Annotated in this window: 110 protein-coding genes and 2 tRNA genes (1 of these 112 running past the window's edge); 28 read left to right on the top strand and 84 right to left on the bottom strand. The window is 55.9% G+C overall.

What is annotated here, in order from left to right; translation table 11 throughout:
- The 6 genes from IM317_RS08105 to queA all read right to left on the bottom strand — a co-directional run.
- Positions 1–225: the 5' portion of a VOC family protein gene (locus IM317_RS08105; RefSeq protein ID WP_033144761.1), read on the bottom strand. 141 nt of this gene lie to the left of the window's left edge; only the first 225 of its 366 coding nucleotides appear in the window; it begins with the start codon at positions 223–225; its stop codon lies off the left edge, out of view.
- A gap of 142 nt (positions 226–367) precedes the next feature.
- Positions 368–1,339, bottom strand: a complete 972-nt coding sequence (gene secF, locus IM317_RS08100) for a protein translocase subunit SecF (protein WP_033144760.1) — start codon at positions 1,337–1,339, stop codon at positions 368–370.
- A 10-nt stretch (positions 1,340–1,349) separates the two neighbouring features.
- Positions 1,350–3,197, bottom strand: a complete 1,848-nt coding sequence (gene secD, locus IM317_RS08095) for a protein translocase subunit SecD (RefSeq protein WP_071884810.1) — start codon at positions 3,195–3,197, stop codon at positions 1,350–1,352.
- A gap of 27 nt (positions 3,198–3,224) precedes the next feature.
- Positions 3,225–3,557, bottom strand: coding sequence for a preprotein translocase subunit YajC (yajC, locus tag IM317_RS08090; RefSeq protein ID WP_003859109.1), 333 nt, complete (start codon positions 3,555–3,557; stop codon positions 3,225–3,227).
- 22 nt (positions 3,558–3,579) lie between these two features.
- Positions 3,580–4,707 carry a tRNA guanosine(34) transglycosylase Tgt gene (tgt, locus tag IM317_RS08085; protein WP_033144759.1) on the bottom strand — a complete coding sequence of 376 codons (1,128 nt, stop codon included), beginning with the start codon at positions 4,705–4,707 and terminating at the stop codon, positions 3,580–3,582.
- A 53-nt stretch (positions 4,708–4,760) separates the two neighbouring features.
- The gene (gene queA, locus IM317_RS08080; RefSeq protein WP_033144758.1) at positions 4,761–5,831 is read right to left on the bottom strand and encodes a tRNA preQ1(34) S-adenosylmethionine ribosyltransferase-isomerase QueA; all 1,071 of its coding nucleotides are present in this window, start codon (positions 5,829–5,831) and stop codon (positions 4,761–4,763) included.
- A gap of 92 nt (positions 5,832–5,923) precedes the next feature.
- Here queA and acpH point away from each other — a divergent pair, with 92 nt between their 5' ends.
- Complete coding sequence (gene acpH / locus IM317_RS08075; protein ID WP_033144757.1) at positions 5,924–6,505, top strand: ACP phosphodiesterase; 582 nt, start codon at positions 5,924–5,926, stop codon at positions 6,503–6,505.
- 127 nt (positions 6,506–6,632) lie between these two features.
- A complete protein-coding gene (locus IM317_RS08070) occupies positions 6,633–7,235 on the top strand; it encodes a peroxiredoxin (protein WP_014168840.1) in 603 nt (200 codons plus the stop codon).
- A gap of 43 nt (positions 7,236–7,278) precedes the next feature.
- Here IM317_RS08070 and IM317_RS08065 read toward each other — a convergent pair whose 3' ends face one another.
- The 7 genes from IM317_RS08065 to phoB all read right to left on the bottom strand — a co-directional run bounded on the left by IM317_RS08065 (position 7,279) and on the right by phoB (position 18,889).
- On the bottom strand, positions 7,279–8,664 hold the full coding sequence (locus tag IM317_RS08065; RefSeq protein ID WP_033144756.1) for a DUF3999 domain-containing protein: 1,386 nt from the start codon (positions 8,662–8,664) through the stop codon (positions 7,279–7,281).
- Positions 8,661–11,258, bottom strand: coding sequence for a DUF2339 domain-containing protein (locus IM317_RS08060; protein WP_033144755.1), 2,598 nt, complete (start codon positions 11,256–11,258; stop codon positions 8,661–8,663). Before IM317_RS08060 ends, IM317_RS08065 begins: the two co-directional genes overlap by 4 nt.
- An 88-nt stretch (positions 11,259–11,346) precedes the next feature.
- The gene (malZ, locus tag IM317_RS08055; protein ID WP_033144754.1) at positions 11,347–13,164 is read right to left on the bottom strand and encodes a maltodextrin glucosidase; all 1,818 of its coding nucleotides are present in this window, start codon (positions 13,162–13,164) and stop codon (positions 11,347–11,349) included.
- A 534-nt stretch (positions 13,165–13,698) separates the two neighbouring features.
- Complete coding sequence (proY, locus tag IM317_RS08050) at positions 13,699–15,072, bottom strand: proline-specific permease ProY (protein ID WP_033144753.1); 1,374 nt, start codon at positions 15,070–15,072, stop codon at positions 13,699–13,701.
- Between the two features lie 81 nt (positions 15,073–15,153).
- Positions 15,154–16,473: a branched-chain amino acid transporter carrier protein BrnQ gene (brnQ, locus tag IM317_RS08045; RefSeq protein WP_024906795.1), complete on the bottom strand. Its 1,320-nt coding sequence runs from the start codon at positions 16,471–16,473 to the stop codon at positions 15,154–15,156.
- A gap of 409 nt (positions 16,474–16,882) precedes the next feature.
- On the bottom strand, positions 16,883–18,178 hold the full coding sequence (phoR, locus tag IM317_RS08040; RefSeq protein WP_033144752.1) for a phosphate regulon sensor histidine kinase PhoR: 1,296 nt from the start codon (positions 18,176–18,178) through the stop codon (positions 16,883–16,885).
- Positions 18,179–18,199: 21 nt separating this feature from the next.
- Positions 18,200–18,889 carry a phosphate response regulator transcription factor PhoB gene (phoB, locus tag IM317_RS08035; protein WP_008503265.1) on the bottom strand — a complete coding sequence of 230 codons (690 nt, stop codon included), beginning with the start codon at positions 18,887–18,889 and terminating at the stop codon, positions 18,200–18,202.
- Between the two features lie 187 nt (positions 18,890–19,076).
- Here phoB and sbcD point away from each other — a divergent pair, with 187 nt between their 5' ends.
- Entirely contained in the window at positions 19,077–20,282 is a 1,206-nt protein-coding gene (gene sbcD / locus IM317_RS08030; RefSeq protein WP_033144751.1) for an exonuclease subunit SbcD, read from the top strand.
- Positions 20,279–23,410: an exonuclease subunit SbcC gene (sbcC, locus tag IM317_RS08025; protein ID WP_033144750.1), complete on the top strand. Its 3,132-nt coding sequence runs from the start codon at positions 20,279–20,281 to the stop codon at positions 23,408–23,410. Before sbcD ends, sbcC begins: the two co-directional genes overlap by 4 nt.
- 156 nt (positions 23,411–23,566) lie before the next feature.
- On the opposite strand, the gene mak is transcribed toward sbcC, so the two are convergent.
- Entirely contained in the window at positions 23,567–24,472 is a 906-nt protein-coding gene (gene mak / locus IM317_RS08020) for a fructokinase (RefSeq protein ID WP_033144749.1), read from the bottom strand.
- A 123-nt stretch (positions 24,473–24,595) separates the two neighbouring features.
- Between mak and rdgC the strand changes: the two genes are divergently transcribed.
- On the top strand, positions 24,596–25,510 hold the full coding sequence (gene rdgC, locus IM317_RS08015) for a recombination-associated protein RdgC (RefSeq protein WP_023310540.1): 915 nt from the start codon (positions 24,596–24,598) through the stop codon (positions 25,508–25,510).
- A gap of 48 nt (positions 25,511–25,558) precedes the next feature.
- On the opposite strand, the gene ppnP is transcribed toward rdgC, so the two are convergent.
- The 5 genes from ppnP to IM317_RS07990 all read right to left on the bottom strand — a co-directional run bounded on the left by ppnP (position 25,559) and on the right by IM317_RS07990 (position 28,198).
- Complete coding sequence (ppnP, locus tag IM317_RS08010; protein WP_008503270.1) at positions 25,559–25,846, bottom strand: pyrimidine/purine nucleoside phosphorylase; 288 nt, start codon at positions 25,844–25,846, stop codon at positions 25,559–25,561.
- A 71-nt stretch (positions 25,847–25,917) separates the two neighbouring features.
- A complete protein-coding gene (locus IM317_RS08005) occupies positions 25,918–26,598 on the bottom strand; it encodes an AroM family protein (protein WP_033144748.1) in 681 nt (226 codons plus the stop codon).
- A 237-nt stretch (positions 26,599–26,835) separates the two neighbouring features.
- A complete protein-coding gene (yaiA, locus tag IM317_RS08000; RefSeq protein WP_032638425.1) occupies positions 26,836–27,027 on the bottom strand; it encodes a protein YaiA in 192 nt (63 codons plus the stop codon).
- Between the two features lie 44 nt (positions 27,028–27,071).
- Positions 27,072–27,596 (bottom strand): shikimate kinase AroL, encoded by a 525-nt coding sequence (gene aroL / locus IM317_RS07995; protein WP_029739752.1) that lies wholly within the window; start codon positions 27,594–27,596, stop codon positions 27,072–27,074.
- Positions 27,597–27,739: 143 nt separating this feature from the next.
- Positions 27,740–28,198: a YaiI/YqxD family protein gene (locus IM317_RS07990; RefSeq protein WP_033144747.1), complete on the bottom strand. Its 459-nt coding sequence runs from the start codon at positions 28,196–28,198 to the stop codon at positions 27,740–27,742.
- Positions 28,199–28,295: 97 nt separating this feature from the next.
- Here IM317_RS07990 and proC point away from each other — a divergent pair, with 97 nt between their 5' ends.
- Complete coding sequence (gene proC / locus IM317_RS07985) at positions 28,296–29,105, top strand: pyrroline-5-carboxylate reductase (protein WP_023310536.1); 810 nt, start codon at positions 28,296–28,298, stop codon at positions 29,103–29,105.
- A gap of 14 nt (positions 29,106–29,119) precedes the next feature.
- Here proC and adrA read toward each other — a convergent pair whose 3' ends face one another.
- From adrA to IM317_RS07955, 6 genes are all read right to left on the bottom strand, one after another.
- Entirely contained in the window at positions 29,120–30,223 is a 1,104-nt protein-coding gene (gene adrA, locus IM317_RS07980; protein WP_033144746.1) for a diguanylate cyclase AdrA, read from the bottom strand.
- Between the two features lie 102 nt (positions 30,224–30,325).
- On the bottom strand, positions 30,326–30,646 hold the full coding sequence (psiF, locus tag IM317_RS07975) for a phosphate starvation-inducible protein PsiF (protein WP_023334671.1): 321 nt from the start codon (positions 30,644–30,646) through the stop codon (positions 30,326–30,328).
- A gap of 89 nt (positions 30,647–30,735) precedes the next feature.
- The gene (phoA, locus tag IM317_RS07970) at positions 30,736–32,151 is read right to left on the bottom strand and encodes an alkaline phosphatase (RefSeq protein ID WP_193362471.1); all 1,416 of its coding nucleotides are present in this window, start codon (positions 32,149–32,151) and stop codon (positions 30,736–30,738) included.
- Between the two features lie 99 nt (positions 32,152–32,250).
- Complete coding sequence (iraP, locus tag IM317_RS07965; RefSeq protein ID WP_024906786.1) at positions 32,251–32,511, bottom strand: anti-adapter protein IraP; 261 nt, start codon at positions 32,509–32,511, stop codon at positions 32,251–32,253.
- Between the two features lie 210 nt (positions 32,512–32,721).
- Positions 32,722–33,936, bottom strand: a complete 1,215-nt coding sequence (locus IM317_RS07960; protein ID WP_033144744.1) for a multidrug efflux MFS transporter — start codon at positions 33,934–33,936, stop codon at positions 32,722–32,724.
- A 168-nt stretch (positions 33,937–34,104) separates the two neighbouring features.
- Positions 34,105–34,788: an extensin family protein gene (locus tag IM317_RS07955; RefSeq protein ID WP_033144743.1), complete on the bottom strand. Its 684-nt coding sequence runs from the start codon at positions 34,786–34,788 to the stop codon at positions 34,105–34,107.
- 104 nt (positions 34,789–34,892) lie between these two features.
- Here IM317_RS07955 and ddlA point away from each other — a divergent pair, with 104 nt between their 5' ends.
- Complete coding sequence (gene ddlA / locus IM317_RS07950) at positions 34,893–35,993, top strand: D-alanine--D-alanine ligase (protein ID WP_033144742.1); 1,101 nt, start codon at positions 34,893–34,895, stop codon at positions 35,991–35,993.
- Here the strand turns inward: ddlA and IM317_RS07945 are convergent.
- Positions 35,990–36,217 carry a DUF2754 domain-containing protein gene (locus IM317_RS07945; protein WP_033144741.1) on the bottom strand — a complete coding sequence of 76 codons (228 nt, stop codon included), beginning with the start codon at positions 36,215–36,217 and terminating at the stop codon, positions 35,990–35,992. The two genes, ddlA and IM317_RS07945, sit on opposite strands and share 4 nt — an antisense overlap.
- Positions 36,218–36,466: 249 nt before the next feature.
- On the opposite strand from IM317_RS07945, the gene IM317_RS07940 reads away from it, so the two are divergent.
- A complete protein-coding gene (locus tag IM317_RS07940) occupies positions 36,467–36,766 on the top strand; it encodes a DUF2755 family protein (protein ID WP_008503287.1) in 300 nt (99 codons plus the stop codon).
- Here IM317_RS07940 and IM317_RS07935 read toward each other — a convergent pair.
- The 3 genes from IM317_RS07935 to IM317_RS07925 form a co-directional block, all read right to left on the bottom strand.
- Positions 36,763–37,860: a DUF1615 domain-containing protein gene (locus tag IM317_RS07935; RefSeq protein WP_033144740.1), complete on the bottom strand. Its 1,098-nt coding sequence runs from the start codon at positions 37,858–37,860 to the stop codon at positions 36,763–36,765. The two genes, IM317_RS07940 and IM317_RS07935, sit on opposite strands and share 4 nt — an antisense overlap.
- Before the next feature lie 14 nt (positions 37,861–37,874).
- On the bottom strand, positions 37,875–39,095 hold the full coding sequence (sbmA, locus tag IM317_RS07930; RefSeq protein ID WP_033144739.1) for a peptide antibiotic transporter SbmA: 1,221 nt from the start codon (positions 39,093–39,095) through the stop codon (positions 37,875–37,877).
- Positions 39,096–39,210: 115 nt separating this feature from the next.
- Positions 39,211–39,744, bottom strand: coding sequence for an isochorismatase family protein (locus IM317_RS07925; protein WP_033144738.1), 534 nt, complete (start codon positions 39,742–39,744; stop codon positions 39,211–39,213).
- A gap of 204 nt (positions 39,745–39,948) precedes the next feature.
- Here IM317_RS07925 and ampH point away from each other — a divergent pair, with 204 nt between their 5' ends.
- Positions 39,949–41,109: a D-alanyl-D-alanine-carboxypeptidase/endopeptidase AmpH gene (ampH, locus tag IM317_RS07920; RefSeq protein ID WP_033144737.1), complete on the top strand. Its 1,161-nt coding sequence runs from the start codon at positions 39,949–39,951 to the stop codon at positions 41,107–41,109.
- A 2-nt stretch (positions 41,110–41,111) separates the two neighbouring features.
- Here the strand turns inward: ampH and IM317_RS07915 are convergent, their stop codons facing one another.
- Entirely contained in the window at positions 41,112–41,735 is a 624-nt protein-coding gene (locus IM317_RS07915) for a helix-turn-helix domain-containing protein (protein WP_033144736.1), read from the bottom strand.
- Positions 41,736–41,828: 93 nt separating this feature from the next.
- A complete protein-coding gene (locus IM317_RS07910) occupies positions 41,829–44,603 on the bottom strand; it encodes an autotransporter outer membrane beta-barrel domain-containing protein (RefSeq protein ID WP_193362470.1) in 2,775 nt (924 codons plus the stop codon).
- Between the two features lie 451 nt (positions 44,604–45,054).
- Here IM317_RS07910 and hemB point away from each other — a divergent pair, with 451 nt between their 5' ends.
- Both hemB and IM317_RS07900 read left to right on the top strand, forming a co-directional pair.
- Positions 45,055–46,029, top strand: a complete 975-nt coding sequence (hemB, locus tag IM317_RS07905) for a porphobilinogen synthase (protein WP_033144734.1) — start codon at positions 45,055–45,057, stop codon at positions 46,027–46,029.
- Between the two features lie 120 nt (positions 46,030–46,149).
- Positions 46,150–47,874 carry a lysophospholipid acyltransferase family protein gene (locus tag IM317_RS07900; protein WP_033144733.1) on the top strand — a complete coding sequence of 575 codons (1,725 nt, stop codon included), beginning with the start codon at positions 46,150–46,152 and terminating at the stop codon, positions 47,872–47,874.
- Positions 47,875–47,943: 69 nt separating this feature from the next.
- Here IM317_RS07900 and tauD read toward each other — a convergent pair whose 3' ends face one another.
- From tauD to IM317_RS07865, 7 genes are all read right to left on the bottom strand, one after another.
- Positions 47,944–48,795: a taurine dioxygenase gene (gene tauD, locus IM317_RS07895; RefSeq protein ID WP_033144732.1), complete on the bottom strand. Its 852-nt coding sequence runs from the start codon at positions 48,793–48,795 to the stop codon at positions 47,944–47,946.
- Complete coding sequence (gene tauC, locus IM317_RS07890) at positions 48,792–49,619, bottom strand: taurine ABC transporter permease TauC (RefSeq protein WP_010427972.1); 828 nt, start codon at positions 49,617–49,619, stop codon at positions 48,792–48,794. The genes tauD and tauC overlap by 4 nt, the downstream gene beginning before the upstream one ends.
- Positions 49,616–50,383: a taurine ABC transporter ATP-binding subunit gene (tauB, locus tag IM317_RS07885; protein WP_023334655.1), complete on the bottom strand. Its 768-nt coding sequence runs from the start codon at positions 50,381–50,383 to the stop codon at positions 49,616–49,618. The genes tauC and tauB overlap by 4 nt, the downstream gene beginning before the upstream one ends.
- A 10-nt stretch (positions 50,384–50,393) precedes the next feature.
- The gene (gene tauA / locus IM317_RS07880) at positions 50,394–51,356 is read right to left on the bottom strand and encodes a taurine ABC transporter substrate-binding protein (RefSeq protein WP_023293188.1); all 963 of its coding nucleotides are present in this window, start codon (positions 51,354–51,356) and stop codon (positions 50,394–50,396) included.
- 613 nt (positions 51,357–51,969) lie between these two features.
- Positions 51,970–52,902 (bottom strand): homocysteine S-methyltransferase, encoded by a 933-nt coding sequence (gene mmuM / locus IM317_RS07875; protein WP_033144731.1) that lies wholly within the window; start codon positions 52,900–52,902, stop codon positions 51,970–51,972.
- On the bottom strand, positions 52,889–54,289 hold the full coding sequence (gene mmuP, locus IM317_RS07870) for an S-methylmethionine permease (protein WP_023334652.1): 1,401 nt from the start codon (positions 54,287–54,289) through the stop codon (positions 52,889–52,891). The genes mmuM and mmuP overlap by 14 nt, the downstream gene beginning before the upstream one ends.
- Before the next feature lie 253 nt (positions 54,290–54,542).
- Entirely contained in the window at positions 54,543–54,926 is a 384-nt protein-coding gene (locus tag IM317_RS07865; protein WP_033144730.1) for a GFA family protein, read from the bottom strand.
- Between the two features lie 168 nt (positions 54,927–55,094).
- Between IM317_RS07865 and IM317_RS07860 the strand changes: the two genes are divergently transcribed.
- Both IM317_RS07860 and IM317_RS07855 read left to right on the top strand, forming a co-directional pair.
- Positions 55,095–56,204 carry an AI-2E family transporter gene (locus IM317_RS07860; RefSeq protein WP_033144729.1) on the top strand — a complete coding sequence of 370 codons (1,110 nt, stop codon included), beginning with the start codon at positions 55,095–55,097 and terminating at the stop codon, positions 56,202–56,204.
- 120 nt (positions 56,205–56,324) lie between these two features.
- Positions 56,325–58,109: a diguanylate cyclase gene (locus tag IM317_RS07855; RefSeq protein ID WP_033144728.1), complete on the top strand. Its 1,785-nt coding sequence runs from the start codon at positions 56,325–56,327 to the stop codon at positions 58,107–58,109.
- Here IM317_RS07855 and IM317_RS07850 read toward each other — a convergent pair.
- Positions 58,106–58,399, bottom strand: a complete 294-nt coding sequence (locus IM317_RS07850) for a hypothetical protein (protein WP_071884809.1) — start codon at positions 58,397–58,399, stop codon at positions 58,106–58,108. The genes IM317_RS07855 and IM317_RS07850 overlap by 4 nt on opposite strands.
- Before the next feature lie 365 nt (positions 58,400–58,764).
- Here IM317_RS07850 and IM317_RS07845 point away from each other — a divergent pair, with 365 nt between their 5' ends.
- The 6 genes from IM317_RS07845 (at position 58,765) to IM317_RS07820 (ending at position 64,643) form a co-directional block, all read left to right on the top strand.
- Complete coding sequence (locus IM317_RS07845) at positions 58,765–59,838, top strand: catalase family peroxidase (RefSeq protein ID WP_033144727.1); 1,074 nt, start codon at positions 58,765–58,767, stop codon at positions 59,836–59,838.
- Complete coding sequence (locus tag IM317_RS07840; protein ID WP_045143162.1) at positions 59,835–60,422, top strand: cytochrome b; 588 nt, start codon at positions 59,835–59,837, stop codon at positions 60,420–60,422. The genes IM317_RS07845 and IM317_RS07840 overlap by 4 nt, the downstream gene beginning before the upstream one ends.
- A 400-nt stretch (positions 60,423–60,822) precedes the next feature.
- Entirely contained in the window at positions 60,823–61,317 is a 495-nt protein-coding gene (locus IM317_RS07835; protein ID WP_039263874.1) for a molybdopterin-dependent oxidoreductase, read from the top strand.
- Between the two features lie 17 nt (positions 61,318–61,334).
- The gene (locus IM317_RS07830; RefSeq protein WP_033144726.1) at positions 61,335–63,266 is read left to right on the top strand and encodes a bifunctional diguanylate cyclase/phosphodiesterase; all 1,932 of its coding nucleotides are present in this window, start codon (positions 61,335–61,337) and stop codon (positions 63,264–63,266) included.
- A gap of 63 nt (positions 63,267–63,329) precedes the next feature.
- A complete protein-coding gene (gene catA, locus IM317_RS07825; RefSeq protein WP_033144725.1) occupies positions 63,330–64,007 on the top strand; it encodes a type A chloramphenicol O-acetyltransferase in 678 nt (225 codons plus the stop codon).
- A gap of 276 nt (positions 64,008–64,283) precedes the next feature.
- On the top strand, positions 64,284–64,643 hold the full coding sequence (locus IM317_RS07820) for a hypothetical protein (RefSeq protein ID WP_033144724.1): 360 nt from the start codon (positions 64,284–64,286) through the stop codon (positions 64,641–64,643).
- Here IM317_RS07820 and IM317_RS07815 read toward each other — a convergent pair.
- From IM317_RS07815 to proB, 18 genes are all read right to left on the bottom strand, one after another.
- Positions 64,636–65,178: a plasmid pRiA4b ORF-3 family protein gene (locus IM317_RS07815; protein WP_033144723.1), complete on the bottom strand. Its 543-nt coding sequence runs from the start codon at positions 65,176–65,178 to the stop codon at positions 64,636–64,638. The two genes, IM317_RS07820 and IM317_RS07815, sit on opposite strands and share 8 nt — an antisense overlap.
- A gap of 120 nt (positions 65,179–65,298) precedes the next feature.
- The gene (locus tag IM317_RS07810; RefSeq protein ID WP_033144722.1) at positions 65,299–65,484 is read right to left on the bottom strand and encodes a hypothetical protein; all 186 of its coding nucleotides are present in this window, start codon (positions 65,482–65,484) and stop codon (positions 65,299–65,301) included.
- Between the two features lie 69 nt (positions 65,485–65,553).
- Positions 65,554–66,165, bottom strand: coding sequence for a hypothetical protein (locus tag IM317_RS07805; RefSeq protein ID WP_033144721.1), 612 nt, complete (start codon positions 66,163–66,165; stop codon positions 65,554–65,556).
- A 578-nt stretch (positions 66,166–66,743) separates the two neighbouring features.
- The gene (locus IM317_RS07800; protein WP_033144720.1) at positions 66,744–67,016 is read right to left on the bottom strand and encodes a PerC family transcriptional regulator; all 273 of its coding nucleotides are present in this window, start codon (positions 67,014–67,016) and stop codon (positions 66,744–66,746) included.
- Between the two features lie 11 nt (positions 67,017–67,027).
- Positions 67,028–67,462, bottom strand: coding sequence for a single-stranded DNA-binding protein (locus tag IM317_RS07795; RefSeq protein ID WP_033144719.1), 435 nt, complete (start codon positions 67,460–67,462; stop codon positions 67,028–67,030).
- Between the two features lie 338 nt (positions 67,463–67,800).
- Complete coding sequence (locus tag IM317_RS07790; protein ID WP_033144718.1) at positions 67,801–70,557, bottom strand: TOPRIM and DUF927 domain-containing protein; 2,757 nt, start codon at positions 70,555–70,557, stop codon at positions 67,801–67,803.
- Complete coding sequence (locus IM317_RS07785; protein ID WP_033144717.1) at positions 70,550–70,891, bottom strand: hypothetical protein; 342 nt, start codon at positions 70,889–70,891, stop codon at positions 70,550–70,552. Before IM317_RS07785 ends, IM317_RS07790 begins: the two co-directional genes overlap by 8 nt.
- Positions 70,892–70,900: 9 nt before the next feature.
- Positions 70,901–71,527: a hypothetical protein gene (locus IM317_RS07780; protein WP_033144716.1), complete on the bottom strand. Its 627-nt coding sequence runs from the start codon at positions 71,525–71,527 to the stop codon at positions 70,901–70,903.
- Positions 71,524–71,736: a hypothetical protein gene (locus IM317_RS07775; protein WP_033144715.1), complete on the bottom strand. Its 213-nt coding sequence runs from the start codon at positions 71,734–71,736 to the stop codon at positions 71,524–71,526. The genes IM317_RS07780 and IM317_RS07775 overlap by 4 nt, the downstream gene beginning before the upstream one ends.
- Positions 71,733–72,452, bottom strand: coding sequence for a host cell division inhibitor Icd-like protein (locus IM317_RS07770; protein ID WP_172421289.1), 720 nt, complete (start codon positions 72,450–72,452; stop codon positions 71,733–71,735). The genes IM317_RS07775 and IM317_RS07770 overlap by 4 nt, the downstream gene beginning before the upstream one ends.
- Positions 72,445–73,287 carry an antA/AntB antirepressor family protein gene (locus IM317_RS07765; RefSeq protein WP_033144713.1) on the bottom strand — a complete coding sequence of 281 codons (843 nt, stop codon included), beginning with the start codon at positions 73,285–73,287 and terminating at the stop codon, positions 72,445–72,447. The genes IM317_RS07770 and IM317_RS07765 overlap by 8 nt, the downstream gene beginning before the upstream one ends.
- 13 nt (positions 73,288–73,300) lie before the next feature.
- Entirely contained in the window at positions 73,301–73,735 is a 435-nt protein-coding gene (locus IM317_RS07760; protein ID WP_033144712.1) for a hypothetical protein, read from the bottom strand.
- Positions 73,735–73,935: an AlpA family transcriptional regulator gene (locus IM317_RS07755; protein ID WP_033144711.1), complete on the bottom strand. Its 201-nt coding sequence runs from the start codon at positions 73,933–73,935 to the stop codon at positions 73,735–73,737. The genes IM317_RS07760 and IM317_RS07755 overlap by 1 nt, the downstream gene beginning before the upstream one ends.
- Before the next feature lie 119 nt (positions 73,936–74,054).
- Positions 74,055–74,966, bottom strand: coding sequence for a hypothetical protein (locus tag IM317_RS07750; RefSeq protein ID WP_071993571.1), 912 nt, complete (start codon positions 74,964–74,966; stop codon positions 74,055–74,057).
- Between the two features lie 63 nt (positions 74,967–75,029).
- The gene (locus tag IM317_RS07745; RefSeq protein WP_033144708.1) at positions 75,030–76,244 is read right to left on the bottom strand and encodes an integrase arm-type DNA-binding domain-containing protein; all 1,215 of its coding nucleotides are present in this window, start codon (positions 76,242–76,244) and stop codon (positions 75,030–75,032) included.
- A 165-nt stretch (positions 76,245–76,409) separates the two neighbouring features.
- Positions 76,410–76,485: transfer RNA gene (locus IM317_RS07740), tRNA-Thr, on the bottom strand.
- Positions 76,486–76,596: 111 nt separating this feature from the next.
- Positions 76,597–77,850, bottom strand: a complete 1,254-nt coding sequence (gene proA / locus IM317_RS07735; protein ID WP_033144707.1) for a glutamate-5-semialdehyde dehydrogenase — start codon at positions 77,848–77,850, stop codon at positions 76,597–76,599.
- 11 nt (positions 77,851–77,861) lie between these two features.
- The gene (gene proB, locus IM317_RS07730) at positions 77,862–78,965 is read right to left on the bottom strand and encodes a glutamate 5-kinase (RefSeq protein WP_033144706.1); all 1,104 of its coding nucleotides are present in this window, start codon (positions 78,963–78,965) and stop codon (positions 77,862–77,864) included.
- A gap of 304 nt (positions 78,966–79,269) precedes the next feature.
- Here proB and phoE point away from each other — a divergent pair, with 304 nt between their 5' ends.
- A complete protein-coding gene (gene phoE / locus IM317_RS07725; protein ID WP_033144705.1) occupies positions 79,270–80,322 on the top strand; it encodes a phosphoporin PhoE in 1,053 nt (350 codons plus the stop codon).
- A gap of 139 nt (positions 80,323–80,461) precedes the next feature.
- On the opposite strand, the gene crl is transcribed toward phoE, so the two are convergent.
- The 3 genes from crl to gpt all read right to left on the bottom strand — a co-directional run bounded on the left by crl (position 80,462) and on the right by gpt (position 82,728).
- Entirely contained in the window at positions 80,462–80,863 is a 402-nt protein-coding gene (crl, locus tag IM317_RS07720; protein WP_023310506.1) for a sigma factor-binding protein Crl, read from the bottom strand.
- Positions 80,864–80,920: 57 nt separating this feature from the next.
- Positions 80,921–82,165, bottom strand: a complete 1,245-nt coding sequence (gene frsA / locus IM317_RS07715) for an esterase FrsA (RefSeq protein ID WP_033144704.1) — start codon at positions 82,163–82,165, stop codon at positions 80,921–80,923.
- A gap of 104 nt (positions 82,166–82,269) precedes the next feature.
- The gene (gpt, locus tag IM317_RS07710; RefSeq protein ID WP_010427903.1) at positions 82,270–82,728 is read right to left on the bottom strand and encodes a xanthine phosphoribosyltransferase; all 459 of its coding nucleotides are present in this window, start codon (positions 82,726–82,728) and stop codon (positions 82,270–82,272) included.
- Between the two features lie 260 nt (positions 82,729–82,988).
- Between gpt and pepD the strand changes: the two genes are divergently transcribed.
- On the top strand, positions 82,989–84,446 hold the full coding sequence (gene pepD / locus IM317_RS07705) for a cytosol nonspecific dipeptidase (protein ID WP_033144703.1): 1,458 nt from the start codon (positions 82,989–82,991) through the stop codon (positions 84,444–84,446).
- 77 nt (positions 84,447–84,523) lie between these two features.
- On the opposite strand, the gene dinB is transcribed toward pepD, so the two are convergent.
- The 8 genes from dinB to IM317_RS07665 form a co-directional block, all read right to left on the bottom strand.
- Positions 84,524–85,582: a DNA polymerase IV gene (gene dinB, locus IM317_RS07700; RefSeq protein WP_033144702.1), complete on the bottom strand. Its 1,059-nt coding sequence runs from the start codon at positions 85,580–85,582 to the stop codon at positions 84,524–84,526.
- Between the two features lie 107 nt (positions 85,583–85,689).
- Positions 85,690–85,893: a (Na+)-NQR maturation NqrM gene (gene nqrM, locus IM317_RS07695; protein WP_023615899.1), complete on the bottom strand. Its 204-nt coding sequence runs from the start codon at positions 85,891–85,893 to the stop codon at positions 85,690–85,692.
- Positions 85,893–87,116, bottom strand: a complete 1,224-nt coding sequence (nqrF, locus tag IM317_RS07690) for an NADH:ubiquinone reductase (Na(+)-transporting) subunit F (protein WP_023310501.1) — start codon at positions 87,114–87,116, stop codon at positions 85,893–85,895. The genes nqrM and nqrF overlap by 1 nt, the downstream gene beginning before the upstream one ends.
- Positions 87,117–87,126: 10 nt before the next feature.
- The gene (gene nqrE, locus IM317_RS07685) at positions 87,127–87,723 is read right to left on the bottom strand and encodes an NADH:ubiquinone reductase (Na(+)-transporting) subunit E (RefSeq protein ID WP_008500255.1); all 597 of its coding nucleotides are present in this window, start codon (positions 87,721–87,723) and stop codon (positions 87,127–87,129) included.
- A 6-nt stretch (positions 87,724–87,729) separates the two neighbouring features.
- Complete coding sequence (locus IM317_RS07680; RefSeq protein WP_033144701.1) at positions 87,730–88,368, bottom strand: NADH:ubiquinone reductase (Na(+)-transporting) subunit D; 639 nt, start codon at positions 88,366–88,368, stop codon at positions 87,730–87,732.
- Positions 88,361–89,155: a Na(+)-translocating NADH-quinone reductase subunit C gene (locus tag IM317_RS07675; RefSeq protein ID WP_033144700.1), complete on the bottom strand. Its 795-nt coding sequence runs from the start codon at positions 89,153–89,155 to the stop codon at positions 88,361–88,363. The genes IM317_RS07680 and IM317_RS07675 overlap by 8 nt, the downstream gene beginning before the upstream one ends.
- Positions 89,148–90,383, bottom strand: coding sequence for an NADH:ubiquinone reductase (Na(+)-transporting) subunit B (locus IM317_RS07670; protein ID WP_029739701.1), 1,236 nt, complete (start codon positions 90,381–90,383; stop codon positions 89,148–89,150). Before IM317_RS07670 ends, IM317_RS07675 begins: the two co-directional genes overlap by 8 nt.
- Positions 90,384–90,386: 3 nt before the next feature.
- A complete protein-coding gene (locus IM317_RS07665; protein ID WP_033144699.1) occupies positions 90,387–91,730 on the bottom strand; it encodes a Na(+)-translocating NADH-quinone reductase subunit A in 1,344 nt (447 codons plus the stop codon).
- 298 nt (positions 91,731–92,028) lie between these two features.
- On the opposite strand from IM317_RS07665, the gene dpaA reads away from it, so the two are divergent.
- Positions 92,029–92,769, top strand: a complete 741-nt coding sequence (gene dpaA, locus IM317_RS07660) for a peptidoglycan meso-diaminopimelic acid protein amidase (protein WP_033144698.1) — start codon at positions 92,029–92,031, stop codon at positions 92,767–92,769.
- Here dpaA and IM317_RS07655 read toward each other — a convergent pair.
- A complete protein-coding gene (locus tag IM317_RS07655) occupies positions 92,740–93,507 on the bottom strand; it encodes a class II glutamine amidotransferase (RefSeq protein ID WP_033144697.1) in 768 nt (255 codons plus the stop codon). The genes dpaA and IM317_RS07655 overlap by 30 nt on opposite strands.
- 46 nt (positions 93,508–93,553) lie before the next feature.
- Entirely contained in the window at positions 93,554–94,132 is a 579-nt protein-coding gene (gene lpcA, locus IM317_RS07650) for a D-sedoheptulose 7-phosphate isomerase (protein ID WP_010427884.1), read from the bottom strand.
- A gap of 239 nt (positions 94,133–94,371) precedes the next feature.
- On the opposite strand from lpcA, the gene fadE reads away from it, so the two are divergent.
- Positions 94,372–96,816 (top strand): acyl-CoA dehydrogenase FadE, encoded by a 2,445-nt coding sequence (gene fadE / locus IM317_RS07645; protein WP_033144696.1) that lies wholly within the window; start codon positions 94,372–94,374, stop codon positions 96,814–96,816.
- 108 nt (positions 96,817–96,924) lie between these two features.
- On the top strand, positions 96,925–97,695 hold the full coding sequence (locus IM317_RS07640) for an amidohydrolase (protein ID WP_033144695.1): 771 nt from the start codon (positions 96,925–96,927) through the stop codon (positions 97,693–97,695).
- A 51-nt stretch (positions 97,696–97,746) separates the two neighbouring features.
- Here IM317_RS07640 and IM317_RS07635 read toward each other — a convergent pair whose 3' ends face one another.
- The 9 genes from IM317_RS07635 to dnaQ form a co-directional block, all read right to left on the bottom strand.
- Complete coding sequence (locus IM317_RS07635) at positions 97,747–99,348, bottom strand: gamma-glutamyltransferase family protein (protein WP_049016012.1); 1,602 nt, start codon at positions 99,346–99,348, stop codon at positions 97,747–97,749.
- Positions 99,349–99,357: 9 nt separating this feature from the next.
- Complete coding sequence (locus IM317_RS07630) at positions 99,358–100,233, bottom strand: ABC transporter permease (RefSeq protein WP_029739694.1); 876 nt, start codon at positions 100,231–100,233, stop codon at positions 99,358–99,360.
- A 2-nt stretch (positions 100,234–100,235) separates the two neighbouring features.
- Positions 100,236–101,177 carry an ABC transporter permease gene (locus IM317_RS07625; protein ID WP_023310491.1) on the bottom strand — a complete coding sequence of 314 codons (942 nt, stop codon included), beginning with the start codon at positions 101,175–101,177 and terminating at the stop codon, positions 100,236–100,238.
- A gap of 18 nt (positions 101,178–101,195) precedes the next feature.
- Positions 101,196–102,710 carry an ABC transporter substrate-binding protein gene (locus IM317_RS07620; protein ID WP_072196566.1) on the bottom strand — a complete coding sequence of 505 codons (1,515 nt, stop codon included), beginning with the start codon at positions 102,708–102,710 and terminating at the stop codon, positions 101,196–101,198.
- Positions 102,711–102,712: 2 nt separating this feature from the next.
- On the bottom strand, positions 102,713–103,795 hold the full coding sequence (locus tag IM317_RS07615) for an ABC transporter ATP-binding protein (protein WP_033144692.1): 1,083 nt from the start codon (positions 103,793–103,795) through the stop codon (positions 102,713–102,715).
- Positions 103,792–104,805 (bottom strand): ABC transporter ATP-binding protein, encoded by a 1,014-nt coding sequence (locus tag IM317_RS07610; protein WP_033144691.1) that lies wholly within the window; start codon positions 104,803–104,805, stop codon positions 103,792–103,794. Before IM317_RS07610 ends, IM317_RS07615 begins: the two co-directional genes overlap by 4 nt.
- Complete coding sequence (locus IM317_RS07605) at positions 104,802–105,521, bottom strand: FadR/GntR family transcriptional regulator (RefSeq protein ID WP_023334601.1); 720 nt, start codon at positions 105,519–105,521, stop codon at positions 104,802–104,804. The genes IM317_RS07610 and IM317_RS07605 overlap by 4 nt, the downstream gene beginning before the upstream one ends.
- A gap of 379 nt (positions 105,522–105,900) precedes the next feature.
- Positions 105,901–105,977: transfer RNA gene (locus tag IM317_RS07600), tRNA-Asp, on the bottom strand.
- A gap of 132 nt (positions 105,978–106,109) precedes the next feature.
- Positions 106,110–106,841 carry a DNA polymerase III subunit epsilon gene (gene dnaQ / locus IM317_RS07595; protein WP_072196565.1) on the bottom strand — a complete coding sequence of 244 codons (732 nt, stop codon included), beginning with the start codon at positions 106,839–106,841 and terminating at the stop codon, positions 106,110–106,112.
- A 64-nt stretch (positions 106,842–106,905) separates the two neighbouring features.
- Between dnaQ and rnhA the strand changes: the two genes are divergently transcribed.
- Positions 106,906–107,373, top strand: a complete 468-nt coding sequence (gene rnhA, locus IM317_RS07590) for a ribonuclease HI (protein ID WP_023334599.1) — start codon at positions 106,906–106,908, stop codon at positions 107,371–107,373.
- Here rnhA and IM317_RS07585 read toward each other — a convergent pair.
- Positions 107,370–108,089, bottom strand: a complete 720-nt coding sequence (locus tag IM317_RS07585) for a class I SAM-dependent methyltransferase (RefSeq protein ID WP_023310484.1) — start codon at positions 108,087–108,089, stop codon at positions 107,370–107,372. The genes rnhA and IM317_RS07585 overlap by 4 nt on opposite strands.
- Before the next feature lie 32 nt (positions 108,090–108,121).
- Here IM317_RS07585 and gloB point away from each other — a divergent pair, with 32 nt between their 5' ends.
- A complete protein-coding gene (gene gloB, locus IM317_RS07580) occupies positions 108,122–108,880 on the top strand; it encodes a hydroxyacylglutathione hydrolase (RefSeq protein ID WP_033144688.1) in 759 nt (252 codons plus the stop codon).
- A gap of 68 nt (positions 108,881–108,948) precedes the next feature.
- Positions 108,949–110,313 carry a murein transglycosylase D gene (gene mltD, locus IM317_RS07575; RefSeq protein ID WP_032661729.1) on the top strand — a complete coding sequence of 455 codons (1,365 nt, stop codon included), beginning with the start codon at positions 108,949–108,951 and terminating at the stop codon, positions 110,311–110,313.
- A gap of 52 nt (positions 110,314–110,365) precedes the next feature.
- Here mltD and IM317_RS07570 read toward each other — a convergent pair whose 3' ends face one another.
- The 3 genes from IM317_RS07570 to IM317_RS07560 form a co-directional block, all read right to left on the bottom strand.
- On the bottom strand, positions 110,366–111,139 hold the full coding sequence (locus IM317_RS07570; protein ID WP_033144687.1) for a class I SAM-dependent methyltransferase: 774 nt from the start codon (positions 111,137–111,139) through the stop codon (positions 110,366–110,368).
- 75 nt (positions 111,140–111,214) lie between these two features.
- Positions 111,215–112,015 (bottom strand): endonuclease/exonuclease/phosphatase family protein, encoded by an 801-nt coding sequence (locus IM317_RS07565; RefSeq protein WP_024909448.1) that lies wholly within the window; start codon positions 112,013–112,015, stop codon positions 111,215–111,217.
- A gap of 136 nt (positions 112,016–112,151) precedes the next feature.
- Entirely contained in the window at positions 112,152–113,327 is a 1,176-nt protein-coding gene (locus tag IM317_RS07560) for an MFS transporter (protein ID WP_033144686.1), read from the bottom strand.
- 104 nt (positions 113,328–113,431) lie between these two features.
- Here IM317_RS07560 and yafC point away from each other — a divergent pair, with 104 nt between their 5' ends.
- Positions 113,432–114,337, top strand: coding sequence for a DNA-binding transcriptional regulator YafC (yafC, locus tag IM317_RS07555; protein WP_033144685.1), 906 nt, complete (start codon positions 113,432–113,434; stop codon positions 114,335–114,337).
- 29 nt (positions 114,338–114,366) lie between these two features.
- On the opposite strand, the gene dkgB is transcribed toward yafC, so the two are convergent.
- Positions 114,367–115,170 (bottom strand): 2,5-didehydrogluconate reductase DkgB, encoded by an 804-nt coding sequence (dkgB, locus tag IM317_RS07550; protein ID WP_033144684.1) that lies wholly within the window; start codon positions 115,168–115,170, stop codon positions 114,367–114,369.
- Positions 115,171–115,343 lie beyond the last annotated feature (173 nt).

Here is a 115,343-nt window from a genome sequence, read left to right as displayed (position 1 = left end):
ATTGTCAGTATGCAGGTAGATAATAGCGCCCTGCAAAGACGGTGTAACGCCGTCAAATTTTGCCAGCGCCCCGCCGGTATACGGATCCTCATGCGGGAAAACGGCCAGCTCCGCACAGTCCATTTTCTCGCGACGCAGCGCGAGCTGCATCACCGGCTCATAAAATTTGATGGCGCGATCCATATCCGCGACCGGAATTTCAAACCAGTTAATGACGCTTTTCATATATTCTCCTGCCTGTTGTTTGGGTTCAGAAGAAGTCTACGACAGGGCTCCTGACAGCATACTGTCAGGAGTGTTTGTCAGGAGCAGATAAAAAAAATCCCGGTCAACAGACCGGGATTTCGATAACGCGCTAAACCTCGCCTTACGGCAGAATGGACGGCTGATCCGCCCCTTCTTTCTCGACTTTCTGCTGGAGCAGGTGCTCGCGCTTCATGCCGAGTTTCAGTGCCAGAGCGGATGCGACGTAGATAGACGACGCCGTACCGATGGTGACACCGATCAGCATGGTCAGCGAGAAGCCTTCCAGTACCGGACCACCGAAGAGGAACAGCATCAGGATCACCATCAAAGTGGTACCGGATGTGATCAAGGTACGGTGCAGCGTCTGGGTCAACGACACGTTAAAGATTTCGTACGGCGTACCGCGACGGATCTTACGGAAGTTTTCACGGATACGGTCAGATACCACGATACTGTCGTTCAGTGAGTAACCGATAACGGACATCAGGGATGCCACAATCGTCAGGTCAATCTCAATGTGGAACAACGACAGTATGCCCATGGTGATCACCACGTCGTGCGCCAGAGCGATAACCACACCGGCCGCCAGTCGCCACTCAAAGCGGAAACCGACGTATACCAGAATGGAGATCAGCGCTACCAGCAGCGCCATCGCACCGGTCTGCGCCAGGTCAGCACCCACGCTTGGGCCGACGAACTCAATACGCTTGACCGCCGCGTTCTGGCTGGTTGTTTCGTTAATCACGCTAACAACCTTACTGCCCAGCTCCTGGCTGCCGTTGGCATCGTGCACCGGCGGCATACGCACCATGATGTCGCGGCTGCTGCCGAAGTTCTGCAGCAGCGGCTCTTCAAAGCCCGCTTTCTGCAGCGATTCGCGCATCTGGTCCATATCGACCGGTTTTTCCAGGGAGATCTCGATGACCGTACCGCCTGTGAAATCCAGCCCCCAGTTAAAGCCTTTCACGCTCATAATGCCGATGGACAGAATCAGCAGGAAACCTGAAATGCCGAAGGCCCAGTAGTCCCAGCGCATAAAGTCCCAGACTTTACGGCCGTGGTTCAATTGTTCAACAGTATATTCCTGTGCCACAACGCACTCCTCAGATAGACAGCTTTTTGACGCGCTTGCCGCCGTACAGCAGGTTCACGATGGCACGGGTGCCGACAATAGCGGTAAACATTGACGTTGCGACACCGATACCGGTTGTAATCGCAAAGCCTTTGATCGCGCCAGTACCCACTGCATACAGGATAAGAACCTTAATCAGTGTTGTTACGTTCGCATCGAAGATGGAGCTGAACGCGCCTTTATAGCCTTCGTCAATCGCCTGCTGAACAGAGCGACCGTTGCTCAACTCTTCTTTGATACGTTCGTTAATCAGTACGTTGGCGTCGACCGCCACCGCAAGGGTAAGAACGATACCTGCAATGCCCGGCATGGTCAGCGTCGCCCCCGGCAGCAGGGACATAATGCCGATGATAAGCACCAGGTTGGCGATCAGCGCGGAGGTCGCAATCAGACCAAACTTCTTATAGAAGAAGATCATGAAGAGGATTGAGACCACCAGACCGGCCAGACACGCTTCCAGACCCTGCTGGATGTTTTGCATACCCAGAGTTGGACCAATGGTACGTTCTTCAACAATCTGAATTGGCGCAATCAGCGCACCGGCACGCAGCAGCAGGGAGAGCTGACGCGCTTCGTTCGGGTTGTTGATACCGGTAATACGGAAGCTGTTACCCAGACGAGACTGGATGTTGGCGATGTTAATCACCTCTTCCTCTTTCACCAGCACCGCACGACCGTTTGCATCTTTCTTGCCGCTGTCTTTGTACTCCACGAACAGGGTCGCCATCGGTTTACCGATGTTGTCCTTGGTGAAGTTAGACATGATGTTACCACCCGCGCTATCCAGCGAGATGTTAACCTGCGGCTGGTTGTATTCGTCCTGGCTCGAGGTGGAGTCGGTGATGTGGTCACCGGTCAGAATCACGCGTTTGTACAGCACAACTGGCTGACCTTCGCGGGTCTGTTTCACTTCGGAGTCACCCGGAATACGCCCTGCGGCGGCAGCGGACTGATCGACGTTGGAGTTCACCAGACGGAATTCCAGGGTTGCGGTCGCACCCAGAATCTCTTTCGCACGCGCGGTATCCTGGATACCCGGCAGTTCAACCACGATACGGTCAGCACCCTGACGCTGCACCAGCGGCTCAGCCACGCCCAGCTGGTTTACACGGTTGCGCAGAATGTTGATGTTCTGCTGAACGGCATATTCACGCGCTTCTTTCAGACGCGCATCGGTCATCACCGCGCGCAGCTGGTTGCTGCCCTGAGAGGTGATCACCAGGTCACGGTGACGTTGGGTCAGGTAATCTACAGCCTGATCGCGCGCCGCGCTGTCGCGGAACGTGATGCTCATGCCGTAGTTATCTTCTTTACGCACGGTGGTGTAAGCGATGCCTTTATCACGCAGATCGCTGCGCAGGCTGTCGATATTCTGTTCCTGCAGCTTGCCAAGCGCGGTATCCATATCCACTTCCATCAGGAAGTGAACGCCGCCACGCAGGTCAAGACCGAGTTTCATTGGCTCTGCTTTCATCGCAGCCAGCCAACGCGGGGTTGCAGGGGCAAGGTTAAGCGCCACGACGTATTTGTCACCCAGCACGCCCATCAGCGCTTCGCGAGCGCGGAGCTGCGTGTCGGTGGTGTCGAAGCGAGCAAGAATTGCACCCTCTTCCAGAGCCACAGACTTAGCGGTAATTTTTTCTTCTTGTAACGTTTTCTGGACCTGGATCAGCGTTTGCTCACTGGCGGCAACACCGCGCGCGCCAGTGATTTGAACAGCCGGATCCTCACCATACAGGTTGGGAAGCGCGTACAGCAGGCCGACGAGAATCACGACGACCAGCATGATGTACTTCCACAAAGGATAACGGTTTAACACGGCAGTTCCCTTTGGGAAAAGTTGGGATTACAGCGCCTTCATGGTGCCTTTCGGCAGAACGGCAGCTACGAAGTCACGTTTGATGACCACTTCAGTGGTGTCGTTCAGGGCGATAGCAATGTAGCCGTTTTCAGCCACTTTGGTTACGCGACCCACCAGACCACCGTTAGTCAGTACTTCATCGCCTTTGGCAATGGAGTTCATCAGGTTTTTGTGCTCTTTGGTGCGCTTCTGCTGTGGACGCAGGATCATGAAGTAGAAGATCAGACCGAACACAACCAGCATCAGAATCAGAGACATCGGGCTGCCCTGCGCTGGAGCACCTGTTGCCGCTACCGCATCAGAAATAAAAAAGCTCATTCAAATTCCCTCATTATTAAAATTAATCAACGTTCAACGGTGGAACATCCCGCCCCTGACGTTGGTAGAAATCGGTCACGAAGCTCTCTAATTTACCCTCTTCGATAGCCTTACGTAAACCAGCCATTAAGCGCTGATAATAACGAAGATTATGAATGGTATTGAGACGCGCGCCCAAAATCTCGTTGCAACGATCGAGATGATGCAGATACGCGCGAGAATAATTGCGACAGGTATAGCAATCGCACTCGGAATCGAGCGGGCTGGTGTCACTCTTATGCTTCGCGTTACGGATTTTCACCACGCCATCGGTAACGAACAAATGACCGTTACGCGCGTTGCGGGTTGGCATGACGCAGTCGAACATATCAATGCCGCGGCGTACGCCTTCAACCAGATCTTCTGGTTTACCCACGCCCATCAGGTATCGTGGTTTATCCGCCGGGATTTGCGGGCAGACATGCTCCAGAATGCGGTGCATGTCTTCCTTCGGCTCACCCACAGCCAAACCGCCGACAGCGTAGCCATCAAAACCTATCTCTACCAGACCTTTAACAGAGATATCGCGTAAATCTTCGTAAACGCTGCCCTGGATAATGCCGAACAGCGAATTTTTGTTCTGCAGCGAGTCAAAACGGTCACGGCTACGCTTCGCCCAGCGCAGAGACATCTCCATGGAGCGTTTTGCGTAATCCCAGTCGGCCGGATACGGCGTACATTCGTCGAAGATCATTACGATGTCAGAGCCGAGATCGTACTGAATCTCCATCGATTTTTCGGGATCGAGGAAAATCGGATCGCCGTTGATCGGGTTACGGAAGTGTACGCCCTGCTCGGTGATCTTGCGGATATCGCCCAGGCTGAAGACCTGGAAGCCGCCGGAGTCGGTCAGGATTGGGCCTTTCCACTGCATGAAATCGTGCAGGTCGCCGTGGAGCTTCATGATCTCCTGACCAGGACGCAGCCACAGATGGAAGGTGTTGCCGAGGATAATCTGTGCGCCAGTGGCTTCTACTTCTTCCGGCGTCATCCCTTTTACGGTGCCGTAAGTGCCCACAGGCATAAACGCGGGGGTTTCCACCACGCCGCGATCAAACACCAGGCGACCGCGACGCGCGCGGCCATCGGTGGTATCGAGTTCAAATTTCATTTTTTCTCCGACGTCAGAAAAACAGTCCAACGTTGTAAAACGGTGCCGCGGACTTATTCCCCGACACGCTCATTCAAAGCCAGCGGATTGTACGTGATAAACATCGCGTCCCCGTAGCTAAAAAAGCGATATTTTTGTTCTACCGCAGACTTGTAGGCCGACATCGTGTTCTGATAACCGGCAAATGCCGACACCAGCATAATCAACGTCGATTCAGGCAGATGGAAGTTGGTCACCAGCGCGTCAATCACTTTGTACTGATAGCCCGGGTAGATAAAGATCTGCGTATCGCCAAAGAACGGCTCGATAAGATTGCGCTTCGCCGCCTGCGCGGCGCTCTCGAGTGAGCGCACGGACGTTGTACCGACCGCCACTACGCGGCTACCGCGCGCTTTCGCCGCCAGCACCGCGTCCACCACATCCTGAGGCACTTCGGCATACTCAGAGTGCATGATGTGATCTTCAATGCTGTCCACGCGCACCGGCTGGAAGGTTCCCGCGCCGACGTGCAGCGTCACGAACGCCATCTCCACGCCCTTCGCGCGCAGTTTCTCCAGCAGCGGCTCATCAAAATGCAGGCCCGCGGTCGGCGCAGCGACGGCGCCAGGCTTCTGGCTGTAGACGGTCTGGTACAGCTCGCGGTCGGCCTCTTCGTCCGGACGCTCAATATACGGCGGCAGCGGCATGTGGCCGATGGCGTTCAGGATATCGAGCACCGTGCGTTCGTCATCGAACGCCACCTCAAACAGCGCATCGTGGCGCGCGGTCATGGTCGCTTTGATGCTCTCATCATCGCCCAGCAGCAGTTCAGCGCCCGGCTTCGGCGCCTTGGAGGCGCGAATATGTGCCAGAATACGTTTATCATCGAGCATACGTTCGACCAGCACTTCAATCTTGCCGCCGCTGGCTTTACGGCCAAACAGGCGCGCCGGGATCACGCGGGTATTATTAAAGACCAGCAGATCGCCAGGGTTGAGCTTGTCGAGCAAATCGGTGAAAGTACCGTGCGTCAGCTCGCCCGTTGGCCCATCCAGTGACAGTAAGCGACAGCTGCTGCGCTCAGACATGGGATAGTGAGCAATCAGGGATTCAGGTAGTTCAAAGGAGAAATCGGCGACGCGCATGACGTATACTCGTGACTTAAAAACAGGCGGCATAGTCTAGTGCTCACACCCTTTTGCTGCAACAACTAGCCGCCCCCGGACAAATAAAACGCATGAATTTTCTCGCTCACCTGCATCTCGCTCACCTCGCTGACAGCTCCCTGTCCGGCAATTTGCTGGCCGATTTCGTACGCGGCAACCCCGCTGAGGACTATTCCCCTGAGGTTGTCGACGGGATTTTTATGCACCGCCGCATCGACGTACTGACGGATAAGCTGCCGGAAGTGACGGAAGCCAAAGCGTGGTTTCGCCCTGAAACGCGCCGCGTTGCGCCGATCACGCTCGACGTGATGTGGGATCACTTTCTGTCGCGCCACTGGGAACAGCTGTCGCCGGAGATGCCCTTGCCGGCGTTTGTGCACTATGCCCACCAGCAGGTGTCGATCATTCTGCCCGACTCGCCGCCGCGCTTTGTGAATCTGAATAACTATTTATGGTCGGAACGCTGGCTGGAGCGCTATCGCGAGATGGATTTCATCCAGAACGTGCTGAACGGGATGGCGAGCCGCCGACCGCGACTGGATGCGCTGCGGGATTCCTGGTATGACCTGGATGAACATTACGATGCCCTGGAAGCGCGTTTCTGGCAGTTTTACCCGCGGATGATGGTGCAGGCGAAAAACAAACAGCTCTGACAGAATTCACATTGATAGGTAAAAGCTGGCGGAACGATTGTCACCACCTCTTTGTCTTATCCATGAACACTCTCTATACTGGCTCGCGTTGCGTTCCAAATAACCTTAGTATCTACAGGAGAATCATATGGTTCTGGTAACTCGTCCGGCTCCGGATTTTACAGCTGCAGCAGTTCTGGGCAACGGTGAAATCGTTGAAAACTTCAACTTCAAACAGCACACCAACGGTAAAGCGACCGTTCTGTTCTTCTGGCCAATGGACTTCACTTTCGTTTGCCCGTCTGAGCTGATTGCCTTCGACAAACGTTATGAAGAATTCCAGAAGCGTGGCGTGGAAGTTGTTGGCGTCTCCTTCGACTCTGAATTTGTACACAACGCATGGCGTAACACCCCTGTCGACAAAGGCGGCATCGGTGCGGTGAAATACGCAATGGTTGCGGACATCAAACGCGAAATCCAGCAGGCTTACGGTATCGAACATCCGGACGCTGGCGTTGCGCTGCGTGGTTCCTTCCTGATCGACGCAAACGGCATCGTTCGTCACCAGGTTGTGAACGATCTGCCGCTGGGTCGTAACATCGACGAAATGCTGCGCATGGTTGACGCGCTGCAGTTCCACGAAGAGCACGGCGAAGTGTGCCCGGCTCAGTGGGAAAAAGGTAAAGAAGGCATGAACGCGTCTCCAGACGGCGTGGCTAAATACCTGTCTGAGAACGTATCCAGCCTGTAATCGGCACGGTTTACGAAAAAGGCCCGCTTATGCGGGCCTTTTTTTATGCCTTACGCTGCGTCTCTCGCCAGATACGCCAGGCCATGCCCGCCAGCAGAATCACTCCCGCAATCAGCACGCCCCATACCAGCAGCGTGTTCATCCTGCTCTCCCGCTCGGCCGCAGAGGTAGCGGTCAGACGCTCCTGGCCGCCTAATGCGACATCATCCAGCATGTCGGCCTGCGGCAGGTTCGCCATATCATAAGTCTTGCGCAGGTCGGCTGGGATCAGCATGCCGGGCTCCACGCTGGCAGGCTTCGCGGCGCCGTTGCCCCAGGCGAGCACGTACGGCGCTTTCCCCTGCGCGTTGAACACCAGGTCATAGCGGTCGCGATGTCCCGTGACGCCCGGCAGGTATTCTGGCAGACGCGCATTCAGCGTCGTGATTTTCACTGCCTGCACCAGGCCCCCGTTAAGCGAAACCGGTGGCGACGTTTTTCCCTCAAGACGGTAAAGAACCTCTTTCTTCAGAGGATGCCATGCGTCTTTTTCCGTACTCCGCCACGCGATCTCCACGGGAAGGACGCCATCGCCATTCAGTGAGAGGCTGACAGCACTCAGCGGCTGCGGGCGCGCCCAGTGCCACTGTGCTTCGCTTGTCGATAGCTGCTCCCCTTCCCCCTCAAGGTCGATAGCTTCCGGGGCCGCCTGCGCAGGTGCGCTGATTGCGTTTACGCCGGTCAAGGTTATCCCCTGGCTCTGCGCATTCAGCACCACCATGAGATAGCGATTCGCATCGGGAGATAAAACCGTATCGGTATCGATCCGATCGAGCTTAAGACGATCCTGACCGCTGACGACGTCCAGCAATGGCATATCCTCGCGCAGGGTATACCAGCGCTTAAGATCCTCGCTGTAATAGACCGACGCCGTTCCCTGCCACGGCGTCTGCGGGGTATTCCAGAGCAGCTGCAGCTGGGATATAGCGATCTCGCCCGTCGCCTGTTCCGGCAGGGTCAGCAGATAATGTTGCCCGGCTGCGGCGGCTTTTTGCCCCTCCAGCACAATCTCAACGCCGCTTCCGGAACGGAGCAGGATCTTATCGCTATCACCGGATCCTTGCGAAGCCGCTAGCGGCGAGGCGTCCAGCGGGAAAAGGCGCAGCGCGGTGGATTGCGCTGGCACCTGCGGACGCGTCGCGCTGACCAGGCTGAAGGGAACCGGCTCGCCCGACTGGTTAAAGACGCGGACATCATGCAGATCCGGCGACGTGCTTTGCTCATAGACGGCGAGCGGCAGCATCACCCGATACCACTGGGAAGGAACAGACGTATCCAGTGAAAGACCAAAAGCATAGTCCCGGGGCGATTCCGTTTGTCCCTCGTCGCAGAACGCCGGGCCGGAAAGCGCCAGCAGTGCGGTACAGGCTACCGCTTTCATCCATTTCATTTTTCATCTCCTGTTTTGGGCGGTAGCGGTGAGAAATACCCCACGATCAGAACCAGTATCGCCACGCCGATAAACGCCACCGCGCGCGACAAACCGCCTCCGCCCGCGCTGTCCACCAGCATCAGTTTAACCATCACCACGCCCAGCAGCGCGGCACCGCAGAGCCACTCCTGCCGGGAAGCCCGACGGGTGGCATGGATCATGACCACCAGCGCGCTCAGCATCCAGAACAGGGCAAAACTGGTCTGGATAAGCCGCGAATCCCACAGCGATGCCATATTCCAGGCCACGTCGCCGTACCAGGCCAGGGCGCGCATCAGCGCACCGTTAAGCCACCAGAAGCCAAACGCCATCATCGCGACGGCAGGCCACGGGCGGGCCTGCGAGAGCCACGCCGGGTAGTAGCGATCCACCGCCCGATAAAAGACCACCAGCCCCAGCAATGCGAACGCCGCGCCTTCCTCAAGCGGGTTTACCAGCGGCAGCCAGGTCTGACGATAGACCACGCCGTCCTGGAAATTGGTCACCACCAGCAGTACCAGCAGCGCCACGACCGCGGGGATCGGTGCCAGGCAGGCGTAGAGCGCAGGCCACTCCCGGAACGGCCACCCGCGACGCCGTACGGCTGCAGAGAGTCCCATAATCACCCCGCCGCCTGCTGCCATCGCCAGTCCGCTGCCCCAGGCCGCCATGCCCCACGGCAGCGAACGGGTAAACCAGTAAAGCTCCGCGGCCAGCGCCAGCAAAATCATCCAGAACAGCGACAAATGCAGCCCCATCGCGATGCGCGGCAGGAGTCTTTCACCGTCGCGCCGCAGCAGCATCAGCGCGGCAGGAAGCGCAACGCACCAGGCGAGATTTGACCAGCCGGCGGCAACGATCTGCTGGTGCCAGAGCTGATAACCCACCATCAGCAGCATAACCGGCCACAGCAGCCATTTGCTGGCATCCAGCTCCCGCCACGCCAGACGAGCCGCCGCCTGCCGCCAGCCCCAGACCGACGCCGCCGTCAGCGCCAGCACGCCCGCCAGAATGGGTAATTCCTTCGTCAGTGCCAGCCGCGATGCGCCCAATAGCGCCACGAGCCAGAACAGCAGCCCGCCTGCCAGCAGCGCCCGGCAGACCGGCAGAAAGAGAGTCCGCCACAGCCAGGCCGCAGCCAGCCAGCAAAGGCTGAGGATGGTGAAGATCAGCAGCAGGCTGAGGGACGTAACGCCGTTCGTCTGCGCCCACAGCGCGCTGCCGAGCGCCAGCACCAGCAGCGCCGTCCCGCTATAGCACATGCGACGCTGGTGCTGCTGTACGCCCAGCCAGAGGATACCCAGCCCTTCCAGCGCCCAGGCCATCGCCGTCCAGCGCGCCGACAGCGCCAGCGGAATGGCGAGCGTGGCAAATCCGCCGCCGATGGCCAGCGCCGCCATGACCAGCGGTCGTCCGAGGGAGGGATAGCGCCGCAGCGCAAGGGACGCGAGGGTAAGATAAAATGCGCCGTATCCCAGCGCGCTCAGGGCCGGGCCATACTCCCAGTGCCGGGTCATGCCGTACTGCATCCCGAAACCGATCAGCGGCGGGGCAAACAGCAACACGCCGTCGATAATCTGCTTCCCTTTCTCCTGCGCCCGCAGCGACAGCGCCACGCTCAGGACGCCGAATATCAGCGTATTGGCAATCAGGAACAGCTGGCAGATCCAATAGTCTTCAGGCTGGTAGTCATTCAGCCCCCACAGGCCGCCCACGCCGAACGTAAACAGCAGCCCGAGCAGGTTCAGCTCGCGCCAGTGCTGCCAGATGCTGATAGCGAGAATCCCGATGGAAAGCAGGAGATAGAATGAGAACAGCGCCACAAAGCTGCCGCCCCCGGTGGACAACAGCAGCGGCGCAAGATACCCGCCGAGGCTCGCCAGCATGGCCAGGCTCAGCGCTTTCTGCAACACGGCCAGCCCAACGCTCGCGGCGCAAATCACCACCAGAAGCGCAAAGGCCAGCGTCATCGGCAGCATTTGCCAGAGCCGGAATGCGCCAAACACCGTCAGGTAGAGCACGCCGGTCGCCCCGCCCTGGAGGATCAGCGCATAGACACGCTGCTTATGCCGCAGCCGCCACCCCACCGCCAGCAGAACGATGGCAAACAGCGCCGTTGCCACGAGGCGCAGCTCAAGCGGGAACAGGGAATGTTCAACGGTATAGCGCAACAGGAATGAAAGACCGAGGAAAAGCAGCAGGATCCCAAGCTTCGCCAGCGGATTACCCTGCATAAACCAGCGCACCAGCGACGTCAGGATGCCGCCAAAGGCAGAAGGCTGTTTTGCCGCAGGCGTCGGGGCCGGAGCGGGTTCTGCCACGGCTGCGGGAGTATCGGAACGCCAGGGGTCGACAGGCGCGGGAGCATCTTCAACCACTGGCGCGGTAGGCTGCACGGGCTCCGGCGCGCTTTCAGGTACGTCGCGCTGCTCAAGCGCCTCAATGCGCTGGCGTAGCCGGGCGATCTCCTGTCGCGCCGCCGTACTTCGGTTAAAGCCGATAACCGCAAGCACGGGCGCAACCACCAGCGCAAAAACCAGGAACAAACAGCCAAGGATGTAAAGCTCGTCCATGTTTCCACCTTCACCGTAAACGATCCGTTAAGATTGACACAAATAGTTGCATTTGCGCCATCTTAAAAGGTGGAAACATTAACAGGTCTTAACTGCCGAACCAGATCGTCGCGGATACCGCAGGCAGCGCCAGCACGCCGTCCTGTATCGTCGCCTTGCCCTCTTTATTCTTCCACGCAGCCACCTTTAGCAGCGGTGAATCATCCAGCACCACTTCGCAGGCCTCGCCCCGGTTAATCGCCACCAGCACGCGCTGCTGGTTATAGACGCGAGCAAACACCACCACGTTATCGTGGGCGTATACCACCTGGCAGCCGCCGTAGCGCAGGGCGAGACTCTGCTTACGCAGCTTCGCCAGCCGCTGATACAGGCTGAACAGCACCTTGTCCTGCTTCTCTGGCTCCCACGGGAAGGTTTTACGGCAGAACGGATCGTTGTTGCCGTCCAGCCCCACTTCGTCTCCATAATAGATGCACGGCACGCCCGGCCAGGTGAAGAGCCAGGTCACCGCCAGCGGCAGACGCGCCACATCCTTGCCAAGCAGGGATTTAAAGCGGGCGGTATCGTGGCTATCGAGCTGGTTGAACATCCGCAGCTGCTGCTGATGGGACAGACCGGCGCGATAGTTCTCCATCCACGCCATGCAGGTTTCAGCGTCGATATGATTCGGATCGTAGGAGATGTCGGTGTTAGCGAGGAATCCCCACAGCGGTAAGGTAAAGCCGCGATAGTTCATCGCCGCATCTTCCGCATCGTTCTGCAGCCACTGGCGCGCGTCGCCAAAGTGCTCGCCAAAGACGAACGCCTCCGGCTGGGCCGCTTTCGCCGAGCGCGTAATCCCGGCGACGTGCTGAAGGTTATTCCGCGCCCCGCCGGCTTCACCGAGCATATGCACCACGTCCAGCCGCCAGCCGTCCATATTCCACGGCGCCTTCAGCCAGTGACGGACGATGCTGTCTTCGCCGCCGTAGATTTCATTCACGAGCGTTGGCGACTGGAAATCCAGCTTCGGCAGGCTCGCGTAGCCCAGCCAGTCCAGCGCGCGGCCCTCCTCGTTAAAGCTGTACCAGTCGCGCTGCGGCGATTCCGGGTTATGACACGCCCCGCCCATCGACTGGTTATGGCGGTCAAACCAGGCGTGCGAATCTCCACTGTGGTTGAACACGCCATCCAGAATCAGGCGCATGCCTTCGTTTTGAGTGTTCTTTCGCAGGCGCAGCAGCGCCTCGTCACCGCCAAACTGTTCGTCAACGTGGCGATAATCTTCGGTATCGTATTTGTGCACGCTCGGGGCTTTAAACACCGGGTTGAGATACAGCGCCGTCACGCCGAGCTTTTTCAGGTACGGCAGCTTTTCGCTGATGCCGTCGAGATCGCCGCCGTAAAAAGTGGATCCACCCGCCTGCGCGGTTAACGGCTCGTCCCACGCTTTCAGGATAATGTCGTGGCCCGCCGCATGGTGGTGATAGATCTTATCCTGGTCGGCGGTGCGTTTTTCGCTGCGCGCAAAACGGTCCGGGAAAATCTGGTAAAACACCTGATCGTTAACCCACTGCGGGCCGTTATCCGGGTAATCGACCGCAAACTGCTCCAGCCGTGCGGGCGGGAAACGGCTAACCCCCTGCGGGGTAAACCACAGCTGGCGGTTATTCCACAAAAGCTTAAAACTGTAACGGCGGCGCGGCTGCCCGCTATTCAGGTCGATATTCGCCCGCCACGCCGTGATCCCCGGCTGCGGCTGGCTGCGCAGCTTGTGCATTTTCAGGCCGGTCTCTTCGTTATCTATTTCGGCGCGGAGCGTCACGCGTTCAGGCTGATTTTCCCCCGCCAGCCAGAGCGTAATCACAAGGTTGTCTTTGTTTTGCTTAACAAATGGGGCAACCGGAAGGTGCCAGGCGTTTAACATCACGAATCCCCTCTGATGAAATTGACGTCACCTTGCCACAGGGTGGTTAAGGATAGCTCACCATGACGTGATTTATTGGGGGAGGAGGACGGGGGAGGAGGTAATAATGCCCGCACGGACGGCTCCCTCTCCCTTGAGGGAGAGGGCTGGGGTGAGGGGGAAACATGCGGCTATTGGGGTAATTCCGTTCACTTCATGTTCCTTGCTACTCTGGAATGCCATGGCCTGTGAACGTGCCAGGGTGGCTCAGTCGCCACCACCCTGGCGACCCGGGCTCCCGGCGGTAAATCGCCGCTTCGCGGTGCCCTCAGCTTATTCCTTCAGGCTATCGGGTCGGGCATGAGCCTGCATCCATGCAGGCCACGCCCTCTCGGCGCATCCCTGCGCCTCGCCCCGGCCTTACGGAAACGCTTCGGCGATTTACAGCCGGACCAGGGCATCGCTGTAAGCCATTCACTTTCCTGAAACCACATGCATCGCTTCAGGTTAAAAATTGCCTGGCAATCCCCTTCCACGGAACAAGTAATACAAATATTACTGCGCTTCCGCCAGCTGACGGTCACGGCGGCATTTAAACATCCAGCCCACCAGCAGCAGGACGATCCACGCGCAGCCCACGTACAGGGAAATGCGGGTATCCGGATGGTAGCCAATCAGGGCAATGATAAACACCAGGAAGATCAGCCCGACGACGGTCGTCGCAACGCCGCCCGGTACTTTGAACTTCAGCGCTTTCGCCTCATCCGGCGACAGACGACGGCGGAACGCAATCTGCGACAGCAGGATCATAATCCACACCCACACCGTCGCGAAGGTCGCCAGCGATGCGATCACCAGGAAGACGTTCTCCGGCATGATGTAGTTCAGGTAAACCGAGAACAGCAGCGCCACGGTCATCACCACAACGGTTACCCACGGCGTGCCGCGGCGTGAGGTTTTGGCGAACACCTTCGGCGCGCTGCCCTGTTCCGCCATGCCGTGCAGCATACGGCCCACGCCAAAGACGTCACTGTTGATCGCGGAGAGTGACGCGGTGAGCACCACAAAGTTCAGAATGCTGGCCGCAAAGGCAATGCCCATATGCTGGAAGGTCAGAACAAACGGGCTACCGTTGGTGCCGACCTGATTCCACGGGTAGATGGACATAATCACGAACAACGTGCCCACGTAGAACACCAGAATACGCATCGGCACCGAGTTGATGGCGCGCGGAATGGATTTCTCCGGATCTTTCGCTTCCCCGGCGGTGATACCGATAATCTCGATGCCGCCGTAGGCGAACATCACCATCTGCAGCGACATGACCATTCCGAGCCAGCCGTTACTGAAGAAGCCGCCGTTGCTCCAGAGGTTATGGATGCCGGTCGGCTGCCCGCCGTTGCCGATTCCCCAGATGATGATGCCGAAACCGGCCACGATCATGATGATGATGGTGGCGACCTTGAAGAAGGAGAACCAGAATTCGAGCTCGCCGAACACCTTCACGCTCATCAGGTTGACGGCGCAAATGATCAGCACCACGCTCAGCACCCAAATCCAGTGCGGCACCGCCGGGAACCAGACGCCCATATAGATGCCAAACGCCGTCACGTCGGCAATCGCCACAATCAGGATTTCAAAGCAGTAGGTCCAGCCGGTGATAAACCCGGCCAGCGGGCCGAGGTTTTCCTGCGCGTAGCGGGAGAAGGAGCTGGCGGACGGGTTGTGAACCGACATTTCGCCGAGGGCGCGCATGATGATATACGCCGCCACGCCGCCGATGATGTACGCCAGCAGAACGCTGGGACCGGCCATTTTGATGGCATCTGCCGAGCCATAAAAAAGACCGGTGCCGATAGCAGAGCCCAGCGCCATAAAGCGGATGTGGCGCGTGCTCAATCCACGTTTAAGTTTGTTAGTGCTTTCCATTTAAATCTTGCCATTCAACACGAAAAAAACAAAAAACCACGGGGCCTTAAGCCCCGTGGTTAAACAGTTTGTTGCCGTTGATTAATGAGCGTTCGATGCGACCTGACGCCCTGCAGCACGGTCCCAGATAATCGCCAGAACCAGTGCAACAACGGTAGGCATCAGCCAGGCCAGACCCTGCTCGGACAGCGGCAGACGCTGTGTCCATGCCGGCAGTATGTGCGCGAAAGCTGATGCTTTAATCCCGTCAAGGATACCAAAAATCAGGCTGATAAACATGGCTGGCGCAATAATTCGTGAAGAGTTGTTCCACCACGGGCGAGTAAAGCTCAGCACCACCAGCACGATACACGGCGGATAAATCGCCGTCAGCACCGGAATAGAGACCTGAATCAGGTGGCTCAGACCGAGGTTGGACACCGCCATGGAGAAGATGCCGAGGATAAACACCAGGGTGCGGTAAGAGAGCGGCAGATACTGTGCAAAGAACTCTGCGCAGGCGCAGGTCAGGCCAACCGCCGTCACCAGACAGGCAAGGAAGATGAGCGCTGCCAGCAGCATACTGCCCGCACCGCCGAAGGTGTGCTGAACGTAGGCGTGCAGGATAGCCGCACCGTTGGCGTTCTGATCGACCAGCATGGCGCTGTCGGAGCCCAGACGGAACAGCGCCAGATAAAGCAGCGTCAGCCCCACGCCGGCCATCAGGCCAGCCCAGATGGTATAGCGGGTCAGCAGACGCGCTTCGGTCACACCGCGGGAACGCGCGGCGTTAACGATAACGATACCAAACACCATCGCGCCCAGCGTATCCATCGTCAGGTAGCCGTTCACAAAGCCGTTAGAGAACGCGGCATTTTTATAGGCGTCCATCGCGTCGCTAATCGGGCCCGCTGGCCAGACGATGGCCGCAACAGCCAGAACAATCAGCGCCACAATTTTCAGCGGAGCCAGGAAGTTACCCACGGTATCCAGCAGCTTGCCCGGATAGAGGGAAACCAGAATCACGATCGCGAAGTAGATCAGGCTGTAGATAAACAGCGGCATCGCACCGTCACCGGTCAGGGGAGCAATACCCACTTCGAAGGACACGGTTGCCGTACGCGGGGTCGCAAACAGCGGGCCAACGGCCAGATAGCAGACGGTTGCCAGCAGAACGCCCGCCACTTTGCCAATCGGGGTGCTGAGGCTATCCACACCGCCGCCGACTTTCGCCAGCGCGACGACGGTCAGAACCGGCAGACCCACTGCAGTAATCAGGAAACCAAACGCGGCGGTCCAGACGTGTTCACCCGCCTGTAAGCCAACCATTGGAGGGAAAATGATGTTGCCTGCGCCAACGAACAGCGCAAATGTCATAAAGCCCAGCGCGATGATGTCACGCGATTTTAAGTGATGGGTCATAAAACCTTACTGCCTGTGGATGTGGTGTTGAAAACATTGAGATTTTCGATATCCCTGACGGGACGATACAGCCGAAAATTTGCTCAATTTCAGCGGGAAATGCTCCCGTCCTGGCGTGGAGAAGAATAGTTTTTCGATTTACCACGCAAATACAGTCGGTCTGACAGTATCTGGGGCGCAATTTAAACGCTTATAACGTTTAAAGGCAAGGTGGGATCGTAAAACCAGAACAATATGCCAGCATGAAAATACACGTCAGAACAATACGCTATTTATAAGAAAAACCCATGGCTAATCATGCGAACAAAAAACAGTCAGCCGTATAAAATTCATCCGCGTTTCGCTTGACTGCAAAGCAAACGGGCCAGCAGACGCTGACCCGTGGAAAGGTAAAATGACACGCCTGCCGTCAGGCGATCTTTTTGGCAATTAATCGTTCCGGAATAACGAAACTGAAGCGGGTTCCTTTACCCAGCGTACTCTGAATATCGAGACGGCTTTCATGGTGATTCACCGCGTGTTTCACAATTGCCAGCCCCAGGCCGCTTCCGCCTGTTTGCCGGGATCGCGCTTTATCCACACGGTAAAAGCGCTCGGTCAGACGCGGAATATGCTCAGGCGCGATCCCCGGCCCGTCGTCTTCCACGCTAAACTCCGCCCCCGTTGGGGCATGGTGCCAGCGCACCACGATATTCGTCCCCTCCGGCGTATGATTCACCGCGTTATACACCAGGTTGGAAATGGCGCTACGCAGTTCATCTTCGCTGCCCAGCACCTTCAGCGTATTGTCGACCTCAAAGGTCAGGTGATGCTTTTTGTGGCTTAACGTCTGCGCTTCACGCTCAACGACCCGCAGCATCATCGGGACATCAATGGTCTCATTTAGCGCAAGCGTTGGCGCCGCTTCAATCTTCGAGAGCGTCAGCAGCTGCTTCACCAGCCCTTCCATCCGGTGCGTTTGCTCGCGCATGGTGTGCAGCGCTTTTTCACGCGGCGCGCCTTCAAGCGTTTGCTCCTGCATCATCTCCAGGTAGCCCTGAAGCACGGTCAGCGGGGTACGCAGTTCGTGACTGACGTTGGCGAAGAAGTTGCGACGCGCCCCTTCCAGCTGGTGCATCTGGGTGACATCTCGCGCCACCATCAGCCACTGCTTATCGCTGTAGGGCATCACGCGGATTTCCAGATGGCGACCATTATTGAGCTTCAGATTGTGCGGGCGGGTAAAATCACGCTTTTTCAGATACAGCGTGAACTCGGGATAGCGCAGAAGGTTGAGGATATTCTGACCATTATCATCGGGCCAGCGCAGGCCCAGCAGCTGTTGCGCAAGGCCGTTACACCAGAAGATCGTCCCTTCTTCGGTCGTCAGAATAACGGCATCCGGCAGCGACTCTGCACCGCTGCGAAAACGCTTAATCAGGCTTCCCAGCTCGCGGCGACGCTTTTTATTACGCATCTGCATCTGATGCAGACCGTACAGCAGCGGCTCCCAGCTGCCGCTTCCCGGCGGCGGCGTCATACTTCGGTCAACCCACAGCCACCAGGAGAGGCGTAGCAGGTTCCAGAAATGCCAGATCAGCAGCCCGGTGACCGACGCCAGCAGAAACCACGGCAGGTGTCCAAGAAAGGCCCCCAGAAGGAAGGCCGGAATACAGCATAAGATCAGTTCAAAGACGAGCCTTTTCCATGACAGACGTTCCAGCACGCGTCACACTCCTGTCATTGTTCAGAAACGGGTAGAAAAACGATAACCCGTGCCGCGGACCGTCTGCACCATGCGATCGTGGCCGCTCAGTTCCAGTGCTTTTCGCAGGCGGCGAATATGTACGTCAACCGTCCGGTCTTCGACATACACGTTAGTTCCCCAGACGTTATTCAGCAACTGCTCGCGGCTGTAAACGCGTTCCGGGTGGGTCATAAAGAAGTGCAGAAGTTTAAATTCGGTAGGCCCCATGTCGAGGGGATTTTCACCGGTCATGACGCGGTGTGAGGTGGGGTCAAGGCTCAGCCCCTGCATCTCAATCACCTCTTCCACCGCCATCGGCGAAATACGGCGCATCACGGCTTTAATGCGGGCAACCAGCTCTTTTGGGGAGAACGGTTTAGTAATGTAATCGTCCGCGCCGGTCTCCAGACCGCGCACGCGATCCTCTTCTTCTCCGCGCGCCGTGAGCATCACAACCGGGATGTCGCGGGTCAGCGCTTCACGCTTCAGGTGTTTGATAAACTGCAGTCCGGAGCCGCCGGGCAACATCCAGTCCAGCAGAATCAGATCGGGCCAGGGTTCATTCAGCTGGTTCACTGCGCTGTCATAATCTTCCGCTTCAACCGGCTGGAAGCCGTTTTGCTCGAGCACGAAGCACACCATTTCACGAATTGGAGCTTCATCTTCTACGACCAGAATACGTCTCGCCATACTATGCCCTGTCTTATCTTATTTAAGTTACAAGTTTGTAATTCGGCGCCATTATGCGTCAGATTTATGACAGATTTATGAAAAACAGTACCACGATAACGGGCAAACCGTTGTTTTATTACAGCGGTTATTTTCCCGTCTCTGAACGTTTATAATCCTGCTTTCTCTTTTTTGCCACGGATCAGCTATGCGCATACTTCACACCTCGGACTGGCATCTGGGGCAAAATTTTTACAGCAAAAGCCGTGCGGCTGAACATGAAGCCTTCCTGAACTGGCTGCTGAAAACGGCCCGGACGCACGAGGTGGACGCGATTATTGTGGCGGGTGACATCTTTGATACCGGCTCGCCCCCCAGCTATGCGCGTGAACTGTACAACCGCTTCGTGGTGAATTTGCAGCAAACCGGCTGTCATCTGGTGATTGTCGCCGGCAACCATGATTCCGTCGCGACGCTCAATGAATCTCGTGACATCCTGGCATTTCTCAATACCACGGTCGTCGCCAGCGCCGGGCAGCCCCCGCAGATCCTGAAAAAACGCGACGGCACGCCGGGGGCGGTACTGTGCCCCATTCCCTTTTTACGGCCGCGCGACATCGTGCAAAGCCAGGCGGGGCTGTCGGGCGTGGAAAAACAGCAGCATCTCCTGCAGGCCATCACCGATTATTATCACCAGCAGCACGCCGATGCCTGCGCCCTGCGCGGCGACCAGCCGATTCCGGTGATTGCGACCGGGCATCTCACCACCGTCGGGGCCAGTAAAAGTGACGCCGTACGCGACATCTATATCGGCACGCTGGATGCCTTTCCGGCGCAAAACTTCCCGCCAGCCGACTACATTGCGCTCGGGCACATACACCGGGCGCAGATCGTCGGCGGCAGCGAGCACATCCGCTACTGCGGCTCGCCTCTTTCGCTCAGCTTTGACGAAACGGGCAAAGCCAAGTCCGTCCATCTGGTGAGCTTCTCCGAGGGAAAACTTCACGCCGTCGAGACGCTGGAAGTACCGGTCACCCAGCCGCTGGCGGTGCTGAAGGGCGATCTTGACGCCATTACCGCCCAGCTTGAGCAGTGGCGCGGCGCGGCGCTTAACCCGCCCGTCTGGCTGGATATCGAAATCACCACCGACGACTACCTGCACGATATGCAGCGTAAAATTCAGGCGCTGACGGAAGATTTACCCGTCGAAGTCTTACTGGTACGCCGCAGCCGCGAGCAGCGCGAGAAAATTCTGTTAAGCGCGCAACGTGAAACGCTCAGTGAGCTTCGGGTTGAAGAGGTGTTTGAACGCAGGCTCTCGCAGGAGGAAATTGACGACGCGAAGCGCGCAAGACTCAGCGAACTGTTCAGCCATACCCTGCATGCGCTCAATGATGAGGAAGAAAACGCATGAAAATTTTGAGCCTGCGCCTGAAAAATCTCAACTCCCTCAAGGGCGAGTGGAAAATTGACTTTACCGCGGAGCCGTTTGCCAGCAACGGGCTGTTTGCCATCACTGGCGCGACAGGAGCAGGTAAAACCACCCTGCTCGACGCCATCTGTCTGGCGCTTTATCACGAAACGCCGCGACTGCAGAAGGTCTCTCAGGCGCAAAACGACCTGATGACGCGCGACACCGCCGAGTGCCTGGCGGAAGTGGAGTTCGAGGTAAAAGGCACCGCCTATCGCGCATTCTGGAGCCAGAACCGCGCGCGCAACCAGCCGGACGGCAACCTGCAGGCGCCGCGCGTGGAGCTGGCGCGCTGCGAAGATGGCAAAATCCTGGCCGACAAAGTGACGGATAAACTGGAGCAAACCGCTGCGCTCACCGGGCTGGACTATGGCCGCTTCACCCGCTCGATGCTGCTCTCACAGGGGCAGTTTGCCGCCTTCCTTAATGCCAGGCCGAGCGATCGCGCCGAGCTGCTGGAAGAGCTGACCGGCACCGAGATCTACGGACAGATTTCCGCCATGGTGTTTGAGAAACACAAAGCCGCCCGCAGCGTGCTTGAAAAGTGCGAGGCGCAGGCGGCGGGCGTCGTGCTGTTGAGCGAAGAGCAACAGCAGCAGTTGCAGCAAAGTTTGCAGGCGCTTACTGACGAAGAGAAAACCCTGCTGGTTCAGCAGCAAAGCCAGCAGAAAGATTTTCAGTGGCTTACGCGCCATGATGAGCTCGTGCTTGAGCAACAGCGCGTCACCGCGATGCAGCAGCAGGCGCAACAGGCGCTGACGAACGCTGCGCCAGAGCTGGCAAAGCTCCAGCTTGCTCTGCCCGCCGCCCAGCTTCGACCGCTTTGGGAGCACCAGCAGGAGCAAACCGCGCGCCTGACGCAAACCCAGCAGCGAATTATTGAAGTAAATACTCGCTTACAAGCCAAAACCGCGCTGCGCGCGCGGATCCGTCATACCGCCCAGCGTAATCATGAGCAGCTTCAGACCGAACTGACGGCGCTGGCGCAGTGGCTGGCGGAGCACGAGCGCTATCGCCTGCTGGGGCAGGAAATTGCCGGCTGGCGTGCCCAGTTCTCACAGCTTAACCGCGACAAAACGCAGTTAGCCTCGCTTGCTGCGCGGATGGGTGAATTACGCAACAGGCTGGCTGAGATGCCGGAAAATGCGCTGACGCTGACGGCGGATGAGGTCAGCGCGGCCATGGAGCAGCAGTCCCGGTCACGCACGCTGCGCCAGCGGCTGACGTCGCTGCATGCCCGCTATCAGCCGCTGCAAAAGCGCCTGCGCCAGAGCGGTGAAAGCGTGCAGAAGGCCCAGGCCGATCAAAACAAACTCAATGAAACGCTGACGCTGCGTCGCCAGCAGTACAAAGAGAAACACCAGCACTTTCTGGATCTTAAAGCCCTCTGCGAACGCGAAGCGACGATTAAAGACCTGGAAAGCTATCGTTCCCGGCTTGAGGCCGGCAAACCCTGTCCGCTGTGCGGCTCCAGCGAACACCCCGCCGTTGCGCAATACCAGTCGCTTGAGCTGACGGATAACCAGCGCCGCCGCGATACCCTGGAAAAAGAGGTCGCCGCGCTTAAAGAGGAAGGCCTGCTGGTGCTGGGACAGGTTAATGCCCTGACGCAGCAGATCCAGCGCGAGACAGACGAAGCGCAGACTCTCTCTCAGGAAGAGCAAGCGCTCACTAAAGAGTGGATGGAGGTCTGCGCTTCCCTGAACATAGCGTTGAATATTCAGGAAGATATCACGCCATGGATGAACGAGCAGGAACAGTACGAGCGCCAGCTTTATCAGTTGAGCCAGCGTCTGACCCTGCAAAACCAGCTAAACGAGCAGGAAGTGCTGGAGCGACAGTATCAGCAGCAGCTGACGGCCGCGCGCCAGGCGCTGGAAAACACCCTGCTCTCGCTATCGCTTAACGTACCTGAAGACGGCAATGAAGCCGCCTGGCTGCACGCCCGCGAAGCGGAATTCGCGCAGTGGCAGGAGAAACAAACGCAGCACGGCGTGCTTCTGGAACGCATAAACGCGCTGAAGCCGCTGCTCGACACGCTTCCGGAAACGAACGGCGAAGAGGCCGAACCGGCCATTCCTGACGGCTGGCGCGACGTTCACGATGAATGCGTGTCGCTACAAAGCCAGCTCAGCGCGCAGCAGCAGCAGGAAAAGCTGGAGCAAGAGCGCCTGCAGCAGTCGCAGACGCAGTTCACCGCGGCGCTCGCAGCGAGCTGCTTTGCCGATCGGGACGCGTTCCTTGCCGCGCTGCTGGATGACGACGCTATTCGTCGCCTCGAACAGCTGAAGCAGTCGCTGGAAAGCCAGATACAGCAGGCCGCAGCCCTTTCCGGCCAGGCTAACCAGCAGCTGCAGGCTCATCTGGCGCTGCGGCCGGAAGGGCTCAACGCCGATGCTCCTGCGCTGCAAAGCCAGCTGCAGCAGCTGGCGCAACGGCTTCGCGAGAACACCACGCATCAGGGCGAGATCCGCCAGCAGCTTAAGCAGGACAGCGATAACCGTCAGCACCAGCTGGCGTTGATGCAGCAAATTGAAGAGGCCGCGCGCCAGGCGGACGACTGGGGTTATCTGAACGCGCTGATCGGCTCCAGCACCGGCGACAAGTTCCGTAAATTCGCGCAGGGGCTAACGCTGGACAATCTCGTCTGGCTTGCTAACCAGCAGCTTAACCGTCTGCACGGCCGCTATCTGCTGCAGCGCAAGGCCAGCGACGCGCTGGAGCTGGAAGTGGTCGATACCTGGCAGGCGGATGCGGTTCGCGATACCCGCACGCTCTCGGGCGGCGAGAGCTTCCTGGTCAGCCTGGCGCTGGCGCTGGCCCTTTCCGATCTGGTGAGCCATAAAACGCGAATCGATTCCCTGTTCCTGGATGAGGGGTTCGGCACGCTCGACAGTGAAACGCTGGATACCGCGCTGGATGCGCTCGACGCGCTGAACGCCACCGGGAAAACCATCGGCGTGATCAGCCACGTTGAGGCGATGAAAGAGCGCATTCCGGTGCAGATCAAGGTGAAGAAAATTAACGGGCTGGGTTATAGCAGGCTGGATAAGGAATTTGCGGTGGGCTGAATGGTAGGTCGGTGCGGTCTGATGCCCTCACCCTAGCCCTCTCCCACAGGGAGAGGGTAAAAACACCAAAAACAGCAACTTGCGTTGCTGTTTTGCTTTTACCTTGCCCCACCCAGGCCCTCTCCCACAGGGAGAGGGAATAAACATTATTTGCTTTTATTCCGGCCACAGCCACGCCGCGCCGCGCACACCGCTGGAGTCACCGTGAACAGCTTTGCGGATCGGGGTTTCACACTCGCCGCCAAACACCCACTGTTTCACCAGGTTCGGTACCGTGGCGTACAGCCGGTCGACGTTGCTCATGCCGCCGCCGAGCACAATCACGTCCGGATCGAGAATATTCACCACGTGCGCCAGGGATTTCGCCAGCCGCATTTCGTAGCGGCTAAGGGCCAGCTCGGCGACCGGATCCTGTTCTTCGACCAGACGCATGATTTCGTTGCCCTTAAGCGGCTGGCCGCTTAAGCGGTGGTAGTCGGTCGCAAAACCGGTGCCGGAGATAAACGTCTCAATACAGCCCTGCTTTCCGCAGTAGCACGGCACCTCAGCGCGGTATTTAAGCTCGTCTTCATCCATCCACGGCAGCGGGTTGTGTCCCCACTCGCCCGCGGTGCCGTTACCGCCGATATGGGCGCGCCCGCCGAACGCCACGCCCGCTCCGCAGCCGGTACCGATAATCACGGCAAACACGGTCTGAGCACCGGCCGCCGCGCCGTCGATGGCCTCAGAGACCGCCAGACAGTTGGCGTCGTTGGCCAGACGCACTTCCCGGTTCAGACGTTGGCTCAAATCTTTATCAAACGGCTGACCGTTGAGCCAGATGGAGTTGGCATTTTTAACCACCCCGGTATACGGCGAGATCGACCCCGGGATCCCCATCCCGACGCTACCGGTTTGCCCTGTCGCCTGCTCTGCCATCTCAACCAGGCTGGCAATCGTCTCGATAGTCTGGTGATAATCATCGCGCGGCGTCGGCAGACGATGGCGAAACAGCTGCTCCCCCTGCTCGCTCAGTGCGATGACTTCTGTTTTGGTGCCGCCCAAATCGATCCCAATACGCACAAGACTCTCCTCATTATTTTGATTATCAACAGAGTAGAAGCACGCTTCCCGATTAGCAATGCAAGCGATGCGACAATTCGTTATCATGCCCGCTGATTTAACGACAAGGCCGTGGAAATTATCATGCTGTGGTTCAAAAATTTGATGGTTTACCGTCTCAGCCGCGACGTTTCGCTGCGTGCAGAAGAGATGGAAAAACAGTTAGCCGCTTATACCTTTTCCCCTTGCGGTAGCCAGGATATGGCGAAAACCGGCTGGGTTCCGCCAATGGGTTCACAAAGCGATGCACTGACCCACGCCAGCAGCACGGGTCAAATCATCGTCTGCGCCCGTAAAGAAGAGAAAATCCTGCCGACGCCGGTGGTTAAGCAGGCGCTCGAAGCGAAAATTTTCAAGCTGGAAGCCGAACAGGGCCGCAAGCTGAAAAAGACCGAAAAAGATTCGCTGAAAGATGAAGTGCTGCATTCCCTGCTGCCGCGCGCCTTCAGCCGCTTCAGCCAGACCATGATGTGGATCGACACCGTCAACGGGCTGATCATGGTGGACTGCGCCAGCGCCAAGAAAGCAGAAGATACGCTGGCCCTGCTGCGTAAAAGCATCGGATCTTTACCGGTCGTTCCGCTGGCGCTGGAAACGCCGATCGAGCTGACGCTGACCGAATGGGTACGCAGCGGCGCTGCGGCTCAGGGTTTCCAGATCCTTGATGAAGCCGAGCTGAAAGCCCTGCTGGAAGATGGCGGCGTGATCCGCGCGAAGAAGCAGGATCTGGTGAGCGACGAGATCGCCGTCCACATCGAAGCGGGTAAAGTGGTCACTAAACTGGCGCTCGACTGGCAGCAGCGCATTCAGTTCGTGATGTGCGACGACGGCTCCGTGAAGCGTCTGAAATTCTGCGACGAGCTGCGCGATCAGAACGAAGATATCGACAGGGAAGATTATGCCCAGCGCTTTGACGCGGACTTCATCCTGATGACCGGCGAGCTGGCCGCGTTGATTCAGAATCTGGTGGAAGGTCTCGGCGGCGAAGCGCAGAGATAACAGGCAAAACGCAGGCCGGGTAAGCGTTAGCGCCACCCGGCTTATTTTTTATTTCAGGTAGCGGCACAGATAAGAGGTAGGTTCAGCGACCTGCAAATGGAACTCGCTGTGGCCAGGGACGTTGAAAACTTGCCCGGCAGCGTAAACTTTCCATTCCGTTTCACCCGGCAGTAAGACGTTCAGCGCACCGCTGACGACCGTCATTTCTTCAGCTTCCGCCGTGCCAAAGGTGTATTCCCCTTCCGCCATAACGCCGACACTGGCGCGGCCAGTGCTGCTGCTGGTAAAACCAATGGATTTCACTTTACCGGAAAAGTATTCGTTACTTTGAAGCATGAACTGGCCCTTATATTTTTAGATAAAAATTCACTATAGGGGCCATGCTCATCACCTGTCACGAAAAATCATTACATGAGGAGTTCCGAGGCCAGGCGAGCCATCAGAACGTTGGATAACAGCACGGGCACATCCAGCGCTTTTTGCAGCAGATCATCACGATGGTGCTGATGGAAACCGAGGCAGTCCAGGATCAAGACATCTGCTCCTCTCTCAAGCAGTTCCTTCCCGGCAGCAATCAGCTTGGCCTCACTGTCCCAGAACGGATTTGCCAGCGCATACAAGGGCACTTTTTCCAGCACGTGCCATTTTGCTTCCTGGTTATCCATGAGCTCCTCAATGGGCACAATCACCCCCACCTGATGACCATCCACGATGGAGGCCACCAGCGGTGGAATGATCCGCATCGGCTCCAGCAAAATCGCATTACGCGCCGTGAGGCCCTTAATGGGCGCGGTACTCATCAGCAAAATAACGTCATAACCTTGATTATCGAGCACTTCTATTACGCCCTGCAGCGAGCGCTCGATTTTCTGACGCGAAACGTGCGCCAGTTTACCGTCGCTTAATAACGTCGCCAGGGGATCCTCCCCCGCCTCGACAGCGTAGTCTTCCATGACCTCTTCCCGACTCATCTTCCCCAGCAGGCTAAGATGCGTTATCTGTTGTTCAGATACATGCTCGGTTAAGAGCGGTAACACTTCGCTTACAGGGACCACACCAATGGTGAGGATCGCCAACGTTGCCTTCATCTTGATCGCCTTCCATTACTCCAACATCGTGCACACAGGTACAGGCTCACTACGCTGCACAGTTCATTTTTTCAACAAAACAGCACCAAGCGTAGCAGGTGATCCCGACATCGAAATGTAAAGATCGCCTGCCGATACCGGAGTTACTTGTAATAACTAAATATTAACTCCTGCTTAACTTTCCCGATGAGTAAAAAGTGTGATTCAGGCACGATACTGGAACGTTTAGGAAAAGGGTCAGGTTTTATCGGGATCTTCATAGCGCCGTTTCGCATCCAGCGCTTCCTGTTCAGTCTCGTGTTCACTGATCAGCGAGTCCGGCTTGGGGTGATCGGCACGCAGTTGATACCAGGTCACGGTATGACCCGTCTGGCCTTTTTCAACGGTAACAATGCGTGCTTCACGCGGATAGGGAGGTCTGGTTGGCATAGCTCATCCTTTTTTTATGTCTGAGCTATAAGTATAGACGCCGGTTAGCTGGCACAAGCCAAACGCAGGGCGGTAATAATCTGAATCACAACGTCTTCGGGAGAGGCTGACGCATCCACCACGTGGTGAGCCGCTTCGCGGTATAGCGCATCGCGTTCGGCCAGCACTTCGCTCACCTCTTCGCTGAGCGGCCTGGAGGTCAGCGCGGGGCGTTGCCCCTCTTCCGGAAAGGCTTCCAGCCGCCCTACCAGAGCCGACACCGGCGCGCTGAGATAAATCACAATCCCCTTTTCGCGCATAAAGTGGCGATTACACTCAGCCAGAACAATGCCGCCGCCAGTGGCGATCACGGCAGACGGGGTGGTGACCGCTTTCAGCGCGGCGGTTTCGCGCGCGCGAAAGCTCTCCCATCCCTCTTGCTCAACAATCTCGGCGATGGTTTTTCCGGCCTCGGTTTGCAGCCAGTGGTCGGTATCAACAAACTGGCGATGACACACGCGTGCCAGCTCCAGGCCAACGGTGGTTTTCCCACAGCCGCGGGGGCCAACTAAAAAGATGGGTTGGGTCATGCCAGGTGTTCCCCTTGATGCCGAATGGCTGAAGAGTGTAAAGAAATAATTGCAGAAGATGTTGCGATTACTTTACTGCAAAGCGGTACGGGATGACAACCCTGTGGAGGCCACACTGTACCACAAATTGACAATAATTATCATTACGCTGTGCGGCGCTTCACTTCCAGCAGCCATTTATCCAGCTCGGCAGCGAACTGCTGGCGATCGCGCTGGGACAGGCTGTCCGGTCCACCGGTCTGCACGCCGCTGGCCCGCATCGTATCCATAAAATCGCGCATGGTGAGCTTTTCCCGAATGGTCGAAGGCGAGTAACGCTCCCCGCGCGGATTGAGCGCCGCCGCCCCTTTCTCCAGCACTTCGGCAGCCAGCGGAATATCCGCCGTGATCACCAGATCCTCCACGCTGCACAGGCGAACAATTTCGTTATCCGCCACGTCGAACCCGGCCGGCACGCGCAAGGAGCGGATGAACCGCGAAGGCGGTACGCGGATATTCTGGTTCGCCACCAGCGTCAGCGGCATCTGAACGCGCTCGGCGGCGCGAAATAAAATCTCTTTAATCACGTTCGGACACGCGTCCGCATCAACCCAAATCGCCATATTGTCTCCCCATAATGAGTCTGCCGACTATTGTCGCCTGCATTTCGTTGTTAAGCTATCAATCAGAGAAAACAACGCATAATGACGGAGAATCGTGATGGACAAGAAAATCGGGTTTATCGGCTGCGGTAACATGGGCAAAGCCATCCTGGGCGGTCTGATCGCCAGCGGGCAGGTGCTGCCGGGTCAGATTTGGGTCTATACCCCGTCACCGGACAAAGTCGCCGAGTTGCGCGATCAATATGGGATCAACGCCGCCGAAAGCGCGCAGGAAGTCGCCCAGGTCGCCGATATCGTCTTTGGCGCCGTCAAGCCGAACATCATGATCAAAGTGCTGAGCGATATCACCTCCAGCCTGAATAAAGAGACGCTGGTCGTGTCGATTGCCGCGGGCGTCACGCTCGATCAGCTGGCGCGCGCGCTGGGTCACGATCGTAAAATCGTCCGCGCCATGCCCAACACCCCCTCGCTGGTCAATGCCGGAATGACCTCCGTCACGCCTAACGCGCTGGTGACCACAGAAGAAGTGGCCGACGTGCTGAATATTTTCCGCTGCTTCGGTGAGGCAGAAGTGATTGCCGAATCGATGATCCATCCGGTGGTCGGCGTGAGTGGCTCAGCCCCTGCCTATGTGTTCATGTTTTTAGAAGCGATGGCCGACGCCGCCGTGCTTGGCGGAATGCCGCGCGCGCAGGCGTATAAGTTCGCCGCGCAGGCCGTCATGGGCTCCGCCAAAATGGTGCTGGAAACCGGCAAACACCCGGGTGAACTGAAAGATATGGTCTGCTCCCCGGGCGGTACCACCATCGAAGCGGTGCGGGTGCTGGAAGAGCGCGGATTCCGCTCGGCCGTCATTGAAGCGATGGCAAAATGCATGGAAAAATCAGAGAAGCTGAGTAAATCCTGATTTCTGACCGGGCGTCAGGCGGCCACTTCGGTGCGGCCGCGCCCGGCATTTTTCGCCCTGTACAGCGCCACGTCCGCCGCCTTTAGCCACTCCCGATAATGTCCAAACTGCGGCCCCCAGGGGGCAACGCCTACGCTGATGCGCAGCGCTTCTTTTGGCGCGCACGGTAACGTCAGTTTTTCCAGCCGCTCATGCAGTCGCGACATCACGGCGATGGCGCTTTCCGCCGCGGTCTGCGACATAATCACCGCAAACTCATCCCCGCCAAACCGACCGATCGCATCGCCTGACCGTACCGACCGCTGGAGCTGACGCGTAATAGCGATGATCGCCTCGTCGCCCACGTCGTGCCCCCAGGTGTCGTTGATGTTTTTAAAGTGGTCGATATCAATCAGCAATATCGTGGCGGTGCTGTGGTCGCGCCGACAATGCTCAAATTCATTTCGCAGCAGCATTTCCCAGTGCCGACGGTTAAAGACCCCGGTCATCCCGTCGCGGGTGCTCATCATTTCCAGCCGCTGCTTATGTTCCGCAAGCCTGACGGCGGTTCGGTGGCTGAGCCAGGCAAACAGCATGGGATACAGCACGAGCACGGGTAACGTTAAGCCCCACTCCACGAGGTCGGGGTTGAAGACGGCCACTTTCCCGACGAGTGGCAGGGTCACCAGCGCGGAGAGCAGCGTCAACGCGATCCCCGGGATAAACAGACGACAGCCGCCGGAACCCATCATATTCATCCCCACCATCATCACCAGCGCTGCGGTGGGTAATGCATTCATCCCCATCACGCCTATCCAGAGCCCGGCGATAATGGCATCGATTTTAAGATTGAAAATTTCCTGCTGATGAGGTGAAGCGGCACGGCAGGACAGCTGCCAGGCAAAATGGGGCCAGACGAACGCCCACCCCACCAGTAAAAGCCACCAGCCACCGGGTAAAAAATGGGTGACCAGCATCCCCGCAACGGGGAAAAACATCGCCGCCAGCCCGACGGCGCGCGCCAGCCGAACTCGCCGGGCAAATTGAATGCCGGCGCGGTGAGGGTCATCCTGAGAAAGGGTTAAATTCCACTCTTCCCGAATGCGCTTTTTGTTGTAATACGTTTCATCATTCATCATTTTTGGGAATATTCTGAAACATTTTCCCAAATTATAGAGAGGGGGTCTGCGGGGAAAGTATGAAATTTCGGGTGAGCCGCCGAAGCCGCTCACCCGTTTGAACTACACTTTTTTCTTCAGGCACGCGCTCATGAACTTGCTGCGGTCGTCCCCCTTCAGGGACTGCTCGGTCGCTTTCGCATTACACTCGCGCATTTTTTGCTGCTGCGGCGTCAGGCTTTTTTCAGCCGGTTTCGCGGCGCCATTTTTAAGGCAGTCGCTCATGTAGGTCTTGCGGGCATCTCCCTTCAGACTCTGCGACGTCGCCTGTTGATTACAGGTGGTCATACGCTGTTGTTGCGGCGTTAGCGTCTTCTCTTCCGCGTTCGCCGATGCGACCAGGAACAGGCCGGAGAGCAGAGTAACCAGTAATGTTGTTTTCATTGCACCATCCTTTTGTGAACATTCCCTGTAAGTCTGGTTCGTGACAGGAAAAAAACCAGCCGACAGATGTGATTTCCGCCGGGATTTTATCATTTAAAACCCAGCGCCGCCTTCATGGTGTAGAACAGATCCGTTTGATCGGTCAGGCCTACCACGTTTGCCGCGTGCGGGCCGTAGGCCGCAATGCGCAGCTGGGTGCCGGTGTGCTCCATGGACTCTTCCTCAGAGTTGCCGTAGCTCAACACCATAACGGCGCCATCTTTGGTATTCAGCGCCTGCGTCAGGCCTGGGGCTTTGGTATCTGCCGGGATGATCTGGCTGGCGTGCGCATGGTCCGCGGTGACGATCACCAGGGTGTTGCCGTCTTTTTTCGCGAACTCAAGCGCCTTCTGCACCGCTTCGTCCAGATCGACGGTTTCGCCAATCTGGCCGCACGGATTCGCCGCATGATCCTGCTTATCGATCGACGCGCCCTCAACCTGCAGGAAGAACCCTTTTTCGCTCTTGCTCAGCAGAGAGATGGCTTTATCGGTCATCGCCGCCAGCGTCGGTACGCTGTCCGTGCGTTTCGGGTTAGGCGTACAGGTCACGGCAGGTTTATCGATATTGCCGTGATAAGAGGCTTTTGGTCCTTCCCAGCGCACGGGCATGTTGCCGTCAGAGAATAGCCCCAGCAGCGGCTTGTCCTGGTTCGCCTCGGTGATGGCTGCCAGCGAATTTGCATCACTCACCAGCTGATAGCCGCGGGCCTGCGCCTGCTCGCGCAGCGTTTTGCCCTGCCACTCGCCCGCCGTCGCGGTTTCTGCGAAGGTTTTCGCGCCGCCGCCGAGGGTCACGTCAGGACGCGCGTTCAGCAGCTGTTCCGTAATCGAGCCTTTGCCGCCTTTTTCCAGCGCGTTCGTCGGGCATTTTTCGCTGGTCACTGACGGACCGTAGCATTTACGCGAGGTCACGTGCGCCACCAGCGCCGCGGGCGTTGCATCCTGAAGTTCAGCGGTGGAGACGTTGCCGGTCGCCAGGCCCGCCGCTTTTGCCATCTCAAGAAGGGTTTGATGATCTTTTTCGTGAATATCCACACCCAGTGCGCCATTATAGGTTTTCACGCCGGTGGACCACGCCGTAGCAGAGGCCGCGGAGTCCGTGACGTAATCCGGTTTACCGGTTTTTTTATCCAGCGCGTAATGGGTATATTGTCCGGTCAGCGGTAATGCGTCGATGCCTTTAAAAAAGCCGCCCGCACCCTCGGCATAATTTCGCGCCGCCGTGATTTCGGAATCCCCCATTCCATCGCCAATAAGCAGAATAATATTTTTCTCCGCCTTATCATTCAGCGAAGCGCGAATAGCGGCAGTTTGATCTTCTGATAAACGGCGTGCGCCGCCAGGCTGGGTGATATCCCCTTTTGCCGCGCGATTATCCAGCACGCTGGTTTGGGCAGTATCGGCATAAATGGCAGGGGTAATTAACAGGGGAAGTAATGCGATGAAAAGTGCGCTCTGTTTCAATTTATTTTCTCCATGTACAAATACATAAAAATAAAAACAGAGCGACTATAGGCATCCTGCATGACAATTCTATGACACGTCGTTACGTCCTGTGACGGTTTAGCTGCGCGGATGCCTTAACAGCTTCTTTACGTACTGGTGGAGCATCTCGGCATCCTCAACCGGAACCTGCGATTCAGGCCTGACGCTGTCCAGCGCGCCTTCCACGCTCTCAATCAACGCCTGTTGATCGGTTTTCGCCATTTGTCGCAGCAGCGCGGTGACCACAATTTCCAGCGCTTCGACCTGGGCTACCAGCTCTTTTGACTCCTCTTCCTTTTGTGCCAGCTTGACCAGCAATTCAGCAATGAGATTTTTCATCGTGCCAGTTCCTTTTTCAGTTTTGTCTGAAGTTAGCATTCTGAATCCATAATGCAAAGAGAAGAAATTTATTATGGTATGCAAAAGTGATGCAGGAATGAAAATAAAGGACCGCCGCGGTGAGCGAAACGTTTTTCTATAAAGAAGCGCCGCATTTTGTTATATAAAAATGCGGCTACCATAAGAATATATAATACATCAACGAAACGATTATCTCGCCGATTTCGCTTCCGCCATTTGTCTGCAGCGACGCAGCGCAATAGCCAGCTGGATAATATTGATTAAAACGACAATCGCCGTGGCCGCAAATACCCAACGAAAACCGGCCATCGCGGAAACAGATGCGCCAATAAGCGGACCGGCAACATTCCCCAGATACATAAATGACTGGTTATATCCAAAAATACGCCCCGTCACCTGGTCGCTGGAATATTTAACCAGCAGGGTCTGTACCGCAGGCAACATTGCACCATCAGCAAACCCGAGCAGGAATCGCAATACGCCAAGCTGAAGCGGAGAGGTGACAAACGACATCGCGAAGAAGAGCACGACCGCAAAGATCAGCGTCGCCATCAGGATACGCGCCGTGCCGATCCTGTCACCCAGTTTTCCCAGACGCGGCGCGGAAATCAGAGCGGATACGCCCGGCACGGCGGCAATCATGCCGCTCAGAAAAGCGATATTTGTGCTATCCGGCTCCATCGACTTGATAAACAACGCCAGAATCGGACCGACAGAACCGTTACAGAGCTGGATAACCATAGTGGTCACAAACAGGCTGATCATCAGTCCCGGATAGGGCAGCGAGGCGAAGACGGCCTTGCCGCTCAGGCGTTCAGATTTACTGATAACCGGGCGGCCCCCCTCTTTGATAAGAAAGAGCGTGACCAGAAAACTGACCACCAGCAGGATCGCGGTGATGATAAATACCGCGCGCAGCCCGACGTGGTCCGCCAGAAAACCGCCCAGCAGCGGACCGCCGATGACGCCGCTGATCTGTGCCGTGGAGAGCGTACTCAGCGCCCAGCCGCTACGCTCGCGCGGCACCTGAGAGGCGACCAGCGCCATGGCATTCGGAATGTACCCGGACGTCAGCCCCATCACCGCACGCAGGAAAAACAGCTGCCAGACGTTGGTGGCGAAGGCCTGGAGCAGAATGGCAATCGCCATCCCGAGCGAGGCGCGCAGCAGCATCAGTTTTCGGCCTTTACGATCCGCCAGGCTGCCCCACATCGGTGACACAATGGCGGAGACCAGAAACGTGACGCTGAACGTCAGGCCGGACCACATGGAGAGCGCTTCATGCGAGGTCACCCCCAGCTGCGAGACGTACAGCGGCAGGAACGGCAGGATCTGGCTAATGGCCAGCCCGGTAAAGAAGCAGCCGAACCAGACCGAGATGAGATTAACTTTCCAGGATTCCATAAAGAAATAGTCTTCATTTTTAGGCGAATTCGCCGACAGATTAGCAAGTTACGCGTTTTGACGTCGCACCAGAGATGCGGCCTGACTGACTTTGGTGTTTTATCTTCCCAGTCATCATATTTGTGAAATAAGTCACAATTCATCCATTTTCTGGCGGAATATTATGCTTCACAGGCAGAGTCCGAAACCGCGCATTCCCAGATGAAAATGGTTGGCATGCGCCGCGTTATACTCCGGCCCCAGGCCGTTTCCGTAGTAGCCGCAGCTTGCCGCCAGCATGGCCTTCAGCCATGGCTGCGTTGTTGCCGCCTTCCAGCCGTTCAGTACCGTGACGCGTTCCCCGTTCGCCAGCCGAAAGGCGACGATATCCAGCGCCTCCGCCGTGGCATGCTCACTGCGTCGCGCGTCAGGGCGGTGGTAAATGTTGCGGCAGGCAAAGCTGCCGAGATGATCGATACGCGCCAGGTCGCTGCCCGTATAGCGTTTTGCCAGCGGCCGGGCCTGCTGGCTGATAAACAGCGCAGAGCTGAGCGCCAGCGGACAGCTGGCAAGGAAACTGCTGTTCAGGCTGACCGGGCCGAAGTCACGCACGCGCACGACGTTGTTAAGCGGACACGCGCCGCCGCTGTCGGCCACCGGCTGGGTGCGGATGAGATCTCTTTGGTTAGCCTGCGAAAGCAGGCTCGCGCACGCCTCGGGAGTTAAGCGCCGGAGCTTATACTGGGCGATTCGGCCCGGCGGGTCGTCAAGCGTCAGCGGCATAAAAGGGTTGTAGTAAGGCGGCAACCAGCGGTAACCCACCGTTGCAACGGCCACAATGATGAAAATGGTCAGCAGCGTTTTTCCTTTCACTCTCCCCCCTCAACATTCCCCAAAAACATTATGGCAGAAGGCCGCGAAACCCGCCGGGCATCGTGGTATGTTATTGGCTTTTCGTCAGACTGGAAGAGAGTGAGATGGCTAAGCAGCGCGTAGGTATTGTCTTTGGGGGAAAATCAGCGGAGCACGAAGTGTCATTGCAATCGGCCAAAAATATCGTTGATGCGATCGATAAAAGCCGTTTCGACGTGGTGCTGCTGGGCATTGATAAACAGGGGCAGTGGCACGTTAACGATGCCAGCCAGTATCTGCTGAATGCTCACGATCCGGCGCATATCGCCCTTAATCCTTCGGAAGTGAGCGTCGCCACCGTACCCGGCGTCGCGAAGGGGCAGCTCATCGACGCCGGCAACGCACAGGCTCTCGCCCAGATCGACGTTGTCTTCCCTATCGTTCACGGCACCCTGGGCGAAGATGGTTCCCTGCAGGGAATGCTGCGCATGGCCAACCTGCCGTTCGTCGGCTCGGACGTCCTCGGCTCTGCCGCGTGCATGGACAAAGACGTCACCAAACGCCTGCTGCGCGATGCCGGGCTGAATATTGCGCCATTCGTGACCCTCACCCGCGCCAACCGCGACAAGCACAGCTTCGCGCAAATTAGCGGAGAGCTGGGTCTGCCGCTGTTTGTGAAGCCGGCAAACCAGGGCTCCTCCGTGGGCGTCAGCAAAGTCACCAGCGAAGCAGAGTTCACGCAGGCTGTCCGTCTGGCGTTTGAGTTCGACCATAAAGTGGTGGTTGAGCAGGGCATCAAAGGCCGTGAGATTGAGTGCGCCGTGCTGGGCAATGATTTTCCACAGGCGAGCACCTGCGGCGAAGTGGTCTTAAACAGCGACTTCTACTCGTACGACACCAAATACATTGATGACAAAGGCGCGCAGGTTGTCGTTCCCGCAGATATCGATCCGGCGATTAACGATAAGATCCGGGCGATAGCCATTCGCGCTTATCAGACGCTCGGCTGCTGCGGCATGGCGCGCGTGGATGTGTTCCTGACGCCGGAAAACGAAGTGGTGATCAATGAAATCAACACGCTGCCGGGGTTCACAAACATCAGCATGTATCCGAAACTGTGGCAGGCCAGCGGCCTGAGCTACCCGGAACTGATCACCCGCCTGATCGAACTGGCGCTGGAGCGTCACGCCGCCGACAGCGCGCTTAAAAGTTCCGTAAACGGTTAATCGGCGCGCTTCGCCTCATCCGCTGTCGTCTCTTCAGGACGACGGCGGATAATCAACCCCGCCAGCCAGAAACTTATCACCCAGGTCACCAGCCCGACGGCATAGGTTTGCCATCCTTTTGCTTCAAACCCCAACAGGCCCACGACACCGTTAAGAATAAAGATCAGCCCGATAGCAAAGGCGTAGTAGTGCCAGTCACGGCGTAGTTTGGACGTGAGCTTCATAACAACTCCGGCAGGAAAAAAAGACATCCTCTCACAGTTTTACGGCCAGGTCTGTGGCAGATACGGAAATTCTGAAACGCGACGCAATTTCACTTAAGTGATGAAATTGTGATGTGCTGCAGAAATCGGCAATCCAGGAGGATTCCGGCGCGCAAATTACCACGATTCTGATATTGACAAATGCGATGACCTGTCAAACTCACCCCGTAAGACGCGTATTAAAACAGAGTGATACCACGGGAGGTCAACATGGCTGACTTTACATTGTCGAAACCGATTTTTGGCGGCAAACCAAAAACCTCCACGGCGGGTAATATCGCTTATGCCCTGTTTGTCCTGTTCTGCTTCTGGGCCGGCTCACAGCTGCTCAATATGCTGGTCCATGCGCCGGGCGTTTATGAACACCTGATGCAGGTGCAGGATAACGGACGCCCGCGAGTTGAGATTGGCTTTGGCGTCAGCACCCTGTTCGGCCTGATCCCCTTCCTCGCGGGATGTATGATTCTGGGCGTTGTGGCGTTAGTGTTGCGCTTTCGCCGTCGCCGTTAAAGCCCCATACAGCGCGCCCGACGATCGTCCACGCGTTTTGCGAACCATGCGGTGGTCAGGTTACGCGTGATCTTCGGGCTTTCCAGCTGGATCCCCGGCAGGATCGCCCTCGGTAACGCTTTCCCACTCTTCTTCTCTGCAAGCGCAAACACCTTGTTGTACAGATCCGTTTTCTCAAAGGCCAGGCTGTCGCCTTTCTCAAGCTGACGGCGAATGTCGCTGTTGCTGAAGCCAAGCGTGGTGGATAATTTCCGTACTGCCAGCTCGGTGCTTCCCGCCTCGCTGCTGCCGTAAGCGATGAGATCGCCGTCCAGCGCCAGCTTAACGCCGCTTGCGCGGCTGACCGCACTCTGGAATGCCGCATTACGGCTGGCATACCAGCCCGCGTTAAAGTCGCCAAAGCGGTACAGCGGCTCATTGTAGTTCGCCGGATAGTTCAGCAGATGATACGTGCCGAACCATAGCCCACCGCGCAGGGAGAAGACCTCCTGGCGTACCGTACCGTCGATTTTCCACGGGTAGCCGTCGGTATGCTTCTCCGCGAACGCAATGCTCACCTGCATCGGGCCACCGGTATGTACCGGGTTCAGTGAGCCAAACAGCTTCTGCCCCATCGGGACCATACTGATGAAATCATCAAAGATGGCGCTGAGCTGTTTTTCGGTTTTCACCGCGTCCAGCCGTTCGCTGTAGCTTTTGCCGTTCGGCGAGGTGATTTTAAGCGCGGTATGCACGAGGAAAACCGGGATATGCATGGATTCCGCGCGGCGGTCGATCTCTTTCCAGGCAATTTTGTTCAGACCCGGCACCACCGGGTCTGACTGGTACATCGACTCCTGCTGCGCCACCGCCAGCACCGAGCAGATATTCTCCTCGGTCGGCGCGATCTTTTGGCTTTCAAAGGTTTTTGCCAGCGCATCTGCCCACGCGTTGCGATCCTTCACGCTGGCGGGCATTTTCTGCCGCACAACGCTCGCCACATCGACGGGCTTCTCCCCCTTTTTGAGCGGAGCGGCCCCTTTTTCGGCACAGCCTGCCAGCACAAGAGCGGCCAGCAAGGACAACGGTAACGCGCGCGGTACGACAAAAGACATAGCAACTTCCTGTATTAGCTAAATGTGTTAGTGACTTCCTGCAGGTCACGATCGTCCAGCTCACGTTCAAAACTGCGCAGACGTTTGTAGATGGACATCAGTTCTACCAGGGTGGTCCAGGAGCTGATCAGGTACTGGAACGACCCGCGAACCTGACCGAAAACGTTGGTGATCTGCGTCATCAGACCGAGCGTAATCGTACCCGCAACAATCGACGGGAACAGCAGGAACAAACCGAAAACGTTATCCACCTGCAGATACAAAATACGGGCAATGTTGAAATACATATAGTGGAAGTAGAGTCGGAAGTAGTTACGACGCACGGCGCCAAACAGCTCGCGGACGGTTGGCGGCGAGGCGCGGTTGGCGTCATCTTCGCCGTAAACCAGTTCTTTACGGTAAGCGGCTTCCACGCGTTGATTTTTAAACTCCAGGCCCGGCAGTTTGATCCCCACCACCGCCAGCAGGCCCGTGCCCATCAGCGACCAGACGATCGCGGCAATCACCAGACCATAAGGAATATGGCCGACAATCGGCAGATCCGGCACGTGCGCCGAGAGCGTCACCAGCACCGGCAGGAAGGCGATTAGCGTCATGATGGCGTTGATAAAGCTGACGCCCATGTCTTCAAGGGTGGAGGCAAAACGCATGGTGTCTTCCTGCACACGCTGTGCGGCACCTTCGATATGGCGCAGGTGCTGCCAGTGCGCCATATAATGTTCGTTCATCGCGGTACGCCAGCGGAAAACGTAGTGGCTGACGAAGAAGTTGTTCATCACGCCGATAATCACCGCAATAAGGGCGATACCGAGGAAGACGCCGACTTCATGATAGAACTGGTTGATGGTCACCTTATGCGGCGAGCTCAGCGCGGTCTGGATCAGATCGTAGAACGGCGCATACCAGGCGTTAACCGCCACGCCCACCTCCACGAGGAACCAGGTGACAAAGATAATTAGCGATGTGCCGAGGATAGACCAGTACTGCCAGCGGTGCGGAGAATACATAAACCAGAACAGGGCAAACAGCCCTACGCACACCGTGTAGTAGGCGTAAAACAGCAGATAGCTGAGCGACCAGAAGCGCGCCGCGCTAATCGGCACCTCGCCCGTTGCTCCCGTGATGCGCGTCAGCCATGCGCCGCCGCCCGCCTGCCAGAAAATGACAGCGATGAGTGCCCAAATAAATGCCGACAGGAAAAAAGGCCCCGGCTTTGGGAAAAAAGACTTAAACATAATGCTTCCTTCTTGTTGTTATGGCTGTTGCTGTGCACAACACGTTACCACACGAAAAACCTGCCCGAGCCAGCCTCCCGACTCAGGCAAAAAGGTCAGACCCGAGGGTTGATTATTAGTTCGCTTTCCAGTTTTCGAGAATTGTTTCGGTGCGTTTCACCGCGAGAGGATTCGCCGGCGCGATGAAGTTACGCCAGACGTCGTTGTGGTGGTTAATCAGGATCCGCGCATCTGCCGCCGGGCGATTGGCGGTAGTATGGGCATCTTCCGCCACGGTGATGTGATAACCCCGGCTGACGCCGTTCTTGATCGTCGCATCGACGCAGTAATCGGTGGCGCAGCCGCAGATGACAAACTCGCGAATGCCCTGCTCACGCAGCAGCGCCTCAAGCACGGTGTTATAGAAGGCATCACAGGCGGTTTTGGTCACATATAGCGCGTCAGCTGGCTGATGGAGTTCAGGCAGTAGCGCAAACCCTTCACTTCCCTCTTCCAGGCCCCCTGCCTCGGTATGCTGAATAAAAATGACCTTGTCGGCTGCCTGCGTAAGCTGGTTGATCAGAGAGACACATTTTTCGCGCTGATGACGAGGGGTTTCAAATACCCCGTTCTGCATATCGACAACCATAACCACACGCTTCTCAGACATACCGTTCTCCGTAAGATTGAGTGACACTGGTGCCTATCATAAGCCCGATGTCACAAAATGGGAGATGGCTCGTAAGTAAATTGTTCATATTTACCCATGGTTACGTTTTTCTCGCTATCGTTATGCAATTCGGAGCATTGCGCGGTACCGATTAGTAGTATAAATACCCATTACTTTCTTCATTCACTTCATGGATGCTTTTCGTTGAAACGTTGTCTGCTCTCTTTTGCCGCGCTGTGTGCGGTGAGCTTTTCTACCGCCCAGGCAGCCCAACCGCTGACGGCGCCCGTTTTAGCTTCAGATATTGCCGATCGCTACGCGAACCTTATCTATTACGGCAGCGGCGCGACCGGGATGGCGATGGTCGTCATCGACGGCAACCAGCGTGTATTCCGCAGCTTTGGCGAGACGCGCCCAGGAAATAACGTTCACCCGCAGCTGGATTCCGTTATCCGCATCGCGTCCTTAACCAAGCTGATGACCAGCGAAATGCTGGTGAAATTGCTCGATCAGGGCGTGGTAAAACTCGACGACCCGCTCAGCAAATACGCACCTCCAGGCGCCCGGGTTCCAACCTATCAGGGTACGCCGATTCGGCTTGTGAACCTTGCCACCCACACCAGCGCCCTGCCGCGTGAGCAGCCAGGCGGGGCGGCGCACCGTGACGTATTTGTCTGGCCAACGCGCGACCAGCGCTGGAGCTACCTGAGTACCGCCACGCTGAAGGCGGCGCCGGGTTCGCAGGCCTCTTATTCAAACCTGGCCTTTGACCTGCTGGCGGACGCCCTTTCAACGGCGGCTGGCAAACCCTACACGCAGCTGTTTGAAGAGCAGATAACCCGTCCGCTGGGTATGAAAGACACCACCTTTACCCCATCTCCGGATCAGTGCCGTCGCCTGATGGTGGCGGAGAAAGGCGCTAGCCCCTGTAATAATACGCTGGCGGCCGTGGGCAGCGGCGGGGTCTATTCCACGCCTGGCGACATGATGCGCTGGATGCAACAGTTCCTTTCCTCAGATTTCTACGCACGCAGCAGCCAGGCCGATCGCATGCAGACCCTGATTTATCAGCGCACTCAGCTGCAACGCGTCATCGGGATGGACGTGCCGGGTAAAGCCGACGCGCTCGGTATGGGCTGGGTCTATATGGCACCGAAAAATGGCCGTCCGGGTATTATTCAGAAAACCGGCGGCGGCGGCGGATTCATCACCTATATGGCCATGATCCCGCAGTCAAACGTGGGCGCATTTGTGGTGGTCACCCGCTCCCCGCATACGCGTTTCGTCAATATGAGTGACGGGATTGATAACTTAGTGGCTGAACTGAGCGCCAATAAAGCCCAGGTTCTCACCGCGTCTAACTAATTTTAATATTCCGTGGGCAAGCGGTTGATGCTGACCAGCTTGCCCCGGCTCATGTTGATATAATTTCCCTGCCTCAGGGCGGCAAGCACCTCGGCAACAACGGAACGTGAAATTCGTGTGCTCTGTTGAATATGATTCATCACACCGATTTTTGAACGCAGCGTTTCATCCCATTCCGCCATATTCAGCAGCATCGAGCGGATCTGGTGATAGGAATTATTTCCCACCAGCTGCTTATCGCGTTTCTCGAGAATGTAAGTTATCCAGGATAACCAGCAGAAGGCCTCTTTCCAGAGTGAATACTGCTGGATGAGTTGACGGGTGGTTTCCGTGGGCAAATAAAAACCGGTACAGGCCGTTTTAGCAATAACCCTGTATTCGTGAGAGTGATTAATCACCACCGTAGACAGCCCGAATATAAAAGGGGCAGTCGCAATCCCCACCAGCAATTCATCAGAAGTTCGATAAACCTCAATAACGCCGGTTTGTAATACGATCGTACAAGGCTCATTCCATTCGCCTGACGTAATTAATTGCTGGGGCGCACATGTAAAAGGGGTACTGGCCGCTGTTAAATACTGTTCGAGCCGGCGTAATTCAGAAAGCGGTTTCGCATTAACGTTCATGCAGACCTCAAGTCATCCGTATTTGTCGGTCCAATATTATTTTTATTGCTTCTATAAAAAGCGGGGGAGATAACCACTCCCCCGTTTTATTCATTACCAGGTATATTTCACGCCCAGATTTGCGCCCCAGTTCTGATCAACGTCGCCGCCGCCCAGATAAGTGGCATCGGTGTACGCACTGAAGTTCTTCGTGAAGCTAAACTGGGTGCCCAGCCCTACCCGCACAGCGGAGCCTTTCACGCCGTTATCAATGCTGTCACCGTTAATATCGGCATTGTTATCGGCATCGTCATAGACGTAGGCCAGTTTGAAGTAAGGCGTCAGAGCCTGTTCGCCGCCGTAGTTGAAGGTGTAACCCGTATCAACGCCGAGTTCATAACGCAGGCTATCGTATGATTGTCCATCTACGCGCATGTCATTGCTCAGACAATAATCATCACCAGACTGGAACAGGCCAGAGACGGCTGCATATGGCGTAACGTAGCCAGAGAGGTTTGGTTTCCAGTCATAGCCCAGCTTCAGCCCAAAACCAACAGCATCATTCGTGGTATTGCCGTCAACATACTTACCGTTGCTCATGTTGGCAGAGAGATCGCTGTTGAAGCGCGTGTAGCTCAGGGAGCTGTCGAGGAACAGATCGTTCATGAACTTCGCTGACGCATAGATCATCGCTGTCTGGCTATCCTGATCGACCTGACCGGTACGATCGCTGATATCACCCTTCGCGAAACCTGCCGCACCACCGACGATCCACTTCGCGTTATTACCGTCAATCTGGGTGTCCAGACCCACCATAATACCACTCACGTCCTGATCGTAGCTGATAACGCTATTGTCACCGTCGAAGTTGCCACCGAAGTAGCTCACCCACGCCCCGCCGTTATCCGTCAGGCCGTGACGGCTGTTGGTCAGACGCGTGCCGACGGTATCCTGCTGCAGATTCCAGATATTGGTATTGGCAGATGGGATGCTCAGCGCCATGTTGGCAGAGTCGGTCAGCTCTTTCTGCTGGAGTACAACGGCGTCACCCTGCTGCTGTGCCTGGTAGGTGTAAGCACCTAAATCGGCTTTGTTTGCGGCAGTAAAGCTGGCTGTGGTATCCGCGTTATTGTCATAGACGCGAATAATCTCTTTGTTTTTGTAATCGGCAACGGAACCGGCACCGGTCGCATCGTCGATGCGCACCTGGTAGTTACCTGCAACGTCACCGTTTACTGACAGATGGCCATCAGAGTTAATCGCCACAACACCGTAGTCGTAATCGGCATTGTACTTATCGTTAGTGATATAGCGTGCGTTGTTCAGATCGCTGTTCAGGACGTAATCACGGCTGGCAACGTTCAGCACCCCGCCATCGGTCAGTTCCATATTGTGCGTATCAACCTGACCCAGCCCCAGCGCCAGCTCAGCACCGTTATCCACGGTGATGGTGTTGGCATACAGTTCGGCCGTTTCTTCCGTCAGTGCCGCACGGCTATAGCTGTCCAGATACAGATGGTCGGTCGCCACAGCACCGCTGTCTCCAATATTCATTGATGAAGCATTGGTCAGGGTGATGGAGTCCGCCAGCAGACCAGAGTCTTCAACGTTAACCTGAGACTGGTTGTTTACCGTCAGCGTGTCGATATTAGAAAGCTTGCGGGTATCCCACTCAGAGCCATTATCCAGCGCGATGTTAAACAGCCCGCTCTGATACACCGCTTCACCCGCAACGTGTCCGTTGCTGTCATAAATGGAATCCGGCCAAATGCTGTTAGGGGATAAGCTACTCCAGTCTACGTTGCTGTAGCCCAGGCCATACATCTGCGCTGGGCCAATAGCCTCGACGCTGGACTGTGCTGCACCGACCCATTTGCTGCCGTTGGTCAGGGTGACATCCAGCTTATCGGTGCCATCCCAGCCGTTGGTGGTTGGGTTATAGACACCGTCTGCAGTCGTATCCGTTGCCGGATCGCCGTTCGGATAGAAGTTGTTGTCGAAGGTGCTGGAGAACAGAATATCGCCAGTAACGGTGGAATGATCGAACGTGGCAGTGGTCTGCATCGCGTTATCAGACGAGCTAGCGGCAACGATCAGCGCCGCATCATCCGCTGCCGTGGCATTCGTTTCACCGTAGTCGCTCGGCTTCGCGGTTTGACCGTAGAACCCGCTGGTTCCCAGATCGCTGTACGCGCCTGAGGTCAGAACGGAGTCTTTCACCACCAGCGTGTCGGTAAATACTTTGCTGCTGTTGGCTACGCCTTCAACACCGTCGTAAGGAGTGTTATCCGACTCCTGATAACCCTGCGTCAGGGTAATACCGGCAATGTGGGAATTATTCTGGATAACAATATCGGACTCTACATCCAGGGTAATCGCATTACCCAGATTATACGTGTCCAGATAGTGTCTTTCCGTATTTTCCCCATTCACGACGTCATACGCATAATGCTCATAGGTATCGTTAATGGTGGAATTATCTACGGTCAGGCTAAAACGATCGTATTGAGAATGGTTGGTGCCATCGGTATCCAGGCCTTCAGCACACGAGGAGGTCATACACTTAGAGGTAATCATGCCATTAATGGTGCTGTTGGAAATGCTTAACGCATTCGCCCGCCCATTGATGCCATCATCCAGATAATATGTTGAAATAACACCATTCACGGTGCTTTTATTAATCACCGGATAAATATCGCCGTCGTGGGTCGCGTCTGAGTAATCCCAGTCGGCATAGCCATAATACCAGGGAGTGGAAGCGGTATTATCGTATCCGAATGTATTATATGTCGTACCGGAAATATCCTTCGCATTGGCCTGAGAAGCGATAGCCAGGGTGCAGGCTAATGCAAGTTGAGATACAACGAGTTTCTTTTTCCATGTTTGCATTGGGTCATCCCTCCTCAGGGACGTAAGCAAGTTTGTCCATCAATGATTTTGCAATGTTTAATTGCGGAGGGAATTATGCATTTTCATTTCGAAAAGGTTCAATGAATGTTTCCATTAAGTCCGTATCCAGACTAATAACACATCAAAACCGAGAAAGCATCTGTCACTACAGATAAATATTATAAAAACAAAGCATTAAAATACAGACACAACAATAAGACACATATAAAAATATATAATGAATCATTTTCAATGATGTTTTCTATTTAATATAAAAACAATATGAATAACTCATCTCCATTTCGGCGTTATACTGCCCTGCATTATATATTGATGCCAGAAAGCCAGCCCCATCACATTTTACAAAAATAAAATGCCCACTTTTACCAAAACACCTGTCTTCACTTTGAGGTACACTAGCCTTCTTTGTTCCACAAACATCAGGCATACCATGACCGATTTAATTGCACGTCCCCGCCGCCTGCGCAAGTCACCTGCACTGCGCGCTATGTTTGAAGAGACAACCCTGACCTTAAACGATCTGGTGTTGCCGGTTTTTGTCGAAGAAGAGATCGATGACTACAAAGCCATCGAAGCCATGCCGGGCGTAATGCGCATTCCGGAGAAATATCTGGCGCGTGAGATTGAACGCATCGCCAACGCGGGGATCCGCTCGGTGATGACCTTCGGCATCTCTCACCATACCGATGCCACCGGCAGCGACGCGTGGAAAGAAGATGGCCTCGTTGCCCGCATGTCGCGCATCTGCAAAGAGACCGTGCCGGAAATGGTGGTTATGTCAGACACCTGCTTCTGCGAATATACCTCTCACGGCCACTGCGGCGTGCTGTGCGATCACGGTGTCGATAACGATGCCACCCTGCTGAACCTCGGCAAACAGGCGGTCGTGGCTGCCGCTGCCGGTGCGGACTTCATCGCGCCCTCTGCCGCAATGGACGGACAGGTTCAGGCGATCCGTCAGGCGCTGGACGCGGCGGGCTTTACCGACACCGCAATCATGTCTTACTCCACCAAATTTGCCTCCTCATTCTACGGCCCGTTCCGCGAAGCGGCCGGTACGGCGCTGAAGGGCGATCGTAAAACCTATCAGATGAACCCGCTGAACCGTCGGGAAGCGATTCGCGAATCCCTGCTCGACGAAGCCCAGGGCGCAGACTGCCTGATGGTGAAACCAGCGGGCGCGTATCTCGATATCCTGCGCGACATCCGCGAGCGCACCGAGCTGCCATTGGGCGCTTACCAGGTCAGCGGCGAGTACGCGATGATCAAATTCGCCGCGCTGGCCGGTGCGATTGATGAAGAGAAAGTGATCCTCGAAAGCCTCGGCGCCATCAAACGCGCAGGCGCGGATCTGATCTTCAGCTACTTCGCACTGGATCTGGCCGAGAAGAAAATCCTGCGTTAATCCGCTCTAGCGCCGGGTAGCGGCTTCACCTTACCCGGCCTGCTCTAATCTTCACCAAACTGCAATACAACCGACATCTGCTCCTTCTACTGTCTTCGCAAGACGGCAGGAGGAGTAACCATGTTTAGCCTCGATAGCGTTCTCGACGATCTTTGGCCTCAGGCGAGGCCTGCACCCTGGCAAAAAAGTCTGTTAAAAAGACTGTTTTACGAAGACGAATTTCAGCAATTTGCCGCAGCACACCGCCACCTGAAAGGACTGGATATGGTGGAGCAAGTTCTGGAACACCTTGATATTCTCTGCACCGTTTCCGCCCGCGATCTTGAACAAATCCCCGAACATGGCCCGCTGGTCATTATTGCCAACCACCCGACGGGTACGCTGGATGGCCTGGCGCTGATGTACGCCGTCTCCCGCGTGCGACGCGACGTTAAAGTCGTGACCAACCGGATGCTGACCCACCTTGAGCCCCTCAGCTCGCTGTTTATTCCGGTGGACAATATGGGCGGCAGGACGGCGAAATCGTCCCTGGTGCAGATGGAACAGCATCTGCAAAACGCAGGCGTGCTGATCTTCTTCCCGGCCGGAGAAGTTTCCCGCCCCACGCGCAAGGGCATTCGCGATAAAAAATGGCACTCTGGCTTTATCAAACTCGCCAGCAAGCTGCGCGCCCCGCTGCTGCCGGTGCATATTCAGGCGCATAACAGCCTGCTCTTCTATGCCAGCACGCTGGTCTCCCCGACGCTGTCCATGCTGCTGCTGATGCAGCAGATGTTCCGCCGCCGCCATAGCCAGCTGCCGATTAAAATCGGCCAGCAGATTGCCTGGCATCACTGGCACAGCGCCACCCTTTCGTCGCGTGAGATGGCCGAACAGTGCCGTCAGCACGTGATGCGTCTTGGCAAGGGATTGCCTGGCGTCTTTAAAACCCAGTGCGCCATTGCCCGTCCGGAAGACCGGGCCACCCTGAAACGCGCGCTGGCGCAGGCCGAATGTCTGGGCAATACCAGCGACGGTAAAACCATCTATCTTTGGCAGCGCAACGGTCAGGAAGACGCCCCGCTGCTGCGCGAGCTGGGCCGCCTGCGCGAGATTGCCTTTCGCGCGGTCGAGGAAGGGAGCGGCAAACGCCGTGACACCGACTGCTACGATGATGATTATCTGCACCTGATCCTGTGGGATGATGAGGATCTGGAGATCGTCGGCGCGTATCGCTTTATGCCGACCGCCAGACAGGTTGAACGTCGCGGTCTGGAAGGGTTGTATAGCTATAGCCTGTTCCACTACGACGACAAAATGCAGGACGTGCTGGAGCACGGTATTGAGCTGGGGCGCAGCTTTATTCAGCCGCGCTACTGGGGACGCCGTGGCCTGGACTATTTATGGTCCGGCATTGGGGCCTACCTGGCGCGTTATCCGAACTACCGCTACCTGTTTGGCCCGGTCTCCATTTCCGGCGGCTTACCGCCTGCCGCGCGGGATCTGCTGGTGGCCTTTTACCGCCTGTGGTTCCCGGCAACGCATCCGCTCGCCGCGTCACGTCAGCCGTATCCCGCATCGCTGCCGGACGTGCTCGCGCAGTTTGGCGGCGTGGATTACGTGGACGATCTGACAAAGCTGAAATCCCTGCTCGGCAATCTGGGCTGCGGGATTCCGCCGCTCTACAAGCAGTATTCCGAGCTGTGTGAACCCGGCGGCGTGCAGTTTATTGATTTTGGCAGCGACCCGGCGTTTAACGACTGCGTCGACGGACTGGTGCTGGTGGATTTGTGTTACCTGAAGGCGAACCGGTATCAGCGGTATATTGAGGCGCATTTAATACCCTCACCCCAGCCCTCTCCCTAACAGGGAGAGGGTGAAAACCGCACCGGGCAGTCCCCTCGCCCCTTTGGGGAGAGGGTTAGGGTGAGGGGATCAAGGCGCACGGTAGAACGGCTTATCCCCCAGGATCGTCGCCCGCTGCATAATCCGGCGCTGCGGAAGATAGTCCGCATTGGCGTAGTGCTGCGTCACGCGGTTATCCCAGATCGCCAGGTCATTCTCCTGCCAGCGCCAGCGCACCTGAAACTCCGGCCTGGTGATATGCGCGAAGAGGAAGCTTAACAGCGCCTCGCTCTCTTTCTCCGTCACATCCACAATGCGCGTCGTGAACCCTTCGTTCACGAACAGCGCCTGCTTGCCGGTGACCGGATGGGTCCGCACCACCGGGTGCAGCAGCGGAGGATGTTTCGCAACCGCCTCCTGCCAGCGCTGATGCTCCTCTTCCGTTTTGCGGTACTTGTACTCCTGGAACGATTTTTTGAAGTCGTGCTCCGCCCGCAGCCCGCTCAGCAGCGTCCGGAACGGCGCGGAGAGCGCCTCATACGCCGCAATCCCGCTGGTCCACAGCGTATCCCCCCCGGTTTCCGGCAGCAGCTTCGCCGCCAGAATCGCCCCGGCGGGCGGCGTCTCGATAAAGGTCACATCGGTATGCCAGTTGTCGTTGTCCGGCGGGTTATCGTTGTGGGTATCCAGAACGATAATCTCCTCCACCCCCTCCGCATGCGGATAGACAGGGTGGATATGCAGATCGCCAAAGCGCAGGGCCAGCGCGCGTTGCTGCTGCGGGGTGATCGCCTGTTCGCGCAGGAAAACAACCTGATGACGCAGCACCGCGTGGTACAGCTGCTCGAACTGGTTATCGCTCAGCGGACGGGTCACATCCAGGCCCGACACCTGCGCGCCAATGTACGGCCCCAGCGGGGTAATAGTCAGACGTTCACTCATTGTATTTCTCCATGCCAGGGCGTAAGGCGGCGCTGTAACGCGCGCAGCCCCAGTTCTAATCCGAAGGCGATCGCGGCGATCACCGCGATCCCTGCCAGCACCACGTCAGTCGCCAGGAACTCTCCCGCCGACTGCACCATAAACCCAAGGCCGCGCGTGGCCGCAATCAGCTCTGCCGCCACCAGCGTGGACCAGCCCACGCCGAGGCCGATGCGCAGCCCGGTTAAAATTTCCGGCAGCGCGCCCGGTAAAATCACGAACAGCAGCACCTGCGTGCGGCTGGCCCCCAGCGACTGCGCCGCGCGGATCCGCACCTGCTGGGCGCTCTTCACGCCCGCCAGCGCCGACATGGCAACCGGGGCGAAAATCGCCAGATAAATCAGCAGGATTTTTGACGTTTCACCGATGCCAAACCAGATCACCATCAGCGGCAGATAGGCCAGCGGCGGCACCGGGCGGTAAAGCTCAATCAGCGGATCGAGAATACCGCGCACCGTCGGGCTTAAGCCCATCGCGATCCCGACCGGTATCCCGATAATTACCGCTGCCAGCAGCGCCACCAGAATACGCGCCAGACTGGCTCCAAGATGCTGCCAGAGCGTGGCATCCATAAAGCCCTGCGGCCCGGCGATGGTAATGAGTTTGGCCAGCACCTGGCCCGGCGGCGGCAGAAACAGCGGGCTGACCCACTGCTGGGCAGCAACCGCCCACCACACCGCCAGCAGTACCAGCAGCGTACCGACGCTCAACGTGATTTGGCGCGAGAAAGGCCAGCGCAGCGCCAGACGCGTGCGGCGCGTTTTTTCACTGAAGACGATGCTCATGAGAAAGCCTCCCGTTGTTCAAACACGCGGCTTAAGACGTATTCACGCTGTTCGATAAACAGCGGATCGGATTTGATGCTGCGCACGGGCTCTCCCGCGACGTAGCGGCGGGCGAAATCCAGCGGCAAGCGCTCCAGCACGCGGCCCGGCCCCGGCGAGAGCAGCACCAGCTCCGTCGCCATAAACACCGCCTCTTCGATATCGTGGGTAATCAACAGCACCTGCTTGCCCGTCTCGTGCCACAGGCGCAGCAGCAGGGTTTGCATCTGCTCGCGGGTGAAGGCATCCAGCGCCCCGAACGGCTCGTCCAGCAGCAACAGCTGCGGATTCGCGGCCAGCGCGCGGGCAATACCGACGCGCTGCCGCTGGCCGCCGGAAAGCTGCCAGATAAAGCGTTTTTCCGCCCCTTCCAGCCCCACTTTTTTCAGCATCGCCCGCGCCGTTTCCAGCCGCTGTTCGCGGTTGATGCCCGCAAGCTGTAGCCCAAACGCCACGTTTTCCTGCACGTTGCGCCAGGGAAGCAACCCTTCGTTCTGGAAGACCACGCCGCGCTCGGCGCCCGGGCCTTCCACCTTTTTGCCTTCCAGTTGAATAGTGCCATGCTGATAAGGGACAAACCCGGCGATCAGATTCAGCAGCGTGGTTTTTCCGCACCCGGACGGGCCCAGCACCACCAGCAGCTCACCGCTGTCCAGCGTCAGGTTGATATCCTCCAGCGCGGGTTTCCCGCCGTAATCGGCGTACAGGTTCGTAATATTCAGCATGGCGTACTCCTTATTTCACAAAACGATCGGTCACGTACTGGCTGTAATCCGCCGCTACCGCAGGCACTTTGCCCTGCTCTTTCAGGAAGGTGGCGGTATCCACAATCGCTTTGTTCACCGGCCCGGTCAGCTGCTGCACCTGCTGCGCGGGGGTCAGATAGGTATTGCCTTTCACCAGCCCCGGCACGTCCGCTTCCGGCACGCCGCTCAGGCGGGAGAGTTTTTCCAGGTTGGCGGGCTGCTTCAGCCATTCATCCGGGTTGCTGATATACGGCTGCTGGGCGTCAATCGCGCTTTTGGCGAAGGCTTTCACCACCTCAGGATGTTTCTCGGCAAAGTCTTTGCGCACGACCCACACGTCGAGGGTTGGTGCGCCCCACTGGCCCACTTTTTCAGAGTCGGTCAGCACGGTGCCGTCTTTTTCCAGTTCGTTCACTGCCGGAGCCCAGACGTAAGCCCCGTCAATATCCCCGCGCTGCCAGGCGGCGATAATCGCCGGCGGCTGCAGGTTGATGATTTGTACCTGACCCGGCTTGATGCCCCAGTGTTTGAGCGCCGCCAGCAGGCTGTAGTGGGTGGTGGAGATAAACGGCACGGCGATACGTTTGCCGATCAGATCTTCCGGTTTGGTGATGTTCTTCTTCACCACCAGCGCTTCAGAGTTACCGAGCTGCGAGGCGAGCAGGAAAACCTCGATCGGCACCTGCTGGCTGGCCGCAACCGCCAGCGGGCTGGAGCCGATATTGCCGATCTGCACGTCGCCGGAGGCTAACGCACGCACGACGGACGCCCCGCTGTCGAACTTGCGCCAGTCGACTTTCGCGCCGCTCTCTTTGGCAAAGGTGTTGTCCGCCTGCGCGACTTTCGCCGGTTCCGCAGAAGTTTGATACGCGACGGTGACGTCCACCGCCTGCGCCTGAAATGCCCACAGCGCCAGTGCGCCGAGAAGTGTGATTCGCGATGAAATTGCCATAGTGCCTGCTCCCCTTGTTGTTATGAGGGCAGTATTTCCGGCGCGGGAATTTTGATAAAGGAATAAAAATGAATCGCTCATAACGATTCGTTTTTAGATAAAAAGCGGGAAAGGATAGCGAATTTTGTGCGGTTCGTTTTTTTCCCTCTCCCCGTGGGCGGAGGGTTACCCAGTAATTTTTTCACCTGAAGCGATGCATGTGGTATCTGGAAAATAAATGGCTTAAAGCGATGTTTCGGTCCGGCTGTAAATCGCCGAAGCGTTTCCGTAAGGCCGGGGCGAGGCGCACGGATGCGCCGAGAGGGCGTGGCCTGCAGGGATGCAGGCTCATGCCCGACCCGATAGCCTGAAGGAATAAGCTGAGGGCACCGCGAAGCGGCGATTTACCGCCGGGAGCCCGGGTCGCCAGGGCGGCGGCGATTGAGCCGCCCTGGCACGTTCACAGGCCATGTCGTTACAAAGTAGCAAGGAACATGAAGTGAACGGAATGACCACCACAGCCGTATGTTCCCCCTCACCCCAGCCCTCTCCCTTGAGGGAGAGGGAGCCGTCCGTGGAGGTATTATTATGTGGGGATCCCTCAGCCTCGTGGGAGGGGATCAAGGTGAGGGCATCAGCGCTGCGCGTTCAGCTCAGCAATGTCTTTCGGCGTGGTCCGACAGCATCCGCCAATCAGCCTAGCCCCAGCATCAAGCCACTGCGGCAGATACCCTACCAGCGTCTCGCACGCTTCGCCGTGGTGGTGCCAGGTTTTGGTTACCGCGTCATAATGCTCGCCCGAGTTCGGATAGACCACCAGCGGCAGCGACGTCAGGCTTTGCAGATGCTTCAGCGCCGCCGTAGTGTTTTCCAGGGCGATGCAGTTAATGCCCAGCGCGACAATCTGCGGAGAGTTTGCCAGCGCGCTGACCACCTCACGCAGCGGCGTGCCGTCGCTCAGGTGTTCGCTGTCGCGCAGGGTAAAGGAGAACCACGCCCGGGCGCGGGGGTACCCGGCCAGAAGCGCCGCCAGCGCCTTGATCTCCACAAACGAAGGCAGCGTTTCGCAGGCCAGCAGGTCAGCGCCCGCATCCAGCAGCGCTTCCACGCGCGGGCGGTGGAAGGCAGTAAACTCCCCGGCGCTGCGCACGTAGTCGCCGCGATACTCTGAGCCATCCGCCAGATACGCGCCATACGGCCCAACGGATCCCGCCACCAGCAGCGTGCCCGCGTGCGGGTTTTCGGCCAGATACGCTTCGCGCGCCTTACGCGCCAGCTCCACGCTTTTACCGATCAGTGCGCGGGACTGCGCCTCGTCCAGACCGCGCGCCGCAAAGCCCGCAGGCGTGGCCTGATAGCTGGCGGTGATCGCCACCTGTGCCCCCGCGCGGTAGTAATCGAGATGCACTTCGCGAATGAGTTCCGGGTTTTCCACCAGCACTTTGGCTGACCAGAGGCTGTCTGCCAGGTTACAGCCGCGCGCTTCCAGCTCCGTCGCCATCGCGCCATCCAGCACCACAAACGGCTGTTTTTCAAGGATGGCGGTAAGCGGGTTATTCTGCGACATGTTCAGGCTCCTGCGATGTCATATTTCGGGTCAGGTAGTACGCACCATAACACAGGGCGACAAACGGAAGCCCGCAATAAAGGGCAATGCGCTGGCTCGGGTCAAACCACAGGCCGACACAGGCCACCACGCAGAGGATAAAACCGAGCACCGGCACCAGCGGATACCACGGCGCGCGGTACTGCAGCGCAGAGAGCGGCTGCCCGGACTGCAGATGACGGCGACGGAAAACGAAGTGCGACGCGCAGATGCTGATCCACACCGCCACCACCGCAAAGCCAGAAATCGCCGAAAGCGCGACAAACACCGTGTCCGGGGCCACGACGCTGGAGAACAGCGCCAGCACGCCGCCGAGCATAGAAACCGAGAGCGCCGTCAGCGGCACGCCGTTTTTGTTCACGCGGGCAAAGCAGCGCGGCAGCGTTTTCTCATTCGACAGCGACCACAGCATGCGCCCGGAAGCGTACAGGCCCGAGTTCGCCGCCGAGAGGATCGCCGTCAGGATCACGAAGTTAACGATGTCTGCCGCGTAAGGAATACCAACCTTTTCAAACACCAGCACGAACGGGCTCTTTTCCACGCCCGCCTGCTGCATCGGGATCAGCGCCGCCAGCACAAACACGGTGCCGATAAAGAAGATAATCAGGCGCGCAATGGTGGTGCGGATCGCAACCGGAATCACCTTGTGCGGATTTTCCGTTTCGCCCGCCGCGATGCCGATGAGTTCCGTCCCGGAGAAGGCAAAGTTCACCGCCACCATGGTCATCAGGATCGGCAGGCCGCCGTGCGGGAACCAGCCTTCGGCAGTGATGTTGCTTAAGCCCGGCGCGGGGGAACCGTCCTGCATCGGGATAAAGCCAAAGACCGCCGCCCCGCCAAGGATAATAAAGGCGATGATGGTGATGACTTTCACCAGGGAGAACCAGAATTCGCCTTCCGCAAAGAAGCGCGTAGAGATGACGTTCAGGCCAAAAATCACCACGCAGAAGACCACGCACCAGGCCCAGACGGGCACCTGCGGGAACCAGTACTGCATGCAGAACCCCGCGGCGGTGAAGCTGGAGCCGAGCGCCACCGTCCAGGTGAGCCAGTAGAGCCACGCCACGGTGTAGCCCGTCGCCGGGCCAAGATAGCGGGCAGCATAGACGTGGAACGCGCCGGTTTCCGGCATCGCCACGGAAAGCTCGCCCAGACACTGCATCACCAGCCAGACCACCAGCGCGCCTATCAGGTACGCCAGCAGCGTGCCCGCCGCCCCGGTCGTTGAAATGATGTATCCGGTATTGAAGAATAACCCTGTCCCAATCACACCACCCAGCGAGAGCATAATCAGGTGGCGTGTTTTCATGGTGCGCTTGAGCTGCCCATTTTCTTGTTGTGTTTGCATATTACCTTCTATACGTATGGACATCTAAACATCCAAAGAAGGTGTGTTATACCGCGATTGTTAATAAAAAGCTAGATGACCAGACGCAAACGGGCACGCCTCGCGCTGAGTCTGGGGTGGGTAGTGAGGATCACATAGAGAATCGGACGCCAGGCCATAAGCACCTCCGCAAGCAGATACTTACAGCATGGAGCGGGAAAAGGCGATCTTCGGTCAGTCGAAAGTGGTAACGATGAACCCTCGGATCATACTTTTACGCTTCCCTCATGGTATGTCGCCACCAGGCAGGCATCATGTCGTAGAAGGAGTGATTTTCCGGGGCAAACTCCGACTGATCCGAATCGTCAAACACGCCAGTAAAAAAGGCAATGGTGGGTGAATCATCAATCGCGCCAATTGAACTGCCGCAGGTGGGGCAAAACGCCCGGCTGGAGTAGTCCGACGATCGCCATGTCGCCGGACGTCCGCCCGGACCGATCCACTGCACGTTTTCCGCCGGGAACTCAATCCATACGACGGTTTGTGCGCCGGTGTGTTTCTGACAGATATCGCACGAGCAGGTGTGCACATTGCCCCCATTCGCAGCGGTAAAGCGAACCGCGCCGCATAAGCACCCACCTGAAAAGACCTTTTCCATGCTGTCGTCCTGAGCTGTTTAAAATCTCATCAAAACATAACACATTATTGAGGTCTGTATGCCGGGTCTGGCGCGAAGCCATCGCCCGGCACGCCGGCGGCAGAATTATTGGTAAATCCTCAAATCAGTTCTATAGTCGACTCTGCTTATTCGTTACCAGGAATCACTATGCGCTTTAATGGACTGACCAAAGGTTTCTTCATTTTTATTCTCGCCCTCGTCACCTGGGCCTTCTTCGACATACTGTCGCCCTACTTCTCCGCGATACTGTGGGCCGCCATTCTGACCGTCATCTTCAATCCGGTAAAAAACAGGCTGCGCGCCGCGCTGGGGGATCGCAACGGGCTCGCCTCGCTGTTGACCATTGGCATTATCTGCCTGATCGTCTTTATACCATTGATGGTTATCCTCTCCTCGCTTGCCATTGAGCTGAACGTGGTTTACACGAAGCTTCAGGAGAACAACACCCAGTTTCCGGAAGTGGTGGCGAGCATCTTCAACCATCTGCCTGACTGGGCCAGCGGCTTCCTGGCGGATCACAACCTGACCAACGCGGCGCAGATCCAGAAAAAACTCTCTGATGTCGCCCTGCAGGGCGGGCAATATCTCGCCGGCAGCGCGTTCCTGATTGGCAAGGGCACGTTTGGCTTTGCGATTAGCTTCGGCATCATGCTTTATCTGCTGTTCTTCCTGCTGAAAGACGGCCCGTATCTGGTGCGCCAGATCCTTGACTCCCTGCCGCTGTCTGATTTCGCCAAACAGCACCTGTTCGCCAAATTCGTCGGCGTGTCGCGAGCCACGGTAAAAGGTACGGCGGCGGTGGCGGTGGTTCAGGGCATCCTCGGCGGGATTGCGTTTGCTATTGCCGGTATTGACGGTAGCGTGCTCTGGGGGGCGCTGATGGCCTTCCTCTCGCTGGTGCCCGCCATCGGCTCGGCGATTGTCTGGGTTCCCGCCGCCATCTTCCTGTTCGCCACCCATCAGCTTTGGCAAGGGCTGTTTATTGTCGGCTTCTTCGTGATTATCGTCGGGCTGGTGGACAATATCCTGCGCCCGCTGCTGGTCGGGAAAGACACCAAAATGCCGGACTACCTGATTCTGATCTCCACCCTCGGCGGCATGGAGCTGTACGGCATTAACGGCTTTGTGATTGGGCCGCTCATTGCCGCGCTGTTTATCGCCTGCTGGAACCTCTTCTCAGGGCGCGATCACGAAGGTAACGCCGAAGAGCTGGACCCCGACTTCATCGAAGAAGGAAAAAATCCTCCAGAATTGTGAGGATGTGACGATATAGATCACACCAGGCGGCGCTGTGTCGCCTTTTTTTTCGCCTTAAATCAAACGTTTTCTATAATTTGAAAGAACGCCATCCTACTCATGTCGTAAAAGGATCATCAGGTGCGAATCGCGACGATAACAAACTGGGCCTATGGTGCCACGGTCTGCCTGACCATCGCCTCCGGCATCATCATGCTGATGGCGTCCAGCGCTGATACCCTCGAGCGTCAGGCCGTTGAACAACGGCAGAAATTTGATCAGCTCACGGAAGATATCGAAACCGATATCTGGGCCCAATCTGATTTAGCACGGCTGTACGTCATTAAAAAAGATCCTCAGGTTCTCAAGGAATATAACCAGGCGGAAAACAGCCTGAAGAGCATCGAGCTTCGGCTGGAAAAGTTGCAGGATAACGGCGCATCGGATGAAGAACTGGCCCTGCTGCATGAAGGAATAAAGATCGTCGATGAGCTGCAGGACGAACAGCAAACCGCCCTTTCCAGCCTTGAGCGAGGAGAAGACGCGCAGGCCGTTGCGCTACTCTACGGTGCGCCCTATGAGCAGGAGCTGGAGCGCGCGCAGAACCAGCTCGATCACTTCCGCCAGATACTCGACAAACGCGTCATCGCCTCCGTTCAGGACGCGACAAAAACATCGAAAGCGCTGCGTACGGCCTCTGAGCTGATGGTCGGCCTGACCGCCCTGCTGTTCCTGTTTGTTCTCGGCTTTATATTAAAGCGCCGCGTGCTGCGCCCCGTGGTGCGCCTGAGCGACGTGGTGCACCGCCTGGCATCCCAGGATTACGCGGTTGAAACGCCCAATTTCAACCAGATTGATGAGATTGGCGATATGGCCCAGGCCATCCGCATCTTCCGCGAAAACGGCCTGGCGCGACAGCGTCTGGAAAAAGAGCGCGATGCCGACTGGGCCATCCGCGAGCTGCTGGCGCGCATGACCCAGCGGCTGCAGGGGTGTGAGAACTTTAACGATGTGATTAACGTGGCGGAGCTGTTTGCGCCTAATATCGCGCCGGGGATCGCGGGGCGACTTTACGTCCTTGACCGGGAGCCATGGCAGATGCGCTGCGTCGCACACTGGCTTTCACCGGTTGGTGAAGAGACGAGCTTCCACCCGGACGAGTGCTGGGCCGTGCGCCGCGGGCAGAGCCACCCGCCGGTAAACGGTGAGCCGGATATCGCCTGCTACCATCTTCCGGCATCGCAAGCTGAAAGCTCGCTGTGCGTGCCGCTTATCGCCCAGGGCGAGGCCATTGGCCTGCTCTCATTCCAGAATATTACGGCGGACAACGCCCCATCCCGCGCCTATCTGGAACTGATGGCCGAAGCGCTCGGTCTGGCGCTGGCCAACCAGCGTCTGCGCGACGCGCTGCTGGAAAAAGCCTTGTTCGACCCGCTCACCGGCCTGCGTAATCGTCATCATCTGGAAGATACGCTGCAAACCCAAACGGCACAGGCGATGCGCACCGGCGAGCCGTTAAGCTGCATGATGATCGACATCGATCACTTCAAGAGCATCAATGACCGCTTCGGCCATGAAGCGGGCGATCAGGTGATTAAAAGCGTGGCGTCAATTGTTCAGCGGGCCGCACATGACAACGGGCTCGCATTCCGCTACGGGGGCGAGGAGTTTCTGGTCCTGCTTCCCGGTGCCGATGAACCAGAGGCGCACGCCTGCGCGCAGAAGATTTACAATAGCGTGCATGAGCTGTCGCTTCGCTACGGGCTGACCGAGATTGGGCCGGTGGATGTGTCGATTGGCATTGCCAGCTACCCGCAACATGCCCAGACTGACAACCTGCTGCGCGCCGCGGATGTGGCCTTGTACCGGGCGAAAGAGCTGGGCCGCGCGCGGATTGTGAGCTTTGGGATGCTGGAGGCGGGTTAGCTATTATTTTCACGCCACTGCTTTACCATCTCATCCGTAACTTCATTTTTATAACAAATGGGAGCATAGCCTCCCGCTTTACTCCATGCGCTGCGTCTGCCGCAGGCGCTTCCGTTTCTGGCCCGGTTAAAAGGACAGGCGCATACTCCGGGATAAGATGCGATCGACTCTGCAATAACGTTCTCTTTAACCTGTTCACTGGAAACTGAACTGTTTTTTGCCATAGCGATGTCCGCAACAAAAAAGCAGCACACAGCGCAAAGCACCATCAAGAATGGTCTTTTTTTCATTTTTTGATTCGTTTTAAGGAAAGGTGTGCACACGATAAGCGGCGAATGAAAGAGATAATCTGATTTACATCAATGAATCTAATTCGTCAGGAACAACAAACCTTACACGTTCTCGCTTGAGAAATAGAAAACTTTAAATTACATATTTCGTCACTATTTCTCAGTAAGAACCTGTCCTGCCACAATTACCGTTGTGATAAGTAGCCCTCCTTTGTGACGGCGAAAAGGTTTAAACTTTTCGTGATATTCTTTCTTTACGCCCCTTAATTTTTATACTCAAACCATATTCGCCACTGTATTAACACATGTCACGCGCAATACGTTGTGCATGACATGTGAAGATATTTTGTTATGGAAAAACGTCTATGTCGAAACTGGATTTGAGATCCAAAAAAACCTGGGGCGCGCTGGCATCGATCGCCGTTGTCGCCGGTACGCTGGCATTTGCTTTTGCATGGACGGCGGGCTGGCTTGGTTCACGCACGGTCAGCCAGGCACTGGTGGGTGAAACACCGAAACCCTTCCCGCCGGGTTTTCGCCGCGCGCATGGAAAAGGCATCTGCTTTGCTGGCACCTTTACGCCAAACAGCTCGGCAAATTCTCTTTCAACCTCCCGCCTCTTCTCACAGCAGGAAGTGCCCGTGGTGGGCCGATTCTCTATTGGTACTGGCGATCCCCATGCCCCGGATAGCACGACCAAAACCCTGAGCATGGCGCTGCTGCTGAAGACAGATGACAAGCAGCAATGGCGAATGGCGATGAACAACGAGCCTTTCTTCGCCACGCACAGTCCGGAAGGTTTTCTGGCCTTGCGAAAAGCCACGGCTGTCGATGCAGCCACTGGCAAACCGGATCCACAGCGTCTCGCAGACTTTTTGAAAGCGTACCCGGAGGCGGAGAAATACCTTAAATGGGCGGCACAAAAACCCGCGCCCGGCAGCTTCGCGGGCGCGACGTTTTACAGCATTAACGCCTTTTATCTTGTGAACTCGCAGGGAGATCGCCAGGCCGTTCGCTGGATGATGCGTCCGCACGAGCCTTTCCTTTCTATGAGCGATGAACAACGACAGAAAGCCAATGACAACTTCCTGTTCGAAAACCTGCGTCAGCGCCTGGCGCAGAAGCCACTCTATTGGGATTACGTTTTGCAGCTCGCACAGCGGGGCGATCCGGTGGATGACCCTTCCCAGCCATGGCCGGACGATCGCAAACAGATGGTTGCCGGCACGCTGGAAGTGACGCGTGTCGAAGCACAATCCGAGGGCGCGTGCCGCGACGTTAACTTTGACCCTTCGATTGTTCCTGCAGGCGTTGCAGTGTCTGATGATCCCATCTTAAACGCCCGTTCCGCTGCCTATTCCCACTCTTTCAGTCGCCGTGAGCGGGAAATCGGCTACGGCAAGGCCACCGAAGCTGTGCAAAAGCAGGAGGTAAAATGAGCTCGAATAAAGATATGCGAGAGCACGCGCCGCAGCATTTCAATATCCTGGCGCGAAGCCTGCATTGGCTGATGGCGGTGATGATCCTGGCCATGCTTTTCATCGGTGCCGCAATGATGACGTCGTTACATCACCGGATTTGGTTAATCGACCTGCACCGGCCGCTGGGTGTCGCCATTTTACTGCTGGCACTGGTGCGTCTGGTCAACCGGCTCCTCAGCCGGACGCCCCCACTTCCTGCTGATTTGCCCGTCTGGCAGGTGCTTGCAGCAAAGGCATCACACTGGATGCTGTATGGGTTAATGCTGGCAATGCCGCTGCTGGGCTGGGCGCAACTGTCGGCAGCCGGGCTGCCGATTGTGATGTTTAGTGGCGTCAACCTGCCGGCGATTGCCCCGAACAGTCCAGCACTGTATGCCTGGTGTCACGACGCCCATAGCCTTCTGGCAAAGTTGCTTTTTGCTGTGGTGCTGGTCCATATCTCTGCCGCACTCGTTCATGCGTGGATCTACCGGGACGCAGTGTTTTCCAGCATGGCGAAAGGGGGGAAGTCGGCGTCAGCCATCCAGGATGACATGAAGTAAGGCAAGCGATATGGGACACGCACCATCAGAATGGTCGTGTTCTCGCTTATCGTCGTCATCCTGAAACAACGGACACAACCGGGGTGCGTATTTAGTCTCCAGATTCGCGCCCCAAAAAGCCAAGGACATCCTAAAATTGTCGCGGAAGTTAATATCCATCAATTAAAGCGATTATTTTTTAAACAGAAGAGCATTTATGCCCGCAATTTTAGCTTTTATCAAAAAGTTAAGCGTCGCTCTAGTATCAAACACCCTGTCACCCGCAACACCTAACCCATTGATTAAAATGGGTTTGTATCAACAAAAACGATAAAACCCCTTACTCCTCAACAAAATATATAAACTCGTGTGATATCTAAATTATAATTCTTATACTTATGTTCAAAAGGTGGAGGTCAAAATGCGATTAACCCTACTGCTGTTATGCTGTCTCGTACAAAGTGTAACCTGGGCTGGCGACCTGCCAAAACCAGTTGGTAAACCCATTTTAACGATTTACGGTAATATAGAAAATACCAATGAAAATGGAAAAGCAGTGTTTGATCTCGCCAGCCTTGAAAAACTCGGAGTAGTGAGTTTCGAGACGACATCTCCCTGGTATAATGGTCGTACGAAGTTTGAGGGTGTTCCAATGAACAAACTCATGGAGTATGTGGGTGCGAAGGGAACTAACGTTAATGTTATTGCGCTCAATGATTACTCTACCGTGATCCCTCTCAGTGACTTTAAAAAATACAACGCCATACTTGCCTTAAAGGTCAATGGCGAATATATGCGCATCCGCGATAAAGGCCCATCGTTCATTGTATACCCCTATGACAGTCTTCCTGAGTTGAATAATCAGATTTATTACTCACGATCAGCATGGCAGGTTAGCAAAATGAAGATTGAGTAGTCGTTCAGGAGAACATAATGAACAGGATACTGGTTGGTATCATTTTTTCTCTTTTTATCACGACAGGATATATTGCATTTCTTGTTTACGATCGACAGCAGGAATTGCAAAAACTGACTCAATACACTGAGTCCTGGTCCGTGGCACAACTGGTATCAGAGTATTACCGTTTTGAATCATGGCTTGGTCTATACGCAACCGATACCGATGACGTTACGATAGACCAGGTCCGCATGCGTCTTGAAATTATGCTAAGCCAGAGCGATTTAATGAAAGGGGGAGATTTAGGTCGCTATATTGACAGTGATAAAGCGCATCAGGAGCTCGCTTTGCGCTTAGAGAAAATACTGGCCTATCTGGATAGCCATCTTGAAAAAATGAGCCACCCAGAGCTACAGGCATACCTGACAAATATGCATGACCTTGATGCGCCGCTGAGCCAGCTTTCAGCAACGGCATTGACGAAAGATATTAACACGGTTAATGAATCCAACCATAAAATACAGATTCTTTATTATATTTATTCGGTGCTTTCATTATTACTGGTGATATTAAGCTTTATTCTGGGTTTCTTAATGATCTACCAGAATAAAAACATTCTCAAAGCGCACATGCAGGTTAAAAGCCTTGCTGATGAACTTCAGATATCAAAAGAAACGCTGCAAATTCAGAACTCGAAGCTTGAGTATGATGTTTATCATGACTCCCTCACCGGCATGAAAAACCGCCTTTTCTTCTGGGACGATCTCAACAAAATTAATCTTAAGGCAGATAAAAACCATATCCCCGTCACGGTGATGTTATTTGATTTAGACCGCTTCAAAGAGGTCAACGATACCTATGGCCATGATGCCGGAGATTTGCTGTTGAATCAGGTATCCAGACGCCTCACCTCAATGAGCAGCGCCACTGATACGTTTTACCGTTTGGGCGGAGACGAGTTTGCCCTGCTTTCCAGTGGCCTCACTGAAGCAGCCGCCGTTTCGCGCGCCAAAGAAATCAGCGAACATATCAGCCAGCCCTATACAATTAATAACCAGCTGATAAAAATCGCCACCTGTGTGGGTATCGTTTTATCTGATAATGAACGGCGCTCTGACTACCTTTATAAATTTGCCGATCTGGCGCTCTACGAAGCCAAAAAAGAGGGCTCACAGCAGATAAAAGTTTTCCGTCAGTGGATGCTGCAAAAGTTACAGGAAAGCAGAACCCTTGAACATGATATGGCACTGGCGATCGATAACCATGAATTCGTTGTTTATTACCAGCCTATTGTCGATTCATTCAGCAATGAAATTTACGGCTATGAAGCGCTTATTCGCTGGATACACCCGGTGAAGGGGCTACTGTCACCCGATTACTTTATTTCCGTCGCTGAGAAAACGGGGATGATCAACCAAATCGGCAAAACCGTGCTGGAGCTTGCCTGCCGGGAAGCGGTTTCCTGGGCGGTTCCGGCAAGGATCTCTGTGAACGTTTCACCCGTTCAGCTGGGCACGAAATCCTTTACGGCAATGGTACAGTCCATCCTGAAGGAGACAGGACTTCCGGCGAACCGTCTTGAATTAGAGGTTACGGAGTCATCGCTCTTCAGCGACAGCAACACGCCGATCACTATTCTCAAAAAGCTGAGAACGCTGGGTGTAAGAATTTCAATCGATGATTTCGGGACGGGTTATTCGTCGCTCTCACGTCTGAGTGAACTGAATTTTGATAAAATTAAAATCGACAAATCCTTTGTGAACCCGATATCCACGCAGGATGATGCCCTTAATATCGTTAAATTGATAACCGGCATGGCGAAGAGCCTCAATATGAGGGTCATTGCAGAAGGTGTTGAAACCGAAGCGCAGCTCGAACGTCTTCAGGCGCTAGGCTGTGATCTCGTGCAGGGATATCTGTTCGGAAAACCACAGGCTGAGATTGACAGGAAGATTAGATACGGTTGAAATGGTTGCGCGGCTTTTTCTGGCCCAAAACCCTTTAGGCGATTGATAATCAAAGGTTAAACAATGAAAAAAACAGCCCCGGAATATACGCCTGTTGATTTATCTCGTTGGGCCAGGAAGGAGCATTTTGAAGTATTCCAGTCATTTGCTGAGTGTACAATTAACCAAACGGTTCTGATCGACATCACCGCGCTGCGAAAACATATCAAAGAGGTCGGCTGGAAGTTTTACCCGACGATTATTTTCCTCCTCTCTAAAATCATGAACCGACATCCGGAATTCCGTATGGCCATGAAGGATAATGAGCTTGTCATATGGAATGAAATTCATCCGAGCTATACCATTTTCCACCCTGAAACAGAGACCTTTTCGTCATTGTGGAGCCATTTCGACGGCAATATTCATCACTTCCAGAACACCTATGCAGAAGACATTGCGCGCTACGGCAATAACCTTTCTTACTGGCCGAAGGAAGAGTCCCGGGAAAATGTCTTTTTCGTATCGTCTATTCCCTGGGTAACGTTTACGAACTTTACTATGAACATTGCGCACATGAAGAACTTCTTTTCCCCTATGTTCACGTTTGGAAAATACTACGAGCAGGATGGGAAAGTGTTGTTGCCTATGGCGGTGCAGGTCCATCATTCCGTGTGCGATGGTTTCCATGTGGCAAGGATGTTTAATGAGCTGCAGGAGATGTGTGATGGTTTGCTGGAATTGTCGGTGAGACTAAATGGCTGATACGCCAGATTCCTCTATTTAAAAAGGCAAATGTTTTTTATTTAAAAGCTTTTGAAAGATGCTGCGATAATAGGAACAGTACACAAAGGTGATAACCATTGTTTTTGTTGGATTTTTTATTGTTCAGTTTTTATAGATACCCCCAAAAGTACCCCCATATCTTTTTCCGCCCCTGAAATTTGGTTATTATTCATACAGCACATCAGGCAGTAACGCTCTCCCTTCAACCCGCTTATTGTATGATAGTGCTATCCCACAATAAGGAACCTGCCAGCCATGAGAATGACCAACCGCAAAAAAGAGATACTCAGTTACTTTGAGCCGGATAACCTCGAATGGGGGACGGGTGAGATTGGTGCGCCGCCGTTCGATGTGTCGGGTGTGGCCTACCTGCTTCATGGCATGGTGTCGTTCGATAAGCGCCACCAGCTCGAATCTACACGGCGCACGCTCGAAAGCATGGTTGCCGGGGGGCTACTGGAACGTGTGACAGTGTATGAATCTCGTCAGGTAAAGCGTGGCGGTGAAACTAACGCAACGGTCGTGCGCTATGGTTTACCCGGTCAATGTGCTGTTATGCGCGATACTGGCGGCGCTGATAACGCAATATCAGGCGAATACATGCGGGTCAGTTAAGAGCCTGCAATCTGTCGTTAATGTTGTTCAGGTCGTAAACCCGGCGTTCAATATCCAGCATCAGGAAATTGCGGATCTCGGCTTGTTCAGGATTATCAGATTCTCTGGCCTGTAAGAGCAATTCATTGTAACCATGCAATCCCCCCGAATTTTCCGCCGGGGTAGTCCCCCTCCCACGCAAACAGCTAACAGGCTGGATACTGGTATCATGGGTTTGCTTCTCCAGCACAATAAGACAATCCCACCAGTCGCCAAAGTCATACGTGTAAACCAGCTTGTCACCCTCATTCTGGATCGCCGCCCATAGTGGCGTGATTGCCGCATTACCCATGCTTTCACCCTCACCCCATACGCGATACTCGCTACCTAGATCACCTTTACGGCCTTTCTCGAACATATACAGATGTTCGTCATTCCAGCCAAAAGCCAACTGGATCACCGCGTGAAGTTCACTAAAGGGGATTTGCTCTGGAACCAGCACACGCCGCCATATTGGTGGTTTGCTGTCTCGGATGGTTATCTTTAGCTGGTACATGCAAATCCTGAATAAATGCGAATCGGAAGGATAACGATACTGACGCACTCACAATTCTGTAAAGGTGAATAAAGGTAATTTGCTTAATACGCATAAGTTACATGCGGAATAATCCCGTATCTACCTGCGCGGCGCTGGCTTCTTCCACTGGTAGGCAGGCGCTCGCATCATCTCCCCGAACCGTTTACGCCGGACTGTATCAGCATCAATAATGCGCTCCATTTCCCGAACCTCTGCCGGGGTAAGCTGGTGGCCTTCATGCTCCAGCTTGGCGGCGGTCAGCGCTGCTATTTCACGTGGTGTCACTATGGCAGCTCCTGCTATGGTGGGTAACTGGCTGATTTTAGCTAATTCTGTCAGAAAACCAGAATATCGCTACAACTCCAGCCCTATAGCTCGCGCCGCTTTCCCCGTCTTACGCTCAACCACGCCCCTGATTCTATCTACTACCGGACTGAATGCCTGCCAGTAAGCCATCTCCATAACTGATAACTCTGCCCGCTTCCTGTCAAACGTAGCCCAGCGCATCCCCTTTGGTTTTGGGAACATGCGAATGTCATTAAACAGGTTGTTGGTAAGGTCATTGTTGCCCCATATCGCGTATCGCTGCTGGCGTATCTTCATGCGCATCCTGTCCAGTCTGTCGGCGCTCTGGCTTTTGTAGTGGAGCTTCCAGCATTCCCGGCAGCCAATATCTTTTTTACCGATATACAGCTTTGCAGCCCGCTTCATACAGTGGGGGCAAACGTACCATTCCCGCACGCCATATCCGGCCTGCGTCGTTGTAGTGCGAATCGCCCGCGTCACGCCGCTGATTGTCATGGCGTAGCTGTCGGCTTGCCGGAAGGCATACAACGTTCCGCTTTCGGTCTGGGTATAAAGCTGTGTACCCGGTTCGGCGTCCGCCAGCCTGCTACGCATGTGCGCAAGGAATGGCAACCCTATGCGGGGCAGGTCTGTGGTATAGCTGCGCGTTCTGTCTCTCACTGGCTGGCCTCCTGCGAATTACTGCGCATTAACTGCGAACGGTGCGCAAATTGAATACGAAATAATATGCGTATTTTACTGTAAATTGCGCACCACTTTTGTAATTTCAAACCAATAAAGCCAGTAACCGCGCGGGGTTGAGGATGGTTTGCGCATTGGTATCCGTTTCGTTTTGCGCAGATTTTTGGTGAACTGCGCAATTCGCAATTTACTGCGCCCAAAACCTTATCAAAACTTATCATCTCCGTGGTGCTACTAACTGCGAATGGACTACACCAGAGCCAGCAATATCAAGCCTATCCGCTATTTTGCGAATTCGCATTGCCGCCGTTAGAATTCGTCAGATGGTACGCACGCTGAATGCGCAGTTTTGCCGCGTACCTGACTGCGTACTGCGAACCAGTGGCGCGAACCAGAATATTTTGGACAACCTAAATCACGTTCTGGCTTCCAGCCCACGACTAGCGCGGGTTTAGCGCTACGAGGGTTTAAAATCTGTCAAGAACAGTACAGAATTTACAGCCATTTTGGTGCGAACCTTACTGCGAACTGTCGCCCCCGCTGGTGGCCTGTCGTTGCTACTTACCACCGTTTAATCGGAAGGCATTGCCGTTTGGTTGCGCTATCCCCATGCGGTGTTGTGTCTCAGTGACTGCTTTATGCAGATCGCCGTAATCATCGGTTTTCACTGGCGGGCGCTTCACATTCGTCAGACACGTATCACGTCGCTGCTTTACCCATTCCCGATCATCGTCCTCAGCACAAAGCATCATGACTTCCTGCCAGCGCGTCGCAGCCCTGCGATACAGCCCCTTTGCTTCCAGAGCCTCTGCTTTACTATCGTTGACCATGCTTATCTCCCTCAGAATGGCGTTTCATCGTCGAATGGTGGGCGCTGGTCGTATTCATCACGGGATGGCTGCTGCGCACGTCTCAGCGCGTCCGTTGCCTGTCCCTGCTGTCCTGCCTTCCCGCCGGGGCGTACCGTTCTGGCGCTGATCACACTGTCGGCTACTACCTGATACCCCTGCTGTGTACCGCCGTCCTGCCCTGTCCACTGGTTGAGTTGCATATTGCCTGCCACGCTCACAAGGTCGCCTTTCTGGTGCTTTGCCAGCGCATCGGCCTGCTTCCCAAAAGCAATAACGCCCAGCCAGAAGGTTGACTCTCCCGCCTCTGCCGCATTGCACGGAAGCGCCACCGCCAGCCGCGCCATTGTCATACTTGTTCCGCTGTTGGTCGTTCTGGTCTGTGGGTCGGCCACCAGCCGCCCGTATGCTGAAATTTGTGCTGTCATTCTTTAGCCTCTCTCATTTCGTTTCGATTTTTTTATATAGTAAGCGCAAATAGTGTTGGTTCAGTTGGTTCAGTTGGTTCACGGGCTTGCAAGCCGCGCCATTACTGGGTTTTGCTGAACCAACATTTGTGATTTCGTGTTGGTTCAGTCGCCTGCTTTGTTGGTTCAGTGCCAGCCAGTGAGTAATCTCGTCTTTTGTGGTGTTGGTTCAAAATGGGTATTTGTTGGTTCAGTGTTGGTTCAGATATCTGATAAAAAACCTTAAAAAACAATGATACTTACAAATTGAACCAACTGAACTAACTGAACCAACACCAAAACTACGTATGTGAATAAAATTACTCTTCTGGCTGGCAACTCTCCGGCATGTAGTGGATCACGTAGACATTGAATTGCCGCCCATTGATACGAGGGGATTTACGCTGGTAGCCTCTGCCACTGGCTGGAGGCGTCAGCATTCCGGCATTCTTTATCGTCTCGGCAAACTGTTTTGCATTAAACCCCCTGGCTATCTCACCCTCAAACGCAGCCGGGAAAGTGTAGAAAATCATTGGATCAGCATCATGATTTCCCTTTGCCCGGTATCCGGCAAGGTCTCGAATAGGCAAATCTGACTGGTCGTAAGGGAAAGGCGCGTATCTGCTCAGGCCATGCGCATTCAAAAACGCCTCCGTCTGCTCAATTATCTGCTGGTGCTCTTTGTTGCCCGTGCCGAACTCGCGCAGCCAGGCATTGTAGCTGTGCTGTATCGCATCACGGCACGTCTGATCGTCCCATCCGGTAACAACCTCACCCAGCAATAAAGCCGCCTCCAGAATGGCAAAACGTGCGGCCACGCGGTGTACCTGCTCGCCATAGTCAGCAGGAATAAGGCTGCGCCAGCGGGTTTCACAGTCACGAACGGTATCAATGGCCTGCTGCTGGTGGTCTGCCAGCCACCCGATCCACTCCCGCCCGGCAGCGCCGTGATGGTGTTGGTAAGCATCTTTCAGCGCGTCGGCGTGCTGTTTGCCGTTCTGGTGGTCGTGGAAGCGTACCGCCTTACTCAGCGGGATATTTAGCAGGCGCACCAGTTGCCCGGCTTTGGTCTTGCGTCCGGCGGTGGCGATGAAGGTTTCCAAGTCCATTTCACCAGTGCTGATCGCCACGGTTCGCCAGCGTTTTAAATCGCGGTTGCCACCCTCTTTTGCGCCCTGCAATTTCCCCACGCCGTTAAACAGCGCATAGGCAGACTGTGACACGCTTATCGGGTCTGCCCCCTGTCCGACTTCATCCAGGGGCATCAGCCCGTCATTGTGTGCGGCTGCTTCGTTCGCCAGCCCCAGCGCCGTGCCGTACCACGTCAGGCGCAGTAAGTCCGGGTTGCCGTATAAACTGCTCGCCACGTTCGCCGTGGTGGTTTTACCCGCGCTCGACTGTTCATAGAAGTGAATGCCGAAACCGTCAGCGCCAGCCAGCCCGATCAACGGCGCTGCCAGTGCGGCGGCAATGCCTGTCATCATCGCGTAGTTACCGTATGCCAGCCGCGCAACACTCTTACGCCAGCTCTCTGAGGTTCCCGCAACTGTGTACCCGGCAGCAGCAGAACTGCGACCACTGAATAAAACAGGATGCTCAGGTGTGCCGATAATCTCCCCGTCCGGCATGATGTATGCCCCACACTGCCAGCCAGTAGCGTGAGCAACACGCCACAATTCACGCGAGCCGCTACGCTGTAGCCAGTCGGCCAGAATCGCCCGTAAGCTGCTTTTCGTGGTGACATTAACCCCGCCCGCTTTCAGGGTGCGCCAGCCTTCGCGCTCCCCGATATCAGCCAGGGGGATAGCCGCTGTTGTCGGTATGCCTGCGCCAAAGGCCAACCAGCGCAATATCAGATACTGATCCTTGTCGTCCCGCCCGGTGCCGATAACGTCCATCGGTGAGGCCAGCCAGCTTTCATTGTTGATAATTTCGCCGCTTTCCTTGTCCACTTTAGGCGTGATCCAGTAAACGCCATCTTTGCGGCTCTCAATGCGGGGTTTTAGCGGGTCTTTCTCTGACTGGTCAGTTTTACCGCCCTCAATGGCCTGTAGTCGTGGTTTCACGCATTCCCCCTGCGGCTGGTACATCGAATCGTTAAACGCAGCCGTAGCGACTTCCAGACCGTGTTGCTGGTGGTAGTCATTCCAGTCGGCTTTATAGTCTGTTGGCGGTACAGCAACCCAGCCCGTGACGGCAAGCGCAGCCTTTTCTGCGGCATCCGTTCCGGTATTGGGTTTGTCGTCCAGTCGGTCGTTATCCGCCGCAATGATGATTTGCGCCTGTAGGTGCTGCTGGCGCATCTGTATTGCGACGGGTAGCAGGTTGCCAGCGTCTATGGCACACACTGCCAGCGCATCAGGGCGCATCAGGTAAGCGGATAAGGTCGTTGCCAGCCCTTCGGCAATGATCACCTCCTGCGGCTGTTCCGATGCGTTTACAGCATGGTATGCCCCGCGCTTTGCTGAACCTGTCAGTAGGCGCTTTTCTCCCTGTGGGGTGATGGTCTGTGCGGCTGCCACTGCGCCGGACTCATCCACCAGCTCAAGCAGGATTGAACCATCAGGCAATAGCGGGAAAGTGAACCCGTCCAGCCCCTTAGCAATCAGGTATTCAGATTCGCCCTGTGTGACGCCCTGGCGCTTTTCTGCATACAGGCTGGCAAATGTAGCCCTTCGCTGCTCTGCGTCCTCTGCTGCCTGTTGCTGGCGCTCCTGCTCACGCTGCTGGCGGTCAGCTTCCAGTTGCTCCCTTCTCTGGCTCGCTGCCGCCGGGTCGGTTTGCGCTGCCCGGTAATCAATACCCAGCACATCAGCGGCAAGCTGAGCCGCCTCTGTGGTGTCGCAGTTGTTCACCTTCTTAATCAGGTCTAAGCCGTCGCCCGCGCCGCATTGGTTACAGATAAAGCTACCGCGACCGTTGTCGTCGAACCGGAAGCGATCCGTACCGCCACATGCAGGGCAGGGAGCATGGCGGCGTGATGAATCAGGCACGTTGATAGACAGGCCTGCCAGCACATAAGGCCAGTTACCAGCGGCGGCGGCGGTCACTTCGCGGATAAGGTCGATATTACGCATGGTTGCCTCCTGCCACGGTCGCGCCCATATCATTAATCATGCTTTGCCATATCTCGCGCCCGGTATCAGTCAGGCCATCAGCATTGACGCATTTCTCCAGCATGGTGATCCCGACGCTTTCCCACTGAGGGTATGTCTCTTTGAGCGCTTCGAGCGCGTAACCATCAATAAGCTGGCGCGTGCCATTGACGCCGCCCACCAGTTCCACACGGATTTGCTGGCCTGCCGCGTCAACCATGAAGTATTTGCCACCATTGATAGCCGTGATGTTGTTGTAAAGTGCCTCCGCGTACTGGTTCGCCAGCGCATTCAGTCGGAAGTTTTTGGTAATCATGTCGCCCCCTCAGTGCGCCGCTGGCATTTCAGGCCAGCCGTTTTCATCCAGATCGGCAATGAAGTAATCGTGTAGCTCTGCCAGCGTTTCACGCCCGAACGGGGTCAGCTCTCCGCGTTCCGCATCCAGCATGGCGCGGTAGAACAAAATGGCGTTCTCTGTTCCCTGATCAACACCATAGCGCTCAATAATTGCGCCCTCGATGTTGTTCGCCATCGCTAGCCGTTCAGCAAACGGGTAAACCACCATGCCCGCATTACCATTGGAGTAAATCGCCACCTGCGATGTTGTGCCGTCAGCCTCAGTGACGGCGGTTGTGCCGTTCTCACGCTTCATTTCGGCAACGAAACAGGCCGCAATCAGCCAGCGCCACATAGTGACGTTATGCTGCGCGGTGAAGTCGAACCAGCCACGCGCCCCGCCGTCAGCCACTGCAAAATGCAGGGCAAATCCTTCACAGGGCTTATTGTCATACTCACCCGCATCCAGACGTACTACAGCTTTTCCGTAGTTGATAAGAGCAACATGCTCATACATCCCGGCATCGTTGCGGGTCATGATATTGACGCCATGCGGTGTGGCTTCGGCGTGGAATAAGTCGGGATTTCCCGATTTAAAGGTCAGTACGTTGCTCATGCTTTATCCCGCGCTTTTAAATCCATGCCAGCCAATTCATCCTCTGCTGAATCCATCAATTCGGGGATACCATCCAGAAGGGAAATGATTGCGCCAATTAAGTTAGCTGTGCCGCTATCGTTTTTATTCGTCGCTTCAAGCCAGAGAGACAGGACTTCCTGCGCCTGTTGGATACGGCAGGTTGAATCGGCCAGGGATACTTTGCTCATGCTGCCACCTCCAGACGGATACGGCCTGCAAAGAAACAGACGTGATCCCGCGCCAGAGTGCGGCGGGCTTCGCGCTCAGTTTCAGCAGCAATGTGATGGATTTTGGCGGTAATTGTCGGCATATCGCGGCGAACGGCTGCGATTAACCAGATGAATCGCGGATTTTGGGTAGGGATAGTAGCCAGCATAGCGGCAGCCTCCTTGATCAGTGGAATATATCCACCACCGAAGAGACCAATCTTGTTGGTGGTGGACTGCGCAGAGTTGGTCTTACCGGTGATCAAGGAACCCGGCGCTTCCGAAGAAGCCCCCGCGCAGCCCACCATAATTTTGTGAGCGATACGGATTATACCCGCATCGTTGAAAAAGAGGTGTACTGAGCTAACGACACAAAAAAAGACGCTAGGCGCGTCGTGTATCGCCTTAATCATTTCCGGGAGACCAATCCCGGCACCAGATTTTGCTGGTGCGCTATAACCATAAACCGGGTTGGCGATAGTCGGCAAGCCCTTTTTTATGGACTCCAGAAACTCACCTTCGCGCACGCGCGTACTGGTCTCGAAACTCTCCTCGTCACCACGACGAGAAAATGAGGAGCTGGCATTAGCTGGCACTGTTATGCCAGCTTTACCCTCATGCGCGTACGCGATCCCGCGCAAGGCATACATCAGGCCAGCCAGGGGAAAGACTTTATTCTGGACGGCGGCATTAAGCATGATTAGCCCCCAGATGTTTAGCTAACCAGCGCTGAGAAAGGCGGATTAGCTCGGCTTTACGCTGGTCATATCCCATACCCATATCAATCAGCGTAATGTTGGTACTCTCCAGGTAGGTGAGGTGTTCCAGTTGCCCGGCGTTCATGCTGTCGCGTGGTTCGCCAGTAATGCTATTCGCCTGCGCCCACTGCTTCGCCGTCATGCCACCCAAAACAATGCGGGCGATCATGTTGCTCTCATTGCTGTAGTGGCGAGCCTGCGTCTGTTTACCCTGCTCTGCGCGGGCGCTTTCCAGTGCTACGCACATCGGTTTAAACAGGCTGGCGGCACCGATACGGGCTTTGAGCTGACGGCGATACTGAGCGGCAATCTCTGGCACGCTGCGCTGTAGGGCTTCTTCACACTGAATAAAGTAACGGCGAACGGCGCGACCTTGTTCGTTTCGCTCAACCATTGCCAGTTCTTTAGCCATTCCCAGAGAAAGGCCATAATCTTTACTGCGACGGTCGCCGCCACGCTTTGTCACCCATCCGGGGCTACACTGTTCAAAATTTGAACTTTGATTCCTGAAATCTGAGGAATCAAAAACCACGTAATCAGCACTCAGGCTAAAGCCATATTCATCAATGCGTAGTTTGATCCAGGTTGAAAAGTCGTTACCTACTCCAAGCGCTTTATGCAGTGCCTTAGCGCTAACAATACTGGCCTCACGCCCGCCAATTTGACCGGAAATAACGGGGACAATCGCGGCAAAGTCATTATTGCTATGTTCGCCTTGGCAAGTGTTGGATTGTGGGGCGGCCTCCGAATTGAATCGGCTTTTTTCGATAGTCATGTTTTCGGCTCCGTTATGCGGCGTTAAACGCGTTCGGGTAGAGGTTCAGAATGTCAGTAATATCCTGCTGAGATAACCCGTGATGTTCATTAATGGCGGCATTATGGTTCACAAGTTGGATCACCTTGAGAACGTCGCCACGGCAAGAAAAGCGGTAGCGCAGGTGTGCGCCGATACCATCCGGGTTTTTCTCGTCGATACGCTCTAGTTGAATATCAAGCTGGCGCTCCAACTCAGACGCATAATTACGCCCGGATGAAAGACGGCAATAGCGCAGGATGTCATTCTCTGTCCATCCCTCTACACCAGTGCGCAGCATATAGACGCGGGCGCGGTGCTTCTTTGGGATACGCTTAGGTACTTGTACAGGGCTGGTGGTCGGCGTAATATCAGACGTGCGAATATCTGAGTTAGCCGCCTGCTGTACGGGGCGGTTTTTCTTTTCCATTACGCCACCTCGCCACGTGACTCAGTGATGCGCTGATTAATCCATTCGTCAATTTCACTTTCAATAAAAGCGATAGAGCGGGAACCAATTTTAATTGCTGCGGGGAAACGTTTCTCGCTCATAAGGCGATATAACCACGCCTTACTATAGCCAGTACGCTTTTGTACTTCATGAAAACGAATTAGAGACGGTTGTGACATGTAACCCCCAGTTTAACTAATGCGCCCTTGTTAGACGCTGATAGACAACGGGTGAAGGTTACCTTTGTAGATATCACGACTTCGGAATATTCCAACACACTCCTGGAATATTCCACTTTTCATTTCTTATCGAGATCGACGCCTCGTAGCCATTTGTCGATGGTTTTTCCTGATGGAAGTTTAAGCCCGAGCGTATCAAAATCCTTATTGATTTCACTTTGACTGTTATCAAAGTGCTTTCGGGGGTTGTTTATAACATCTTCATCTTTATAACAAAGATAAAGCAATGATTTAATCAGTTTAGCCATCGACGTTAATGTTTTATTTCCAACACTTTCCGTTACGACATTTTTAATCCGGGCAGATTCATCAGCTAGGCCAAAGAGATCAATCTTCATCCCACCATTGATTAGAATATCTAACTCATCCGCCATTATAACAAAATCGTCTGATGAGAATGTCTTCGCCTCATAAAAACAAGGACCACTCACATCAAATCCTTCCGTTGAAAACCCCCACCCCTCGGTATTTTTATTTAAGTTATTTCGCGGATGTATAAGTTGAAAAATCTCAGCTTTTTTGGAGTTCTCGAACGCAGGTAATGTTAGTTCGGTATGTGGGATAGCAAACCATCCCTTAACATTATCGGCCCAGCATGGCTGATCATCCTCGGCAGTGAAGAAATAAGCATTAGAGTCCATAGATATAAGATTATATTTAGAGGAATAATGCATAGTAAAACCTTCTGGATTGTCATTTAACTCATCTAATAAATCATCAGATAGAGAGGCATAAAAATAACAAGCGCTATCTGATTTTTTGCTCTCCTCATAATGTACGCAGAGTTGTAATACGCCAATTGCTGCATAGTGCAGAAGGTCTTCAACTTCACAACCTGATTTTTTAGCGGCTTGTTGAAGGGTATAATATTCCCTCTTTGGTAATGCCATATCGCCACCTCGCGCCCCCTGATTTTGGCGGCTATGCCAGCCCGCAGAGGTGTACGGGTTTTCGGGGATCAGCCTAGACATAGCCTATTCTTTGTTCGTCTACAGAAGTCTACCCGCATTAACTATCACTGTCTATTCATCCAGTCATAAGGATTTACCAAAACGCCCGTGAACCACGTTTTCATGGTGTTCCAGCGCATCCATATAGTCGGCATACCATTGAAGCATTTCCCGGCGGCCATCGAGATATTGAGCGTGGTTGTATGTGCCTCGAATAGAGTTTTTATCGACGTGGGCGAGCTGCGTTTCAATCCATGCGGTGTTATAGCCCTGTTCGTGGAGAATGGTACTCATGGTGTGGCGGAAACCGTGGCCTGTCACTCTCCCGGCATACCCGATGCGTTTAAAAACCTGGTTAATGCTGGCTTCACTCATGGTTTTACGCGGATCATTACGCCCAGGGAATATATAGGGATAGCGGCCTGTCATTTCCCGGATACGCATGATTATGGCTTGGGCCTGTAATGACAATGGCACGATGTGTGGGCGGCGCATCTTCATTCGCTCTGCTGGGATTTCCCACACCGCAGCATCAGCATCGATTTCCTGCCACATAGCCCCACGCAGTTCGCCAGTTCTTAAACCGGTAATGATTAGCAAACGTGCTGCCAATACCACCAGCATACTGCCGGAATACCCAGAAAGAGCCTCAAAGAACGTCGGTAGCTCAGACGTATTCAGGAAAGGATAGTGCTTGGATTCATGCCCCTGCATAGCGCTGGTGAGATCTGGCGCTGGGTTGTATTCTGCCCGGCCGGTAACAATGGCATAGCGGAAGACTTCACCGCAGCGCTGCCTAACCTTCTTAGCCTTCTCCGTTGCCCCTCGCCCCTCCATTCGGCGAAGCACATTAAGCAATTCGAGCGGCTTGATTTCCGCGATTGGTTTTTTACCAATATACGGAAAAACATCTTTATTGAATGCCTCCATAATGTCTGAGGCGTACCCCTCAGACCATTTGTATAGTTTGCTGGAGTGCCATTCACAGGCAATTTCCTGAAACGTATTCCTGACATTTGCCTCTCGAGCTATCTTTTCTTCCCGTTTCGCTTCGTTGGGATCGATACCCCCAGCGATACCCCTTTTTGCCTCATCACGTTTAGCTCGCGCATCAGCAAGGGTAACGTCTGGATATACTCCCAGAGCCAGCAGCTTTTCTTTGCCTGCTACACGATACTTAAGCCGCCAGTATCGTGCGCCATTTGGGTTAACCAGAAGATAAAGCCCACCACCATCAGCAAGTTTATAGGGTTTATCTTTTGGTTTAGCGGTATCAACCTGGCGGGCGTTGAGCTTCATTGGGGGTATCTCCACAAGACCGAACAGCACATACCCCCGAATGTACCCCCAGAAGCATGTAGATTTTGGGGTATGTCAGTAGACGTAAAAATACTATCAGGAGCGACACAATGCAGAGTATAAGGGGTTTGAGTGAACTTTAGTAGACGTTAGAAGATGTTTGAATGGTGCCGATAATAGGAGTCGAACCTACGACCTTCGCATTACGAATGCGCTGCTCTACCAACTGAGCTATATCGGCCCTGAGAGGCCGGTTACGAGTGTAACCACGGGGCAAAAGGTTAGATCTATCCGGGTGATGCGTCAATGCCCTTTTGAATCAAACGGCTATTTTTGCATCACCCGTGATTTTTTACGCACGAATCGTATCGTCGCCGAAGCCGATCCACTTGTACGTGGTCAGCGCTTCCAGTCCCATCGGGCCGCGCGCGTGCAGTTTCTGCGTGCTGACCGCCACCTCAGCCCCGAGGCCGAACTGGCCGCCGTCGGTGAAGCGGGTGGAGGCATTCACATATACCGCTGAAGAATCCACTTCGTTCACGAAGCGATCGGCATTGCGCAGGGTGCGCGTCAGGATCGCGTCAGAATGCTGCGTGCCGTGTTCACGAATGTGCGTAATGGCGTCGTCGAGATCGGCAACGATTTTCACGTTTAGATCCAGTGACAGGAACTCGTCGTCGTACTGCTCCGCTTTTACGGGAACAACGTTAGCCGGGCCATCCTGAAGCAGTGCGAGCGCGCTGGCGTCAGCATGCAGCGTCACGCCGCTCTCTGCCATCTGTTTGCTCAGGGCCGGCAGGAAGGTGTTCGCAATACCCTGATGCACCAGCAGCGTTTCTACGGTGTTACAGGTGCTTGGACGCTGGGTTTTCGCGTTCACGATAATCTTCAACGCCGGTTCAATCTCAGCGCTGTCGTCCACCACGATATGGCACACGCCGATACCGCCGGTGATCACCGGGATCGTCGACTGCTCGCGGCACAGCTTGTGCAGGCCCGCGCCGCCGCGTGGGATCAGCATGTCGATATATTTGTCCATGCGCAGCATTTCGTTGACCAGCGCGCGGTCCGGGCTCTCGATCGCCTGTACGGCACCCGCCGGTAAGCCACACTCTTCCAGCGCCTGCTGAATGACTTTCACCGTCGCGGCGTTGGTGCGCCATGTCTCTTTCCCACCGCGCAGAATAGCGGCGTTACCGGTTTTCAGGCACAGGGAGGCGACATCCACCGTCACGTTTGGACGGGCTTCATAAATAACGCCGATGACGCCGAGCGGCACGCGGCGGCGCTCCAGGCGTAAACCGCTGTCGAGCAGCCCGCCGTCGATCACCTGCCCTACCGGGTCGGCCAGATTGCAGACCTGACGCACATCGTCGGCGATGCCTTTCAGGCGTGCCGGATTCAGCGCCAGACGGTCGAGCATCGCTTCGCTCAAACCGTTACGACGGGCTTCCAGCAGATCCTGCTCGTTGGCGAGCAAAATCTCCTGGGACTGTGATTCCAGATAATCAGCGATTTTTTCCAGCACGCGGTTTTTCTCGCGGCTGGAAAGGAGCGCCAGTTTGTAAGAGGCAGCCTTCGCGGCAGCGCCCATTTGTTCCAGCATGTTCTGGCTCCTTAACGAATAATCATGTCATCGCGATGCACGGCAACCGGACCATATTCATAGCCCAGAATGGCGTCGATCTGCTGCGAGTGGTGACCCGCGATGCGGCGCAGCGCGTCGCTGTTGTAACGGCTTACGCCGTGGGCGATGTCGCGGCCTTCGAGGTTACGGATACGGATCACTTCACCACGGGAGAAGTTACCTGTCACGCTTTTAATTCCTTTAGGAAGTAATGAACTTCCTCGTTCCAGAATCGCGGCGGTTGCCCCTTCATCGACGACGAGTTCACCAGCAGGAGGCGCGCCAAATATCCAGCGCTTGCGGTTTTCCAGCGGGGATTCCTGGGCGTGGAAGCGGGTGCCGACGGAGATGCCTTCCATTACGTCGCCAATCACGCCGGGGCGGCTGCCCGCTGCAATGATGGTGTCGATACCGGCGCGGCACGCGACGTCAGCGGCCTGCAGCTTGGTCCCCATACCGCCCGTTCCGAGGCCTGAAACGCTGTCACCGGCGATAGCGCGCAGCGCATCGTCGATGCCTTGAACGTCGGTAATCAGTTCGGCTTGCGGATTCGAGCGCGGGTCGGCGGTGAACAGCCCCTGCTGATCGGTCAGAAGCAGTAATTTATCGGCACCGGCCAGAATCGCGGCCAGCGCCGAGAGGTTATCGTTATCACCCACTTTGATTTCAGCGGTGGCAACGGCATCGTTCTCGTTAATGACCGGAACAATGTTGTTGTCCAGCAGCGCGCGCAGAGTATCGCGGGCGTTCAGGAAGCGCTCTCTGTCTTCCATATCCGCACGCGTCAGCAGCATCTGCCCGACGTGAATACCATAGATGGAGAACAACTGTTCCCAGAGTTGAATGAGTCGGCTTTGCCCCACGGCGGCCAGCAGCTGTTTGGAAGCGATCGTCGCGGGGAGTTCGGGGTAACCCAGGTGTTCACGCCCGGCGGCAATCGCCCCGGAGGTCACAATCACAATACGATGCCCTGCGGCATGTAGCTGAGCGCACTGACGTACAAGCTCAACAATGTGGGCGCGATTTAGGCGGCGCGATCCGCCTGTTAAAACACTGGTACCGAGTTTTACCACCAGCGTCTGGCTGTCACTCATGATTCTCTGCCGTTCAACGATAAGGGAAAGTAATGTCGAACGAACGTTTTAACAGGAGTCAGCCCCGTTGCCAACTGCCTTAGCACATCGCGAAACACTTTGTTGCGCGGGATCAGGAAGCCTAGCGGGAAATTTTGACAATTTTATTACCGAAATAATAAATCACAGTTTTTTAAAATTATTCTTAGTTTGTCATAAAAGTTTCATTCCAGAACGATAAAACCCTTCCTGTTTTTTCACGGGACTTAAGCATGAGCTTATCGTCCAGCGAATTTTTTAGCGCGTTTATAAGACAGGATCGAAAATGAAAAAGAGCACTCTGGCATTAATGGTTATGGGCGTAGTGGCTTCTGCATCCGTTCACGCAGCTGAAGTTTATAATAAAGATGGTAATAAACTGGACGTGTACGGCAAAGTGAAAGCCATGCACTACATCAGTGATGATGCCACCAAAGATGGCGATCAGACTTACGTTCGTTTCGGTTTTAAAGGCGAGACGCAGATTAACGATCAGCTGACGGGCTATGGCCGTTGGGAATCTGAATTTGCAGGTAACAAAGCCGAGAGCGACTCTACTCAGAAAACGCGTCTGGCGTTTGCGGGCCTGAAGCTGAAAAACTTTGGTTCACTGGATTACGGTCGTAACCTGGGTGCCCTGTATGACGTCGAAGCATGGACCGATATGTTCCCTGAGTTCGGCGGCGACTCTTCCGCGCAGACCGATAACTTCATGACCAAGCGCGCTACCGGCCTGGCCACCTACCGTAACACCGATTTCTTCGGCGCGGTTGACGGTCTGGACATGACGCTGCAGTACCAGGGCAAAAACGAAAACCGTGACGCCAAAAAACAGAACGGTGACGGTTTTGGTACCTCTCTGACCTATGACTTCGGCGGCAGCGATTTCGCCGTCAGCGGCGCCTACACCAACTCTGACCGCACCAATGCTCAGAACCTGCTGGCGCGTGGCCAGGGTCAGAAAGCAGAAGCCTGGGCAACCGGTCTGAAATATGATGCGAACGATATTTATCTGGCTGCAATGTATTCTGAAACCCGCAATATGACGCCAATTTCCGGCGGGTTTGCAAATAAAGCGCAGAACTTTGAAGTTGTCGCACAATATCAGTTCGACTTTGGTCTGCGCCCGTCCCTGGGCTATGTCCAGTCTAAAGGCAAAGATATCGAAGGTATTGGCGACGAAGATCTGGTGAAATATATTGACGTTGGCGCGACCTATTACTTCAACAAAAATATGTCCACCTTTGTTGATTATAAAATCAACCAGATTGACGACAAAAATAAACTGGGCGTGAGCAGCGATGACATCGTTGCTGTAGGTATGACCTACCAGTTCTGATGATGTGAAATAAAAAAACCGGCTTGATGCCGGTTTTTTTATTGTCGGGGATTCATGCGGTCTGGTGCCCTCTCCCACGGTGAGAGGGAGAATTTGTAGGCCGAGTAAGGCGAAGCCGCCACCCGGCGCTGTGACACCATCAGGCAGTCAGCTTCACCGCTTCGCTGGAAAAGTCATCCGCAGGTTCGAACTTGAGATCCAGGGTAGCCAGCAGTGCGCGTGCCTTATCGTGAAACTCTTTTAGCGTATATTCCAGGCGGTCAATCACTTCCTGATCTTTAATCGTTGTGGCCTGCCAGTTGCCGTCTTTATTAAACAGGCCAAACTGGTAGCTATACGTAAAGCGTTTTTCCTCTGCTTCCATTTCCATCCACCAGCCCCAGAATTCACGTTTTTCGGGTGCAGGCTTCACGTTGACGCATACAGCCAGGCAGTCGAAAAAAAAGCGATTCTCTTCACACTGCTCTTCTCGAATATACGGGCCGAGAGCCATAAACTTCTTAATCAGTCTACTTTTCGGGTGTCCACTCGGTAACGTCATTGCGATCTCCTTTTGTGAAGCCACTGTTTTACCAAACCAGCGAAATTTAGCAATCTATTAACACAATCTCTGAGCGATCCAGCGCGTAATCTCTTTCAGTGATTTGTCGAAATTCTGATAGACCGGGCTGAACGGCACCTCAAGCAATTTGCCATCCGCAGATGACGAAGTGATTAATCGCGACTCTTCTTCCGGGCTGAACGGATCGTTTTTCCAGAACCCTGACAGCATTGGTGTTGGGCAGCGACGTCCCAGCAACCCCTGCGTTTTTAACGAGTAACGATTGAGCTCAACGCGCAGCGCTTCGTCTGATGCATCATGCATGCCAAGACGGCTGGCCAGCACGTCAAGGTACATTTCAGGTACGCTCCCCTGGCGTGCAGGATCGCTGAGCAGAGCGTGTACGACCGGGCCGAGGCAGGCGACAGCTTTCAGACGAGAAGATTCAAGATAAGCCAGACGCACCGCGACGTTCGCGCCGAAACGGAAGCCGAATGCCGCCACGCGGGTGTGGTCAACCCACGGAATGTTTTCCAGCGCTTTTAGCGCATGCTGGTGCAGCAGGCTGGAATCCTGAGTCAGTTTCCATTTGGATGAGAAACCAATTGAAGGCATATCAAGCGTCAGCATCGCAATCCCTTTTGGTGCGAAGTAACGCTCATACAGGCTGTAATAATCAATTTGCAGCGAATCCAGCCCGCCGCACATGAGGACGCTCGGGAACGGACCTTCACCTTCAGGCATATGCAGGAATCCGGTAACGGACGCGCCCCCTGAAATGGTGAACTCAAGTTCACGCATCCGGCCCGGCAGGCGTTGAGCCGCCTCCTGATAGGCGCGATTCGCCAGCGCCTGAGCCTGCTCCGCCAGTTCATCCCCTTTTAAATGGGGGTAAGCGGCAATGCCGTAAAGATTAGCGGCGTGCAGCCAGTGCTTGCCGCTGCGCGTGGCATCCTCTTCCTGGCTGGCTTTTTGCTGCCAGAGCATCGCCTGTTTAGACCACTCGTAGATCCAGTTTCCGCCACGGTAGCCCACCACCGTATCGTAGAGTTCGCTGTCGGTACGTTCGGCTTCACTCATCACGATACGTGCCTGCACATCGAGGATTTCACGGGGGTCAATACCGCGCCAGATCCACATCAGGCGGTTAATCATGCGATACCAGTGAGGCACGTTTTTACCGTCTAACGCGGACTGGACGGCAGGCTGGGTACCCGGATTGAAGCGACGCACCAGCGTCGACGTTTCAGGGTGTTTGAAACGGGGTTTGAAGAGAGTCTCGGTGAGATTCGCCTGCGTCATTGCGTTGCCTCCATGAATACGTCGTATAGAGACTATTGTAACGCGTGGCAGGCCAAAAAGAACAACGCCCGACATAGTCGGGCGTGTAAAGTTACGTACTGGTATTAACGGCCTGAAATAGGCGGTACGAAGACCACGCCCATATCCCATGGCTGTTCAATCCAGGTGTCCTGCGGGATATCAATCACGTAATCGTCAACCAGCGGGCGGCCAGCAGGCTTCGCGAAGATAGTGACGAAATGTGCTTTCGGATACATTTCGCGGATAGCGACCGCAGTACCACCGGTATCTACCAGGTCATCAATAACGATGAAACCTTCGCCGTCGCCTTCCGCACGTTTCAGCACGGTCAGCTCGCGCTGGTTGTCATGGTCATAGCTGGAGATGCAAACGGTATCGACATGACGAATACCCAGCTCACGTGCCAGCAGCGCCCCCGGTACCAGACCGCCACGGCTGACGGCAATAATGCCTTTCCACTGTTCGGAAGGCATCAGACGCGCAGCCAGTTTGCGTGCGTGAATCTGCAACATGTCCCAGGTGACGACGTATTTTTCGCTCATGTGAAGTGTCCCAGCCTGTTTTTATACGGCTTAAAAAGTGTTCGAGGGGGAAATAGGTTGCGCGAGATTATAGAGATCTGACGCACTAAAAACCAGTGTTTAGCGCCCTCTGCCTGAGTTTTTACATGCTTTATGCTACCAGCCAGCAGAGAAAGTGGTATTCTCAGTTTCATCTCGCAAGCCTGACTTGTGGTAACTATTAACCTGCTAACCCTGTGACCTGCAACCCTGTTTGCAGCGCCTCGACAAGGAGACTTATCGTGTCTGAACTGTCTCAATTATCTCCGCAGCCGCTGTGGGATATTTTTGCGAAAATCTGCTCCATTCCACACCCTTCCTACCACGAAGAACAGCTTGCCGAACATATTATGGGCTGGGCGAAGGAAAAAGGTCTGCATGCTGAACGTGACCAGGTTGGCAACATTCTGATCCGCAAACCGGCTACCGCAGGCATGGAAAACCGCAAACCGGTTGTGCTGCAGGCGCACCTGGACATGGTGCCACAGAAGAACAACGACACCGTTCACGACTTCACCAAAGACCCGATTCAACCGTACATCGACGGCGACTGGGTGAAAGCACGCGGCACCACGCTGGGCGCGGATAACGGCATCGGTATGGCCTCTGCGCTGGCCGTGCTGGCCGACGACAGCGTTGAGCACGGTCCGCTGGAAGTGCTGCTGACCATGACCGAAGAAGCGGGCATGGACGGCGCGTTCGGTCTGCAGGCGAACTGGCTGCAGGCGGACATCCTGATCAACACCGACTCTGAAGAAGAAGGCGAGATCTACATGGGCTGCGCGGGCGGGATTGATTTCATCTCTACCCTGCCGCTCTCGCGCGAAGCGATTCCTGCTGGCTTCCAGACCTTCAAGCTGACGCTGAAAGGGCTGAAAGGCGGCCACTCCGGCGGCGATATTCACCTGGATCTGGGTAACGCCAACAAGCTGCTGGCGCGCTTCCTGGCAGGCCATGCGGCCGAGCTGGATCTGCGTCTGGTGGACTTCAACGGCGGTACCCTGCGTAACGCGATCCCGCGCGAAGCGTTCGCCACCGTATCGGTTCCAGCGGCAAAAGCGGACGAGCTGAAAAAACTCTCCACCGTATACCTGGATATCCTGAAGAACGAACTGTCGGCGAAAGAGAAAAACCTGACCGTGGTGCTGGAATCTGTTTCTACAGATAAAGCCGCGCTAACCGCGCAGTCTCGTAACACCTTCGTTCAGCTGCTGAACGCGACGCCAAACGGCGTGATCCGCAACTCTGACGTGGCGAAAGGCGTGGTGGAAACCTCGCTGAACGTGGGCGTGGTGACCATGAGCGACGACAGCGCGGAAATCATCTGCCTGATCCGCTCGCTTATCGACAGCGGTAAAGAGTACGTGGTGAGCATGCTGGAATCTCTGGGCACGCTGGCGGGCGCGAAAACGTCTGCCAAAGGCAGCTACCCGGGCTGGCAGCCGGATGCAAGTTCTCCGGTGATGGCGCTGGTGCGTGAAACCTATCAGCGTCTGTTCAACAGTACGCCGAACATTCAGGTGATCCACGCCGGTCTGGAATGTGGTCTGTTCAAGAAACCGTATCCGGACATGGACATGGTGTCCATCGGGCCAACCATTACCGGTCCGCACTCGCCGGATGAGCAGGTTCATATCGAAAGCGTCGGTCACTACTGGACGCTGCTGACTGAGCTGCTGAAAGCGATCCCAGTTAAGTAATACCCTCACCCCAGCCCTCTCCCACAGGGAGAGGGTGAAAAACGTAGGCCCGGTAAGCGTAGCGCCACCGGGCTTTTTTACAACCCCAGAACCAGCTGGCGCTCTAGCTGCGGATCCAGCAGCGTAACGTGCAACCCCACCAGCCTCACCCCTCGCCCGCCCCGGCGCTCTTCCCATGCCTTTTTCGCCGTCGCGATAAGATCGTCTTTATTCAGACGCGGCCAGACGTGTTCCTGCGTGGTCTGCTGGAAGTCGTTGAATTTAAGCTTGATGCCCTGACGGGCAATGAGCAGATCCGGCTTCACCTTGCTTAAGCGTCGTTCCAGCTCCGGGTAAAGCTGTTCCGTGATAATGGTTTCGCATTCGGACCAGTCATGAATATCTTCAATGAGGGTGCGCTCAACGCCGACGGATTTCCGCAGCCGCTCGCTGTTCACATCGCGATCGTCAATTCCCTGGCTGCGCTCCCACAGCACGCGGCCAAACTTCCCGAAGCGCTTGAGCAGCATAGCGAGATCGCTTCGCTGCACGTCTTCGCAGGTCCGTAGCCCCATGCTTTCCAGCTTTGCGGCGGAGACTTTTCCCACGCCGGGTATTTTGCCGAGCGGCAGCGTTTTCAAAAACGCCGGCACCTCGTCAGGCGTGATGACGTATTGACCGTTGGGCTTATTTAAATCGGAGGCAATTTTGGCGAGGAATTTAACGGGCGCGACGCCCGCCGATGCCGTCAGATTCAGCTCGTTGAAAATCCTCTGGCGGATCTCCTGCGCCATCAGCGTGGCGGAGCCGTGGCAGTGCACGCTGTCGGTCACATCCAGATAGGCTTCGTCCAGCGACAGCGGCTCTATCAGGGAGGTATAGCGGGAGAAGATTTCCCGAATATGGAGGGAAGCCTCTTTATAGGCTTCAAACCGGCCGGGCAGAAGCGTGAGATGAGGGCAAAGCTTTAAGGCCATCGCCGTCGGCATCGCGCTGCGCACGCCAAATTTGCGCGCAGGATAGTTGGCGGTGCTGATGACACCACGCTGAACGCGGCTGCCGCCAATGGCGATGGGAATATCCCGCAGCGCCGGGTTGTCACGCATCTCCACTGCGGCAAAAAAGCAGTCCATATCGACATGGATTATTTTGCGCATAGTAAGCCCTCACTCATCACTGGATAAGTATACAGTAAATAAATGAGGGTTGAGAAGTGTGTGTGGGAATTGTCGGGTGGCGGCTTCGCCTTACCCGACCTACACGACTAAATAATGCGCTGCTGCTCGCGGGCCATTCTTTTTTTCCGCGCATCGCACGGCTCCGGGCAGTCGCAAACCTTTTCCATCCCAATAGAGGAAATACCGCCGCAGCTGCCCTGAATGCTTTTCCGCTTAACGATCCAGCCTAACGACATGCCGAAGATGACAAGCACAAACACCACAAAGGTTGCCAGAAACGTCAGCATCATCAGCCTCCAAAGTCATCGAGCAAGATGTTCTCATCTTCGACACCGAGATCTTTCAGCATCTTAATCACGGCGGCATTCATCATCGGCGGACCACACATATAGAACTCGCAGTCCTCAGGCGCCGGGTGCTGTTTGAGGTAGTTTTCATACAGCACGTTGTGGATGAACCCCGTATAGCCCGTCCAGTTATCTTCCGGCTGCGGATCGGAAAGCGCCACATGGAAGGTAAAGTTCGGGTTTTCACGCGCCAGCTGTTCAAACTCATCTTCATAGAACATCTCGCGCAGCGAGCGCGCCCCGTACCAGAAGCTGATCTTACGCTGGCTCCCCAGCCGCTTGAGCTGGTCAAAGATGTGCGAGCGCATCGGGGCCATACCGGCACCGCCGCCGATAAAGACCATTTCCGCATCGGTATCTTTCGCGAAGAACTCCCCGAACGGGCCGGAGATCGTCACCTTATCGCCAGGCTTCAGCGACCAGATGTATGACGACATGACGCCCGGCGGTGCATCCGGCACATTCGGTGGCGGCGTGGCGATACGCACGTTGAGCATGATGATGCCCTTCTCTTCCGGATAGTTGGCCATCGAGTAGGCGCGCAGCGTCGGCTCTTTCACCTCAGATACAAAGCGGAAGAGATTGAATTTGTCCCAGTCGGCGCGGTACTCATGCGGCACGTCAAAGTCCGCATAGGCCACAGCGTGCTCCGGGCACTCGATCTGAATGTAGCCTCCGGCGCGGAACGGGACATGCTCGCCTTCCGGCACCCGCAGCTTCAGCTCTTTTATAAAGGTGGCTTTGTTATCATTAGAGATAACCTCGCACTCCCATTTTTTGACGCCGAAGATCTCTTCCGGCAACTCAATCTTCATGTTCTGGCGCACCGCGACCTGGCAGGCCAGACGACAGCCCTCTTTTGCCTCACGCTTTGTGATATGCGCCAGTTCGGTTGGCAGAATATCGCCACCGCCCTCTTTTACCGTCACGCGGCACTGTCCGCAGGAACCGCCGCCGCCGCAGGCTGAGGAGACAAAAATGCCGTTACCGGAGAGCGTGTTGAGCAGCTTGTCTCCCGCCGGCGTGCGGATCTGATTCTGCGGCTCGTCGTTAATATCAATGACCACGTCGCCGGAATTTACCAGCTTCGCGCGCGCCGCCAGAATAAGCCCTGACAGCACCAGTACAATCAGCGTGAACATCACCACGCCAAGGATAATTTCCATCTGTTTGCCCTTATAGCTGCACACCGGAGAAGGACATAAAGCCCAGCGCCATCAGCCCGGTGGTGATAAAGGTGATCCCCAGGCCACGCAGACCCGCAGGCACGTTGGCATATTTCATTTTCTCGCGGATCCCCGCCATGGTGACAATCGCCAGCATCCAGCCGATGCCGGAACCAAAACCGTACACCACGGATTCGCTGAAGTTGTAATCACGCTGCACCATAAACGAGACGCCACCGAAGATGGCGCAGTTCACCGCGATCAGCGGCAGGAAGATCCCCAGCGCGTTGTAGAGCGACGGGAAATACTTATCGAGGATCATCTCGAGGATTTGCACCAGCGCCGCGATCACCCCGATAAAGGTGATGAAGTTCAGGAAGCTGAGATCAACCCCTTCCACCAGCGCGCCGTCCCGCAGCACAAAGTTGTACACCAGATTGTTGATCGGTACAGATAAGCCGAGCACCACGGTGACCGCGATACCGAGACCAAATGCCGTCGACACTTTTTTGGAAACCGCAAGGAACGTACACATGCCGAGGAAAAACGCGAGCGCCATGTTTTCAACAAACACCGCCCGCACAAACAAACTCAGGTAATGAGCCATCGTCGGTTACTCCTTTTCCTGCTGTTCTGGCTTCAGCGTACGAATCAGCCAGATCAACAAACCGATAATGAAAAATGCGCTAGGGGCCAGCAGGAACAGGCCGTTTGGCAGATACCAGCCGCCGTTCTGCACCGTGTCCAGCACCGTGATGCCAAACAGCTTGCCGCTGCCAATCAGCTCGCGCAGGAACCCCACGGTCAGCAGGATCACGCCGTAGCCCAGGCCGTTGCCGATGCCGTCCATAAAGCTCGCCAGCGGCGGCATTTTCATGGCGTAGGCTTCCGCACGCCCCATGACGATACAGTTGGTTATAATCAGCCCGACAAACACCGAGAGCTGTTTGGAGGTTTCATAGGCAAAGGCGCGCAGCAGCTGATCGACTACGATCACCAGCGAGGCGATGATCGCCATCTGTACGATGATCCTCACGCTGTTGGGGATGTGGTGGCGGATCATCGAGATAAACATGCTGGAGAACGCCGTGACCAGCGTGACCGCCAGCGTCATCACGACTGCCGTTTCCAGCTTGGTCGTCACCGCCAGAGCAGAACAGACACCCAGCACCTGGAGCGTGATCGGGTTATTGGCTAACAGTGGGCCAACGAGCACCTTTTTAACTTCTTTCAGTTCACCGGTATCAGCCATTGTTCAGCGCTCCTTCACGTACGTTTTTCAGGAAAGGACCAAAGCCCAGCTCGCCCATCCAGAAATCAAAACTGTGCTGCACGCCTTTTGAGGTGAGCGTGGCGCCGGAAAGCCCGTCAACGGCGTAGTCGTCACCGGGACGTGCCGCCCCTTTCATCACCTTCAGCGCAGGCAGGCCGTTATCGTCGAGCACTTTCTTGCCGACAAACTGTGCCCTCCAGTTAGGGTTCTCAACTTCGCCACCCAGCCCCGGCGTTTCGCCCTGGTCGTAATACGTAATGCCTTTGACCGTGCGGCCGTCGGTATCAAGGGCCACAAAGGCATACATCATTGACCACAGACCGTTACCGTAAACAGGCAGTACCACTTCCTGAATGCGTTTTTGGGGATCGCGAACCAGATAGATTTCGGCCAGGTTGCTGCGACGCTTAATCCCGGCGGGATCTTGTGATGCCTCCAGCGTCAGGCTCATCTGCGGATCTTTCAGCGCCAGCGCCTGGTTGAATTTTGCCGGGTCTTTATCCAGCAGTTCACCCGTTTTTAAATCCACCAGACGCGCCGAAATACGTTCAGCAAAGACGGCCGAAACGTCGTCCGCGCTCATTCCTTCCTGCATCAGCCCGGCGACGGCCAGGATGTTGCGCTGTTTATCCAGCGCACGTTGCTCCTGCTGCAGGGGTTTTAACCCCACGGCAGAGCCGGCCACGACAATAGAACAGACCAGACAGAGCACCAGCACCACCAGCAGCGTTTTGCTGATGCTGTCGTTATTTTTAACCTCAGCCACGCGCCTTCCTCCGCTTGATATTGGCCCGCACCACCAGGTAATCGAACAACGGCGCAAACAGGTTGGCAAACAGAATGGCCAACATCATCCCTTCCGGGTACGCCGGGTTGACCACGCGGATCAGAACGCACATCGCGCCAATGAGCACGCCATAGCTCCATTTACCTTTGTCTGTAAACGAGGCAGAGACGGGGTCCGTCGCCATGAACATCATGCCGAACGCGAAGCCACCCAGCACCAGATGCCAGTACCACGGCATGGAGAACATCGGATTGGTGGTCGAACCGATAACGTTGAACAGGGTGGCGGTCAGCACCATGCCGATCATCACGCCCGCAACGATCCGCCAGGAGGCCACGCGACCAAAAAGAATGATCGCGCCGCCAAGCAAAATCATCAGCGTAGAGACTTCTCCGATGGAGCCCGGAATGTTGCCAATAAAGGCATCAAACCAGGTGACTGGCTGACCCGTCGCGTTGTTAACCAGCGTTTCGCCGCCGTGTGCCGCCCACTGTGAAAGCGGCGTCGCGCCGGAAAAACCGTCTGCCGCCGTCCACACGAGGTCGCCCGAGATTTGCGCCGGATAAGCAAAGAACAGAAACGCGCGTCCCGCCAGCGCCGGGTTGAGGAAGTTCCGCCCGGTGCCGCCGAAGATCTCTTTGGCAATCACCACGCCGAAGCTGATGCCAAGCGCCGCCTGCCAGAGCGGTAGCGTCGGGGGAACAATCAGGGCAAACAGAATAGAGGTCACGAAGAAGCCTTCGTTGATCTCATGTTTACGGATGATGGCAAACAGCACTTCCCAGAAGCCGCCCACGACAAATACCGTGATGTAAATCGGCAGGAAGAACACCGCGCCCAGCGTCATCATGCTCAGCCAGCCCGCGTCTGCGGCGAAGCTCACCCCTAACGACTGGGCCAGACGGTAGTGCCAGTCGGACTGGATCACCTGCGCCAGCTGCTGTGCATCGTACATGTGGTGCAGCGCCGGAATGGTCTGCAGGCCGACGTTGTACATTCCCCAGAACATCGCCGGGAAGACCGCAAACCACACCAGGATCATCATGCGTTTCAGGTCGATAGCATCACGAACGTGCGCCGCCCCTTTCGTCACCAGCCCCGGCGTGTAGAAAATGGTCGTCGTTGCTTCATACAGCGGGTAGTACTTTTTGAGCTTTCCTTCGGTAAAGTGCGGCTCAATTTTTTCAAAGAGGTGTTTTAAGCCCATCGGTTATCCTTCCTGCTCAATGCGGGTTAACACCTCGCGCAATACCGGTCCATATTCATATTTGCCCGGACAGACATAGGTACAGAGCGCCAGATCTTCTTCGTCAAGCTCCAGACAGCCCAGCGCCTGCGCGCCGTCGGTATCGCCAGCAAGCAGATCGCGCAGCAGCACGGTGGGCAGAATATCCAGCGGCATGACGCGTTCGTAATTGCCAATCGGGACCATGGCGCGCTCGCCGCCGTGGGTGCTGGTTGAGAAGCTAAACAGCTTATTACGCAGGAAGTGGCCCAGCGTGGTTCGGGTGACGGAGTATTTTTCCGCGCCTGGCAGAACCCAGCCAAACAGCTCTTTTTCACGCCCTTCCTGCACAATGCTGACCTGCAAATGGAAGCGTCCCAGGTACGCGTGCACATTGGCCGCATGGCGACCGCTGAGGACCGAGCCGGAAATCAGGCGGTTTTCGCCCTCTTTCGTTTCCCCCACCAGCAGTTCGTTGATGTCAGCACCCAGCAGCGTCTTCACCAGGCGCGGATTTGCAGCCTGCGGTCCGCCGATGGCGATTATCCGTTCAGCGCAGAGCTCACCCGTAGTAAAGAGCTTACCGATGGCGATGACGTCCTGATAGTTAAGGTGCCAGACCTGTTTCGTCAGGCTGACTGGCTCAAGGAAATGGATGTGCGTCCCGACCAGCCCCGCCGGATGCGGGCCAGAAAATTCATTAAACGTGACCTGCCCCTGCGGATGCCCGCCAGGCTTGCCGCCGCCGGCCTGGCAAACGTGCACTTTTCCGGGCGTGAGGCGGGTTAGAATAGTGAGTCCTGCATCAAAAGCTTTTCGCTGCGCCAGGATAACCGGTTCCGGGTCCACGCTGAGCGGGTTGGTGTCGATGGCCGTGACGAAAATCGCGGCCGGTTCCGTGCCCGGAACAGGGGATTTGCTGAAGGGGCGCGTACGAAGCGCGGTCCATAAACCGGATGCCAGGAGCTGATCCTGAACGGCGTCGCGGTTCAGCGACGCGAGTTCTGCTATATCGTAATGGGCAAATTCACGCTTTTCATCGCCCTCAATGCGGATAACCACCGACTGCAGAACGCGCCGTTCGCCACGGTTGATGGCCACAACGGTGCCGCTCGCGGGGGCCGTGAACATCACGCCGGGATTTTTTTTGTCCTCAAAGAGCGCCTGTCCTTTGATAACGCGATCGCCCTCCTGTACCAGCATTGAAGGACGCATACCCAGGTAGTCTTCGCCCAAAATGGCGACATGACGGACACTTGCGCCTGTCGAAACGTGCTGCGCTGGCACGCCTGCAATCGGCAGATCAAGTCCTTTTTTAATTTTAAACATGTGGTTAGCAGGTTTCCATGAACAACAATCCAGTGGGCGCGAAGTGTAGCATTTTCCCCTTCACGCGGGCAGGGAATCCGCCGTCGCGCGCGCCAAATTGCGAGCTAATGCGCAAAGTTCCTGGAGCCATCGCAATTTTGATGGTTTATAAAGTAAAACTAATTTGTAAACTCACCGCCCGGCTCTTGCGAAAATCTATAGCGGTGCTAATGTGAGCGCTCCTAACAGAATAATCTGATTTCGGGTCTCTTTTGCCGTCCTGGCAAGTTGGTCATGGTTTTATCAAGGAACTAGTAGTATGCGTAAAATCGCATTGTTCATTGCGATGCTTCTGATGCCGTGCATGTCGTTTGCTGGACTGCTCAGCAGTAATAGCTCAACGACGCCGGTCAGCAAGGAATATAAACAGCAGTTAATGGGATCGCCGGTTTATATTCAGATCTTCAAGGAAGAGCGCACTCTCGATCTGTTTGTCAAAATGGGCGAGACATATCAGCTGCTTGATAGTTACAAAATTTGTAACTACTCCGGCGGACTGGGGCCAAAACAGCGTCAGGGCGACTTCAAAAGTCCGGAAGGGTTCTACAACGTTCAGCGCAGCCAGCTCAAGCCTGACAGCCGCTTCTATAAAGCCATTAATATCGGCTTCCCGAATGCCTATGACCGTGCACACGGTTATGAAGGTAAATATCTGATGATCCACGGCGCCTGCGTGTCTATCGGCTGTTATGCGATGACCGACTCCGGCATTGATGAGATTTTCCAGTTCGTGACGGGCGCGCTGGTCTTTGGGCAGCCTAACGTACAGGTCAGCATCTATCCGTTCCGCATGACGGACGCCAACATGACGCGTCACAAGTACTCATACTACGCGGATTTCTGGAAACAGCTGAAGCCGGGTTACGACTACTTTGAGCAGACCCACAAGCCACCCGTGGTCTCTATCGTCGATGGCCGTTACGTGGTCAGCAAACCGCTGAGCCACGAAGTCGTCCATCCACAGCTGGCGTCAAATTACACGGTCCCCGAGACAAAATAGCACCCACTCGCCTGGCATAATCTTTTGCCAGGTTTCGTTGCCCGTCAGCGGCTGCGTTGCGATAACAGTGACCACATCGTTCGGTGTGGTCTCCTTCTGAAAGTCTATCTCCACATCCTGATCGAGCAGCGTCGCAACGCCAAACGGCGCACGGCGGGTGATCCAGAACAGATTCGTCGAGCAGAACGCCATCACATAGCGGCCATCAGAGAGCAGCATGTTGAACACGCCTTTTTCACGCAGTTCAGATGCCAGCGTCGCGATGTATTTGAACACGGCAGTCATGTTGCCGGGCGTGCGGGGATAGCGCTCCGTCAGCTTGTGCAGCAGCCAGCAGAAGGCTTTTTCGCTGTCCGTCTCGCCGACCGGGCGGAAATTGCCCGTCTCCAGCGACTTATAGCCCGTGAGCTGCCCGTTGTGCGCGTAGGTCCAGTTACGGCCCCACAGCTCGCGGGTAAACGGATGGGTATTTTCCAGCACCACTTCGCCACGGTTAGCCTGACGGATGTGGGCGATCACCGAGCGGGACTTGATCGGGTAGTCCTGCACCAGTTTGGCAATCGGTGAGTTAAAGCTGGGCTGTGGATCTTTGAACGTGCGACACCCTTTGCCTTCGTAGAAGGTGATGCCCCAGCCGTCTTTATGCGGCCCGGTTCCTCCACCGCGCTGAACCAGCCCGGTGAAGCTAAAGCAGATATCGGTTGGCACATTGGCGCTCATCCCGAGCAGTTCGCACATACGTCACCTCCACAACAGCGGGGGCAAGAGTGCCCCCAGCGAAGTCTTACTTAACCATCTCTTTTTCGATCAGCTGGATCAGGATGTGGATCACTTTGATGTGAATTTCCTGAATACGGTCAGCATAACCGAAGTGCGGAACGCGAATTTCGACATCCGCCGTACCGTCCATCTTACCGCCATCTTTACCGGTCAGGGTGATGACCTTCATCCCTTTTTCACGCGCGGCGGCGATCGCTTTGATCACGTTGCCGGAGTTGCCAGAGGTAGAGATCCCCAGCAGCACGTCGCCTTCACGGCCTACCGCTTCAACGTAGCGGGAGAAGATGTGGTCGTAACCGAAGTCGTTGCCTACGCAGGAGATGTGGCTCACGTCTGAAATCGCAATCGCCGGGTAGCCCGGGCGGTTTTCGCGATAGCGTCCGGTCAGCTCTTCTGCGAAGTGCATAGCGTCACAGTGGGAGCCGCCGTTACCGCAGGAAAGCACTTTGCCACCGGCTTTGAAGCTGTCGGCCAGCAGGACCGCTGCGCGCTGAATAGCGTGAATATTGGCATCATCTTTCAGAAAGTTCGCCAGCGTTTCCGCCGCTTCGTTCAGTTCGTTACGAATAAGATCCTGGTACATGAGGATAATCCTTCAGTATTGATGAAATAACACAGTGGAGTGTACCGGATAGCGGGAAAAGCGAGAAGCTAAAGCCATGCGAATCGTCCGGCGTTTTGATTTTTTGTGCCGGCTAAAACGCGAACAATGTGAACCAGGTTGTAATTATTTTGTAAACACATTGCTAAAGGAAATAACATCAACTACAACCATATCATCACAAGTGGTCAGACCTCCTACAAGCAAGGGAGCTTTTCTTTATGATAATTTTGAGCATTCTCGCAACCGTTGTTCTGCTCGGTGTGTTGTTCTATCACCGCGTAAGTTTATTCCTGAGCAGCCTGATTCTTCTGGCCTGGACGGCTGCGCTTGGCGTCGCAGGTCTCTGGAATATCTGGCTTTTAGTCCCTCTTGCCATCATCCTTCTGCCGTTTAACCTGGCCCCGATGCGTAAATCAATGATCTCTGCGCCGGTGTTCAAGGGCTTTCGCAAAGTGATGCCGCCCATGTCGCGTACTGAAAAAGAAGCGATTGACGCGGGCACCACCTGGTGGGAAGGCGATCTGTTCCAGGGCAACCCGGACTGGAAAAAGCTGCATAACTATCCGCAGCCGCGTCTGACCGCTGAAGAGCAGGCCTTTATTGACGGCCCGGTGGAAGAAGCGTGCCGTATGGCAAACGACTTTGCCATCACCCATGAAATGGCCGATCTGCCGCCGGAGCTGTGGGCGTATCTGAAAGAACATCGCTTCTTCGCGATGATCATCAAGAAAGAGTATGGCGGCCTGGAATTCTCCGCTTACGCTCAGGCTCGCGTCCTGCAAAAGCTGGCTGGCGTCTCCGGGATCCTGGCGATTACCGTTGGCGTGCCTAACTCCTTAGGCCCGGGCGAACTGCTGCAGCATTACGGTACGGAAGAGCAGAAAGATCACTACCTGCCGCGTCTGGCACGCGGTCAGGAAATCCCTTGCTTCGCGCTGACCAGCCCGGAAGCGGGTTCCGATGCAGGCGCGATCCCGGATACCGGCGTGGTCTGCATGGGCGAGTGGCAGGGCGAGCAGGTGCTGGGCATGCGCCTGACCTGGAACAAGCGTTATATCACCCTGGCGCCAATCGCCACCGTGCTGGGTCTGGCCTTTAAGCTCTCTGACCCGGAAAAACTGCTGGGCGGCGAAGAAGATCTTGGCATTACCTGTGCGCTGATCCCAACCTCTACCCCAGGCGTTGAAATTGGTCGCCGTCACTTCCCGCTGAACGTGCCGTTCCAGAACGGTCCGACCCGCGGTCAGGACATCTTTGTGCCGATTGACTACATCATCGGTGGCCCGAAAATGGCCGGTCAGGGCTGGCGTATGCTGGTGGAATGCCTGTCCGTGGGCCGCGGAATTACCCTGCCGTCGAACTCAACCGGCGGTCTGAAGTCGGTCGCGATGGGGATTGGCGCGTACGCCCACATCCGCCGTCAGTTCAAAATCTCCATCGGCAAGATGGAAGGTATCGAAGAGCCGCTGGCGCGTATCGCGGGCAATGCCTACGTGATGGATGCCGCTGCATCGCTGATTACCTACGGCATCATGCTGGGCGAAAAACCGGCCGTGCTGTCCGCGATTGTGAAGTACCACTGTACCCACCGCGCGCAGCAGTCGATCATTGACGCGATGGATATCGCAGGCGGTAAAGGCATTATGCTCGGCGAAGGCAACTTCCTGGCGCGCGGCTATCAGGGCGCACCGATTGCCATCACCGTGGAAGGGGCAAACATCCTGACCCGCAGCATGATGATCTTCGGTCAGGGCGCAATTCGCTGCCATCCGTACGTGCTGGAAGAGATGGCTGCCGCGCAGAACAACGACGTGGATGCCTTCGATAAGCTGCTGTTCAAACATATCGGTCACGTGGGCAGCAACAAGGTGCGCAGCTTCTGGCTGGGCCTGACGCGCGGTCTTACCAGCGCGACGCCGACCGGCGATGCGACCAAACGTTACTACCAGCATCTGAACCGTCTGAGCGCCAACCTGGCTCTGCTGTCTGACGTCTCCATGGCGGTGCTGGGCGGTAGCCTGAAGCGTCGCGAGCGTATCTCTGCCCGTCTGGGGGATGTACTGAGCCAGATCTTCCTGGCCTCTGCGGTCCTGAAGCGCTACGACGACGAAGGCCGTCAGGAAGCGGATCTGCCGCTGGTGCACTGGGGCGTTCAGGATGCGATGTATCAGGCTGAACAGGCGATTGACGACCTGCTGGCGAACTTCCCGAACCGCTTCGTGGCGGGCGCTCTGCGCGCGGTGATCTTCCCGACCGGACGTCACCACCTTGCGCCGTCCGACAAGCTGGACCACAAGGTGGCGAAGATCCTGCAGGTACCGAGCGCAACCCGCTCCCGCATCGGTCGTGGTCAGTATCTGACGCCGACGCCGCATAACCCGGTGGGACTGCTGGAAGAGGCGCTGCTGGACGTGATGGCTGCCGATCCGATTCACCAGAAGATCTGTAAACAGCTGGGCAAAAACCTGCCGTTTACCCGTCTGGACGAACTGGCAAAACAGGCGCTCGCCGGCGGCATTATCAATAAAGATGAAGCTGCGCTGCTGGTGAAAGCCGAAGAGAGCCGTCTGCGCAGCATTAACGTGGATGATTTCGAGCCGGACGAGCTGGCGACGCAGCCGGTAAAGCTCCCGGAGAAGCACCGCAAGCCTGAAGCGGCATAACGCGTTTCGCTTATACAAACCCCGCCTCGCGCGGGGTTTTTTATTGCCACATTTTCTCGTAATGACGTGCTACAGTGTCAAAAAGCGGTCTTTTGAGGAGTCTGTATCGTGCCTGGTTTGAAGATTTCTATTTTGCAGCAACCTTTAGTGTGGATGGATGGCCCCGCCAACCTGCGCCACTTTGATCGTCAACTGGAAGAGATTACCGGGCGCGATGTGATTGTCCTGCCGGAGATGTTCACGACCGGCTTCGCCATGGAAGCGGCACAACAGTCAATGCCGCAGGATGAGGTGGTCGCCTGGATGCATGCCAAAGCACAGCAGACCAACGCGCTGATCGCGGGTAGTGCTGCGCTGCAAACGGATCGCGGGCCGGTGAACCGCTTCCTGCTGGTGGAGCCGGAAGGGAAAGTGCATTTTTACGATAAACGCCACCTGTTCCGCATGGCGGATGAGCATCATCACTATGAAGCGGGTCACGAGCGCGTGGTGTTCAAGTGGCGCGGCTGGCGTATTTTGCCGCTGGTCTGCTACGACCTGCGCTTCCCGGTGTGGTCGCGCAACCGCAACGATTACGACCTGGCGCTGTATGTTGCCAACTGGCCTGCACCGCGCTCCCTCCACTGGCAGTCGCTGCTGGTAGCGCGCGCGATTGAGAACCAGGCGTACGTGGTGGGCTGTAACCGCGTGGGAACCGACGGCAACGGGCATCACTACCGCGGCGACAGCCGGGTGGTGAACCCGCAGGGCGAGATCATTGCCACCGCCGAGCCGCATCAGGCGACGCGCATTGATGCCGAGCTGTCGTTGACGGCGCTGCAGGAGTATCGCGAGAAGTTTCCGGCCTGGCAGGATGCGGATCCGTTTAGCGTTGGGTGAAATTTTCCCCTCACCCCGCCCCTCTCCCAACGGGAGAGGGAGGATAAAACATTAACTCACCAGCGCCTGCCCGTCTTTACGGCTTTCCGTCGCGGCCACGTAGTGCCCTTCCGGCAGGCGATAAATCACCTGCGCCCCGCCGAAGTTGTAATCCTGAAGCGGATCTTCCACCACGATCTGATGACCGCGTTCGCGCAGCGCGGCGATGGTATTGCGATCGAAGGTCGATTCAACGATCACCTCCCTGCCCTGCACCACGCGCCAGCGCGGGGCATCGATTGCCGCCTGTGGGTTTTGCCCGTGCAGCATAATGCGCAGCGCCATCTGCATGTGCCCCTGCGCCTGCATCGGGCCACCCATCACGCCGAAAGACATCAGCGGCTGGCCGTTGCCGTCCATCGCAAAGCCCGGAATGATGGTGTGGAACGGTCGCTTGCTGCCCGCCAGCGCGTTCGGGTGATTGGGATCCAGCACAAACCCGCAGCCCCGGTTTTGCAGGCTGATCCCCGTATCCGGCACCACAATGCCTGAACCAAAGCCCATGTAGTTGGACTGAATAAACGAAACCATCATCCCGCTGGCGTCGGCGGTGCTGATGTAGACCGTGCCGCTCTGCGTCGGGGAACCGTAAACGAAATCAGAGGCGTGCTCGTGATTGATAAGCGCCGCGCGCGACTTCAGATAATGGTCGCTCAGCAGCTCTTGCGCCGCGAACGCCATATGGTCTTCATCCGCCACGTAGCGGTCGAGATCCGCCAGCGCCAGCTTCATCGCCTCAATGGACAGGTGCAGGGACTGCACGGAATCCGGGTGATGCTTCTCAATGCCGCACTGCTCCAGAATGCCGAGCGCAATCAGCGTGGCGATCCCCTGGCCGTTTGGCGGCAATTCCTGCACCGAACCGCCCGCGAAGTCGCGCGACAGCAGCTCTACCCAGTCCACGCGGTGGTTTGCCAGATCTTCAGCCGTCAGGTGCGCGCCGTGTTCTTTGGCGAAAGCGGCAATTTTCTGCGCCAGCTCGCCGCGGTAAAAGGCTTCACCGTTGGTGCGGGCAATCAGCTCCAGCGAGTTCGCCTGCGCCGGGTTACGGAAGATTTCCCCCACGCGCGGGGCGCGGCCTTCCGGCGCGAAGCAGGCGCTGAAGCCCGGCTGATCTTTCAGCTTGCTATAGCCGCGCTGCCAGAGATGGCCAATCAGCGGGGAGACAGGGAAACCGTTGCGCGCGTAGTCAATGGCTGGCTGCGCCAGGGTGGTCAGCGGCAGCGTGCCGAAGCGTTCCGCCAGCGCGACCCAGCCGGATACCGCACCCGGCACGGTCACAGCGTCCCAGCCAATTTCCGGCACCGCGTTTTTACCGGCAAACAGATCCGCATGCCAGCTTGCAGGCGAACGACCGGACGCGTTGAGGCCGTGCAGCTTTTCGCCGTCCCAGACGATGGCAAAGGCGTCGCTGCCGATCCCGTTGCCGGTCGGCTCAACCACCGTCAGCGCCATCGCGGTGGCAATCGCCGCATCAACGGCGTTGCCGCCCAGCTGCAGCATTTTCATTCCCGCCTGCGCCGCCAGCGGTTGCGACGTGGCGACGGCGTTACGGCCCATCATTGGCGGGCGGCGTGAAGCGTAACCGGATGTAAAATCAAGCGCTTTGGTCATCATGACTCCTTAGTCGTGGCGCGGATCGAGCGCATCGCGCAGCCCGTCACCGAGTAAATTAAAGCCCTGCACGGCAAGGAAAATCGCCACGCCGGGGAAAACGGACATCCACGGCGCCTGCTCCAGAAACCCTTTCGCGGTGTTGAGCATGGAGCCCCAGGACGGATTGGGCGGCTGCTGCCCCAGCCCCAAAAACGACAGGCTGGCTTCGGCGATAATCGCCGAGGCAATCGCCAGCGTGGCCTGCACCAGGATCGGCGACATCACGTTCGGCAGGACGTATTTAATGATGATCCAGCGATCCGGCAGGCCAATCGCCCGCGCGCCGTCGATATACTCTTCGTTGCGAATGGCGATCACCTGGCCGCGCGTCAGGCGGGCGAAGATCGGCATCGCCGAAAGACCGATGGCGATCATGGCGTTCGTCAGGCTCGGGCCCAAAAACGCCCCCAGCGCGATCGCCATGATCAGGAACGGACAGGCCAGCAGCGCCTCGATAAACCGCGAGATCACGCCGTCCCACATCTTCTGGAAGTAACCCGCCACCAGCCCCAGCGGCACGCCGATGACCACCGCGATAACGACCGACATACAGCCTGCCATCAGCGAGGTGCGCGCACCCCAGATAATGCGGGATAAAATGTCGCGCCCCAGCTCGTCGGTGCCGAACCAGTACATCGCCGACGGCGCTTTGCGCACCGCCAGGAAGTTGGCTTTGACCGGGTCAAACGGGGCGATCCACGGCGCCAGCAGCGCCACCAGCACAAAGAATCCCACCACCACCGCGCCAATCACCGCGCTTTTGTTGGCGAGGAATTTCTTCAGCACCCGGTTCTGCGCGCGCGGCAGCGCGGGCGTAACGGTTTGCGTCGTCAGTTCCGCCATGGTTAACCTCGCATTTTCGGGTTGATAAGGACGTAGAGCACGTCGGCCAGCAGGTTGAGCATCAGGAAGCCGATCGCCACGATCAGCACCACGCCCTGCACCACCGCGTAGTCACGGTTAAATACCGAGTCGACGATCATCTTGCCGAAGCCCGGAATGGTGAAGACCTGCTCGGTCAGCACCGCGCCGCCCAGCAGCTCGCCAAACAGCAGCGTGGTGAGGGTGATGACCGGCACCAGCGCGTTGCGAAACGCGTGCTTCAGGATCACCGCCTTTGGCAGCAGCCCCTTAGCGCGCGCGGTGCGGATGTAATCCGCCTTCAGGACCGCAATCATCGAGGCGCGGGTATGGCGCATCAGCGTCGCCGCAAGGCCCGTTCCGAGCACGGACGCGGGCAGCAGCAGCGTGCGCAGGTTCTGGAGCGGATCTTCACTGAACGGCACGTAGCCGGACGCGGGCAGCCACTGCAGGTTCACCGAAAAGACCAGAATCAGCAGGATCCCCAGCCAGAAGTGCGGGATCGAGATCCCCGAGATCGCCACGAAGTTCGCCCCGTGATCGACCCAGCTGTTTTTGTTCACCGCCGCGAGGATCCCCATGCTGATGCCAAACACCAGCGCGATAATCATCGCCAGCAGCGACAGCTCCAGCGTGACCGGCAGCTTGCTGGCGATCAGCTGCGTCACCGGTTCGTGCGTGCGTAAGGAGACGCCCAGATCGCCCTGCAGCGCCCGCGTCAGCCAGTGGAAATACTGCACGGGGATCGGCGCATCGAGGTTCAGCTCCGCGCGCAGCTGGGCGATGACCGCCGGATCGCGCTCCTCCCCGGCCATGGCGATTAGCGGGTCGCCGGGCAGCAGCTTTTGCAGCCCGAAGACCATCATGCTCACCAGCAGCAGGGTTGGTATAGCCAGCAGCAGACGTTTGCAAATCAGTTCCAGCATGGGTTCTCCTCAGGACGGTTATTTCGCCAGCGTTAAACCCGCCAGACGCACGATGCCGTCCGGGTACGGCTTAAAGCCCTGCACGCTTTTGTTCAGACCGAAAATGCGCGGCTCGAAGTAGAGGTAGGTAATCGGCATGTCGGTTTGCAGCTGCTTCACCACCTTGTCGTACAGCGGCTGGCGTGCGGCCTGGTCGGTGCTCTGGCGCGCCTGGGTCAGCCACTCATCGACCTGCGCGTTGCTGTAGCGGCCGTCGTTGAGCGTGCCTTTGCTGTTGATAAAGCCGTAGATGCTACCGTCCGGATCCGGGCGTCCCGACCAGCCGGAGAAGCTCAGCTGATAGTCGCCGCTCTGCTGGCGATCGAGCAGCGTGGCGAATTCGGTCATCTGCAGGTTCAGGTTAAATCCGGCCTCGGCGACCATAGCCTGCAATACCTGGCCCACCTGCTGCGAGGTTGGGTTGTTCGGCACCAGCAGGTTGACGGTCAGCGGCGCGGTGACGCCTGCCGCCTTCAGCAGCGCTTTGGCTTTGTCGACGTCACGCGGCGGAACCGGCAGGTTAACGTGATACGGGCTGACCGGGGAAAACGCCTGGTTTGCCGGGGTGTAAAGCCCTTCGAAGACCACCTGGTTTAACGCATCGCGGTCGATGGCCTGAGAAAACGCCTCGCGCACGCGGGCGTCCTTGAACGGATCGTTCGCCGGCACCTTGCCGTTGTTGATGTTGAAGGTTATGCCCTGATAGCCGAGACCGGTTACCTTCGCCAGCGCCAGCTTGCTGTCGGCTTCGACCGTTTTAACGTCGCTGGCGGCGATGCCTTCGGTCAGGTCAAGATCGCCCGCGCGCAGGTTCGCGAGGCGCACGGAGGCGTCCGGGATCGGCAGATAGATAATTTTGTCGAAGTGGTAAGCGTCTTTGTTCCAGTAGTTGTCGAAGCGGGTCAGAACGATGCGGTCCTGGGACACGCGGCTGTCGAATTTATACGGGCCGGAGCAGACCGGGTGGGCGGCAAAGTCCGGCTTTTTCGCCGCCTCCGGGGCCATCATCGCGCCCGCGCGGTCGGTGAGCTGCATCAGCAGCGCGGCATCGGGGGTCTTCAGGTGCAGCGCAATCTGCATCGGGCCGGTGACCTCGACCGATTCAACGGAGGAGATCTCGCTCTTACGCAGGGAGCCTTTCAGGGTCAGGGCGCGGTCGAGGTTGTATTTTGCCGCGGCGGCATCAAATTTCTCACCGTCGTGGAAGGTGACGCCTTCGCGCAGATTAAGCGTCAGGGTTTTACCGTCGTCACTCCACGCCCAGTCTTTAGCCAGGCCGGGGACGACCTTCAGGTTTTCATCCACGTCCACCAGCCTGTCGCACAGGGAGGCAAACACGAAGCGGCCATAGTAGGTGCGCGCCAGATGCGGGTCGAGCATGTCCGGGTCAGCGCCCAGGCCGATCCGCAGCACGCTTTCAGAATGGGCGGGCAGCGCCGCGCCAAGCAACATAACACTTCCCAGTACGGTCAAAAGAGAATTACGCATTGTCATTATCATGAGTTCCTTGAAGGAAGGGACGAGTGAGTGGCCGCGTGTTCAAACAGCGCGCGGCGGCGCAGAAAGGCGGCGGATGGCGGTGCGATCTGAATAACGCTGCGATCGCGGTTGATCTCCTGCCAGCGATGACAGGCAACCTGACGCCCGCCGTCGAGCACCTGATTGATCGGCTCAACCTGGCGGCATTCATCGGTGACGTACGGGCAGCGGGTGTGGAAACGGCAGCCGGACGGCGGACTGGCCGGGTTGGGCAGATCCCCCTGCAGCAGCAGCGCGTCGCGTTCAACGCCCGGCTGCATCTGCGGTGCCGAGGCGATCAGCGCCTGGGTGTAGGGGTGCAGCGGCGCGTCAAAAATCTCGTCGACGGTGGCAAGCTCGACGATTTGTCCGAGATACATGACCGCAACACGGTCGCTCATATGGCGGATCACCGCCAGGCCGTGAGCGACAATCACCATCGTCAGCCCCAGCTGGTGCTTCAGGCTCTCCAGCAGATTAACCACCTGCGCCTGAACGGACACATCCAGCGCGGATACCGGCTCATCGCCCAGCAGCAGCTTCGGCCCGGAAGCCAGCGCACGCGCAATGCCGATACGCTGGCGCTGCCCGCCGGAAAACTCGTGCGGATAGCGCCCGGCCCAGGCGGCAGGCAGGCCCACGGTTTTAAGCAGCTCGGCAACGCGATACTGGCGATCCGCCTTTTTCATGTTCTGGTGCAGCCACAGCGGCTCCCCGACGATCTGCTCCACCGTCATGCGCGGGTTGAGCGAGGCGAAGGGATCCTGGAAGATAATCTGCAGCTCGCGCCGGAGCTGGTTCAGGCGGGCACCGGAGGCGTCGGTGATCTCTTCCCCCTGATAGAACACGCGCCCTTCGCTGGCGGCCAGCAGGCGCAGCAGCAGGCGGCCGAGGGTAGATTTCCCGGAGCCGGACTCGCCGACAATCGCCAGCGTTTCGCCCGGCATCACGGCAAGCGAAACGCGATCGACCGCCGTGACAAAGCGTGCCGGAGTAAAGAGTTTTTTGGGGCCGGGGAAAAGCTTGCTGAGGTCACGGGCTTCAAGAATGGGCGTGGTCATGCGGTCTCTCCCAGGGCAATGTGGTGTTCGAGCGGCACGCGGAAGCAGGCTACCTGATGGCCCGCGCCGAGCGCGGTGAGCTGCGGTTTTTCATCATGGCAGCGCGACTGCGCAAACGGGCAGCGGGTGGCAAAACGGCAGCCTTTCGGCATGGATTCCGGGAGCGGGACCGCGCCGGGAATTGTGGAGAGCTGGCCCTTGCGTGCTCCCAGCGAGGGGATCGACCCCATCAGGCCGATGGTGTACGGGTGCTGCGGGTCGGCGAATATTGCCTCCACGCTCCCCTGCTCCACCACCTGTCCGGCATACATCACGGCGACCTGCTGGGCGACTTCTGCCACCACGCCTAAATCGTGGGTGATCATCAGCACCGCCGTGCCGGTTTCCTCTTTTAAGGCGTTGAGCAAGGCGAGGATTTGCGCCTGGATGGTGACGTCGAGCGCGGTGGTTGGCTCGTCGGCAATCAGCAGTTTAGGGTGGTTAATCAGCGCCATGGCAATCATCACGCGCTGGCGCATGCCGCCGGAAAGCTGGTGGGGATATGCTTTCAGGCGCATCTCTGCCGCCGGGATCTGCACCTTCTCGAGGATCTGCAGCGCGACCTTCATCGCCTCTGCGCGCGAGACGTTCTGGTGTCGCATAACCGCTTCGCTCAGCTGATCCCCCAGCGTGAACGCCGGATTGAGCGAGGTCATCGGCTCCTGGAAAATCATCGCCAGCTCGCTGCCGCGCAGATCGGCATACTCGCGCGGTGAGAGCTTTCGAAGGTCGTGGCGGCGAAACTGCATCTCGCCGCTGACAATCTGCGCGCTGGCGGGCAGTAACCCCATCAGCGCCAGTGAGGTGATACTTTTCCCGCAGCCGGACTCCCCCACCAGCGCCAGCGTTTCGCCCGCCCTGACGGCCAGCGAGATACCATCAAGCACGCTAACCGGCGAGCCAGCAAACGTAACGTTGAGGTTTTGCACCCGCAATACGGGCGCGGCGTCCTTAAAGGGTATTGTCGTCATGGCGTGAAGTCGTCCTCAAGGTGGATCGCCTGAATCAGGGCGGTTTGCAGGCTGAGCAGGTGTTCGCGCATGGCGGCCGCGGCTTCATTAGGCTGGCGATGGATAATCGCAGACATGATCTTATGGTGGTGGTCGTTATAGCTGTCGACACGTTCGGGCGTGCGGGCTAATTCGCGCAGATGCTGCCAGCCCGGTTCGCGCCGAACGGCATCAATGGCATCAAACAGGCCGAGCATCAGACGGTTGCCCGCCGCCTCGGCAATCGCCCGGTGAAAGGCGCTGTCCCAGAGTTCGTTGAGATCGCGGTCGTCCGGGCTGACCTTGTCGATGCGTTCCAGCATGCGCTGCATAAGCGCGAGGTTTTCCCTGGTGGCACGCAGTGCCGCAAGCCGGGCTAAGCCGGGTTCGAGCTGTAGACGAGCTTCCATCACTTCCAGAAGGTTGGTCTGCTGAACCAATCCCTGAAGGGCCAGCGGTTCAACAGGTGCCGCCGGGCCAATAAAGGTCCCTTTGCCCTGCTTACGCCAGATGCGCCCCTCTTCTTCCAGCACGTCCAGCGCACGACGTACTTCGCGTCGTCCTACGCCGAGAGTGTCCGACAGCTCACGTTCCGTGGGCAGCGGTATGCCTGGTGTTGACTCATGCTGGTTGATAAGCCCGCGCAACTGCTCAAGCGCGGTGCTGGAATTGGCCAGAAACCGTGACGGTTTTTCCATATTGGTTCGCTCGCTTTCATCATGACTTTATTTTTATTAACGATAAGTTATTGATATGGAATGAAGCTTATCGTGCTAATGATTAAGCAATAACCAAACCAATACGCAATTGGTTCGGTATATTTTTGGAAAGCAGGAGATAACCAGATGATTCTGCGTGAATTATTTTTACAGAAAGAAACATTCTGAATGAGGTGCGAAGAGAGGAGTGATGGAGAAATGCACAATTACAGTGCAAATAATGCACTATATCCGTGCAATTGTTAATAAATTGCACTATGAGCATTAAATTTTTGTTAACGACAAGGGAGAGAATGAGATTACTGAAGGCTGAAACGACGAAAGCCTGAATCATTTCTGATTCAGGCTTTCTGAATAGTGGCGGAACGGACGGGACTCGAACCCGCGACCCCCTGCGTGACAGGCAGGTATTCTAACCGACTGAACTACCGCTCCACTGTTCCCGCTTGGGGAACGAGGCGCATATTACGGTGCGCCTCCGATCTCGTCAACGCTTTTTCTCACGTTTTGAATCGTTTGCTGCAAAAATCGCCCAAACGATGATTTTACAGGCATTAAGGCGTTTTTTCAGGCGCGCCACAAACAGCTGCCGCCCTTCTTCTGGACCAGATCAAGCCGGGATTCGTGGTTAAGAAGCTCTTCGTCACTGGCTAAAATAACCCGCAACCGACTGGCCTGACGGACAACGCGCTGAATGCCCGCTTCGCCTTGCGTCTGCTGGGATTCACTTTCCATACTGAACTTCATTGACGTCTGCCCGCCGGTCATCGTCAGATAGACATCGGCCAGGATCTGGGCATCGAGCAACGCCCCGTGGAGCGTTCGCTTGGTATTGTCTATCTCGTAGCGCGAGCAGAGTGCATCCAGGCTGTTACGCTTGCCGGGGAACATCTTCCTTGCCAGCGCCAGGCTGTCCGTCACCTTACAGAAGGTGTTCGTCTTCGGAATATCACGATTAAGCTTGCTGAATTCATAATCCATAAAGCCGATATCGAACGATGCGTTATGGATGACAAGCTCGGCACCCTTGATGTATTCCAGGAACTCGTCAGCGACATCCGCAAAAGTCGGCTTATCCAGCAAGAACTCATCGGCAATACCGTGAACGCCGAACGCTTCCGGATCAACCAGCCGATCGGGTTTGAGGTAGACGTGGAAGTTGTTCCCCGTAAGACGACGGTTCACCACTTCAACGGCGCCGATCTCGATGATCTTATGCCCTTCGTAGTGCGCGCCGATCTGGTTCATACCGGTGGTTTCGGTATCGAGGACAATCTGGCGAGTAATTGCAGTGCTCATAGCGGTCATTTATGTCAGACTTATCGTTTAACTGAACGTTTCGAATACAGGAAGTCTACCAGAGATGCGTAAACAGGTAGAAATTTTCACCGATGGATCTTGTCTCGGTAACCCAGGACCCGGCGGCTACGGCGCGATTATGCGCTATCGCCAGCACGAAAAAACCTTTAGCGAAGGCTATTTTCTGACCACCAACAACCGGATGGAGTTGATGGCGGCCATCGTGGCGCTGGAGGCGTTAAAAGAACATTGTGACGTGGTGCTAAGCACCGACAGTCAGTACGTGCGTCAGGGGATCACCCAGTGGATCCATAACTGGAAAAAACGCGGCTGGAAGACCGCCGATAAGAAGCCGGTCAAGAACGTCGATCTCTGGAAACGTCTTGATGCTGCGCTGGGCCAGCACCAGATTAAGTGGGAGTGGGTTAAAGGCCACGCAGGCCACCCGGAAAACGAACGCTGCGACGAACTGGCGCGTGCTGCGGCATCCAATCCCGCACATGAAGATGCGGGCTATCAGCCCGACGTCTAATCGGTTTTTTTGTACTGCCGCGTGGCGCCCACGGTCTGGCGGATGGGCGTTTTCGACTTGCTCTGCTTCATGGGGTTAAGCGTAAGGGGAATGGTTCGCTTACGCGCAACGATAAACTGCAAACAGCCCAACGCGGGGAGATGGGTGCTCAGTACCACGCCCCCCTGCCGCGCCCAGGGCAGCACCTGAAAACCACCGTAGCAGAGCACTTCAAAATTCAGCAGTGAAAGCCAGTCGAGCTGACGCATCATGGTGAACATCCGGCTGTTGTAAGGTGGAGTCCGGCGTAGCACTGGTACCAGCTTACGCAGGCCCATCAGGCTTAGCGGATTGAATCCGCTAAGTACCAGCCAGCCGTCATCAATCAGCACGCGATCGGCTTCGCGAAGCAGACGATGCGGATCGCTGCACCAGGGTAGCGTATGTGCGAGCAAACACGCATCGACGGATTTTTCCGCAAACGGCAGATGCAACGGGTCTGCTTTCACCTGAACCGGCGATCCGCCGAGAGAGACGTTAACCTGATGCGAGATAGCGCAGCTTTCGGTATTGATTTCCGCGCTGAGATTGCCAATCTTAAGCAGGTGAAAGCCATACATTTTCGCGAGCCAGGGCTTCAGCTGCTGTTCTAACGCTTCGCGATAGTATTCACCCCAGGGCAATTCCGCCCAACGTTCCGGTGCTGCGACAGTCTGAGGTATCCTTGCCGGTTTCATCAAAACACCCGCCACGCTCTAAGAGGTAATGTATGAATCTTATCAGTATTCCAGCGTTTCAGGACAATTACATCTGGGTTTTGGTTGACGACGATCGCCGCTGCATCATTGTCGATCCCGGAGAATCCGCCCCTGTACTGCACGCCATAAAAGACAACGGCTGGCAGCCAGAAGCCATTCTGTTGACGCATCATCATAACGATCACACTGGCGGCGTGCCTGAACTGCGCGCTCATTTTCCGCATCTTGTGGTTTACGGACCGGCAGAGGCACAAGATAAGGGAATCACGCATGTAGCCGAAGAAGGCGAAAATATCCTCATACGCGAGTGGGAGTTTTCCGTATTTGCCACACCGGGTCACACTTTGGGACATCTGTGTTTCTACAGTAAGCCTTATCTTTTTTGCGGCGATACGCTGTTCTCCGGAGGCTGCGGAAGACTGTTTGAAGGCACGCCAGCTCAAATGTATCAGTCTTTACAGAAGATTAACGCGCTACCCGATGAGACGCTCATTTGTTGCGCCCATGAGTATACATTAGGAAATATGAAGTTTGCAGTGAGCCTCTTACCCGAGGATCGAGCGATTCAGGATTATTATCACAAAGTGAAGGAGTTACGTGCAAAAAACCAAAAAACACTCCCCGTAATTCTGAAAAATGAGCGCCAAATTAATTTATTTTTACGCACAGATGATATTGATTTAATTAATAAAATTAACCAAGAAACAAATTTGCAACAACCAGAACAACGATTTGCATGGTTAAGGTCAAAGAAAGATAACTTCAGATAATTGCGGGTTGCCTTTTCAAAATTTCGCCGTTATCATCGCTCGTCTTTTAAGCAACTATTGACACACACATGAAGGCAAAAGCGATATTACTCGCCTCTGTCCTGCTTGTAGGTTGCCAGTCGCAAAACGGCAGCAACGTACAACAGCACGCACAGAGCCTTTCTGCAGCTGGTCAAGGGGAAGCAGGGAAGTTTGCAAGTTCGGCGCGCTGGATGGACGATGGAACATCTTACGCGCAGGATCAAGACTTGTGGACCTCTATTGGCGACGAGCTAAAGATGGGAATTCCGGAAAATCCCCGGATTCGCGAACAGAAACAGAAGTATTTAAGTAATAAGAGCTATCTCCACGATGTAACGTTACGGGCAGAGCCGTATATGTACTGGATAGCCGGGCAAGTTAAGAAACGTAACATGCCTATGGAGCTGGTACTCCTACCCATAGTGGAGAGCGCTTTTGACCCACACGCGACGTCTGGCGCCAATGCCGCAGGCATTTGGCAGATCATTCCGAGCACCGGGCGAAACTATGGTCTGAAACAGACCCGCAACTATGATGCGCGTCGCGATGTTGTCGCTTCAACGACAGCCGCTCTCGACATGATGCAACGTCTGAACAAGATGTTTGACGGCGACTGGCTGTTAACGGTCGCAGCGTATAATAGTGGCGAAGGTCGTGTACTGAAGGCAATGAAAGCGAATAAAGCACGGGGTAAATCCACCGATTTTTGGTCGCTCTCACTGCCACAGGAAACAAAGATTTACGTACCGAAAATGCTGGCATTGAGCGATATTCTCAAGAACAGCAAGCGTTACGGTGTACAACTGCCAACACCAGACGAAAGTCGTGCACTGGCGCGTGTTCGCCTCAGCAATCCAGTTGATATTCAACAGGTTGCTGATATGACGGGTATGTCGGTAAGTAAATTGAAAACCTTTAATGCTGGCGTTAAAGGCTCAACCCTGGGGGCAAGTGGCCCGCAGTATGTAATGGTTCCGCAGAAACATGCCGAGCAGTTACGTGAGTCTTTAGCTTCTGGTGAAATCGCCGCCGTTCAGTCAACGCTGATCGCGGATGCATCATCAGTTAACAGCCGCAGCTATAAGGTTCGTTCAGGTGATACGCTTTCGGGCATCGCGTCACGTCTTGGCGTGAATGCGAAAGATCTGCAGCAGTGGAATAATCTGCGCAGTTCCGGCCTGAAAGTGGGTCAGACTCTGACGGTAGGTGCAGGTAGCAGCGCACAGCGTCTCGCCAGCAACAGCGATAGCATTACCTATCGCGTACGCAAGGGCGATTCACTGTCCAGTATCGCAAAACGGCACGGCGTGAACATCAAGGATGTGATGCGCTGGAACAATGATACTGACAATCTGAAACCTGGCGACCAGCTGACGCTGTTTGTGAAGAACAGCGCGACGCCAGACTCCTGATAGCACGATCGAAAGATAAAAAGGCACCGATTCCCCTCGGTGCCTTTTTTGTTTATTCCGCTTTTTGCGCTTCAGCCATGATGGTATCGCTGGTAAACGAGCCATCGTCCTGCAGTTCAAAGTACGCCTTTACCTCCGCGGACGCACTCTCCTGATACAGTCTGATCGCCTGGCTCAATGCTTCCGGGGTGCGCATACGCGCGATCCAGGAGCTGAACTCCAGCGGTAAGCGATCGGTAATCAACGCGCGCGCGATCAGCCCCGCTTCAGTGATAAGCGACAACCACTCTCCGCTGGCGTAATTTTGCACGTGCGAGGTATCGCGCAGCGCTTCTACCGTCTGCAGCCAGATATTGCGCACCGGGTGTCCGGGAGACATCACATCCATAATGATGAAGGTGCCGCCCGGCTTCAGAACACGTTTGACCTCGCGCAATGCCTGGCCGACATCGTGCCAGTGGTGCGCGGAATAACGGCTGATCACCACCTCAAACGATGCATCATCGAACGGTAAGGATTCGGCATAGCCCTGGCGCGTATTGATGTTGTTCAGCCCTTTCGCTTTTGCCGCCCCGGCAACGACGTCCAGCATCTGGCTGGATAAGTCATACGCGGTAACGTGCGCGACCCGCTGCGCAGCGGTAAAGCTGGCATGCCCTGCCCCGCAGCCTAAATCCAGCACGTGTGCCTGCGGGAACGCCGCCAGACGTTCACCGAGACGCACCAGATCGCGGCCAGAAGCATGCACGGCGCTGCTCAAATAGGCACTTGCCTGAGAACCAAACTGTTTTTCTACGTTGTCATGATGGGAGCGTGTTGTTGTCATCGTACTGTCCTTTGTGAGTGAAAAATAAAGGGCAGCACCCGCACAGGCCTGCCCCACGGCAGACCTGACACACCATTATTTATCAGGTTTGCCGGGACTGAATTCGACTAGTAGAGGGTTATGATCCGAGGCGCGCGTCACCAGAACCGAGGCATCATGCACGCTCAAACCACGATAGAAGACAAAATCGAGAGGACGACCAAAGGCTTTTTTGCGCTGGTCATCGCTAAAACGAACTTCACGCAGCGACATTTCGCGCGCAAAGCGATACAGCGCATTCATGCGCGGACGACTCCAGGCATTGAAATCGCCGGCCATAATGATGGGCCCGCTGTGATGGGCAATCTGATCGCCGATCGGAAGTAACTGCTTACTGTAGACATCCACGCCCAGACTGAAATTTACCGCATGGATATTCACGACCATCAGCATTCGGGTATCCGGCAGCGGATAGACCGTCACCAGCGCCGATTTTGCCAGACGCAGGATAGGTTCACGTTCGCGCAGTGGACAACAATAGACCGGATGTGCTGCTGAAAGCGTCATCACACCTGAGGGGTGTTGTGGCAGGACAAACGCAGGCACCTGGTCGGCGGCAAGATAGTTCGTGGTGGCAAAGCGTACCAGTTCAGGGGTGGTTTGTGCCTCCTGGAGCAGAACCAGGTGGGCATCTTTTCCAAAATTCTTGAGTACCGATAACCATTCGGCACGCTGCTGCTTAAAGATATTCCACACCAGTACACGGATTTTCTCATCGCTGCTTAACGGTGTGCCGGCGGGTAATGCCTGGCTTATGCTCGCAAATGACCCCGGAGGCAAGATCCTCTCCGCGGGCATTCCGGCAACATAACGCATGGCATAGGTATTTTTTCGCACTTTTGGAAACAGCCTCTGTAACATGAACCAGCCCGGAAAACGGACTGGTTCTAATGTTATAGGGACTTTAGGTCATACTTTCAACGCAATTTCTGAGAAACCGCTTTCCAGTTTTGTAAGCAAGCACTTACTGATGTTAACCCAGCGCGTCCCTGGCTGGCTTATCGAGACGTCCACTCAGTCCAATCAGCAGGAAGGCGACCAGGACAATCACCGCGCCAATCCACGGGGTCTGGGCTAATCCAACATGCGCTACGGTTTGCCCGCCAATGATGGAGCCCAGCGCAATGCCGATATTAAATGCGGCAATGTTCAGACCGGACGCCACATCCACGGCATTTGGCGTATAGAGCTCGGCTTTCTGGACAACGTAAACCTGAAGCCCGGGGACATTACCAAAGGCAAAGATCCCCATGACCAGCACAGTGACCAGCGCGGCGTAGTGTACCGAAGCCGTGAACTGGAAAATCATCAGCAGAACCACCAGGGCGGCGAAGATGAATTTCAGCGCCGGTACCGCACCATGCTTATCTGCAAGCTTGCCGCCCCAGATATTGCCAATGGCAACGGAAATACCGTATCCCAGCAAAATCCAGCTCACGGCATTGGGTGAAAAGCCTGCCAGATCCTGCATCATCGGCGCCAGGAAGGTGAAAGCCGTGAATACGCCGCCATAGCCCAATGCAGTTACCGCGTAGATAATCAGCAAACGCGGATGCGTGAGCACCTTCAGCTGATCGCGCAGGCTGGCGCTCGCCCGGCCTGGGATATTCGACGGTACCAGCAGCAGGCTGGTCACCAGGGCGATGGCACCCAGTAAGGAGACGGCCAGGAACGTTTCACGCCAGCCGAAGTGTTGTCCGATAAACGTTCCCAGCGGTACGCCCGTAACGAGTGCGACGGTCAGTCCACCAAACATGATCGCAATCGCTGAAGCCGCTTTCTCTTTGGGCACCAGGCTGGTTGCAATGGTGGAACCAATCGAGAAGAACACGCCGTGTGCAAGGCCGGTTAACAGACGCGCAATCACCAGCGTGGTGTAGTCCGGCGCCTGCCAGGCCAGAATGTTGCCAGCGGTGAACAGCACCATCAGCGCGACTAACAGCTGCTTACGCGGAAAACGTCCGGTCAGGGCCGTCAGCACTGGCGCACCGACGGCGACGCCCAGGGCGTAGATAGACACCAGCAATCCGGCGGAAGGCAACGAGATCGCAAGCTGGTTAGCAATAGTGGGAACCAGACCCACGATAACAAATTCGGTCGTGCCAATTGCGAAGGCACTGATCGTCAGGGCAAGTAGCGCCAGTGGCATAAAATACTCCGTATCATCAGGATTAAGATGACAGGCAGTATGCGCCAGTGCTTAAATAACAAAAATGGTCAAAATCTCAATAGAATTTTGCAGGTGGTGCAAAAATGAAAGCAACATCGGAAGAGCTGACAATCTTTGTCGCCGTCGTTGAAAGCGGCAGCTTTAGCCGCGCGGCCGAACAGCTGGGTCAGGCTAACTCAGCCATCAGCCGTTCGGTAAAAAAACTGGAGATGAAGCTTGGAGTGAGTCTGCTTAACCGAACGACGCGGCAGCTGAGCCTGACGGAAGAGGGAGAGCGTTACTTCCGCCGCGTGCAGTCGGTATTGCAGGAGATGGCTGCAGCGGAGACGGAGATTATGGAGACCCGCAGCACGCCGCGTGGGTTGCTGCGCATTGATGCGGCCACGCCGGTTGTGCTCCATTTTCTGATGCCGCTGATCAAACCTTTCCGCGAACGCTATCCGGAGATGACGCTATCGCTGGTCTCCTCAGAGACGTTTATCAACCTCATCGAACGGAAAGTGGATGTGGCTATCCGGGCGGGAACCCTGACAGATTCAAGCTTGCGTGCCCGCCCTCTGTTTGCCAGCTACCGCAAAATTATCGCATCGCCAGAGTATATTGCCGAGCATGGGAAACCGGAGACGGTTGAAGAATTGAAGCAGCATCTGTGCCTTGGCTTTACGGAGCCGGTGTCGCTGAACACCTGGCCTGTCGCCTGTCATGATGGTCAACTTCATGAAATTACCTGCGGATTATCCTCAAACAGCGGGGAAACGCTGAAGCAGCTGTGTCTCGAAGGAAATGGTATCGCCTGCTTGTCAGACTATATGATTGACAAGGAGATAGCCCGGGGTGAACTGGTGGAATTGATGGCCGATAAACGCCTGCCGGTCGAAATGCCTTTTAGCGCGGTGTATTACAGTGACAGAGCGGTGAGTACGCGTATTCGTGCCTTTATTGACTTCCTGAGTGAACATATAAAAACAGCTCCCGGAGGAGCCGTGTGAGGGTTCAGGTTACAGAGGGCGGGTCAAACTTAATCCCAGTCAGGAGCTAAACCTTCCGGGCTGACCAGGCGATCGTTGCACTCCAGCGCTGCGATCGCTTTTTTATCGTCTGCATCCAGATGAAGATCCGCTGCTAACAGGTTGCTGGCCAGGTTTTCACGCTTAGTTGATGATGGGATCACTGCATAACCTTCACCCATTGCCCATGCCAGAATCACCTGCGCAGCAGTGGCGTTATGTTTCTCTGCAATACGCGTAATTACTTCATCTTTCAGAGCTTTACCGTAGGCCAGCGTCATGTATGAAGTGATGTGGATCCCGTTCTGTTTTGCCCAGTCCACGACTTTACGGTTTTGCAGGTATGGCGACAGCTCAATCTGGTTAGTCGCAATATTTTCTGCGCCAACAGCAGCAATGGCTTTTTCCATCAGCGGAATGGTGAAGTTGGAGATCCCAATTTCGCGGGTTAAGCCCTGCTTTTTCGCTTCCAGCAGCGCCTGCATGAATTCCTCTACTGAGACGGCATCATTCGGTGATGGCCAGTGGATCAGCGTCAGATCTACGTAGTCAGTACGCAGTTTTTTCAGGCTCTCCTTCAGGCTAGGGATCAGCTTATCTTTGCTGAGATTCTCAATCCAGATTTTCGTGGTGATAAACAGTTCGTTACGCGGCACACCACTCTCTTCGAGAGCTTGTCCAACGGCAGCTTCGTTTTCATAGATCTGTGCCGTATCAACTGCACGATAACCCAGTTCGAGTGCGGTTTTAACCGATGCGATAACAACGTCGTCTTTCAGGCGGAAAGTGCCAAGACCAAATGCAGGGAGAGTCATACTATTCCTCAATCATTATGTTCGTAAACTGAGGAAGATTATCGCTGGCGTTGTTATAGAGAAAAAGATCGCAAAACGCAGAGGATTTTTGCTAATTTCGCAATAATTAAACGTCAGATAAGAAAAAAGCCCTGAGCGTGAGCTCAGGGCTTTTAATAAGTGGCGGAACGGAC

This window comes from Enterobacter cloacae complex sp. S3 (genome assembly GCF_014930495.1).
GTDB classification, from domain to species: Bacteria; Pseudomonadota; Gammaproteobacteria; order Enterobacterales; family Enterobacteriaceae; genus Enterobacter; species Enterobacter asburiae_B.
Note: the sequence above shows the minus strand (reverse complement) of the source record. Positions and strands in the feature narration are given on the sequence as shown.

Coding starts and splice junctions, on each gene's coding strand:
- IM317_RS07960 (WP_033144744.1), bottom strand. CDS start 33,936: ATGGAATCCTGGAAAGTTAATCTCATCTCGGTCTGGTTCGGCTGCTTC.
- crl (WP_023310506.1), bottom strand. CDS start 80,863: ATGACGTTACCGAGTGGACACCCGAAAAGTAGACTGATTAAGAAGTTT.
- ddlA (WP_033144742.1), top strand. CDS start 34,893: ATGGCTAAGCAGCGCGTAGGTATTGTCTTTGGGGGAAAATCAGCGGAG.
- psiF (WP_023334671.1), bottom strand. CDS start 30,646: ATGAAAACAACATTACTGGTTACTCTGCTCTCCGGCCTGTTCCTGGTC.
- adrA (WP_033144746.1), bottom strand. CDS start 30,223: ATGATGAATGATGAAACGTATTACAACAAAAAGCGCATTCGGGAAGAG.
- aroL (WP_029739752.1), bottom strand. CDS start 27,596: ATGACCCAACCCATCTTTTTAGTTGGCCCCCGCGGCTGTGGGAAAACC.
- tauA (WP_023293188.1), bottom strand. CDS start 51,356: ATGGCAATTTCATCGCGAATCACACTTCTCGGCGCACTGGCGCTGTGG.
- rnhA (WP_023334599.1), top strand. CDS start 106,906: ATGCGTAAACAGGTAGAAATTTTCACCGATGGATCTTGTCTCGGTAAC.
- IM317_RS07800 (WP_033144720.1), bottom strand. CDS start 67,016: ATGGTCAACGATAGTAAAGCAGAGGCTCTGGAAGCAAAGGGGCTGTAT.
- IM317_RS07860 (WP_033144729.1), top strand. CDS start 55,095: ATGCGCTTTAATGGACTGACCAAAGGTTTCTTCATTTTTATTCTCGCC.
- IM317_RS07780 (WP_033144716.1), bottom strand. CDS start 71,527: ATGAGCAACGTACTGACCTTTAAATCGGGAAATCCCGACTTATTCCAC.
- iraP (WP_024906786.1), bottom strand. CDS start 32,511: ATGAAAAATCTCATTGCTGAATTGCTGGTCAAGCTGGCACAAAAGGAA.
- IM317_RS07655 (WP_033144697.1), bottom strand. CDS start 93,507: ATGTGCGAACTGCTCGGGATGAGCGCCAATGTGCCAACCGATATCTGC.
- tauC (WP_010427972.1), bottom strand. CDS start 49,619: ATGAGCATCGTCTTCAGTGAAAAAACGCGCCGCACGCGTCTGGCGCTG.
- IM317_RS07900 (WP_033144733.1), top strand. CDS start 46,150: ATGTTTAGCCTCGATAGCGTTCTCGACGATCTTTGGCCTCAGGCGAGG.
- mmuP (WP_023334652.1), bottom strand. CDS start 54,289: ATGCAAACACAACAAGAAAATGGGCAGCTCAAGCGCACCATGAAAACA.
- IM317_RS07610 (WP_033144691.1), bottom strand. CDS start 104,805: ATGACGACAATACCCTTTAAGGACGCCGCGCCCGTATTGCGGGTGCAA.
- frsA (WP_033144704.1), bottom strand. CDS start 82,165: ATGACGCAGGCGAATCTCACCGAGACTCTCTTCAAACCCCGTTTCAAA.
- yaiA (WP_032638425.1), bottom strand. CDS start 27,027: ATGCCAACCAGACCTCCCTATCCGCGTGAAGCACGCATTGTTACCGTT.
- dinB (WP_033144702.1), bottom strand. CDS start 85,582: ATGCGCAAAATAATCCATGTCGATATGGACTGCTTTTTTGCCGCAGTG.
- IM317_RS07770 (WP_172421289.1), bottom strand. CDS start 72,452: ATGCTTAATGCCGCCGTCCAGAATAAAGTCTTTCCCCTGGCTGGCCTG.
- IM317_RS07775 (WP_033144715.1), bottom strand. CDS start 71,736: ATGAGCAAAGTATCCCTGGCCGATTCAACCTGCCGTATCCAACAGGCG.
- malZ (WP_033144754.1), bottom strand. CDS start 13,164: ATGTTAAACGCCTGGCACCTTCCGGTTGCCCCATTTGTTAAGCAAAAC.
- catA (WP_033144725.1), top strand. CDS start 63,330: ATGAAAAAAACAGCCCCGGAATATACGCCTGTTGATTTATCTCGTTGG.
- IM317_RS07765 (WP_033144713.1), bottom strand. CDS start 73,287: ATGACTATCGAAAAAAGCCGATTCAATTCGGAGGCCGCCCCACAATCC.
- tauB (WP_023334655.1), bottom strand. CDS start 50,383: ATGCTGAATATTACGAACCTGTACGCCGATTACGGCGGGAAACCCGCG.
- IM317_RS07815 (WP_033144723.1), bottom strand. CDS start 65,178: ATGTACCAGCTAAAGATAACCATCCGAGACAGCAAACCACCAATATGG.
- IM317_RS07830 (WP_033144726.1), top strand. CDS start 61,335: ATGAACAGGATACTGGTTGGTATCATTTTTTCTCTTTTTATCACGACA.
- mltD (WP_032661729.1), top strand. CDS start 108,949: ATGAAGGCAAAAGCGATATTACTCGCCTCTGTCCTGCTTGTAGGTTGC.
- IM317_RS07680 (WP_033144701.1), bottom strand. CDS start 88,368: ATGGCTGATACCGGTGAACTGAAAGAAGTTAAAAAGGTGCTCGTTGGC.
- IM317_RS07560 (WP_033144686.1), bottom strand. CDS start 113,327: ATGCCACTGGCGCTACTTGCCCTGACGATCAGTGCCTTCGCAATTGGC.
- IM317_RS07925 (WP_033144738.1), bottom strand. CDS start 39,744: ATGTCTGAGAAGCGTGTGGTTATGGTTGTCGATATGCAGAACGGGGTA.
- IM317_RS07785 (WP_033144717.1), bottom strand. CDS start 70,891: ATGATTACCAAAAACTTCCGACTGAATGCGCTGGCGAACCAGTACGCG.
- IM317_RS07850 (WP_071884809.1), bottom strand. CDS start 58,399: ATGAAAAAAAGACCATTCTTGATGGTGCTTTGCGCTGTGTGCTGCTTT.
- dkgB (WP_033144684.1), bottom strand. CDS start 115,170: ATGACTCTCCCTGCATTTGGTCTTGGCACTTTCCGCCTGAAAGACGAC.
- yajC (WP_003859109.1), bottom strand. CDS start 3,557: ATGAGCTTTTTTATTTCTGATGCGGTAGCGGCAACAGGTGCTCCAGCG.
- nqrF (WP_023310501.1), bottom strand. CDS start 87,116: ATGGAAATTATCCTTGGCGTGGTGATGTTCACGCTGATTGTACTGGTG.
- IM317_RS07635 (WP_049016012.1), bottom strand. CDS start 99,348: ATGACCAAAGCGCTTGATTTTACATCCGGTTACGCTTCACGCCGCCCG.
- IM317_RS07940 (WP_008503287.1), top strand. CDS start 36,467: ATGGCTGACTTTACATTGTCGAAACCGATTTTTGGCGGCAAACCAAAA.
- yafC (WP_033144685.1), top strand. CDS start 113,432: ATGAAAGCAACATCGGAAGAGCTGACAATCTTTGTCGCCGTCGTTGAA.
- IM317_RS07820 (WP_033144724.1), top strand. CDS start 64,284: ATGAGAATGACCAACCGCAAAAAAGAGATACTCAGTTACTTTGAGCCG.
- proA (WP_033144707.1), bottom strand. CDS start 77,850: ATGCTGGAACAAATGGGCGCTGCCGCGAAGGCTGCCTCTTACAAACTG.
- proY (WP_033144753.1), bottom strand. CDS start 15,072: ATGGAAAGCACTAACAAACTTAAACGTGGATTGAGCACGCGCCACATC.
- hemB (WP_033144734.1), top strand. CDS start 45,055: ATGACCGATTTAATTGCACGTCCCCGCCGCCTGCGCAAGTCACCTGCA.
- gpt (WP_010427903.1), bottom strand. CDS start 82,728: ATGAGCGAAAAATACGTCGTCACCTGGGACATGTTGCAGATTCACGCA.
- brnQ (WP_024906795.1), bottom strand. CDS start 16,473: ATGACCCATCACTTAAAATCGCGTGACATCATCGCGCTGGGCTTTATG.
- rdgC (WP_023310540.1), top strand. CDS start 24,596: ATGCTGTGGTTCAAAAATTTGATGGTTTACCGTCTCAGCCGCGACGTT.
- IM317_RS07835 (WP_039263874.1), top strand. CDS start 60,823: ATGCGATTAACCCTACTGCTGTTATGCTGTCTCGTACAAAGTGTAACC.
- IM317_RS07845 (WP_033144727.1), top strand. CDS start 58,765: ATGTCGAAACTGGATTTGAGATCCAAAAAAACCTGGGGCGCGCTGGCA.
- IM317_RS07945 (WP_033144741.1), bottom strand. CDS start 36,217: ATGAAGCTCACGTCCAAACTACGCCGTGACTGGCACTACTACGCCTTT.
- IM317_RS07755 (WP_033144711.1), bottom strand. CDS start 73,935: ATGTCACAACCGTCTCTAATTCGTTTTCATGAAGTACAAAAGCGTACT.
- phoE (WP_033144705.1), top strand. CDS start 79,270: ATGAAAAAGAGCACTCTGGCATTAATGGTTATGGGCGTAGTGGCTTCT.
- sbcC (WP_033144750.1), top strand. CDS start 20,279: ATGAAAATTTTGAGCCTGCGCCTGAAAAATCTCAACTCCCTCAAGGGC.
- IM317_RS08005 (WP_033144748.1), bottom strand. CDS start 26,598: ATGAAGGCAACGTTGGCGATCCTCACCATTGGTGTGGTCCCTGTAAGC.
- queA (WP_033144758.1), bottom strand. CDS start 5,831: ATGCGCGTCGCCGATTTCTCCTTTGAACTACCTGAATCCCTGATTGCT.
- acpH (WP_033144757.1), top strand. CDS start 5,924: ATGAATTTTCTCGCTCACCTGCATCTCGCTCACCTCGCTGACAGCTCC.
- dnaQ (WP_072196565.1), bottom strand. CDS start 106,841: ATGAGCACTGCAATTACTCGCCAGATTGTCCTCGATACCGAAACCACC.
- IM317_RS07915 (WP_033144736.1), bottom strand. CDS start 41,735: ATGAACGTTAATGCGAAACCGCTTTCTGAATTACGCCGGCTCGAACAG.
- IM317_RS07585 (WP_023310484.1), bottom strand. CDS start 108,089: ATGAAACCGGCAAGGATACCTCAGACTGTCGCAGCACCGGAACGTTGG.
- mmuM (WP_033144731.1), bottom strand. CDS start 52,902: ATGTCGCAGAATAACCCGCTTACCGCCATCCTTGAAAAACAGCCGTTT.
- IM317_RS07990 (WP_033144747.1), bottom strand. CDS start 28,198: ATGGCGATTTGGGTTGATGCGGACGCGTGTCCGAACGTGATTAAAGAG.
- sbmA (WP_033144739.1), bottom strand. CDS start 39,095: ATGTTTAAGTCTTTTTTCCCAAAGCCGGGGCCTTTTTTCCTGTCGGCA.
- IM317_RS07630 (WP_029739694.1), bottom strand. CDS start 100,233: ATGGCGGAACTGACGACGCAAACCGTTACGCCCGCGCTGCCGCGCGCG.
- IM317_RS07670 (WP_029739701.1), bottom strand. CDS start 90,383: ATGGGCTTAAAACACCTCTTTGAAAAAATTGAGCCGCACTTTACCGAA.
- IM317_RS07840 (WP_045143162.1), top strand. CDS start 59,835: ATGAGCTCGAATAAAGATATGCGAGAGCACGCGCCGCAGCATTTCAAT.
- dpaA (WP_033144698.1), top strand. CDS start 92,029: ATGCGTAAAATCGCATTGTTCATTGCGATGCTTCTGATGCCGTGCATG.
- sbcD (WP_033144751.1), top strand. CDS start 19,077: ATGCGCATACTTCACACCTCGGACTGGCATCTGGGGCAAAATTTTTAC.
- gloB (WP_033144688.1), top strand. CDS start 108,122: ATGAATCTTATCAGTATTCCAGCGTTTCAGGACAATTACATCTGGGTT.
- tauD (WP_033144732.1), bottom strand. CDS start 48,795: ATGAGTGAACGTCTGACTATTACCCCGCTGGGGCCGTACATTGGCGCG.
- IM317_RS08070 (WP_014168840.1), top strand. CDS start 6,633: ATGGTTCTGGTAACTCGTCCGGCTCCGGATTTTACAGCTGCAGCAGTT.
- IM317_RS07750 (WP_071993571.1), bottom strand. CDS start 74,966: ATGTCTAGGCTGATCCCCGAAAACCCGTACACCTCTGCGGGCTGGCAT.
- IM317_RS07865 (WP_033144730.1), bottom strand. CDS start 54,926: ATGGAAAAGGTCTTTTCAGGTGGGTGCTTATGCGGCGCGGTTCGCTTT.
- IM317_RS07615 (WP_033144692.1), bottom strand. CDS start 103,795: ATGACCACGCCCATTCTTGAAGCCCGTGACCTCAGCAAGCTTTTCCCC.
- IM317_RS07745 (WP_033144708.1), bottom strand. CDS start 76,244: ATGAAGCTCAACGCCCGCCAGGTTGATACCGCTAAACCAAAAGATAAA.
- IM317_RS07570 (WP_033144687.1), bottom strand. CDS start 111,139: ATGACAACAACACGCTCCCATCATGACAACGTAGAAAAACAGTTTGGT.
- fadE (WP_033144696.1), top strand. CDS start 94,372: ATGATAATTTTGAGCATTCTCGCAACCGTTGTTCTGCTCGGTGTGTTG.
- ppnP (WP_008503270.1), bottom strand. CDS start 25,846: ATGCTTCAAAGTAACGAATACTTTTCCGGTAAAGTGAAATCCATTGGT.
- tgt (WP_033144759.1), bottom strand. CDS start 4,707: ATGAAATTTGAACTCGATACCACCGATGGCCGCGCGCGTCGCGGTCGC.
- nqrM (WP_023615899.1), bottom strand. CDS start 85,893: ATGATGCTGACGTTTCTGGCAACCTTTGTGGTGTTTGTGCTTGTCATC.
- IM317_RS07760 (WP_033144712.1), bottom strand. CDS start 73,735: ATGGAAAAGAAAAACCGCCCCGTACAGCAGGCGGCTAACTCAGATATT.
- phoB (WP_008503265.1), bottom strand. CDS start 18,889: ATGGCGAGACGTATTCTGGTCGTAGAAGATGAAGCTCCAATTCGTGAA.
- lpcA (WP_010427884.1), bottom strand. CDS start 94,132: ATGTACCAGGATCTTATTCGTAACGAACTGAACGAAGCGGCGGAAACG.
- IM317_RS08065 (WP_033144756.1), bottom strand. CDS start 8,664: ATGAAATGGATGAAAGCGGTAGCCTGTACCGCACTGCTGGCGCTTTCC.
- IM317_RS07665 (WP_033144699.1), bottom strand. CDS start 91,730: ATGTTTAAAATTAAAAAAGGACTTGATCTGCCGATTGCAGGCGTGCCA.
- IM317_RS07910 (WP_193362470.1), bottom strand. CDS start 44,603: ATGCAAACATGGAAAAAGAAACTCGTTGTATCTCAACTTGCATTAGCC.
- IM317_RS08060 (WP_033144755.1), bottom strand. CDS start 11,258: ATGGACGAGCTTTACATCCTTGGCTGTTTGTTCCTGGTTTTTGCGCTG.
- IM317_RS07625 (WP_023310491.1), bottom strand. CDS start 101,177: ATGCTGGAACTGATTTGCAAACGTCTGCTGCTGGCTATACCAACCCTG.
- IM317_RS07795 (WP_033144719.1), bottom strand. CDS start 67,462: ATGACAGCACAAATTTCAGCATACGGGCGGCTGGTGGCCGACCCACAG.
- IM317_RS07935 (WP_033144740.1), bottom strand. CDS start 37,860: ATGTCTTTTGTCGTACCGCGCGCGTTACCGTTGTCCTTGCTGGCCGCT.
- proC (WP_023310536.1), top strand. CDS start 28,296: ATGGACAAGAAAATCGGGTTTATCGGCTGCGGTAACATGGGCAAAGCC.
- IM317_RS07605 (WP_023334601.1), bottom strand. CDS start 105,521: ATGGAAAAACCGTCACGGTTTCTGGCCAATTCCAGCACCGCGCTTGAG.
- IM317_RS07790 (WP_033144718.1), bottom strand. CDS start 70,557: ATGCGTAATATCGACCTTATCCGCGAAGTGACCGCCGCCGCCGCTGGT.
- nqrE (WP_008500255.1), bottom strand. CDS start 87,723: ATGGCTCATTACCTGAGTTTGTTTGTGCGGGCGGTGTTTGTTGAAAAC.
- proB (WP_033144706.1), bottom strand. CDS start 78,965: ATGAGTGACAGCCAGACGCTGGTGGTAAAACTCGGTACCAGTGTTTTA.
- IM317_RS07620 (WP_072196566.1), bottom strand. CDS start 102,710: ATGACAATGCGTAATTCTCTTTTGACCGTACTGGGAAGTGTTATGTTG.